Origin of the sequence: Paenibacillus pinihumi DSM 23905 = JCM 16419 (assembly GCF_000422505.1) — a bacterium.
Lineage (GTDB): Bacteria > Bacillota > Bacilli > Paenibacillales > Paenibacillaceae > Paenibacillus_D > Paenibacillus_D pinihumi.
The window spans coordinates 173,014-262,733 of sequence record NZ_AULX01000018.1; the positions used below are offsets into that span (position 1 = coordinate 173,014).

Below are 89,720 nucleotides of genomic sequence, written 5' to 3' on the forward strand. Positions count from 1 at the left end.
CAGATGAAATATGGAGGCTCTGCTCAAGGTTGCGTCCATAGCACATTGTTGGGAAGTCATCTCATTGAACGTTTTGGCAGGAAAAGCAGGGTTGCATAACTTGGCTGCGGTAGGGAAATGATGTCCATGTGGCATTTTTTACGCAGAAAGGGGCGGGCCTGTTGACTGTTGAACGTATCATTATCATTTCAGCCTGGGTCATTAGCCTGATTGCATTGTTCGTTTTGAAGAGGCTGTCGTGGCGGGAAAAATTCCTTCTGTTCATTGCCGTGCAGTTTTTCACCTGGTCGCTCGGCTTAATTTATGTAGAGTTTGATCTGATTGATTACCCGGTGCGCGATTTTTCGATTGCCACTTCGGTTAACTTTACGTTCCACTACGTTTTGTTTCCGGCGATCGGTGTTTATTTTGCAGCTTTCTATCCTGCCCGCCGTTCGCTCATCAGGCGTCTAGGCTATAATCTGGCTTTTGCCGCCGCTTTTGTGGCCGGTTTTCTGTTGTGCGAAAAGTATACAGAGCTGATGAGCTTCAAACCCTTATTTATTTTCATCCTGATTATGAGCGTCTGGACAAGCTTTAATAGTGTCAATCATTATTATGACTGGTTTTTCCGTAAGCAAAGATTGCAAGGGGATGCTTTCCGATGAAGCTGACCCTGGAGCAAATTATTTTGGCCGGTGTTTATGTTGTGACACTCGCTTCACTGTTCTGGGTACCCCGAAGAAAGGCGAGAGAGGCGCAATTTATTTTTTTGTGCCAGGGCTTGATCACCTGGATTCTGGGGCTGGTTGCAGTTGAGTTCGGCTGGATCGAATATCCCGCCCGCGAATTGCAGGAAGCGACACACAGCAGCTTTGTTTTTGAATTTCTGGTTTTCCCGGTCCTTTCCATATTTTTCTCACTTTATTTCCCGACAGGCGAAAGCCTGCTCAGAAGAACACTGTACACTGTCGCATTTGGAGGCGGAATTTGTATTCCTGAGGTAATCTTGGAGAACTATACCCAACTGGTTAAATATCATGAGTGGCGATGGTACTGGACCTTTTTCAGTGTGATGGGGACGTTGTACTTGTGCAGGGGACTCTATCTCTGGTTTTTCAAGGTGAAGACTGTCCGCTCCAGCCGCATGTGACTGTATAAAAGCCAAGAAAGCAGCCGAGCGGCTGCTTTCTTGGCTTTTAAGAGGGAAGAACAGTTCCTCTACGGCTTCTCGAGCAGCCGACCGATGAATTCGTACGATTGGTCCTTGCGCTCTGTGTCGGCACGAATGCCAACTATATATTCATCCGATTTTGGAGGCATGTCCACAAGCTTGCTGCGGGAAACATCAATGCCATAAACGTGATCCTCAGTGTCTTCATTCGTCCGGGAGGTCATAAGCTGATCAGGCTGCAGCTGTTCCTTCCACGGTCCTTTCACCTTTTCATCCAATGGTATGAGGAGCCCTTGCGCAGCGAGCTGAGTGAATGTGTTTTTATCAAACACATAGACATCGGCCCGTTCCGTAATAATATTCAGCATCGCCTTTTGGATGCTGGCCATGTCCATTTCACTGCGCGTCTCCTTTGGCACATAGGTCAGGTCGGCCTTAATGCGCTTCCAGTCGGGAAACAGGGCCAGCAGTTGTTCCTCGGCCAGTTTCATATCATTATTTTGGTCTGCAAGAAAAAATTGTCCGTGATACATGACATGCACATCAATCGGCGGCAGCTTGGCCAGCTCGGCTTTCTCCGCCTGATTATCCATATAGCTTTTCACTCCATAACCAATCAATACAAGCAGTATTAGGGCACCCAGCAAATGAAACTTGTAATAGTGGAAGAAATGGTCGGTTTTCTCGGCCGCACCGGCCATTTTTTTATACTTTCCGTACTTATTGGCGGTCATTTCGTCCAGAACTTGCTGATTATCCGCATTCAATATGAATTTGTAGGCACGATTAATCTTTTCAAAGTTAAAGTCAGATTCATTTTCTTCATTTTCTTCTCTCATCTCGCGTGCTTTGGCTTGGCGGATAAGAGTCATATAGCGTTTTTCTACTTCTTCTTTGGAAGCGTCTTCGGAAAGTCCGAGAGTTTCATACGCTTGCTTTAAATTTTCCAACGTGCTTCACCTCGCAACTAGATAGCATACCTTATAGTATACGTGTCTTTTTACGGTGAGTAAACCTTTCCAAGCCTCGCCGGAGCAGGGATATCGGCCTCACGTAACGAATAATAGTAAAGGAGGAACGAGAAAGGACGAAATTTGAGGCTGTAGGAGGATGTAGAATGAAAACCATTACCGTTCAAGAGCTTGCAGACAGGTTTTCATTGGAAGTACTGGCAGGCTGCAATCACATGCACCGTACGATTGGAAAATCGCGTACTTACCGGCCGGGGCTTGAATTTGTAGGCTACTTTGATTTTTTCCCGCAAGAGCATGTGCAGGTGCTTGGGAAGAAAGAGATTACTTACTTGCATAAACTGGATTTGGATGAAAGGAAGCAGCGGATCGGAAATATCGTAAAGTACCATCCTCCATGTTTTATTGTAACAGCCAATCAGGAAGGCCTTACCTATCTCACGAAGTATTGTGAGGAAGAGCAGATTCCGCTTCTGCGGACTGGGGCGACAACGACCGAATTCATGGGCAGACTGGATGCTTATCTGACGAAGACGCTGGCACCACAGATTGCGATTCACGGCGTATGTCTAAATGTGTCGGGGATTGGCATTATATTGCGTGGTAAATCCGGGGTAGGGAAGAGCGAGACTGCGCACACGCTGATCCGCCGCGGCCATCGTCTTGTTGCAGATGATATTGTGGTGCTGAAAAAGCTGAGTCCGCAGACGCTTTTGGGTACGCATGACGAGAATACCAAGGAACTGCTGGCACTGCGAAGCATCGGACTGATTAATGTGTCCCGGCTCTACGGGCGCAAGGCTTTTCAGGAAGAGACGCGTATCGTGCTCGACATCGAGCTGACCAAGTGGCAGGAGAATGCGCTGAATAATGAGCTGGAACTGGAGCAGAAATATACAGAGTATATGGATGTCAAAATTCCGCATATTGAAATTCAGCTTCAGCCGGGGCGCGATGTCGCCGGATTGATTGAAGCTGCGGCAAACAGCTGGTATTTAAGGCAGCAGGGTTACAGCGCTGCAGAGGATTTTATGAAACGGCTGAAAATGGATTAATTTTAAAAATTGGTACTATTTCCAGAACGTTCGGGATACAATAAAATAACGGCTTCAAATGGCCCCTGCTTGTGAAAAAGGTTCAGGACTTGGCTGGGAGACCGCAGCATAAGGAGGGATCGATATCTATTATTCGAAAAAAAATGTAGAGCCGACGCCCGAGGAACAAACTGCAATCTGGACATGCAGTAATGACAGCTGCAGCTGTTGGATGAGAAATGATTTTTCGTTCGACACAGAGCCTCTATGTCCCATCTGCAAATCGGAGATGAGCCAAGGGACTAAATTGCTGCCTGTATTAAAAAGCTGATTGATGAACCGGGACGGACAGTCCCGTGCTTCCATGAAAGCTGAAGCAATAGGATACAAAAAACGGTCCCTCAAGGGACCGTTTTTTGTATCCGGGCTTAACTGTGCTGCACACCAGTTGCCTCGTGATTAGTTCTCACTGAAAGGAGATCAGCCTTCTTGCAGCAGCCTTTTCATATATTGCACATAATTATTCAGCATCGGGATGGAAGCGAATTGTCCGCTGAAATCCTCCAGACCCAGATACCCTTCGTAATGAACTGCACGCAAGTCCTCAACGATTTGTCTAAGCGGGACGATCCCGTCGATTAATCCGACCCATTTGCTTCCCCAAATACTTTCACCTGCTGAACCCGGCTCATCTTGCTTGAACCAGCCTGCGTTCTTGATATGGACATGGGCCAGATAAGGGCCGAGCAGTTCCATTCCCATCCGGTAATTCTCGAAGCCTTCGTGCACCATATTGCCTGGATCGTATAGAACGCCGATCCAATCCGGGTCCAGCCCTTCAACCAGCCGGTAAGCGGCAGAGGCGCTTGGGGAGATGGTCACGTGGTGGGTCTCGATAACGCCCTTGACTCCATATTGCTTGCAGAGCGACTCAGCTGCCTTCAAATATTCCCGTTCCTTCTGGAACAGGCTGTTAAAGCTCTCCGTCCGGTTGTAGCCGGGCACACCGAGACGAATGATGGATGCGCCGAGATAGCTTGCAGCCTGCAGCACCTTCTCTGTGGCCTCCAGATCGCCAGCCGTCAGGTAAGGGGTCACGCTGACATTCTCAAGCCCAGACGCTGCGGAAGCCTGCTTGAAGCGTGCCCAGCCGCTCTCATCCTCAAATGGGGAGAGCGAGCAGAGGTTGTTCCGCCAGAAGGAGGGAGATTCGTCCTTAGCTTCCTCGGGAATTTCCTTGAAGCGCCACTCAATGCCGTCCAACCCGGCTTCCTTGGCGGCAGCAGCAAGCTGCTCCGGGGTCAAATCCGGAGTTGCCACAGTAAATACAGATAGCTTCATGATTGTCCTCCTGTTCTGTTTTGCTTGGAAACGTTATTCCACACGAACCGCTTGCTGCTGGGCAAGCAGACACAGCTCTGCGGCCTTGAATATATGAGCCTGGGTCATGGCGCGTTCCGTTCTCTCCAGGCAGTCCAGAACCAGCTCCCCGAAGAAAGGGTAGCCGACCTTGCCTTCCAGCTCGATATGCTGTTCGCCGTCCGCGTTAACAAGATACAGATGATTGCCCTGCTTGCTGCGCGCAATATCCACATACTTGCGCAATTCAATATATCCATTCGTGCCCAGCAGCAGCGTACGTCCATCTCCCCAGGTGGATAGCCCGGACGGAGTCAGCCAGTCGACACGAAAATATTGGGTAGCACCGTTGCCGCCGACCAGCGTCGCATCGCCGAAATCCTCCAGCTCCGGGTATTTCTTGTTGTGGTAGTTGGCGACTTTGCTGCTCACTACGCGGGCGTCTGTATTGCCGGTGTAATAGAGGAACTGCTCAATCTGGTGACTCCCGATATCGCACAGGATACCCCCGTATTTCTCATGCCGGAAGAACCAGTCCGGCCTGGAGGGGGCATTGAGCCTGTGGGGACCAAGGCCGATTACTTGAACGACGCGGCCGATCGCACCCTCGGCGATGAGCTGTCCTGCAAATACAGCGCTCTCCACATGCAGCCGTTCGCTAAAATAAACGGTATATTTTCTTCCCGTCTCAGCGGCGGCGGCTTTCGCTTCTTCAAGCTGCTCCAGAGTCGTGAACGGTGTTTTGTCTGTGAAGTAGTCCTTGCCGTGGCGCATGACTTTGACGCCTAACGGTCCACGCTCGCAAGGGACCGCCGCGGCCGCGACAAGGCGGATGTCCGGGTCCTGCAAAATCTCCTGCTCGGACGAGACGGCCGTAACCCCCGGATACTGGCGGCAAAATGCCGCCACCTTCTCCGGGTCCGGGTCGTATACGAACTTCAGCGTGGCTCCTGCTTCAATGAGGCCGTTGCACATCCCGTAGATGTGCCCATGTTCAAGGGCCATGGCCGCAAAGGTGAACTGTCCCGGCTCTACAACCGGGCGTGGCTTGCCCTTGGGGGCGTAATTCATCCCATCCTGCTTGCTCATTTCGAAGCTTCCTCCTTGCTAGTGTGTGCCTTTGACATTAAGTGTCTGGTATTCGTCTGTCTGCTTATTGGATTTGGAAGCGCGAATCTGCTCTTGCAGTTTCTCATAGAACAAATCTTCATTGATCGGGAGATCGACCCAGTCATCGGTCCAGGTAGAGAGCAGCATGGCATTGGACAAGGTCAGTCCGCGGATGCCTTCCTCGCCCGGCGCGAGCAGAGGCGTGCCTTTCAATATGGCATTGGTCCAGTCCTTGGTAATCCCCTTATGCTCTTCACCGTGTCCGTCGATCGGAATCTCGCATTTCCAGCATTCCGGCTGGCCGAAGCCGCCCGCAAAGCTGCGGTTGAATTCCGTCTCGGACACTCTTGTCCGCCAAAAAGTCATTTTTCCGTCTTCAATTACAATTTTGCCGCGGTCCCCGGACAGCTCAAAGCGGTTCGTGCCTGGAGCTTCAAAGGTGGAGGTAACGAACAGGCCGGAGGCACCGTTCTCATATTCCACATAAGCGGTCACATCATTCTCAACCTCGATATCCCGGTGCTTGCCGAAGGAGCAGAATGCCCGCACCCGCTTCGGCATCATGCCGGTCGTCCACTGCCACAGATCCAGTTGGTGAGGGTCCTGATTGATCAGCACACCGCCGCCTTCTCCTGCCCAGGTAGCGCGCCAGCCGCCGGAATTGTAATAGCTTTGGGTTCGGTACCAGTTCGTAATAATCCAGTTCGTGCGGCGGATTTCCCCGAGCTCGCCGGAGCTGATCAGGTCTTTGAGCTTCCGGTACAACGGATTGGTGCGCTGGTTGTACATAATTCCGAATACTTTGCCGCTGGCTGCGGCAGCTTCATTCATCAGTCTCACTTGCTTTGTATAGACACCGGCCGGCTTTTCAATCAGTACATGAAGTCCTGCCTGGAACGCTTCGATTGCCTGCTCCGGATGATTATAATGAGGAGTGCAAATAATGACGCCGTCTACGAGCCCGGAGCGGAGCAATTCGCCATAATCAGCAAAACGGGCCACATCGCTGCCAAGTTCTTCTTCGGCCCACTGAAGTTGTTCCGGTCTGGGATCTGAAACCGCTGTCAAAACTGCGCCTGATACTTCGCCTTTGATCAAATAGCGGGCGTGTCCGCTACCCATATTGCCGAGCCCGATAATTCCGATTCTGAGCTTGCTCATCGTTTGTATGCACATCCTTTGTCATATGATGACCCCATTGTAGCATGCGGCGGGGGCCTTCACTTTACCGGCATTGTCTGAACAAGGGGCTTCATTTAACTGTGGTTGCCAAATGTTCGCGGCGGCTGGCCTGATAATATAAAAGAACCCTGGTCATCCGTATGTTTCATACGAATGACCAGGGTTCTCCCGGCTTCCAGGTTGTTTGGCTGCGGACACAGACGCGGCCCGCCATATGCGGCGAGCCATCCGTCTGTATTGCTACTGCTTGTGCTTGAGCAGTTCTCTGATCATGGCCTGTTTTCTTTTCGTGACCGGAATCGTCTTGCCGTCCCCAAGTTCAGAGCCGAAGTAGAGAAGATCATTCTCAATAGCGCTGATTTTTCCCAGATTCACATAGCAATCCGACTTCACTTGCACAAAGCAGGCTTTGGCAATCATAGATTTGAGCTGCTCCGCAGACATCCTCTTTTTAATATTGTAATTTCTGCCGTGGAAGCTGACCATGCCCAGTGAGCCGACTTTGAAAAAAAGAATGTCCGTCTCAACCTCAAAGTTTTCATACACGTTTTTGGTTTCCAACGCTACACTCATCCTTTTCAAGCTCCCCCCATTAGAGATTCGCGACTTTTATGTTAGCGCTTACAAATTATATCATACACCAGCTTGGCTTGAAAAGCTCTTTTTCGAAAATTAACATGCAGCCTGTTCGCATCCGGGTATTGTAAGATGGTATTATAATTGAATAGTGAAACAGTGGGAACGGGGGATAACGGTGGCAAGATGGCAGCGTTGGTATGGCTACGGAATGGCGGCAGCAATCCTGCTGTGCATAACGGGAGAATTGATCTGGATACCTGATGTATTCCATTGGGGAGGCATATACTGGCTTGATATGCTCAATTGGCTCGTCTTCTTGCTGCTCATTCCGCCGCTGTTATGGGCGGCAGGAGCTGCTGCGGGGCTGCGCTGGCAGCTTCAGCAGGAGAATGCGGCCGGAGGAGCAGAGCGTACACGCCGCAAATGGAGGAGAAGGACCGGCATCATCCGCAAAGGGGCGATTCTGATCCTTTCCACGGTTTGTATCCTGATCTTATTGTATATGGGCATCAGGCGGGAGCTGTCGGTCATGTTTCTGATTGTTTTGGCCGGGTTAATGATATTCGTATGGCTTGGAGCAGTCTGGGATGTTATGTGCTATGAAATTCGCACGCGGGGAGCAAAATTCCCGTGGCGCGGGCTGACGCTATTCACAGTATCAGCGGCGCTGCTATGCGGTTTGTTCTGGCCGACTGCAGCTCTTGTGACCTATCCGGGGTTAACCATTAATATGAACCGTTATGTGCATGTGGAGGGCGGCCAGCCGAAAGGGGAAATTATGGGTCTGCTCGTCTTTGACCGTCCGGCGTTTCCCGCCGATTACCTGTATGCGAAGCTGTTTCCGGGCTACCAATTCCGTCCGCTGGAGTCGCTAGGGATGTCGATAGGTGAATATGAGAGCCTCGTAAGGGACCTGAAGACAGAGGCTGATCAACTCGGCAGCGCCATCGCATTCCATGAAGCAGGTATAGGGAAAGGGATTGTGAAGAACGGGGCCAAGGTATTACTGGTCGACACTTCCGGTCCTGCTTCCGGCAAGCTCCATCCAGGGGATGTCATCATAAGTGTGAACGATTCTCCGGTAACCTCGATGGACGGGCTGAAAGAACAGATGGCAAAGGTAGTACCAGGGGAGGCTGTCAGGATCGTGATTTTGCGGGAGGAAGAGAAATTGCCGCTGCAGCTCTATACGATTCGGGATGCGGATGATCCGCAAAAGGCAATCATGGGCATTCAGGCCATGGATAATCTTCATCTGGATCTGCCGCTGCAGGTCACCTTCAATGCTTATTTTGCCCATGAGGGCGGGCCGTCGCACGGGGCTGCGCTTGCGCTGACGCTGATCGATCAGCTGACACCCGGAGGAATCACCAACGGGCATCGCGTAGCTGTGACGGGGACAATTGAGGCTGACGGCGCCATTGGGCGCATCGGAGGCATTCAACAGAAGGCGTTCACCGCGGAGCGGGCTGGAGCGGATGTTTTCTTCGTTCCGGCCGGACAAGAGAATGATGCCCGCAAGGGGGCGCAGAAGCTCGAAATTGTCCCTGTGCGGACACTCGATGAAATAATCAGTTGGCTGCGTAAACGGACCGTATAAAGTGAAACAGGATGTAAAAGCTGCGGCAATGCGGTTATTCCGTCTGTTAGTTAAAATGGAGGCGTTTCCCCGGCTTTGACTTTCAAATGTCCGGGCAGCATAATTAATTTTATTTGAAACTTCGGATAACAGGCAGACGAATGAAGCGAATTCGTCTGTTTCGCTGTGAAAGGGAGGAAGCTGATGATGTCGCTGTCGAAGGCATTTCAGGGTTTACGGACGAAGCCGTTTGGATTTTTCACTGTATTGCTGCTTTTGAAGAGCTATCTGGCTTATGTGTCCATTTTCGGAACTGAATTATCTCTGGCGCCTTTATTGACGGAGATTCCATTCATCTGGCTGATCTTTTGCCTGATTGAGTGGTTTGCTTCCAAAAGAAAGCTGTTCTATTACTTTCTGACTAATCTTCTGGTGACAGTGATCTTTTTTGCAGCGATTATGTATTATCAATATTACGGGGTTATTGTAGACTATCATGCCCTGGAGCAGGTCAATCAGGTGACAGCTGTCAAGAACAGCGTATTTTCTTTGATTAAACCTTACTATTTGCTCATTTTTACTGATATTGTGGTTTTGGCCTTTTTCTATTTGAGAGGGAGAAAGAAACTGGAATGGAAGCTGCCTTCCTCGGGAAAAGAACGCAGAAGGTATGTGACCGCGCTGTTCGTTGTTTCGCTCGTAATGTGCTTTGTAAATATATTTCCTAACCGCGCCAGCATGAACGAGCTGAAAAAGGCGGAGGAGATGGGCATTCTCAACTACGAGGCATATACGATCTTCTCTAAAAAGGATCAGGAATGGACGCCGGCTGCGGATATTACCCAGGCTAAAATTGACGGCATCAAGCAGACCAGGCCGCTGCAGGAGCCCAAGCTTCAAGGCGCTGCCAAAGGGAAAAATCTGATTATCATCCAGATGGAATCTTTCCAGAACTTCCTGGTCGGCCTCAAGCTTGACGGACAGGAAGTTACACCGAATCTCAACCGCCTGGTGAAGGATAATTTTTACTTTTCCAATTTCTATCAGCAGGTGGGGCAGGGCAATACGTCTGATGCCGAGTTCGTCGTGAATACCTCCTTGTACATTCCGCAGCGCGGTGCAGCTACCGGCGTCTATGCCGGAAAGGAGCTGCCAAGTCTGCCGAAGCTGATGAAATCGCAAGGATATAATACGGCAACCTTCCATACGAATGTTGTGGAATTCTGGAACCGCGGGGAGCTGTACAAGGCGCTCGGCTTCGACAATTATTATGATGCGAAATATTTTGGCGAAGAGGACACGGTCTTCTTCGGCGCCTCAGATGAAGTGTTGTACAGCAAGACGCTGGATAAGCTCAAGGAAATGGATCATCAGCCGGAACCGTTCTATGCCCACATCATTTCAATGACGGCCCACCATCCGTATACCATTCCTGCTGAAAAGTATAAGATGACGCTCCCTGAGCGTTATGAAGGGACTTTCGTCGGTGACTATATTCGTGCCCAGAACTATGCGGACTACGCACTTGGAGAGTTCATCGGCAGCTTGAAGGAGAGCGGGGTATGGGATAACAGCATGATCGTTATCTATGGAGACCATCTTGGCCTCCCGATCTACTCACTGGAGCGCAAGGACAAGGAATTGATGGCGGAAATTTACGGACACGAATACAGCTATACGGATATGATTAACATTCCGCTGGCGGTTATCGGCCCCGGATTTACGCATCCGGAAGTGTTCGGGCAAATTGGCGGCCAGGTGGATGTGCTGCCTACAGTAGCCAACCTGCTCGGCATTTCGCTGGATGAGCAAATCCACTTTGGCCAGGATATTATTAATCAGCCCTATAACTTGCTGCCGCAGCGCTATTATTTGCCTTCCGGGTCCTTCGTCAGCGAAAAATCGCTGTTCATGCCGGGAAGCGGCTATGAGGATGGAACAGAGTATCCGCTCGCAGGCGATGGAGGACTTCATAGCGGCGAGGCGACAGAAGATGAGTATGAAAAAGCGCTGGAACTGCTTCACCTTTCCAACAGTTATGCCGCTCAGCTTCCTGACCGTGCCAAGGAGCCGCAATAACTGCGAAGGGGCATATGGATTCAGATATATGAAAATAAAGGCGTCCGCAAGCGCCGTCTCTGTCCAGAGGCGGATGCATGCGGATGCCTTATTTGTATGCTATGAGGCCAATGAAGCCCGGGATGCGAATTGATGCAATTACTGTTTCTCAGGCAACAACAGTCCATCCTCTACGATCGGGTTGGCTCCCTGGTCAGGCAGAAGGCCGTCCGGGGAGGTGAACGGGTCCTCATCCGGTTTTACATCTGTCTTGCGGGAAACCCCTACAATCGTTGGCAGAGCGGGATAAGTATCTGTGGAGATCAATTCCCGCTCCGTTTTCTTATCATGCTCCATCCGGGTGCGGTACACCTCGACTATATAGCCGACAGTACCCTGCTTCAGTACAACACGTCCGCCGCGTCCGGCTGAGCTGCTCACAATCTCCCTGACAGGGGGCTGAATGGTCTTGACCAGCTTTGTCTCTATGATGTAACGGGTTGCTTTTGGCATGGTGCCGAACAGCTTGACTGTGAGCGTCCGGTTGCTCACTTCTGTACGAATGACCATGTGATGTTCAGTTGAATTGCGGAAGCGAAAATTGAGATAGCCTTCGGCAAAAGTCGCATCCCGCCCCATAGGCAGGTAAGGAACGGCCTTGGAGTGGTTGCGGCGTTCGACGATGTCCAGCCCGGCGAGCAAGGCTGCGTTATACAAGGTGCTGGATACCTGGCAGATACCGCCGCCGATGCCCGGCACCACACGCCCGTTCACAATGACCGGCGCTTCCCTAAAGCCGTAGTGCTCCTGTGCAGCGGAAATGACCTTGCTGTAGTCGAATATTTCCCCGGGAGCGAGCTCCCAGTCGTTTAATATTTTTGCGGTAGAGGTCACATTATAAGCCCGGCCTTCCGAGCTGCGGGCGAAATCGGTACTGAAGCTGGAGATTTTCCGCTCGACCCCTTGCTGTTTCAAGCGGTCTAAAGTGACAGGGGGATGCACGGCGGCCACCTGAAGCACGAACTGCCGGTGGTCAGCTTGTCCTTCTATCGCCTGACTCGCCCATTTGCTGAGCTGGGAGAACAGCTTGTTCAGTTCCAGACGATGCCCGTCCTGATGCGGTTCATAGACAATCTGGTCCCATGCGGTAAAGGAGCGTCTGGCATTGACAGGCTCGTTGTACTCCAGCCAGCCCCATTGCGAGCGAATGGTCTTTTCGAGCATCTTTGAATCTTCTGACAGCTGAACCGGGATTTGACGGGGAAAGCGGTAGCGGTAGGACATTTTTTCAGCCAGACTGCCTTCGTTCAGCTCCAGAATTTTGTCCCGGGTTTCATCCCGCCTGACCGTAAAGCCCAACTCGCGGAGTGTCCATTGACGGCTGTTCTCCGCAGTGTCGTTCAGGGAAATCCGCACCTGCATTTGCTCAAAATCATCCCAGGCCTCATCCAGCTTATCCAGCGCTTGCTTCGTCCCGAGTCCTCCAATCTGCACGTCCCCGGCTGTTGTACCGTCGGGCACGCTGTCTTGGGAGGCATAGAGGTAGAGCAGTCCCCAGCCTGTTGTTGCCAATAAGATTACAATGCCTACAATGATGAAGGCGACATGGAGCCTCTTCAATAGGATTCCCCTCCTTGTTAAGAGCGTGTAATAAGCGTTAAAGTATTCGCCAAAGCATGCTGAAAAGGCAAGGCCTGTCTGCTTAAGCGATGAGCCGTTCATCTTCTCCGTTATCAAAAGGGAGGGCTGGCACTGCCGCTGCCGGATAAAAGCAGTTGCCAGTCGTTAAGCCTGCCAAGCGATATCATTCTATAGATATGCGGTGGTCCCGGTTTTTTTGCTAACAAAAAACGAATATTGCGGGTCCGGATCAAAAATTAAAATTATTAGAATATTGTCGAATAAGAAATTTTTGAGAGGAATTGAGTGTTTCCTGTCGAAGAAGATAAAGCTGACAATCTACAGGATGTGATAATGTGATCGAAATGCAAGATATTTGGAAGACGTATGCCAATGGCACGCACGCACTGCGCGGCGTCTCTGTACTCATAGAAAAAAATGAATTTGTATATTTGGTCGGTCCCTCAGGGGCCGGTAAATCGACGTTTATGAAGCTGATCTATAGAGAAGAGGTCCCTAGCAAAGGCCAAATCTCCGTGAACGGCTTTAATATTGGCAAGCTGAAGCCCCGCAAAATCCCATTTGTACGACGAAATATCGGCGTTATCTTTCAGGATTTCCGTTTGCTGCCGAAGCTGACGGCTTATGAGAATGTCGCTTTTGCCATGGAAGTTATCGAGACGCCCCGGCGTCTGATTAGGAAGCGGACGATGGAGGTACTGGAACTCGTCGGACTCAAAGGCAAGCATGCCAGCCTGCCTGCGCAGCTCTCCGGCGGTGAGCAGCAACGCGTCGGCATCGCAAGGGCAATTGTCAACAATCCGGCGGTTATTATTGCGGATGAGCCTACGGGCAACCTGGACCCTGAGACATCATGGGACATCATGAACTTGCTTGAAGAAATTAACTTCCGGGGAACGACGATCGTCATGGCGACACATAACCGGGATATCGTGAACAAGCTGCGCAAGCGGGTTATTGCGATTGAGGACGGTATTATAGCCCGTGACGAAGCCAGAGGGGAGTATGGTTATGAGATTTAGCACAATCCTCCGGCACTTTAGAGAAGGGGCGAAGAATATTATCCGCAACGGGTGGATGTCCTTTGCTTCGATTAGTTCCATTGTCATTTCTTTATTTATTTTGGGTGTGTTTTTATTGCTCGCCCTCAACGTTAATAATCTCGCCAACCAGATCGAGAGCCAGGTGCAGGTCAAGGTTTACCTGCAACTCGGAGTCGAGCAAAGCAAAATTGAAGAGCTGCATAATGCTATTGCCAATATGCCGGAAGTGCGTTCCGTTCAATTTATCTCCAAGGCGGACGGGCTGGAACTGCTGAGAGTAAGTCTTGGCGAAGACGGCAAAGAACTGCTGGAAGGCTTCGATGAGACGACGAATCCGCTGCCGGATTCCTTTACCGTCGAAGTAATCGAACCGCAGACAATCTCGTTTGTGGCAAACAAAATCAAAGCGATTAACGAGGCGGACGCAACCGTTCCGATTACGAATGTCAAATACGGACAAGGCACCGTAGAGACACTGTTCAAGTTCACGACAGCAGTGCGCAATATCGGTCTGATTATTGTGGCTGGTCTGGCATTGACGGCAATGTTCCTTATTTCCAATACAATCAAGGTTACGATTCTGGCACGCCGGCGTGAAATTGCCATTATGAAGCTGGTCGGAGCGACCAACCATTTTATCCGCTGGCCATTCTTCATTGAAGGAGCATTGATCGGTATTATCGGTTCGAGCATTACAGCTGCGATTTTGCTGGTACTCTATCAACAGCTGGTCCAAATGACACAGTTTGAGCTGGGGCTAATGATGATCAAGCTTGTGACGATACAGGATGCGGGTTGGATGATTTCCGGAATTTTATTTGCGATCGGTACATTAATCGGAATCTGGGGAAGCACAATTTCGGTTCGTAAGTATCTGAAAGTGTAGGTGAGATATTGGTGAAGAAGGCATTAACACTTCTTACGGTTCTTATAATGGCGGTTGTTCTGATTCAGCCATCCGGCGGACAGGCGGCCTCCTCTGAAGTGGATCGGATTAACCGGGAGCTGGATAAAGTCCGGAAGGATATGAAAGCTGCTGCCAATAGCAAATTGCAAGCCCAACAGGACTACAAGGCGGTTGAGCAAAAGAAGGAAGAGACGGCCCAGTCCATCACCAAAATTATGAGCCAGATTAACCAGACAACAGACAACATGCAGAATGTCCGTGACCGCTTGGAAGTGACAGAGGGCCAGCTGCTGGAAGCAGGAGAGAGCTTGCAGGAAGCGGAGAAGCGTATTGAAGCCAGAGACAAGCTACTCAAATCCCGAGTGCGGCTGCTCTATACGAGCGGCTCCGTTTCTTATCTGGATGTGCTGCTCAGTTCGACCAGCTTCATCGATTTTCTCGACCGTTTTGATTCAATTCAATCCATCCTGTCCCAGGACAAGACCATTCTTGAAGAGCACAAGAAGGATAAGGTGCTTATCGAGGTCAAAAAAGCTGAAGTCGAAACGAAACTTGCTGAGGTCAAAGATTTGTACGGCCGTCTGGAAGTCTACTATGCACAGCTTGTAGACAAGGAAAAGGAGAAGGAAAAAATGATTCTCTCTTATTCCGAGCAGATGGAAGAGCTGGAGGATATCTCGGCGGAGCAGGAAGAACTCATCATGAAGCTGGCCAAGAAGGCTGCGGATCTGGAGAAACAGCGGAACCGTGTGAAATCCCATTACAAATCGGGAGGAAAACTGCTGCGTCCGATTGGCGACGGATACCGGATCAGCTCCGGGTTCGGGCCGCGTACGCATCCGATTACCGGCAAGAAGGGCAAGATGCATACAGGCGTCGATTTTGCCGCTCCGCAGGGAACCGCAATTTATGCGGCTGAGTCTGGCGTTGTTCTGGTTGCCCAAGCTACCAGTGGGTATGGCAATACCGTCATTATCGACCATGGCAACGGGATGTGGACACTTTATGGGCATATCCGCAATGGGGGTATCAAGGTAGATGCGGGCCAAACTGTAAAACGAGGACAAAAAATCGCTGAGGTCGGAAGCACAGGCAACTCCACAGGTCCTCACCTTCACTTCGAAGTCAGGATGAACGAGAAGCCGCAAAATCCGATGAGCTATATTCGGTAACACATGAATTAAATTGGATCCCTGATTTGAATGATTATAGAATTTGCACCTCAAATTTCTTCCTGCACGATGACCAGACGGGCGTGAGCCTCCTTGATATAGAGGGGGCTCACGCCCTCTCTGAACTTCACTATACATAAAAATCATCCCTATATTAAACTTAGTGGTCTTTTTATAAACCTTATGTTTATGTAAGGTTTTTTCTTTTGATGGATTATCTATTCCCAGACGAAACCATTATAATGAAGCTGATGGAACGGCCGGAAACCAACAACAAATAATTCCCAATGGCTTGTCATATACTAGCATGGATAAACAAACCGGTATGATGTGAGGGTGGGTGTAGAACGATGAATTTCAAAGGCCGGACAGTGCTTGTTTTTGTTCTGCTTACTATGGTGGCGTCTGTACTGGCGACGCTGGTGCTTGCAGACCGGTTGGTCCTCGGAGGGCTGGGGAGCGGCAACGGGCTGGCAGCCGTATTGCCATCCGGACAGCCGCAAGGGTTGACCAAGCAGGAGGAAAGCAAGATCGGTGCAGTGTTGTCTCTGATTGAAACAAAATATTACAAGGCTGTAGACCGGGGAAAAGTGGTCGACGGCGCCATTAACGGCATGATATCCGCTCTTGGCGATCCTTATTCCTCCTATATGGAAAAAGAAACAGCTGAACAGTTCACCGAATCTATCGAAGGTTCCTTTACCGGAATTGGTGCGGAGGTGACGATAGATAACGGTGATATTACTGTTGTGTCGCCAATCAAAGATTCACCGGCGGAGCGTGCAGGCCTGATGCCGAAGGATGTGCTCTTGTCGGTGAACGGAGAAAGCCTTCAAGGGTTGCAGCTTAACGAAGCGGTAGCCAAAATCCGCGGACCAAAAGGGACCAAAGCCAAACTGCAAATTAGACGCAGCGGCGTATCCCAGCCAATATCACTTGTTTTGGTACGGGATGATATCGATGTCGAGACTGTCTATGCCAAAATGCTTGAAGATAATATCGGCAAGATTGAGATACGCCAATTCTCCATGCATACCGGCGAACGCTTCCTGAGTGAGCTGGAGCAGCTTGAGAAGAAGGGGATGAAGGGGCTCATCATTGATGTCCGCAATAATCCGGGCGGCGTGCTCCCGGTAGTCGTCTCTATTGCCCAGCCGTTCGTTCCTGAAGGGGAGCCGATTGTACAGGTGGAAGAGAAGAGCGGCACCAAAGAGCAGACCTTGTCCAAGGGAACGGGCCGGAAATATCCTGTTGTCATTCTGATCAACAAGGGCAGCGCCAGTGCTTCTGAAGTACTTGCAGGCGCGCTCAAGGAGCGGGCGGGAGCAATCATCGTCGGTGAAACCAGCTATGGCAAAGGCACGGTTCAGGTCAGCTACAATAAGGTGCTTGGCGATGGAAGCCTGGTGAAAATGACCATTGCCAAATGGCTCACGCCGGACGGCAATTGGGTTCATGAGAAGGGAATTAACCCTGATGTCGAGGTTCTGCCGCCGGACTATTACAGTGCTCCGCGCCTGTCCAAGACCAAGGTGCTGACCAAAGATATGCTCAGTGAAGAGGTGCGAAGCATGCAGCTTATGCTTGGCGGGCTGGGCTACAAACTGGACCGCAAGGATGGTTATTTCAGCGGCGATACAGAAGCTGCTCTCAAGTCGTTCCAGAGCAGCCAAGGGCTGCCCGCTACCGGCAAACTGGACAGAACGTCTGCCGAGAAGCTGGAGCAGCAGCTGGTCCAATTTGTGCGTGACGAGAACAATGATGTTCAACTGATTCAGGCGGTTGAGACTGTGAAGGAAAAAATAGGACGTTAGCACACCGGCAGGATTCTGGTATGCATGCGTCGAATGATTAGAAGGCTGGTTGCTGTCTTGATTACGGGCGGCAGTACAGCCTTCTTTTTCAATCTGAGGAGCCACGGGCGTTTTATTCCGGATTTATGATCCTGTTTACGTTTTAGATAAGGAGTGAACAGATGCAACTGACCTTTGAAATATTGCGGCAGGCAGGTTCGGCAGTATTAGGGCTGCTGCTCCAGCCTTTCTATTACATCGCGGTACTGCTTATGGTGCTGCACTACCTTAGGCAAACCCGGACAGAACGCAAATTGTTTCATGTCCGCATGCAGGTGTGGCCTGTGCTGTTGCTTCGCTCTATGCTGTTCGGCCTGGCTGCCGGCGCGTGTGTATCCGTTCTTTCCTTTGGAATCGGGGCGGCGGTTACGATGCAGACCATCTATTGGCTGTGGGCGGTTGCGGGAGTGCTCGCATTGTTCCGGGTCCGCTACCTGTGCTTTGCTTATAGTGCTGGAATTATTGGCATCCTCCATTGGATCGCCGGATGGTTCGAACCACAGGCGCTGGGAGAGATGGCAGCTCCATTTGTTTCATCCCTGCAGAAGCTGGAAATTCCCGGTTTGCTGATTATCATTGCTCTGCTGCATCTGGCGGAGGCGCTTCTTGTACGCCTTCAGGGCAGGGAGCTTGCCAACCCGCTGTTTCTGGCAGGCAAGCGCGGAAAGCTGATTGGCGGCTACCAGCTTCAGGGGTATTGGCCGATTCCGATGCTGCTGCTGGTTCCGGCTCAGGCTGGCGCAGCCGCTGATGCCATGCTTCCTTGGGCCCCATTGCTGGGAGGAGATATTATGGCAGGCAGTTGGACGATGCTGGGCGTTCCGATGGTGATCGGATTCAGTGAGCTGACCCGCTCCCTGCTGCCGGAGCAGCGGGCCAGGCAGACTGCAAAGGCTCTGCTCTATTACAGTCTCCTTCTCGGTGCTGTTGCAGCAGCGGCCGCATGGTGGCCGCCGCTGACACTGGTTGCAGCGCTCTGTGCCCTGCTGCTGCATGAGGCAATTGGCTGGATAAGCTCGGCTGGTGAGCAGAAGCGGAGTCCATATTATGTGCATAATGACCAGGGACTTCGAGTGCTCGCGGTCGTGCCGGGTTCGCCGGCAGAGGCGCTCGGGATTGCGCCTGGAGAAATTGTACATAAGGTCAACGGTTATAGAACACTGACTCCAGAGGTGTTCCATCAGGCGATGCATACGAATTCCGCCTTCTGCAAGCTGGAGGTCATCAATCATGAGGGACATAGCAAATTTTTGCAGCGTGCCCGGTTTGCCGGGGAACATCACCAGCTCGGCATTATTTTGGCGCCGGACGAAAGCTCCGGCTACTATGCCGCTGCTAAGCCTGCCAGTCTGATTGAATTATTTGGGAGCAAGCCTGCTGCCAAAAGCCGTGACACGACTTCTTCCATGTGAACAGCCAATTACAAGCGGATTTGGCTCCATAAAAAAGTGTATCCCTGCAGCCATTCATTCTCTGGCTGGCGGGGATACACTTTTTGCATTTTTAAGTATACCGATTTACTTGGTACCTCTCGTTTCCCGAATTGAACAGCATCCAGTTATTACTCGGAAGCGATCTCCATCCACGCTTCCAGCGTGGTTCCGGCTTCGATAAGCGGAAGCTCCTCCTTGTGGTTCAGCTCATGTGTTTTAGCCATCCATGGTTCGACACATACGAATGGCTTACCCTCTACTGACCACAGCACCACATATTTGAATACGTCGCTGTAGGATAGTTTGACGCGGGTATCCTCTGCAATGGAGAAGGCGATTTCCGGCTTGCGGGCATCCAGCAGCGTCAGGGATTCTACCTTTCCGCTCAGATCAATTGCATGGCCGATTTTTTTGACTTCCATATCATTGTAATCCAAGTAAGCCGTCGCATCCGTTTCATAGACGAGTTCCTTGTTGGAAGTTGCAAAGTACGGGTGAAATCCGGCATAGACCGGCATCGGTTTGCCGGACAGATTGCGGTATTTCTGTTCCAGACGGAGCTTGCCGCCTTGAAGAATATAAGTGAACTCCAGCTCGAATTCGAATGGGTAAGAAACTAGTGTCGCTGCATCGCTGCGGAGAAGGACAGTCAAGCTGGCTGCGCTATCGGTGCTGGTGGATACGACCTCCCAAGGATTAGTCCGGGCAACACCATGGTTTTTCATCGCATAGGTTTGGCCCTCCCATTCATATTGGCCGTCTGTTAATTGACCGCAGATCGGGAACAGGATCGGATTGCCTCCGCGGATGTTGGCCTCAGGATCAATGAAAGTAGCCTGATCCAGATAGAACAGCTCCTTGCCGCCAAGTGCCAGCTGTATAGCGATTGCTCCACGTTCCGGGCAGATGCTTACCGAAGAGCGGGTATCTGCTTCAGTCAATTGATAAATTGTAAATGTATTTTCCAGCTTGTGAACAGCATAGTTGCTCATAATGGCATGATCCTCCTTATAATAAGCATTCTATTTGAAGCATACCATAGCCTGTCATAATTTTCGAATAGCAGCTACCACGGCGAGCAGAACAGGCAGCAGCAGGCCGAACGTACTGGCAAATGGAGGCCAAGTGTGAGCAGAGAAATCTTTAAAATAGATCACATTCGGAAAAACGAGCAGAGAGATCACAAATACAATCATGGCAAATGGAGTCACAAGTGAGCGGTGGGACTTTAACCGGAACAATTGTCCGAAGCCAAGGATAGCGGCATAAAAGCTAATCATGAGCTTGAAAAAAATCGTCACAAACCAGATAACGGCCATAACGATTTCGACCCGCTGAAAGAAATCCCCGATATGTATTTGCTTGGCCAGCGTATAGCTGGGGAAAGAATGGCGGGCTGTAAAATCGTGACCAAGCACGAGAATGCACAATAGGGTAATGGCAGTAAGAATCAAGCCGCTGAACAGAGCCGCGTTGAGAAAGCCTTTGGTAGCCTTGCTTCTGTTACTGACTGCCGGCAGGATCATCAGGAAAATAACAAGTTCCAGGTAAGGAATGCCCAAGATTGTAATACTGCCTCCTGCAATTTGTCTGATGCTGTTTTCCAGAAACGGAGCTGTCCGGCTCATATCGATGAGCGGGAGCACAGCAACCAGCATAAATCCGAGCATCACAAGCACCCAGGGAATAAAGATTTCCGAAGCACGGCCTACAACCTCCAGCCCGAGCTTGATACCCATCACAATAATTAGCATAAAAACGATATGAATGGCCTCGATCGGAGTTTCAGGGAGGGTCATGCTGGAAATAAAGTCGCCGATGGTGCACAGCACAAGAGAGGCTATCAGCAGGAAAAAACTGAAATAAAGAAAGGCGACAACATGACCCAGACCTTTCCCCAGAATGAGAATGGAAAATTCAATGAGTGTCTTGTCCGGAAAGCGCTGTGCTAGCGAAGCATACAACCAGACCAGCAGCAGTCCGCAAGCCACACCAAACAGCGAAGAGATCCAGCCGTCCTGCCTGGAAACAGAGGCCAGTGCCGAGGGAACAATAAGGATGGAACTGCCAAGACTGAACAGGACTACGAGCACCTTGAATTGATACAAGCTGATTTTCCCTTTTTCCATTTGCATTTCTTCACTCTCCCTCAAGAACCTGTAAAGGCAGAAATAATACGGCTTAGGGGGCTGTATAGCGCGACGATCGCATCCAGCGGATTGGACATTTTTACCTTGAGACTCTGGGCAGCAGTCAGGGCAAATGCAATCAGCATCAGAATGCCAAAGAAAGCCAGTTCTCTGAACTGTCCGTGCTTGAGCAAGGCGGGCGCTTCATACCAGATAATAACCGCTGTAAACAAAATGACGACAACAAGCCACATTAGAATTTATTTCTCCTTCATCTTGGGCAGGAACGAATCGGTCACGCTGCCGGTCCCCCCAATCTTGATATTAGCCACTACATCGACCTTGAGCTTTGGGAAGTAGACGGATTTCCATTCCTTCGAAATCTTCTTCCACTGTTTTGGCCGGGAACGGTAAATCATATCGCCAAAACCAAAAGAATCTGTTTTAAGCTGCTGTGACTTATGGATGGCAGCCTTGATGAAGGCCTCAATATTTTGGGCGGCCGCCTGCTCCATGTCCTTCATGGCAGCAAGGTTGCTCAGCGGACGTTCGCATTCCAGATCGGCTACATTTGCTTCGGCCTTAATATGTACAGAAGCCTGCGGCTGCCCGTCCACGATGCTTCCTTTCATTTTGCGTCCGCTTCGGAAGATTTCGATTGTCGCCTTGCCGCCGCCCGGGCATGACATACTGACCGGAACACTTTTAATTTTTCCTTTTAGAAAATTGTAAGCTTTCGTTTCTTGTGGAGTATACCAGCTTACCAGCCGGTCATTGTCAAACGCCCCCAGCCCTTCGTAAGACAGCAGGGCAGCGGGTGTAATCCTTGCGGTATTTGATTTGAGAGCTCCAGCACGGGTATCCCCTTTGATTCTCAAGGCGGCAAGTACGGGATCCGCTCCAGGGCTTAGCAAATCATAAATCAGGTCATGGAGGTTGATCTGGGTTGTTCCGCCCCAGTTTTTCTCCGCTGCTATCAAAGAGGAATGCAAATGATCGGACGGGATATTATCAAGCGGTGTCAATATTTTTAAAATATTTTCTGCAGTCGTTTGCTTGGCGACGATAATGAAAAAGTCCGTCCTCATCGCATGGTCTCTGGACAGAAAGTCGAGTGCCGGCGCGATGCCTTCTCTGGCAAGTTCTTCTCCAATAACCAGCATCTGAATATGGGAGGCATACACTTTGCGTGATGCGATTCGGGTGACCTCCCGCAGCGCGGCAAACAGTGTTTCGGTTGAAGTGATGTCCCGGGTCACGACGGGCAAAGCAATGCCGTTATTGCCTGTAACCGTTGTAATGACCGAAGGGTTCACAATTTGAACGGATAGCGTATATTTGTCACCGTGCTTGTCAATGCCGAGTGCAGAGGCGATCGAAAGCTCATTCAGTTCCTTGCGGCTCCAGCACCCGGTCAGCAGCAGCAGAGCCATGAATGTAACGGTCAATTTTACAAGATGCCGCATGGCTGCCTCGCCACTTCCTTTCATTCGTTTTTAATTCTCATTGGGCTGCTGTTTATCTACTGTACCGCGCTGACGGATCAGCCGCTGCTTGACGGTCAGCGCCCAATGCGGCAGCCGGATCAGATTGTCCTTCTGATCCTGCCTGATGTAAGGGGCGAGCGGTGCCATATAGGGGACCCCGAAGGAACGCAGGCTGCATAAATGGAGCGTTAACGCGAAAAGTCCAATCAAAATGCCGAATAGTCCGAAGCTGGCGGCAAGCGCCATCAGGACAAACCGGATCATCCGAATTGCAATCCCCATATTGAAGGAGGGAATGACAAGATTGGAAATCGCAGTCAAGGAAACTATAATTACCATGGCTGTTCCTACCAATCCGGCTTCGACTGCTGCTTGTCCGATTACGAGCGCGCCGACGATAGACACTGCCTGCCCGATTGCCCGGGGCATTCGTACGCCGGCTTCCCGCAGAATCTCAAAGATGATCTCCATAATAAGAGCTTCAATAAATGCGGGAAAAGGGATGCCTTCATGCTGGGCTGCCACTCGGATGAGCAGGGTAGTCGGAATCATCTCCTGATGAAAGGTAGTGGCTGCGATATAGGCTGCGGGAGCAAGCGTTGCTATAAACAGGCTGATATACCGCAGCAATCTGAGCAAGCTGCTAATGTCCGCACGCTGGTAGTAATCTTCAGCAGTCTGAATAAAGTGGGTGAAGAGAGCAGGGGCCAGTAATACAAACGGGGTGCCGTCAACCAGAATGACCACACGGCCTTCCAGCAGCCCGGCAGCCGCGACATCCGGCCGTTCCGTATTATAAATCGTCGGGAACGGGGTGAGACTGTCATCCTGAATCATTTCTTCAATATAGGCGCTCTCCAGCACCGCTTCCATATCAATGCGCTTCAGACGGCTGCGCACCTCGTTCACCAGTTCCTCATCGGCTGTTCCTTTCAAATACATGATGGAGACATCCGTCCTTGTCTTTCTGCCAATGGGCATCGTTTCAAGCCATAGGTTCTCATCCTTGATTTTACGGCGGATCAGCATAGTATTGGTACGCAGTGTCTCGGTGAACCCCTCACGCGGCCCGCGAATGACGGTCTGGGAAGCGGGCTCATTAATGCCGCGGTCCTGCCAGTCTCTTGTGCAGGCGCCGATTGCCTGCGTACAGCCGTTTAACAGGATGATCGTATCGCCGGAAAGCAGTGCGGAAATAAGCGACTCATAATTTGTAATATCGTGAATATCACCCGTACGCAGAATGCTGTTTTTTAAGAGCTGAAGCTGCTGATCCTTCGGATACCGACTGATTTCGGGATGAATCTTTTGCAGGTCTACCAGCAGGGAAACGAGGATATCTTTGGTGTTCGCAAGTCCTTCTGTATAGATCAGGGCGATATCCGGGTCGGATGAGGCATCCAGACTGAGACGGCGGACAATGACATCGTTACTATGGCCAAGCCTGTGCTGGATTTCATACAGGACCTCCTCAAGGCTGGATTTTAGAGGTGTACGGGATACCTTGGGCTGCTGTGTTGCCTGGGGGGTAAGGCTTTTGATAACTCCCATCATTGCTTTACGGAAAATGCCCATGTGAAGTCACCTGCTTCTGGATGTTTATAGAAAGTGTAACCATTTGGCAGGAATAGCATTCAAAAACAATAGCTATATTGTAATGTTGAATAGTAAGTGTTATAGTATAGAGGAAATATTTGAAATCAGGATTATACCGTCATTACCAGCTATTCATCAATGTTGAATAGTTGACAATAAATAATAGGGAGAATTACAGCAATGAATGTTCAGTTTAAAAAGGGCGTTCTGGAAATTTGTGTGCTTGTGCTGGCCTCCCGTGAGGACAGGTACGGGTATGAGCTTGCAGTCATGATATCCGAGAAGTTTGAGGTGGCTGTCGGGAGTGTGTATCCGCTGCTTAACCGTCTGACTCAGGAAGGCCTGTTTTCGACGTATCTGCAGGAATCCAAGGAGGGACCGCCGCGCAAGTATTACCGGCTGACAGAGCCTGGCTGGCATTATATGCGCGGGCTGATTGACGAGTGGAATGTGTTTACGGAAGCTGTGAATGAAATTATTGAGGAAGGATTGCGACCATGACGATCAAAGACCAATATCTTGGCGAATTGAATCATCTGCTCCATGTCATTCCGTCTGAACAAAGACAGGAATTGCTGCTTGATTACGAGCTTCATTTTCAGATGGCAATGGAGAACGGGCAGCCTGAAGAGCAAATTGCCCATGAACTTGGAGATCCGCGGGTAATTGCCAAGGAGCTGCTGCTGGGCTACAGGGTTCATCAGGCTGAAACTAAACAGAGCCCTGTACGGGTATCGCGAGCTGTATTTTCAGCGGTGAGTCTGGGCTTTTTTAATCTGATTTTTATGTTGGGGCCTTATTTGGCCCTGATGGGTATTTTATTTAGTTTATGGGTTGTAGTTGTCGTTCTGTGGGCGACCCCGGTTTTGCTGCTGGCAGATTGGGCGATAAACGAAACCTTTCCATTGACCGCCGTATTATCCGTTTGTGCACTAATTGCCGGATTGGCTTTGCTGGCTGGAGTAGGCATGACCAAACTGACCAAGGGTTTATTGTCAATGACAATGAAATATTTGAAATGGAATACTCGCGTCGTACGCGTGGTAAAGGAGAAATAGGCGATGAGAAAATCGGTATATGTCGGGGTGCTGCTCATTGCAGCCGGACTAATAGGTTTGTTTCTTGCTTACAAGCAAGGGGGCTTGCAGGAAGGCATTCAGACGAATAATGTGTCGGAGCGGCAGACGGCTAGTCTGGAGGGGATAAAAAGAATATCCATTTCGCCTTCTAGTGCGAATATCCGGATTACAGAAGGTTCAGCGGATGAAGCGCAAGTAGAAATGACCGGTGAACTGAGCAAAAGCATGACCGGCAAGGTCAAGCTTAAAGTGGAAAGCTCAGGAGACGAGTTGGGAATTAATGTTGATCATCCGAGTTTTAGCATTGGTTTTAACTATACTTCACTCACAATTAATATTACTCTGCCACCCCGCCTCTGGGAAGAGTTCAAGGTCGAAACGGGTGGCGGAAATGTACGGATTGACCGTGTGGAATCCAGGTATATCAAACTGGACGTAGATTCAGGCAATCTGGAAATCGGGCAGGCGAAATCTGAAGAGCTTCAATTCAGGCTTGGAAGCGGGAACGCCAAGCTTTATGGAGTTACGGCAAATGAGCTGGACGGCAGCAATGGATCAGGTAATATCAGGGTAGAGGGCACGGAGTTGAAGAGAACCCGGATAAACATGGGCAGTGGAAATATTGTTATCGCCGCGGACCGTCTTGCTGGCAGCACCGAGCTCGAAACGGGCAGCGGAAATATCGATGTTAATTTGAGTGAGCAGCCGGTATCACTTAGTGTGGAGGCGTCTATCGGATGGGGCAATTCCAATCTGAAATGGAGCGGCTATAATGATATGTCGCAAGAAGATGGCTTGCTGAAAGCAAGCTATGGAGATGGCGCTGTGCCGCTAAGGGCTGAGATCGGTTCAGGAAATTTTACACTTGGAAAAAATGAATGATCATTGTCCGGATAGGCTGCACCGTTTTGTAAAGAACGGCTGCGGCCTATTTTTAAAGTTCATAATTTTTGCGGCAATAGTCCTCCTAACAGATTACTAACGGTTTATTGTGACGCTTCGCCGCATATAGTAATATAAACTAGCAGGATCATCTAATGCATGTGTTGATGTCGTCTGAGTTCCAATAAAGCTTTTGTCAGCCTCTTTTGTCAGGGGGATGTAGAATGCACAAAATATTAATTATTGAAGATGATCCTATCATGGGGGACATGCTTTCAATGTATTTGCAGGAGGAGGGGTATCTCGTTCAGCAGGCGCATACGGGCATTGAAGGCCTAAGGCTGCTTGCCGTGTACGCACCCGATATTATCCTCCTGGATCTTATGCTTCCTGATTGGGACGGCGTGCGGCTATGTACAGAAATGCGCAGGCGTTCTGATGTGCCGATTATGGTTGTATCCATGAAAACGGAAGTTTCCGAGCGTGTAGAGGCGCTAAAAGCAGGGGCTGATGATTATTTGTGCAAGCCTTTTAGCATGCATGAACTGACGGCGCGTATCTATGCGATGATTCGACGGTCCAAAACACTTTCGGCAGAGCGGACAACCTTCATCCCGGATGAAGGTGCCACCGCCTCAAGTTTGCCGCCGGCCGCGGAAGTTGTCATGGACCCGCAAAAGCGGACGGTGGAGGTACGCGGGGAACGTGTGGAAACGACCTTCTCTGAATTTGAGCTGCTGCGCATGTTCGTCTCCCAGCCAGGGAGGGTGTTCAGCCGCGAGGATTTGATCAATGCGATTCGTGGAGATGAATCCTTCGTCACCGACAGAGCGATTGATGTGCACATCGTGAATTTGCGCAGAAAGATTGAGCGCAACGCCAAGGACCCGCAGTTCATTCGTACCGTATGGGGAGTCGGTTATAAATATATGCTCCCAGAAGTCTAGAAGCTGTTCAAAAAAGCTCACTTTCCTAAAGGGCGGCGTACCGGAAGCATCCGGCCCTTGGGAAGTGAGCTTTTTCATTGGTATGAGAAGCAACGCTTGTTTGAATGGCGGATTCGGGTCCCTGTGGGATGACGCGAACCTGGCAGACACAGGCGCATGTGCCGGACTGTGGATAAACTGACGGTCAGGAAACTTCAAGATACAGCTTTGTTCCGTCTGTATACTTCAAAATGGCAACGTCGCGAATTAACTCCACAGATTTAATTCGTTTCCACTTCTTGTAGAAGTCGAATTGCAGCGACATCTCCCCGAGCTTTGCGTTCAGCATCTCCAGATATTCCGAATGATCGTAGGCCAGATAGACCGGAATTGACTTGTTTTTGAACGTGATCATTTTAACCATCACGCGTCACCTCCATTTCTTTAAGCTTACTATACAGCAGATCATTTAGCTTGTTATAAAGGGCGCATGAGAACATTATTGTTTTTGCTAACAAATAATTAACAAAGTATTACCCCAGAAGTGAAATATTAATCAGGCTTAAGCCCCGCGCCCCGTTGCAGCCGTTTCACAATTTCAATGTAATCCTCAGCCGAAATGCCGGGCGCAAATTCTTCGGGCAGCTCTTTTAAATTCGGCACGGGCCCTCCTTCAGGTGTACCGATAATCACCTCCAAATCTTGACCGGTCTCCGGGTGGGTGCCTTTCCAGATTTGATTGATATCCCGGTAATCGTCCGTGCTGAAGGTAAACAGTTTGTTGCCCAGCCCCATATTTTCAAATTTTCTGGCCGCATCGAAGCTGCGGTTGCTCAAGTTTGGTATTGGAATCAGTTTGGTCATATCCACACCGGTGGCAATCTCCAGCGCTTTTGCATAGGCAAGCACATGGACCCCGCCGCGCACCAGCAAGTATCCGATGGTTTCCCTGGCGACAGGATGATTGGTCATTTCATAGACTCTCATTTTATGCGTTCTTGCTCCGCACTCAAGAAAAAAGTTATGCAGCAAATCCAGGATCAGGTTGCCGCTATTGAATACATAGTCACCACGCCAGGGTTGCCCCATAGAGTCACCAGCCAGAGAGGTCTGAGCAGTTTGAATAAAAAAATAGGAATTTCGTTTGTCCAGCCCTTCATTTAAAGGGGTCGAATCCGGTTTGCCCGGACGTGTCGTCCCCGTCAGGATCAGGTTGATTGATGTCCCGACAAGCTCAACGTGCCCGAATTCCTCGGCTGTAATGCTTGCCACCAGATCATAGAAAGGCTTGAGTTTGCTCTTTCCCCTAAAGTTAAAGGACTGGAATAAATAATTGTTCAGGGTGGACATTTCTCCGAACCGGCCCCCCATCAGCTCTTGAGTGGCAGCAGCAGCGTTAGCGTCCGGGTACGTGGAAGAAGGCAGCTCAATTTGGAGCTTATTGATGCGTGTGAACAAGTGTCTGTCACCTCATTTCTAATTCTACCCCAATTTATGAGGGGAAGAACCGCCGTAGACCATGGAAAGCTGCTGTGTTGTCCTGTTTGAATGGATGAAGCGCTATAAATAAGCCTTCCGGAAGTGCGTAGAAGAACTGGATTTTGTCTGCACACCGTTCATGCGTGAATGACTGGCTCATGATGGGAATATGTGCCCAAAGACTCAATTTTGCCGACCGTTGCTGGAATGCATTGGATGGATTAGTGTACAATAGAAGGAAAGCATCAGCAGACAAGTAAGCTGTTGCAAGCATGATAAAAATATAAGCGGTGCAAGGCTGTTTTCATTGAACAAAACGTGCAATGGAGCCGATATAAGGAAAGAGAAGAAATTGCCCGGGTGTCTGGCAGTGAATAGCATGCTTTGCCGATTGTCCATTCCAGCCGGTCACAAAGAATAAAAAGAAAATTGAAACGGGCTGAGCCTGATGCTTATTCTTTCTCGTCCATATATATTGAAGGCTCCCATACAAACTATAAGTCATCTCCTGCAGATGCCTGATGGTCTTATAGAACGGGAAAGGAACGTTATGGAGTTCTCCAAAGTGTTCTTTGTGCATATTAGTTTGCTCATTACTTTCGGCTATTTGCTTAATCTGATTTACAAGTATTTATTTTACCGGACTTCGACACGAAACCGGATGATCGCTTCGGTAGTTGTATTCATATTGGCAGGCTGGATGACGATGTTCTTTGGTCTTCAGCTTACCGAGGATGTATTGTTCGATCTGCGGTTCATACCCGTTATTATTGCGGCTCTTGTCTACCGCAGACCTCTATTGCTTGTGGTCATAGGCAGTGGAATCGGACTGGCCCGGCTGGCTTTCGGCGTAAATGAAGCGGCCTTTGCAGGGCTGATTAATATGACGCTGCTTGGAGCAGCAGCTGCGGTGCTGGTTTATTATTTTGAAGGCTCCAATTTTAACTTCCGGACGAAAGCTTTGATTGCCATTTTGGTGTTGAATACACTAAATATTTTGAATATTGGCATTTTCGGAGTCATTCCTTTTTGGGCGTATTTGCTGCATATTGCATGGATTACCTATCCGCTCGGGCTTTTGCTTACTGCGATGTTTGTATTTATTGTCCGTGATTTTTATTTGGAGCAGCAGCGGATGGCTGATCTGCATCAGATGAATATACTGCTGAGACGGCAGGCGAAGAAGCTTCACAGAGCCAAGCGGGATCTGGAGGCCAAGGCGAACGAGATATTGAAGGGCTCCCGGTACAAATCAGAGTTTCTTGCCAATATGTCACATGAGCTGAAAACGCCTCTTAATAGTATTATTCTGCTCTCGCAGATGATCAGGGAGCGGAGTGAAGTACCGGAGGACGAGCAGAGCAGCGCTGCCAAAGAAGAGAGCCGTTACGCTGACATTATTTATTCTGCTGGGAATGAGCTATTGGCGCTGATCAATGACATTCTTGATTTGTCCAAAGTCGAGGCCGGGAAGATGGATATTCATCTGGAGCACGTACCGCTTGTGGAAACGATGCAATTGCTGTATGACCAGCTTGCTCCGGTTCCAGCCGCCAAACGGCTTAGCTTCAAGCTGGAGATCCGGCCGGATGTTCCGGATATGCTTGAGACGGATGCGCTAAGAATGAATCAGATATTGCGCAATCTGCTGATGAACGCATTCAAGTTCACGGAAGAGGGCAGTGTTACGCTTCTCGTCGAACGAACCCGCGAGCAAGGCAACGCTTATGTGGTATTTACGGTAAAAGATACGGGAATCGGCATTCCGCAGGATAAGCAGGAGATTATTTTCGAAGCATTCCGGCAGGCGAATGGAGCAATTAACCGGAATTACGGCGGCACAGGCCTGGGCTTGTCAATTAGTCTGCAACTGGCCAGGCTGCTGGGCGGATCGCTTTATCTAACCAGCCGGGAGAAGCAGGGAAGCGCCTTTACGTTGCGCTTGCCTGAACAGCATGAGCAACAAAATCCACAGTTAAAAGGAGCCTCTGATGGCTAAAATAAAAATAAAGTTTTGCTGTACGGAGTGTGGCACCGAATCGCCTAAATGGCTGGGCAAATGCCCGGGGTGCGGCTCCTGGAATACGATGGTGGAGGAGAAGGAGACTTCCGTACGTACCCAAGGCGTAAAATCTTCTCTTCTCGGGACGAAAGAAAAGCCGCGTCCAATCATAAATATAGAAGGCGGGCAGGAGCCGAGAATCGAAACACGCCTTGGCGAGCTGAATCGCGTGCTGGGCGGAGGTGTCGTCCCGGGCTCGCTGATTCTTGTCGGTGGTGATCCTGGTATCGGCAAGTCGACGCTGCTGCTGCAGACTTCCCATGCGCTGGCAGCCCAAGGGCTGACTGTGTTGTATATTTCCGGCGAGGAGTCGGTACGGCAGACACGCCTTCGTGCAGACCGTCTGGGGGCTCTCTCAGAGACACTCTATGTTCTGTGCGAGACGAACCTGGAGCTGATTGACGAGGCGATCAGCTCCATTTCCCCTGACCTGCTGGTCATTGACTCCATTCAGACGGTTTATGAACCTTCTGTACCGTCTGCCCCGGGCAGTGTGGCCCAAGTAAGGGAATGTACGGCGCACTTTATGCGCATTGCCAAAGTAAAGGGGATTGCTACCGTGCTGGTCGGCCACGTGACCAAGGAAGGGGCAATTGCAGGGCCGCGGCTGCTTGAGCATATGGTGGACTGCGTATTGTACTTTGAAGGCGAGCGGCATCATTCCTACCGTCTGCTCAGGGCTGTGAAGAACCGGTTTGGTTCTACGAATGAGATCGGGATTTTCGAGATGATGGAGGGCGGACTCCGGGAAGTTACGAATCCTTCGGAGCTTTTTCTTTCCGAGCGTCCGCTTGGAGTATCGGGCTCTACGGTTGTCGCCAGCATGGAAGGCACAAGACCGGTGCTTGTCGAACTTCAGGCGCTGGTTGCAACGACCAATTTCCCTTCGCCCCGCCGTATGAGCACAGGAATAGACCATCACCGGATGGCGCTTATTATTGCGGTACTGGAAAAACGAATGGGGATGTTTTTGCAAAATCAGGACGCTTACCTAAATGTGGCAGGCGGGGTCAAGCTGGATGAGCCTGCGGTTGACTTGGCCGCGGCAGTCAGTCTGGCATCAAGCTTTCGCGATGTGCCAACCAAGCCTTATGATGTCATCTTCGGCGAGGTGGGACTGACCGGCGAGGTAAGGGCAGTGTCCAGAGCCGAGCAGCGGGTGAAGGAAGCAGAGAAGCTTGGCTTCAAGCGTGTCATTATGCCGGAGAACAGTCTCAAGGGCTGGAAGCCTCCGTCAGGAATTCAAATCGTTGGTGTGAGCACGGTTTCCGAGGCGCTTGCAGCAGCACTCAGCTAGAAGGGGGGACCAAAATCGTGAAAGAATTGAACCAACAGGAGATTATGAACCAGCTGCTGCCATTGGTTGCACCCGGGACAGCCTTTCGGGAAGGCCTGGAAAATGTGCTTCGGGCGAAGACGGGTGCGCTGATCGTGGTCGGGTACAGTCCGGAAGTGATGGAACTCGTTGATGGGGGGTTCTCCATCAATTGCGATTTTTCGCCGAACTATTTGTATGAGCTGGCCAAGATGGATGGCGCGATTATATTGAGCGAGGATTTCAGGCGTATTCTGTTCGCAAATACGCAGCTGATTCCAAACAGTACGATTCCATCTATTGAGACCGGAATCAGACACCGGACCGCTGAACGGGTTGCCAAGCAAACGGGCAAGCTCGTCGTTTCCATTTCCCAGAGAAGAAATATCATTACATTGTACCAGGGCAACATGAGATATTCGCTTAAAGAGATCGGTGTCATTTTGACCAAGGCGAATCAGGCGATCCAGACGCTGGAGAAATACAAGGCGGTGCTCAGTCAAAGCTTCACGAATTTGTCCGCCTCTGAATTCGAAGAGCTGGTTACGCTGCAGGAAGTCGCCAATGTTATTCAACGTGTCGAAATGGTGCTTCGAATCAAAACGGAAATTAACCGTTATGTTAATGAGCTGGGTACTGAGGGCCGCTTGATCAGCATGCAGATGGAAGAGCTGGTAGGCGGCGTTGAAGAGGATGCATGGTTCCTTCTCAAGGATTACTCCAAGGATAACCATGATGATAAAATTAAAGAAATTCGTGCAGCCCTGAAAAAAATCAGCTCCGAGGAGCTGCTTGATATTCATCACATTATTCGTCTGCTCGGCTACCCGTATACCGCTTCAGTGACAGAGGAATCCATCCAGCCGCGGGGTTACAGGCTGTTGCATAAAATTCCCCGGCTGCCGATGGTTATTATTCATAATCTGGTGGAGAGATTCCGTCATCTGCCAAATATTATCGCTGCAACAATCCATCAATTGGATGAAGTGGACGGGATTGGCGAGGTTAGAGCCAGGGCCATTAAAGAAGGCATGAAACGGATTCAGGATCAAGTGTTGATTGACAGACAAATTTAAATCCCATACAATGTTAGAATGGCCCAAATACAGGTGGAAAAAATTGTTTGAAACCTAAAGTAACGTAATGGGCACAGTAAAGATGAGGTGGAATTGATGATAACAAAATCGATACCGAGTCTTTTTACGGTTGGGAATTTGTTTTTAGGTATTGTTGCCATCATTCTGGTATTCAACAGAGAGACGGAATATGCGGCAATTATGGTTATCATTGCAATGCTTCTGGACGGTGTGGATGGACGTGTGGCCCGCGCGCTGAATGTGACCAGCGAATTCGGGAAGGAGCTTGATTCGCTCTCGGATGTCATTTCCTTTGGTGTCGCTCCGGCATTCATTATGTATGTCGTGGCTTTTCAGGATCTGAATACAGCTGCTGCATGGATTGTTACTGCGTTGTTCCCGATATGTGGTGCGCTGCGGTTGGCCAGATTTAATGTGGTATCCGGCACCCCTGGGTATTTTATCGGTTTGCCGATTCCGGCAGCGGGCGGAGTGCTGTGTACGCTGGCGCTGTTTCATAAAGATATGCCTGTAGCGGTGCTGCTCATCAGTACCCTTGCACTTTCGTATTTGATGGTAAGTAATATTAAGTATCCGAATTTCAAGAAAGTCGGATTGCCGAAAGGCTCGCTCTGGCTGATTCCGCTTATTATCATCGTTGCCGTTGTACTTGGCCTGATGTATCGTGAGCATCTGACAAAAATTATTTTCGTGCCGCTCGTACTTTACGCGCTGTATGGCCTAAAAAAAAACGCTAAGCTCCGTATTTTGCGGCTTAGACGTAAAAAACGCCAAAATTCTGAGGAAACGGTGTCCTCTGACCACAGTGCTTAAAAGTTTACTCGTTCATATTCATGCGTTTTTCATAAGGAACGTGACTGTGATTGCATATTTGCAATCACAGTCACGTTTTTTTTATAAGAATTTGGATGAGGCGGATGATAAAGCCAAGCTGTGAATGATTTTGGTGTAATATAATCTAACGTTATAATAATGATTTCTTGATTATTTTTTATAAAGTCTCATTTTTGATTTAAATAAATATATTTTATGTAATAAAAACTAACATAAAATGATTGACGATGAATCGAAATCAATCTATAATGAAACCATTCATAGAGCTTTATGATGGTTTAAATCAGTTTTTATTTACGAAAACAATATTTATTATGTTTTTTAATTACGTATAGTAATTATTTTAGGAAAATATTGTTTTTGTAAGTTAATCTGACAATTTATCGGGAGTTATAACAGAATGAATAGGGGAGATTGGACATGATCAGAAGAAGATTGCCTGCAGTCAGCCTATTACTAACACTTACACTGATTTTACTTGCCGGATGCGGCACTGGTGGCGCGAAGGGGATTGATACTGCGGGATCTGGCTCGCAGGAAGGCGAAAGCGGCAGCAAGGCAATTATTCCGGTCCGTTTGGTTGAAGCCTGGTATTCCAAAGGAGAGGATGGAGGGTACTTTGCAGCTCTCCAACAAGGATACTATAAGGATGCGGGGATCGACATGTCGATTCAGCCTGGCGGTCCGCAAGTTTCCGGCTTGCAGATGGTAGCTGCCGGTCAGGCGGATTTCGGAATTTCCTATGGGGATGAGATTTTGAAGGCGAGAGAGGAAGGGATTCCGGTAGTCGGGCTGCTGGCTGCTTTCCAGTACACACCGCAAGTATTCATGTTTCATAAAGGAGAAAATATTACCGACTTCAAGGATATGAACGGCCGTGCCGTCTATACGACACCGGGTGCTCTTTATTGGGAATTCATTAAGAAGCAGTATAAGTTGGACAAGGTGAAGGAATTCGCCTATACCGGGCAGCTTGCTAACTTTATTAATGACAGCAAATCTCTTAACCAAGGCTATATTACCAATGAACCTTACGCTCTTCAGCAGGAAAATGTGGACGTGTCCTTCCTTAAGGTGAAGGATTCCGGATATGCCAACTACGCGGACGTCCTGTTTACAACAGAAAAATTTATCAAGGAGCATCCGGATGTTGTAGCTGCAGTTGTACAGGCAACCCAGAAGGGCTGGGGCTATTATAATGAAAATTACAAGACGGTCAATCCGTTCATTCAGACGTATAACAAGGATATGCCAACCGCCGCCATGGACTATGAGGCTGAGCATCAGAAGGAGTTCATTGTTACAGATGAGACGAAATCGAACGGGATCGGATATATGACCAAGGATAGATGGCAAAAAATCATGGAGCAAATGACGGATATGGGCGTGCTCACCAAGCCTCAGGATGCGGAGAAGGCGTTCACGACGGAGTTTTTGAAAAAATAGCTTGTTTTGCAAATGAAGAGGTCGATAATAAGCAAAGTATATGAAAACAGTGCCGCGGCGACAAACCGGCGGCACTGTTTTTTTTAATGCTGTATAAAGACATCTTGCAAATTGCAGGTCATGAAAAGTCTTACAAAGGGCAAGTGAAGATTAGCTTAGCTTAAAGAGGCCGAGTGTAGTGCATTTTTGAGTTTCGTGATCCACAACATCATTCAAATTAATATCGAGCAGATTGGACAAGGCGGACATGTAGAACAGATTTCGCCCCAGCTCATCCTTAATGGCTTCCTTGCAATGCTCGCATAATTGTCCGGAGAGGTGATTCTCCACATTGCTTTTGGCTTCCTGTAATCCGATTTCCTCCGGGAAGTTTTGCTTTTTGGCATGAAGCTGTATACATCCGCATTCGGTAACAGCTTTGGTGACTGCGCGGTTAACAGTAGCTCCGGTTTGCCCATACTTGGACATGACGTCCATCAGGCTGCGATGACGCAGCAGCAGCTCAGACACTTGCTGTTGAAGATGCTCCAGTGTAGGCGCGTTCAATTTCCCACCTCATTTCAAATTTGCTGACCTCTCCATTATAAAATAAGGAAACCCAAATTGACAAAATAGTTTGAAAATAAATGTGTGGAAAATTTTTGAAGCCTACGATTAGCCTTCCGTTATTTGGATCATAATTGTAATGGAGGTGATCGTCGTGTTAAAACGAATCATACAAATTCTCGGAATCATTACAGGCGGATATGCAGGTGCAGAGCTATATCATGGATTTGGCGGTCAAAGAATCTGGATGGACCCGTCGCTAGCCATGCTGCAAAACAGCGGGTTGTACTATGCCAGCATTGGGCTGGGAATATTTGCAGGGCTGATTGCAGCTACAGTGGCTGCGGAGCCTGTTACCCGGTTCTTGAAGGAAAGGGCGGATCAGGCGGCTGAACTGCCGATGACGGATATGGTTTCCAGGGGAGTTGGTCTGGTAGCAGGACTGGGCATTGCAGCTCTGCTGTATCCTGCGGTAGCCGGGCTGGAGGGAGCGGGGAGGTTGATTCCTGCTGTCATGACATTGTTCTTTGGCTATATGGGACTGAGAATTGGCGGGCTGAAAAAGGAGGAGCTTTCCGCGGGTTATAGCCGTTTTGTAGATTCCCGTGGGGCGAAGCAGCCGATTTCGGAGGAAGCAGGCTTTGAAGAGCATAAAATTTTGGACACCAGCGTCATTATCGATGGCCGCATCGCGGATATTTGCAAAACCGGTTTTATTGAAGGCACTTTGGTAATTCCTGAATTTGTACTGGAGGAGCTTCAGCATATTGCGGACTCTTCGGACTTGCTCAAGCGCAACCGCGGCCGCCGTGGACTTGATATTTTGAATAAGATCCAAAAGGAGCTTGATGTCCGCGTACTTGTCTATGAAGGTGATTATGAGGAAATCGGGGAAGTGGACAGCAAGCTGGTGAAGCTGGCAAAAGCGCTTGGCGGCAAGGTTGTCACAAATGATTTCAACCTGAACAAGGTATGTGAACTGCAAGGTGTATCTGTACTCAATATTAATGATTTGGCGAATGCGGTGAAGCCGGTCGTGCTGCCGGGCGAGGAAATTGTTGTTCAGGTCATTAAAGATGGCAAGGAGCATGGTCAAGGCGTTGCTTATCTGGATGACGGAACGATGATTGTTGTTGAGGGCGGACGCGAGTTTATCGGGACAACGATGGAGGTCCTGGTCACCAGTGTGCTGCAGACCTCTGCGGGCCGTATGATATTTGCCAAGCCAAAGCTGCTGGAGAAGGCGCAATAAAACCTGTGGTTGTGGTATGATAGAGTCATACATAACTATAATCAGGCAGGGGCGGCATCCGGACGGGGTTGGGATGACTGGAGAACCGATGCTTACGGATGCTGCTTGTTCAGCCTGGCAGTAAGGCAGGGAATGAAGGATGAATAACGAAGCTTGGGGCGCAGTCATTGTTGCCGCCGGCAAGGGAGCCCGCATGGGTACCGTTCAAAGCAAGCAATACTTGCCGTTATGCGGCAAGCCTATACTCGTTCATACGCTGGAGAAGTTTGAGCATATTGAAGAGGTTGCCGAGGTTGTTCTGGTTGTCGGAGAACAGGATGTGGAGCTGTGCAGCTCCTATGTGGCTGAATACAAGCTGGCCAAAGTCAAGGCGGTCGTAGCCGGCGGGGCTGAGCGTCAGGATTCGGTCTATCGCGGACTGCAGGCTCTGGATACACGCTGGGTTATGATTCATGATGGTGTGCGGCCTCTGGTAAGCAGAGAAGCGGTCACGCGCTGCTGTCAGGCAGCCTATAAGCATGGTGCCGCCGTACTGGCTGTTCCTGTCAAAGATACGATCAAGCAAGTGAATGATCATGGTGTTATAACCGGTACACCGGATAGGCAAAGTCTGTGGTCGATACAAACACCGCAGGCTTTTAAGCGTGCCCAGATTGCAGAGGCATTGGAGCGGGCAGCCGCCGATGGTTTCCTGGGTACAGATGACGCGATGGCAATGGAGAGAATTGGTATTCAGGTAGCAATTGCGCAAGGGGAATATACCAATATTAAAATTACGACACCTGAGGATTTGCCGATGGCCGAACTGTGGCTGTCCGGACAGAGGTAAGGCAAGGAAGGGGACTTATACATGATTCGTGTAGGACAAGGCTTTGATGTTCATCAGCTGGTCGAGGGAAGGCCGTGTATTATCGGAGGCGTGACGATACCTTATGAGAAGGGACTGCTCGGCCATTCCGATGCCGATGTGCTGCTTCATGCAATAACCGATGCTGTGTTGGGGGCGCTCGGACTCGGGGATATCGGGAAGCATTTCCCGGATACGGATGAGGCTTTCAAGGATGCGGACAGTCTAAAGCTGCTGGAGCAGGTATGGCAGCTGGTAAAGGAGCGCGGCTACAAGCTGGGGAATATCGATTCCACGATTATCGCCCAGCGTCCGAAGATGGCATCGTACATTCCCCAAATGGCGGAAGTTATCGCCCGTGCGCTGGAAGCGGATATCTCACAGGTTAATGTCAAGGCGACGACAACGGAACAGCTTGGCTTTACAGGACGCGGGGAAGGGATTGCAGCGCAATCGGTTGTCTGCCTTGTCAAGGATGTGCTATGATTTGGGGCACCAGCGATAACGGCTGATCTTGTGCGCAGGAGCACAGGACTTATATCTAGATAATCAAGGGAGGCAATAAGCGATGGCACAGGAAGTGAGAGTACGTTATGCGCCTTCACCGACCGGGCATTTACATATCGGCAATGCGCGCACCGCATTGTTCAATTATTTGTTTGCGCGCAAACATGGCGGCAAGCTGATTATCCGCATTGAGGATACGGATGTGAAGCGCAACGTGGCGGGCGGCGAGGAGAACCAGCTCACTTATTTGAAGTGGCTGGGCATCAGCTGGGATGAGAGCATCGACGTAGGCGGCGGGTATGGCCCTTACCGTCAGACTGAGCGTCTTGATATTTACAAAGCAAGCTATGAGGAATTGCTGGAGAAGGGATTAGCCTACTACTGCTATTGCACGGAACAGGAGCTGGAGCAGGAACGGGAAGAGCAGATGGCCCGCGGCGAGACCCCGCGCTATTCCGGACGCCACCGTGATCTGACCGGGGAGCAGCGCCAGAGTTTTGAGGCTGAGGGCCGTGTGCCAAGTATCCGCTTCCGTGTACCGGAAGGCAAGCGTTACACCTTTAATGATATGGTCAAAGGTGAAATCAGCTTTGATACCGCGGAGATGGGCGACTTTGTTATTGTGAAAAAGGACGGCATCCCGACCTACAACTTTGCGGTTGTTATCGATGATTACAAGATGAAAATCAGCCATGTGCTGCGTGGAGAGGATCATATCTCCAATACGCCGCGCCAGCTTATGATTTATGAAGCGCTGGGCTGGGAGCCGCCACAGTTCGGACATATGACGCTTATTGTCAATGAGCAGCGCAAGAAGCTCAGCAAGCGCGATGAATCCATCATTCAATTCATTGAGCAGTATGATGATCTGGGATATTTGCCGGAGACGCTGTTCAACTTTATTGCTTTGCTTGGCTGGTCGCCGGAAGGGGAACAGGAGATCTTTACCCGTGAGGAACTGGCGGATATCTTCGACGCTTCCCGTCTGAGCAAGAGTCCTGCTGTGTTCGACACGCAGAAGCTGGCCTGGATGAATAATGAATACCTGAAGAAAGCGGAGCTGTCACGCGTAGTCGGCCTTTGTCTGCCTCATCTTCAGAAAGCGGGCAGAGTTGGTGCGGAACTGGATGCGGCCGAGTACGATTGGGCCAGCAGCCTGGTTGGGCTGTATCAGGACAAGTTGCGCAGTGCATCGGATATTGTGGAGTTGACCGAGCTGTTCTTCCGCGAAGATCCGGCCGATGAAGAAGAAGCAGCTGTCGTGCTTGCCGAAGAGCAGGTTCCGGCTGTGCTGTCTGCATTCTCCGGCCAGATTGAAGCGGCGGGCGATGCAGAGTTCTCAGCGGATGCGATTAAGGCGATGATTAAGTCCGTTCAGCAGCAGACGGGCTTCAAGGGCAAGCAATTGTTCATGCCGATCCGTGCTGCGCTGACGGGCCAGACGCATGGTCCTGACCTGAACGAGACGATTCGTCTGCTTGGCAAGCAGAAAGTGCTGGCAAGATTAGGAGCCCGCCTGGGTTAGCGGTTTGTTCTTGTCAACCCCAATCTAAACAGTTATACTAGGGTCATCAAGCGTGAATAGCGCTTCTATAACTTTCATATGAAGGCTTTGAACAGGAAAAGTACGTTTTGAAGGGATTCTCAGAGAGGACAACCGGCGCGTGAAACCCTGCATGCTTCTTGAAGTATATTCAGGTGCGCCAGGCTGGGAGTTGTCTAGTCCCCAAGACGAAAAATGCACCTGGGAGCCTTGCTCCGATCCGAAGTCAATGAGCCCCCTAAGGCGGCTGGTTGAATCCGGGGTAGGCGGCAACGTAAAGCCCGCGTTAACGGGCATGCAAGGGGCGGGATAAGTCTGGCTTTTTTCGTCCGAAAGCGAAGTGGAACCACGATCATACGTCTTCGCAGCCAATGGCTGCGGGACGTTTTTTTATTATAAAAATAGAGATCATTATGCCTAAACCAAAGCATTTTGGTTCCCGTACCTGCGTGAATTAACAAACCTTTTCAGTATCGGCAGCGGTGTTGTGTACAGGGCATGAGGCGTATTGTAAAAAGGGGGGGGCGTGCGGTGTTCAGGCAATTCAAGTCCGATATTCAGGCTGTTTTTGAGAATGATCCTGCGGCGCGCAGCAAATTCGAGGTCATCTTTACCTATTCTGGATTGCATGCGCTTTGGTCGCATCGCATCGCTCACTTTTTGTACCGGAAACGCTGGTTCACTCTCGCCCGCATAGTTTCTCAAATCAGCCGTTTCTTCACAGGAATCGAGATTCATCCCGGAGCGGTAATCGGCCAGCGCTTTTTTATTGACCATGGCATGGGGGTAGTGATCGGCGAGACCTGTGTGATCGGGGATGATGTTGTCATTTACCAAGGGGTTACACTTGGGGGGACGGGTAAAGAGAAGGGCAAGCGGCATCCGACTATAGGGAATAATGTCGTGATTGGTTCCGGGGCGAAGGTTCTCGGCAGCTTTAACGTTGGCGAAGGCTCCAACATTGGTGCCAATTCGGTCGTCGTCCGCGAGGTGCCGCCATACAGCACGGTTGTCGGGATTCCCGGCAAAATTGTCCGCAGCAACGGCAAGCGGGTTGCAGACCGGTTGGATCATACCCAACTGCCCGATCCGGTTGTTGAAACTTGCCGCAAGCTTCAGAACGAGCTGGATGAAATGCGGGACCAAATGGATAAAATGAAGGAAAAAGCCAGGCAGCCGATAGGCAGTGGAGGAGAGTGACGAATGACAGTTTATATTTATAACACGCTAAGCCGTGAAAAAGAGGCTTTTGTTCCGCAAGAGCCGGGCAAAGTTAAGATGTATGTGTGCGGTCCTACCGTTTACGATTATATTCATATCGGGAATGCAAGACCGGTGATCTTCTTTGATACCGTGCGCCGTTATCTGGAGCAGAGCGGTTATGACGTCAATTACATTATGAATTTCACAGACGTTGACGACAAGTTGATCCGCAAGGCGGAGCAAATGGGTACGACTGTGCCTGAGGTTGCCCAAACCTTTATTGATGCGTTCAATGAGGATACGGCTGCTCTTGGTGTCCGGAGTGCAACAGGCAATCCGCGGGTTACGGAACATATTCAGGAGATTATTGATTTAATCGCCGCGCTTGTTGATAAAGGCGCTGCTTATGCCAGTGAAGGCGACGTTTATTTCCGGACTTCAAGCTTTGCCGATTACGGCAAGCTGTCCCATCAAAATATCGAAGAGTTGCAGATGGGAATCCGGATCGAGATTGGCGATCGCAAGGAGAATGCGCAGGATTTTGTTCTCTGGAAAGGCGCCAAGCCAGGTGAAATCAAATGGGATAGCCCATGGGGACCGGGGCGACCGGGCTGGCACATTGAGTGCTCGGCAATGGCGCGCAAATATTTGGGCGATACCCTTGATATTCACGGTGGCGGAGCTGATTTGCAGTTCCCGCACCATGAGTGCGAAGTGGCCCAGTCGGAGTCCTGCACAGGCCATGAGCTGTCCAATTATTGGATGCACAACGGGTATATCAATATTGACAATAAAAAAATGTCCAAATCCCTCGGGAACGGAATTACGGTCAGAGTGCTGCTGGAGAGGGCCAAACCCCAGGCTATCCGTTATTTCATGCTCTCCACGCATTATCGCAGTCCGCTTAACTTTAATGATCAAACGATTGAGCAGGCTCAAAGCAGTGTGGACCGGATCGCCAACTGTGAGGCTAACCTGACGCACCGGCTGCAGTCGCTGGGCAATCTGGCTGGTTATGAGCCGTCTGCAACAAGCAGGGAAGCAAGGGAAGCTTTGCTGGCGAAGCTTGGAAAGATTGAATCAGGCTTCCACAGCAAAATGAGTGACGACTTCAATACGCCGGATGCGATTACAGCTGTATTTGAGCTGGTGAATGAAGCCAATCAGTATCTGCAACAAGAAGTTACAGAATCCGTCGTACTGGAGACGTTTTTGGCAAAACTGCGCAAGTTTGATGAAGTGCTGGGACTGCTTCCGTTGCCGGCCGCACAGGCGGGGCTGCTGGATGAAGAAGTTGACCGGCTGATTGAGGAGCGGAATGAGGCTCGCCGGACGAGAAACTGGGCCCGCGCCGATGAGATCAGGGATCTGCTTGCAGAACAGGGGATTTTGCTTGAGGATACACCTCAGGGAATTCGTTGGCGGCGTAAATGATGAATAAGGATGATGTGAGAGGTACTGGGCCTTTGGCAGGTGAGGAAGAACTTGCGGCGGGATTGTGGTTTCACCCGCCTGCCAAGGAGCCGGACCAACTGAGTCCGGTCGTGCTCGCTTATATCGGCGATGCTGTTTTTGAATTGATTATCCGGCAATATCTGATTTCTCAGACTAACCACAAGCTGCATCATCTGCATCGGGAAGCGACTTCGCGGGTATCGGCAAAGGCGCAGTGCGCCCTGCTGCAGCGGCTGATGCCGGTATTGACGGAAGAAGAGGCGGATATTGTGCGGCGGGGACGCAATGCCAAAAGCGGCAATCCGCCTAAAAATGCAGACCCGCATGATTACCGCCAAGCTACAGCGTTAGAGTGCCTGTTCGGTTACTTATACTACCAGCGGCGCAGCGGACGAATACATGAGCTACTAGACATTGCGATTCACAGAACTTCGGCCGTTGCGCGCGAAGAGGAGGAAAAGACATGACAGAACAGGAAAAGCAGGAAATACAGGAAGAATGGATTGCGGGCAAGCATCCCGTGCTGGAAGCACTGCGCTCCGGCAGGGAAATCAATAAAATTCTGATTGCCGAGCAGGCGCAGAAAAATGCGGTGCTCCCGATCATGACCGAAGCAAAGAAACTCGGAATTGTAGTTCAAAACGTGGACAAGCGCAAATTGGACCAGGTAGCCGGTGGCGTGCAGCATCAGGGTGTCGTTGCTCAGGTGGCGGCCTACCGCTATGCTGAAGTGGATGAACTGCTGGCATACGCCCGCTCCAAGGGCGAGGAACCGCTTATTCTGCTTCTGGATGAGATTGAAGATCCGCATAATCTGGGTTCGATTCTCCGGACTGCAGAATGCACGGGCGTGCACGGGGTTATCATTCCCAAACGCAGATCAGCATCGCTGAATGCAACGGTATCCAAAACATCAGCTGGTGCGGCTGAGCATGTATTGGTTGCCCGTGTCACGAATATGGCGCAAACCATTGACAGGTTGAAAGAAGAAGGCGTATGGATAGCAGGAGCTGACGTGGCGGCCAAAGGAGATGTCTATCAGGCGGATTTCAATATGCCGCTTGGCCTTGTCATTGGCAATGAGAGCAAAGGGATGGGCAGACTCATAAGGGAGAAGTGTGACTTTCTGGTCAAGCTGCCAATGCTCGGCAAGCTGAATTCACTGAATGCATCTGTAGCTGCGGGAGTGCTGATGTATGAAGTTGTAAGACAGCGGCTTGGTCGGAATGGAAGTCAAGGGAAGCCCTCTAAAGAAGCAGTGCGGAGTGAGTAGACCATGAGTCGGCATCGTGACATCCTTCTAGTGGACGGATACAACATTATTGGTGCCTGGCCCGAGCTGGAGCGGCTGAAAGAACTCGGTCTGGAAGAAGCGCGTGACCGTCTGCTTGATCTGCTTGCAGACTATCAGGGGTTTACAGGGATGCAGATCTACGTGATTTTTGATGCGCATCAGGTTCCAGGGCTCGGCGCTTCTTACCGCCAGCATCAGCTCAGTGTGCTGTATACCAAAGAGAAGGAGACTGCCGACGAATGCATTGAGCGGCTCGTAGTGGAATTGACCAAGAGGGGGCGCAACATTTATGTTGCCACCTCTGATCTGGTTGAGCAGCATGTCGCCTTTGGCAAAGGGGCGCTCCGTGTGTCTGCGCGGGAGTTGCTGATTAACATTCAGCAGAACCAGAAGGCGATCGATGTGAAGGTGAAGACAGAGCATGCAGGCAAGCGCAACTCGCTCGACGGTATTGTGAGTCTGGATGTTTGGAGCCGACTCGAAAAAATGCGCAGAGGAGAATGAAAGATTTCTTTTTATAACAATTAAATGTATATTATGGTTATTTTTCAGAACCTCCCTTATTGACGGGGTTAGGTTACATAATGTATACTGACTCTATGTATTAATGTTGATTTCTATGAAATATCACTGTTTTGATCGCTTTGTTTGCTGTGGACGATGAAAGTTCTATCAGACGGCAGCAGCCACCTTTACGCTAGATTATTCGTTGCTAGGTCAGAGCAATGTATGCCTTGCAGGCCGGAGGGATAGTTAGTGAGCATCGACCTCAGAGATTTGAATGTGCACGAATATGAATGCAGAACGGATGAAGATGTGGTTGAAGCAGTCCGTGAAGGCGATGGTATTGCCCTGGAGTACTTGATTAACAAGTACAAGAACTTCGTCAGGGCCAAGGCGCGCTCTTATTTTCTTATTGGAGCCGACCGGGAAGATATTGTTCAGGAGGGTATGATCGGCCTGTACAAGTCCATCCGTGACTTCAAAGGAGACAAGCTGGCTTCATTCAAAGCTTTTGCAGAATTGTGCATAACCAGACAGATTATTACTGCCATTAAGACGGCGACAAGACAGAAGCATATTCCTCTTAATTCTTATGTGTCTTTGGATAAGCCCATCTACGATGAGGACTCCGACAGGACTCTCCTTGACGTCATCTGCGGCTCCCGCGTATCCGACCCGGAAGAATTAATTATTAATCAAGAGGAGTTTGTCGGGCTGGAAGACAAGCTTTCTGAAATTTTAAGTGATTTGGAACGCAAGGTGCTTCGTCTCTATTTGGACGGACGTTCCTATCAGGAGATTGCGGTTGATCTGGACCGTCATGTAAAATCCATCGATAATGCTCTGCAGCGTGTGAAGCGCAAGTTGGAGCGGTATCTGGAAATTCGTGACGTATCCGGTTAGCGATTTTGCCCTGAATGTTTCTGAATGCTATTTGACGTTATTGAAGATTATCTAGGATTGTTGATTGTTGCAGCCTGCGCGCTTCTGCGGATTCGCGCTTGTGCTGCTTAATAGGTTGAATGCGGAAGGCTCGAAATCGGGTCTTTTTTTATTTCTCTCAAATAGCAATTTCATTCAGCGGCAATAGAGTTTTTGTGCGATAGGATTGAATTTTACCTTTCAGGATATAAAACTAGAGGAAATTGGAAATGCTGGTGAGAGGCGCGGGGAGCCTCAGATAGCAGACAGGTCAAGGGCTGGGAGGTATTTTCCCGGAGCACTTTCTCGTTGACATGGTATGGTGATTGTGATAAAGTGTTTTAGGTAGCCCAAAATATGCATATGTTTTGAACGGGTTTTGAATCTTCGGATTCAACATAAACGTTTATGCAAGTGATCGACATGTTTATTGAGATGGTTAGTTTCGGGAGGTGTACTTGAATGCGGGTAATTATTACGTTGGCATGCACAAACTGCAAACAAAGGAACTATACGACCAACAAAAACAAACGGAATCACCCCGACCGCATCGAGATGAAGAAGTTCTGCAAGTTTTGTAACGAGCATACTCCTCATCGCGAGACTCGATAGTTAATGGAGGTGTGGACGTGACATTTCTAGCTAAGATGAAGCAGGGTTTTGGCTCGTCGTTTGCCTTCTTTGCGGACAGCTGGGCGGAGCTTAAAAAAGTTCGCTGGCCAAATCGTAAGGAGTTGACAAGCTATACAATTGTAGTGCTAGTTACAGTTGTGGCCGTCGGCATTTACTTTTGGCTTCTTGACATCGGGATCTCTAGATTGGTCGAACTGATTGATTAAGAAGTGTCAAAAGGTGGCTTGTTATGGAAAAAAGATGGTACGTAGTTCACACGTATTCGGGCTATGAGAATAAGGTGAAAACGAATCTTGAAAAACGGGTTGAATCCATGGGCATGGAGGACAAGATCTTTCGTGTTCTCGTACCGATGGAGGAAGAGATCGTAAACAAGGACGGTAAAAAGAAGACGGTCATGCGTAAAGTTTACCCTGGCTATGTTCTTGTTGAGATGGTCCAAACCGATGATTCGTGGTATGTTGTTCGTAATACGCCTGGAGTAACGGGTTTTGTCGGATCTACAGGATCTGGTTCAAAACCAACTGCTTTGCTTCCGGATGAGGTAGACCAAATCCTGAAGCATATGGGTATTGAAGAGCCGAAGCCGGTGATCGAGTTTGATCTGAAGGAATCGGTTCGTGTTAAAGTCGGACCTTTCGCCAACTTTGTCGGCACAGTAGAAGAAATTCTGCTGGACAAAAGCAAGCTGAAGGTTCACGTTAACATGTTTGGAAGGGAAACCCCGCTGGAGCTGGACTACACTCAAGTGGAAAAGATATAATATCCGGTTTTCTGATGATCGCAGTTTGCTGACATGCGGCTGCGATGGTGGGAGGGAAAGGCGAAAGCCGACCCGTCTGACCACACTTTAGGGCAAGGAGGTGTGCAACATGGCGAAAAAAGTCATCAAAATGGTGAAACTGCAAGTACCAGCAGGTAAAGCGAACCCGGCTCCGCCGATCGGTCCAGCGCTTGGTCAAGCAGGTGTAAACATCATGGCGTTCTGTAAAGAGTTCAACGCTCGTACAGCAGATCAAGCGGGATTGATTATTCCGGTTGTTATTTCAGTGTTTGAGGATCGTTCCTTTACGTTCGAAACAAAAACACCACCAGCGGCCGTTCTTCTTCGCGTAGCTGCAGGAATCGAAAAAGGTTCCGGCGAGCCTAACAAAAAGAAAGTGGCTTCCGTTTCTCGTACGAAAGTTCGTGAAATCGCTGAGCAAAAAATGCCGGATCTCAACGCGGCTTCAGTTGAAGCAGCAATGTTAATGATCGAAGGTACTGCCCGTAGCATGGGTGTTACAATTACTGACTAATTTTAGACAGTGATTGCCAGGCGGACAATCGTGTCTGCTTGCGTGGGAGGATCATCCGTTTAGGAGGATTTTCCGTTATGACCACATAAGGAGGAAGATTTAAATGGCAAAGCGTGGTAAGAAGTATCAAGAAGCCGTGAAGCTGTTTGACAGCGAAGCGACTTATGAGCCGGCTCAAGCAATTGAACTGGTTAAAAAAGCAGCATCTGCTAAATTTGATGAGTCCGTTGAAGTTGCCGTCCGTCTGGGCGTTGACCCTCGGAAACAAGACCAGGCTGTTCGTGGTGTAGTTGTACTGCCTCACGGAACTGGTAAAACTAAACGTGTTCTCGTGTTCGCAAAAGGTGAAAAAGTGAAGGAAGCCGAAGCGGCTGGAGCAGATTATGTTGGCGATGCTGACATGATCAACAAAATTCAGCAAGGCTGGTTTGAATTCGACGTTTGCGTAGCTACACCTGACATGATGGCGGAAGTTGGTAAACTGGGTCGTATTCTCGGGGGTAAAGGTTTGATGCCAAACCCTAAAGCTGGTACAGTAACGTTTGACGTTACTAAAGCAGTTCAAGAGATTAAGGCTGGTAAAATCGAGTACCGTCTTGACAAAGCAGGTCAAATCCATGCTCCAATCGGTAAAGTATCCTTTGGTGAAGAGCAGTTGAACGAAAACCTTCGTTCCCTGATCGATGCACTGAACCGGGCTAAGCCGGCTGCTGCAAAAGGTGTTTACCTGAAAAACATCGCGGTTTCCTCTACAATGGGACCAAGCGCTCGTGTTAACACAGCTGCTTTCCGTTAAGAGAAACTCGCATTAACAATTGAACATGCATGCCGTAGACAGTAGGTGCGTTATGCTTAATTTCCTACCGAGGTGTTATGATATATAAGTTGTGTGCATGGGGCCGTTATGGCTTCGTACACACAACATAATCATGGCCTTCGCTCGGTTGCGAAGGCTTTTTTCATGCATCGGGACCGGAAGTAAGATAACCGTTACGGTTTGTACAAATTTTACAGGAGGTGTAAAGCTTGGCTAACGCAAAAATCATTCAAGAAAAACAGCTTGCTGTTGAAGAGATCGCTGCGAAGCTGCGTGAGAGCAAGAGCACAGTTGTTGCTGACTACCGCGGTCTGAACGTTTCGCAGGTTACTGAACTCCGCAAACAATTGCGCGAAGCCGGCGTTGAGTTCCAAGTGTTGAAAAACTCTTTGGTTCGCCGCGCTACTGCTGCTACAGAACTGACTCAGCTTGATGAAGTTCTGACAGGGCCAACTGCAATCGCATTTGCTAAAGACGATGTTGTTGCTCCAGCTAAAATTCTGAGCAACTTCGCGAAAAAGAACGAGGCTCTGCAAGTAAAAGGCGGAGTCGTTGAAGGTCAAGTTGTTGGCGTGGATCAGATCAAAGCGCTTGCTGATCTTCCTTCCCGCGATGGCTTGCTTTCCATGTTGCTCAGCGTGCTTCAAGCACCAGTACGCAACTTCGCGCTTGCGGTTAAAGCAGTTGCTGAAAAGCAAGAAGCTTAATCTTTGCATTGCATAACTATACAAATTCAAAACTATGGAGGTTCAACCATGAGTAAAGAGCAAATCTTAGAAGCAATTAAAGGCATGAACGTTCTTGAACTGAACGAACTTGTAAAAGCAATTGAAGAAGAATTCGGCGTAACTGCTGCAGCTCCAGTAGCTGTTATTGCAGGTGGCGGAGCAGCAGAAGTTGCTGAGCAATCCGAGTTCGACGTAATCCTGACTAGCGCTGGTGCTTCCAAAATCAACGTTATCAAAGTTGTTCGCGAAATCACTGGTCTGGGCTTGAAAGAAGCTAAAGACGTTGTTGACAACGCACCAAAACCAATCAAAGAAAAAGTATCCAAAGAGGATGCTGAAGCTCTTAAAGCTAAGCTTGAAGAAGCTGGCGCTGCTGTAGAAGTAAAGTAATAGTCTGAATTCATAGCAAACCCCTTGAGGCCTCGCTTCAAGGGGTTTGCTTACGCTTATTCTTAAGGAGGGAGGGAAATCATGTCGGACCACTACTTCACACAGAAGCCGGGTGTCAAGCATGACCGCCGGATTCAGGATGCTGTGTTAAAAGGACGCAATTACCGTTTTGCAACAGATGCTGGTGTATTCTCCAAAGGCGGTGTGGATTACGGGAGTAAAGTGTTGATTGAAGCACTTTCACTGGATTCTTCGGCAGCAGTTCTTGATGTCGGGTGCGGCTATGGACCGATCGGAATCGCGGCAGCTGCTCTTGTCCCGCAGGGAAGTGTGACTATGATTGACATTAATGAGCGGGCCGTGGAGCTTGCCGGAGAGAATGCTGCACTAAACGGCATAAATAATGTCGAAGTTATTCAGAGTGATTTGTTCGAGGCAGTGAAGGAGAGAAAGTTCGACGTTATTCTCACGAATCCGCCAATTCGGGCAGGAAAAGCGACCGTACATCAGATCTTTGAGGAAGGATGGTCTTTGTTGAACCCGGGCGGACAGATGTGGGTGGTCATCCAAAAGAAACAAGGGGCTCCTTCGGCGCTTGCGAAGCTGGAGACTCTTTTTGCAAAGGTTGAGGAAGTAACGAAAGACAAAGGCTATCGAATCTATCGTGCGGTCAAGCAGTAAGTAGAAAAAAGATTTGACTCGGTTTGCTGCTTGTGGTATTATTATAAAATGTCAGTATTATGCTAGGTGAAAACTCTTTAGCTAGCTAAAATGTCAAGTGCTATTTTTTAAAAGCAACAATGCATAAAATTTTAGCATTTAACGTATAATGTTTAGATTTTGGGCAAAATTACTTGATATGAGATTATGCGGCAGTTATGCCGCGACGACCGCTGGGAAACATGCTCTTTTTTCGAACTACTTCGATAAGGGCTTTTCTTTATTGGGATGTAAGAAAGTGCTTATTTTCAAAGATGCTTTCTTGTATTTTATTCATATGCGCTGTTGATATGATTTGACAGTGTTAATCGTATACGCCTGGTTCTTGGTTGACAAGGCCTGAGCGTTGAAGCAGACATGAGGGGTGAGGTTAAGTTGGCAGGACAACTTGTTCAGTATGGCCGACGCACGCGTAGAAGCTATGCTCGCATTAACGAGGTGCTCGAGGTCCCGAACCTGATTGAAATTCAGCAAAAATCGTATGAAAAGTTTTTGGATCGTGATTTGCTCGAATTGTTTCAAGATATTTCACCGATCCAGGACTTTACGGGCAATTTGTCGCTGGAATTTATCGATTACAGTTTGGGTGAACCGAAGTACTCGGTTGATGAGTCGAAAGAACGCGACGTCACGTATGCTGCTCCATTACGGGTTAAGGTGCGGCTTATTAACAAAGAAACTGGCGAAGTGAAGGAACAAGAAGTGTTTATGGGCGACTTCCCGCTGATGACTGAAACCGGCACCTTTATTATTAACGGGGCGGAACGGGTTATCGTCAGCCAATTGGTGCGCTCACCCAGCGTTTACTTCAGCACGAAGGTCGACAAGAACGGCAAAAAGACTTACACGGCAACGGTTATTCCTAACCGGGGTGCTTGGCTTGAGCTGGAGACCGATGCAAAGGATATTGTATATGTCCGTATTGACCGTACACGTAAAATCCCTGTAACGGTATTGCTTCGTGCGCTGGGTTTCGGCACTGATGCCGAAATTCTGGATTTGCTCGGACATGACGAGTATATCCGCAACACGCTGGATAAGGACAACACTGACTCGACGGATAAAGCGCTGATTGAAATTTATGAGCGTCTTCGTCCAGGCGAGCCGCCAACGCTTGATAATGCGAAGAGCTTGCTCGTTGCACGCTTCTTTGATCCAAAGCGTTATGATCTGGCGAATGTTGGCCGCTACAAAATCAACAAGAAACTTCATATCAAAAATCGTCTATTCAATCAGCGTCTTGCTGAGACATTGATTGATCCGGCTACAGGTGAAATTCTCGCGGAAAGCGGACAAATGATTGACCGCCGCCTGTTGGATGAAATTTTGCCGCTGCTGGAGAAGAACGTAGGCTTCAAGACATACCATGTCGCCGGTGGCGTTATGGATGCTAGTAGTATACCTCTTCAAACCATCAGTGTATTCTCGCCGAACGAAGACGGTAAAATTATCAAAGTCATTGCCAACGGCATCATTGACAAGGCCGTTAAAAATATTACACCGGCTGATATTATTTCGTCCATTAACTACTTCCTTAACCTTCTTCACGGGGTTGGAAGCACGGATGATATCGACCACTTGGGCAACCGCCGCCTGCGTTCTGTCGGAGAGCTTCTTCAGAATCAGTTCCGTATCGGTCTTTCCCGTATGGAGAGAGTCGTTCGCGAGCGGATGTCCATCCAGGATGCGAATGCGATCACGCCTCAGGCTTTGATTAACATCCGTCCTGTTATCGCATCAATTAAAGAGTTCTTCGGTAGCTCCCAGCTCTCGCAGTTTATGGATCAGACGAACCCGCTGGCGGAACTGACACATAAACGGAGACTCTCGGCACTCGGACCGGGCGGTTTGACGCGTGAGCGCGCAGGCTTTGAAGTCCGCGACGTTCACCACTCCCACTATGGACGCATGTGTCCGATTGAGACGCCTGAGGGACCGAACATCGGTCTGATCAACTCCTTGTCCACGTTTGCCCGTATTAACGAGTATGGCTTCATTGAAGCGCCTTACCGCTGGGTAGATCCGAAGACAAGCATTGTTACCGAACAAATCGCTTATCTGACAGCAGACGAGGAAGACAACTACGTTATCGCACAGGCGAATGCGCAGCTGAATGCGGAAGGCAGGTTTGCGGAAGAGAATGTTATCGTCCGTTACAACAAGCAGGCGGATAACATCCTGACCATGCCAAGCGAGCGCGTTGACTATATGGACGTTTCGCCGAAGCAGGTGGTTTCCGTGGCGACTGCGCTCATTCCGTTCCTTGAAAATGACGACTCCAACCGTGCGCTCATGGGATCAAACATGCAGCGGCAGGCGGTACCGCTTCTCATTCCTAAGGCGCCGCTTGTTGGTACAGGTATGGAACATAAATCAGCAAAGGATTCCGGTGTATGTATCGTATCTAAATTCGATGGCGTCATTGAGCGTGTAACCGCTAATGAAGTTCAGCTTCGCCGCATTGAAATTGTTGACGGCAAGCAAATTACCGGTGATCTTGTGAAGCATAAGCTGCATAAGTTCATGCGTTCCAACCAAGGAACATGCATTAACCAGCGTCCAATAGTCCGCAAAGGCGAATACGTCAAGAAGGGCACCATCCTTGCTGACGGTCCTTCCACAGAGATGGGTGAATTGGCACTGGGCCGCAACGTCGTAGTTGCCTTTATGACTTGGGAAGGCTACAACTATGAGGATGCGATCCTGCTTAGCGAGAAGCTTGTTAAAGAGGATGTATACACCTCTATTCATATTGAAGAGTATGAGTCCGAAGCTCGTGATACGAAGCTTGGACCTGAAGAAATTACGCGCGATATCCCGAACGTAGGGGAAGAAGCGCTCAAAAATCTCGACGAACGCGGTATTATCCGTGTCGGTGCGGAGATCGGCGCCGGTGATATTCTCGTCGGTAAAGTAACACCTAAAGGAGTTACGGAGCTGACGGCTGAAGAGCGCCTCCTGCATGCAATTTTCGGTGAGAAGGCCCGTGAAGTACGTGATACTTCGCTTCGTGTACCGCATGGTACAGACGGTATCGTAGTTGACGTAAAAGTATTTACGCGTGAAAACGGCGATGAGCTGCCACCAGGGGTTAACCAGTTGGTTCGTGCTTACATTGCCCAGAAACGTAAAATCTCCGAGGGAGATAAAATGGCGGGACGCCACGGTAACAAAGGGGTTATCGCGCGCATTTTGCCGGAAGAGGATATGCCGTTCCTGCCGGATGGTACGCCTGTTGAGGTTGTACTGAACCCGCTCGGGGTACCTTCCCGGATGAACATCGGTCAGGTATTGGAAGTCCATCTTGGTATGGCTTGTAAACACCTGGGTATTCACGCTGCTACACCGGTATTCGATGGAGCACGCGAGTACGACGTGTTCGATACGATGGAAGAAGCAGGCATGCAGCGCAACGGTAAAACCATTCTGTACGACGGAAGAACGGGTGAATCGTTCGAGCGTGAAGTTACAGTTGGTGTCATGTACATGATCAAGCTGGCGCACATGGTTGATGATAAAATTCATGCCCGTTCCACGGGTCCTTACTCTCTCGTTACGCAGCAGCCGCTCGGTGGTAAAGCACAGTTCGGCGGACAGCGCTTCGGGGAGATGGAGGTATGGGCGCTTGAGGCGTACGGTGCCGCTTATACTCTGCAGGAAATTCTGACGGTCAAATCCGATGACGTGGTCGGACGGGTGAAAACCTATGAATCCATCGTTAAAGGTGAGAACGTGCCGGAGCCTGGCGTACCGGAATCGTTCAAGGTTCTGATTAAAGAGCTTCAAAGCTTGGGCATGGATGTCAAAATCCTGACCGAGAATGAAGAAGAGATCGAAATGAAAGAAATCGATGATGAAGATGATAACACGGGCGATAAGCTGAATCTGAACCTTGAAGGGGCAGAGGTAGGCGCCGAGTAACAGGCTTTGGATGGAATGGGTTTCCTAAGGTACTGACACAGACTTAAGGAGGGTTGCTCCTTGTTGGACGTTAACAACTTCGAGTATATGAAAATCGGTTTGGCTTCTCCGGATAAAATCCGTTCGTGGTCTCGCGGGGAAGTTAAAAAACCGGAAACGATAAACTATCGTACATTGAAGCCGGAGAAAGAAGGTCTTTTCTGTGAAAAGATCTTCGGACCCCAGAAGGACTGGGAATGTCACTGCGGTAAGTACAAGCGTGTCCGCTATAAAGGCGTCGTCTGCGATCGTTGCGGCGTTGAAGTAACACGTGCTAAGGTTCGCCGTGAGCGCATGGGCCATATTGAGCTTGCGGCCCCTGTCTCTCATATCTGGTATTTCAAAGGTATCCCAAGCCGTATGGGTCTGGCACTGGATATGTCACCTCGTTCGCTCGAGGAGATTATCTACTTCGCATCCTACGTGGTAACAGACCCAGGCGATACACCGCTTGAGAAGAAGCAACTGCTCTCCGAGAAGGAATACCGCAGCTACCGTGAAAAGTATGGCTACGGCTTCCAGGCTGGAATGGGTGCTGAGGCTGTCAAGAAGCTGCTTCAGGATATCGATGTTGAGCGCGAGCTGGATACATTGAAGGAAGAGTTGCGGACGGCCCAAGGCCAAAGACGTAACCGTGCAATCAAGCGCCTCGAAGTTATCGAAGCGTTCCGCAATTCCGGCAATGAGCCGGAATGGATGATTCTTGACGTGCTGCCGGTTATCCCGCCTGAGCTGCGCCCGATGGTGCAATTGGACGGTGGACGTTTTGCGACTTCTGACCTGAACGACCTGTACCGTCGTGTTATTAACCGTAACAATCGTCTGAAGCGTCTGCTTGATCTTGGCGCTCCTGATATTATCGTACAAAATGAGAAGCGGATGCTGCAGGAAGCTGTCGATGCGTTGATCGACAACGGCCGCCGCGGCCGTCCGGTTACCGGACCAGGTAACCGCCCGCTCAAATCGCTCAGCCATATGCTTAAAGGTAAACAGGGCCGTTTCCGTCAAAACTTGCTCGGTAAACGGGTAGACTACTCCGGACGTTCTGTTATCGTTGTCGGACCGAGCCTGAAAATGTATCAGTGCGGTCTGCCGAAAGAAATGGCGCTTGAGCTGTTCAAGCCTTTCGTAATGAAAGAGCTTGTAAACAAAGGACTTGCTCATAATATTAAGAGCGCGAAACGCAAAGTTGAGCGTGTAAGCCCTGAGGTATGGGATGTGCTGGAGGAAGTAATCAAGGAGCACCCGGTTCTGCTGAACCGCGCACCTACGCTTCACAGACTCGGTATCCAGGCCTTCGAACCAATTCTGGTTGAAGGACGCGCAATCAAGCTGCATCCGCTCGTATGTACGGCGTATAACGCTGACTTTGACGGTGACCAGATGGCGGTTCACGTTCCATTATCCGCTGAGGCACAAGCTGAAGCCCGTTTGCTGATGCTTGCATCCGGCAACATTCTTAACCCTAAGGATGGCAAGCCGGTTGTTACGCCTTCCCAGGATATGGTTCTTGGAAGCTTCTATCTGACTATGGATAATATGGAGGCGAAAGGGTCCGGATCGGTATTCGGAACCGTGAATGAGGCCATCTCCGCTTATCAGCGGGGGATTGTATCCCTTCATGCCAGAATTGTTATTCCTGTTAAAGTACTGAAGAAAAAAACCTTTACTGATGTACAGCAGAACTCTCTGATTGCAACAACTGTCGGTAAAGTAATCTTTAATGAAATTTTCCCGGATACGTTCCCGTACATCAATGAGGCGACCAAAGCCAACTTGCTGGGCGGCACGCCGGACAAATATTTTATTACTGAAAAAGGTACGGATTTGCAGCAGTTTATGCAGGATCTGTCTATAGCCGGCGCTGTCGGCAAAGAGTACCTGGGTCAGATTATCGGCGAGTGCTTCCGTATTTACCATACGACACAAACCTCGATTATTCTGGACAAAATCAAGCAGCTCGGCTTTACTTATTCGACCAAAGCGGGAATTACGATCGCTGTTTCGGACGTTATCGTTCCGCAAGAGAAGGATCAAATTCTTGTCGAGTCCGATGAGAAGGTTAGAGTTGTTACAAATCAGTACCGTCGTGGTCTGATCACCAATGAAGAGCGTTATGACCGTGTCATTGGTATCTGGAGTAAGGCGAAGGATCAAATTACAGAAATCCTGATGAAATCGATGGACCGTTACAATTCCATCATGCTCATGGTTGATTCGAAGGCACGGGGTAACAAATCCCAGATCACACAGCTTGGCGGTATGCGTGGTCTCATGGCGAACCCGTCCGGTCGTATTATCGAGTTGCCAATCAAATCGAACTTCCGTGAAGGTCTGACGGTATTGGAATACTTTATCTCCACTCACGGAGCGCGGAAAGGTCTGGCGGATACAGCCCTTCGTACGGCTGACTCCGGTTACCTGACACGCCGCCTCGTTGACGTAGCGCAGGATGTTATCGTTCGCGAAGATGATTGTGGAACAGATAAAGGCTTTAGCGTTAGTAAAATCCAGGATGGTAAAGAGGTTATCGAGGATCTGTACGATCGTATTGAAGGCCGTTACTCCTTCGAAACGGTACGCCATCCTCAAACTGGCGAAATCATTGTCAACCGCAATGAGCTGATTGATTCCAATAAAGCCGATGCGATTATCGAAGCCGGCGTAGAGCGTTTGCAAATCCGCTCTGTTCTTAGCTGTCGTGCGCGTCATGGCGTCTGCAAAATCTGTTATGGCCGTAACCTGGCTACAGGCAAGCATGTAGAGATCGGGGAGGCAGTAGGTATTATCGCTGCCCAATCCATCGGTGAGCCTGGAACCCAGCTGACAATGCGTACGTTCCATACCGGTGGTGTTGCCGGAGACGATATTACGCAAGGTCTTCCGCGGATTCAGGAGCTCTTCGAGGCCCGGAATCCGAAAGGTCAAGCGATTATTACTGAGCTTGACGGTGTTGTTAAAGAAATCCGTGAAGCAAAAGACCGCCGTGAAATCGAAGTTCAAGGTGAAGCGGAATCCAAAGTGTACTCTGTTACTTATGGATCGCGTATCCGCGTAACCGAAGGTCAGCAGATCGAAGCTGGAGACGAGTTGACAGACGGTTCGATTGATCCGAAGGATATGCTGCGTATTAAAGGTATCCGCGGCGTTCAAAACTACATCCTGCAAGAGGTACAACGCGTTTACCGTAACCAGGGTGTAGAAATTAACGATAAGCACGTTGAAGTTATGATCAAGCAGATGCTACGTAAAATCCGCATTGTAGATGCTGGAGATACGACATTGCTTCCGGGCGCATTCGTTGACATTCATGAATACGAAGCGGCCAACCGTGACTCGATTCTGGCTGACAAAGAGCCTGCTGTCGCTAAACCGGTACTCCTTGGTATTACTAAGGCGTCGCTGGAGACGGATTCATTCCTGTCTGCAGCTTCCTTCCAGGAGACAACCCGCGTTCTTACAGACGCAGCTATCAAAGGCAAGGTTGACCAACTCCTTGGCTTGAAAGAGAACGTTATTATCGGTAAGCTGATTCCGGCCGGTACAGGCATGAACCGCTATCGCAGCGTTCGCTTCGCAGGCATGGAAGAAGAAGTACAGCCTGGAGAAGAGCAGGTTGAAGGCATTCCGGTAGAATCTTAATGATTTAATCAGGTGTGGGGATGCAGGGTGAGACGAAGCTTGTCTTGACCTGTATCCCTTTCATCTGGTATTATAGAATAGTTTGCTACACTTCATTTGCAGTTTATGAAATCCCTTGACATTAGGGGATGCGAGATGCTAATATATCGAAGTGTGCCTAAATGTGTGGATTATTCTGTACTTGAATTTAGAATAGATAGTATAGAGGATGAGTTACCATGGCATTTAAGATTGGCACGAAGCAGACAGCCAAAGCAGTTGAGCAGCAAAGAGCAGCCGCTGTGTATGTCGCTGAAGATGCAGACCCGCAAATGACGCAAAATGTTGTGCAGCTCAGCTTGCAAGCGGGTATCGATGTGATCTGGGTAGACACTATGAAGAATCTCGGCATCCAGTGCGGGATTGAAGTAGGAGCCGCCATGGCTGCATGGATTCCTGATGAAGAATGAAAGACCTGTTTTTGCCGGTTAAACATAAGATTAGCTGGTAGAAACTTTTGTTTTGTTTTTTAATGAACCGCCTGGGTCTGTGGGCTTAAACTTATATTAGGCAAGGCAATGTTCATGGTGAATTATAGGAAGGGGGTGGCATGCATGCCAACAATTAATCAGCTAGTTCGCAAAGGCCGTCAGGCTAAAGTTGTGAAATCCAAATCTCCTGCACTACAAAGAGGATTCAACGCGTTGAAACGTGAAGAAACCGGTCAAAGCTCCCCGCAAAAACGCGGTGTTTGCACTCGTGTAGGTACAATGACTCCGAAAAAACCGAACTCCGCTTTGCGGAAATATGCGCGGGTACGTTTGACTAACCGTGTTGAGGTTACGGCTTACATTGGCGGAATCGGACACAACTTGCAAGAGCACAGCGTCGTATTGGTTCGTGGTGGCCGGGTTAAGGATCTTCCGGGGGTACGTTATCATATCGTTCGTGGTGCGCTTGATACTGCGGGTGTTAACAACCGTAAACAAGCTCGTTCCAAATACGGTACGAAGCGTCCGAAAGAAAAGAAATAATTTAGCGGGGCAATTTCCCCGATATAACAGAAAATGACTATTTGAAGAAAGGGGGACTTCCTCAATGCCACGTAAAGGTCCAGTAACAAAAAGGGATGTACTTCCAGATCCGGTATATAACAGCAAACTTGTTACGCGTTTAATCAATCGTATTATGATCGATGGTAAACGCGGCGTAGCTCAAACTATTCTATATGATGCGTTCAGCCTGATTCAAGAACGTACTGGTAATGAACCAATGGAAGTGTTTGAAACTGCGATTAAAAACATCATGCCTGTACTTGAAGTTAAAGCTCGCCGTGTCGGCGGTTCGAACTATCAGGTGCCAATCGAGGTTAAACCTGAGCGTCGTACAGCGCTTGGTCTCCGCTGGCTCGTGAATTACTCACGTAACCGCGGTGAAAAAACTATGGTTGAGCGTTTGGCTGCTGAAATTATTGATGCATCCAACAACACAGGTGCTTCCGTTAAAAAACGTGAAGATACACACAAAATGGCGGATGCGAACAGAGCGTTTGCACATTACCGCTGGTAGGATTTAAAAACCGAAAGGAGACAAATTCATGACTAGAGAGTTCTCCTTGAAAGATACGCGCAACATTGGTATCATGGCGCATATTGATGCTGGTAAAACGACGACTACCGAACGGATCCTGTTCTACACAGGCCGTACTCACAAAATCGGTGAGGTGCATGAAGGCGCCGCTACGATGGACTGGATGGAGCAGGAGCAGGAGCGCGGAATTACAATTACTTCCGCTGCAACTACCGCTCAATGGAAAGGTCACCGCATCAATATCATCGATACTCCGGGTCACGTTGACTTCACAGTTGAAGTTGAACGCTCCCTTCGCGTATTGGACGGGGCCGTTGGGGTTTTCAGTGCTAAAGAGGGCGTAGAGCCTCAGTCTGAAACCGTATGGCGTCAGGCTGACCGCTATGGTGTTCCACGTATTGCTTATGTTAATAAGATGGACATCATCGGCGCAGACTTTTTGAATGTAATTCAAAGCATGCGTGATCGTCTCCAAGCTAATGCAGTTGCCATTCAGCTTCCTATCGGAGCTGAAAACGACTACGTTGGCCTGGTAGATATCGTTGAACGCAAAGCTTACAGGTATAAGGATGATCTGGGCAAAGACCCGGAAGAAATCGAAATTCCTGCTGACCTGAAAGAGAAAGTTGAAGAACTTCGTGTTGAATTGGTTGAGAAAGTAGCCGAGCTTGACGAAGATCTTACAATGAAGTATCTTGAAGGCGAAGAAATAACCATCCCTGAAATTAAAGCAGCGCTCCGCAAGGGCGTATGTGAGGTTAAAATCTTCCCGGTAGTTTGCGGTTCTTCTTACCGCAACAAAGGTGTACAGTTCGTTCTGGACGCCGTTGTAGACTACCTGCCAGCACCAATCGATGTTCCAGATATCAAAGGTATTCTTGAAGATGGAACAGAAACAGTTCGCAAATCTGCTGACGATCAACCGTTTGCAGCATTGGCGTTCAAAATCGCTACAGATCCATTCGTGGGTAAACTGACGTTCTTCCGTGTGTACTCTGGTGTTCTTTCTTCCGGTTCATACGTGCTTAATGCCACTAAAGGCAAGCGCGAAAGAATTGGACGTATTCTCCAGATGCATGCGAATACTCGTCAAGAGATTTCGGAAGTTTATTCCGGAGATATCGCTGCTGCGGTCGGTCTGAAAGACACGATTACAGGCGATACGCTCTGTGATGAGAAAAATCCGGTAATCCTTGAGTCCATGAACTTCCCTGATCCGGTTATCGAGATTGCTATCGAGCCAAAAACGAAAGCCGACCAGGATAAAATGGGTGTAGCGCTCTCCAAACTTGCTGAGGAAGATCCAACTTTCCGCGCTTATACAGACGAAGAAACGAATCAAACGATTATCGCTGGTATGGGTGAGCTTCACCTTGAGATCATCGTTGACCGTATGCGTCGCGAGTTTAAAGTGGAAACTAATGTTGGTAAGCCTCAGGTAGCATACCGTGAGACATTCCGTGTTCCTGCTAAAGTTGAAGGTAAATTCGTACGTCAGTCCGGTGGACGCGGTCAATACGGCCACGTTTGGATCGAGTTCGAACCTCAAGAGCCAGGTGCAGGATTCGTATTTGAAAACAAAATCGTCGGTGGTGTTGTACCACGTGAGTATGTTCCTGCTGTTCAGGCGGGTATTGAAGAGTCTATGAAGAACGGTGTTCTCGCCGGCTTCCCGCTCGTTGATATCAAAGCCAGAATCGTTGATGGATCTTACCATGATGTTGACTCCTCCGAGATGGCGTTTAAAATCGCGGGCTCCATGGCGCTTAAAGCAGCTAAAGACAAATGTGGTCCTTGCCTGCTTGAGCCAATCATGAAAGTTGAAGTTACTGTTCCAGAAGAGTACATGGGTGACGTAATGGGTATGCTGAACTCCCGTCGTGGCCGTATCGAAGGTATGGATTCCCGTGCAGGTGCACAAATTATCCGTGCTAAGGTGCCTTTGGCTGAGATGTTTGGTTACTCCACAACGCTTCGTTCCGGTACTCAAGGACGCGGTGTCTTCGCAATGGAACTTTCTCACTATGAAGAAGTTCCAAAATCGATCTCTGAAGAGATCATTTCCAAAACTAAAGGCGCTCAATAAGAGTTCTTTAGCTAAAACCTTGCATTTGGCCTGACACTAGCCTTCAAACCGCTTTTGTCCGGCCCACACATATAATTCCCAACTATTAAGGAGGATTAAGTTCAATGGCAAAGGCTAAATTTGAACGTAATAAACCGCACGTTAATATCGGTACAATCGGTCACGTTGACCATGGTAAAACAACTCTGACTGCTGCCATCACTACCGTTCTTTCCAAAAAATACGGTGGTGCAGCTATCGCTTTTGACCAAATCGATAAAGCACCAGAAGAGCGCGAGCGCGGTATCACTATCTCTACTGCTCATGTTGAGTACGAAACTCCTAACCGTCACTATGCACACGTTGACTGCCCAGGTCACGCCGACTATGTTAAAAACATGATCACTGGTGCTGCACAAATGGACGGAGCTATCCTGGTTGTATCCGCAGCTGACGGCCCTATGCCGCAAACTCGTGAGCACATCCTGTTGTCCAAACAAGTAGGTGTTCCTTACATCGTTGTATTCTTGAACAAATGTGATATGGTTGAAGACGAAGAGCTTCTGGAACTGGTTGAAATGGAAGTTCGCGACCTGCTGAACGAATATGAGTTCCCAGGCGACGACACTCCAATCATCCGTGGTGCTGCTCGTGAAGCGCTGCAAAATCCAGACGGTCCTTGGGCTGACAAAATCGTTGAGTTGTTCGAGCAAGTGGATACTTACATCCCAACTCCACAACGTGACACTGAGAAGCCTTTCCTTATGCCTGTCGAGGACGTATTCACAATCACTGGTCGTGGTACAGTTGCTACCGGCCGTGTAGAGCGTGGTGCTGTTAAAGTCGGCGACGAAGTTGAAATCGTTGGTCTGGCTGAAGAAGCTCGTAAATCCGTATGTACTGGTGTTGAGATGTTCCGCAAATTGCTGGACTCCGCTCAAGCTGGTGACAACATCGGTGCATTGCTTCGTGGTGTTGAGCGTAAAGACATCGAGCGTGGTCAAGTAATCTCCAAACCAGGTTCCGTTAAACCACACACTAACTTTACTGCTCAAATCTACGTTTTGACTAAAGAAGAGGGTGGCCGTCATAAGCCTTTTTTCACAGGCTACCGTCCACAGTTCTACTTCCGTACAACTGACGTAACTGGTATCATCAACCTGCCAGAAGGCAGCGAAATGGTAATGCCTGGTGATAACATCACTGTTACTGTTGAGCTGATCGCTCCAATCGCTATCGAAGAAGGTACTCGTTTCGCGATTCGCGAAGGCGGCCGTACTGTAGGCGCTGGCGCAGTTGCTACAATCCAAAAATAAGTCAATCGCAGCATAAGCTGCGCTGGCTTTAGAGAGAACCTCCACTTGATGTGGAGGTTCTTTTTTATGTTTGTTATAATAGCTAATATTGGAAATTGATCTGATAGAATGGAGTGAATAGAATTCTTCTGTTAGAAGGATAGGGGATCCATTCTTTTCTATGTTGAACTTAGATCAAGGCAACAAGGAGGTATAAATGAAGAGATATATTCCGATGATGTTAACTCTGGCAGCTTTACTCCTGGTTCTTTCCGGATGCACCGGGAACAGCACAAAGCCTCTTGCCGTTGAGAGTATCGAATTGTTTGAGGGAGATGCCGTGAAATTCCGTCCATTCCTGGGAGGCATGTCAGGAGCGATCAAGCTTGATTACACAGGCTCCAAAACTGACATGAAGATTGACCTGGAGGAATGGGAGAACGGCGTTAAGAAAGCAAATGCAGGCGGCATGAGCGATCTTCTATTTAATAGAAGAGGGACTGAAAAATATAAGTCTGAAATCATCTATGCCGTCGAGACAATCGAGGATATGGATTCCCCAACCAAGCTCCGCCTTAAAATCGCCAGCGCAGGGGGCAACAGCACAGTTACTATCCCTCTGGATAAGGTATACAACGGGAAGGGGATGATCAGCCACGGACCTAAAGCATCATATGAGGATACAGATGAGGTCAGGCTCTGGGGGTTTCAGGCAACTACCGGAAACGGCATTTATTCATCTGACCTGTCGGATGAGGGTCTGTCCAAAACTGAATGGGCGCTTGTAGCTGTGCTGCGTTTTGAAAAGTAGATAATAGAAGCTCCAGCATCACAATATAGATGCAAACGTCATGAATTTTGATTTTATGAATGAGATTTAAAAAATATATGAAAATTTGTTGCAATAGCCCGAACTTTTTTGTATAATAGTGAACGTTGGTCTGCGACTGTGCGATGATGTGAGAGGTTGCCGACACACCCGGCCCCTTTGCCATGGGGCGATGGTCGGGTTTTCTCACGGAGTATGTCCGATACAAATTGGGCGATAGAAGGAGGGAATTATATGGCAAAGCAAAAGATTCGTATTCGTTTGAAAGCTTACGATCACAGAATTCTTGATCAATCCGCAGAGAAGATTGTTGAAACTGCAAAGCGTTCCGGTGCAGGCGTATCCGGTCCGATTCCGCTTCCAACGGAAAAGCAAATCATCACCATTCTGCGCGCGGTACACAAGTACAAGGATTCGCGGGAGCAATTCGAGATGCGCACACATAAGCGCTTGATCGATATTGTTAACCCAACGCCGCAAACGGTCGATGCATTGATGCGCTTGGACCTGCCGTCCGGTGTAGATATCGAAATTAAATTGTAATAAGAACGGATTAGCAAAGGAAAAGAGGTGTCAACATGAAAGGTATCTTAGGTAAAAAGCTTGGAATGACGCAAGTATTTACTCCAGAAGGTAATGTAATACCTGTTACAGTTATCGAGGCTGGTCCTTGCGTAGTTCTTCAAAAGAAAGACCAAGAGAACGATGGCTACGAAGCAATTCAGCTTGGGTTTGCCGATAAGAAAGAAAGCAGAGCAAACAAGCCTGAAACGGGCCATGCCAAAAAAGCCAACACGGCTCCTAAGCGCTACATTCGTGAATTCCGCGGTGTTAACATCGGCGAGTACGAAGTAGGTGCAGAGGTAAAGGCTGACTTGTTCACTGCAGGAGAATTCGTTGACGTAACGGGTATTTCCAAAGGTAAAGGTTTTGCAGGCGTTATTAAACGTTGGGGACAAAGCACGGGTCCTATGTCTCACGGTTCCCGTTACCATCGTGGACCAGGTTCCATGGGTTCTATCCAGGCGAACCGCGTACCAAAAGGTAAACGTCTTCCAGGACATATGGGTACAGACACAATTACAATTCAAAACCTTGAAATTGTACGTGTCGATGCAGAGCGCAACGTATTGCTCGTTAAAGGCTCCATCCCGGGTCCTAAAAACAGCTTTGTTCGTGTGAAATCTACGGTGAAGAAATAAAGCCTTATAAGAAAGGAGGAACATCTAGTGCCAAAAGTAGCAGTATTTAATGTGAGCGGCTCACAAGTCGAGGAAATCGAATTGTCCGATAGCGTATTCGGAATTGAGCCTAATATTCACGTATTGCACAGTGCTGTTGTTCTGCAGCAAGCTGCAGAGCGTCAAGGAACACACAAGACTAAAGGTCGCTCCGAAGTTCGCGGTGGCGGTCGTAAGCCTTGGAAACAAAAAGGAACTGGTCGTGCTCGTCAAGGTAGCATTCGCTCCCCGCAATGGGTTGGCGGCGGTACTGTATTCGGACCGACTCCACGTACCTATGGTTTCAAATTGCCTAAGAAAGTTCGCCGTTTGGCTATCAAATCAGCACTTTCTTCCAAGGTTATCGATAACGAAATCATCGTGTTGGACCAACTCGCATTGGCTCAACCGAAAACAAAGGAATTTGCTAACATCCTGAATAACCTGAAAGTTGCCCGCAAAGCGCTGGTTGTAACTGCAGGTTATGAAGACAATGTGGCATTGTCCGCCCGCAATATTCCTGGTGTTAAGTTTGTAGCTGCAGACGGCATCAATGTTCTTGATGTTATGCAATATGACAAGCTGATCATCACTAAGGAAGCGGCTCTAAAAGTTCAGGAGGTGCTTGCATAATGAGTAGAGATCCACGCGATATTATCAAGCGCCCGGTTATTACCGAACGCACAACGGAAATGATGGCTTCCAAGCGTTATGTTTTTGAAGTAGACATTCGTGCGAATAAAACTTCAATTAAACAAGCGATCGAAGAAATTTTTAAAGTAAAAGTAGCAAATGTAAACACGTTGCGTGTACCAGGTAAGCCGAAGCGCCAAGGTCGCCACGCCGGATATACTTCCGAATGGAAGAAAGCTTTCGTTCAACTGAGCGAAGACAGCAAAGAATTGGAATTCTTTGAAACTGTATAATCGAAACGGTATAAGAGGAGGGAATAAACGTGCCAATTAAGAAGTATAAACCGACTTCTCCTGCTCGCCGTGCGATGTCTGTATCCACATTTGAAGAGATCACGACAAGCACTCCGGAGAAATCGTTGCTGGCTCCGCTTTTCAAAAAAGCAGGCCGCAATAACCAAGGTAAAATTACAGTTCGTCACCATGGCGGCGGACATAAACGTAAATACCGTATCATCGATTTCAAACGTACGAAGGATGGAATCGTTGGTAACGTAGCAACAATTGAGTACGATCCAAACCGTACTTCCAATATCGCTTTGATCAACTATGCAGACGGTGAGAAACGCTACATCATCGCACCAAAAGGTCTGAAAGTTGGAGACAAAATTATGTCCGGCCCTACTGCCGACATTAAAGTGGGTAATACACTGCCTATGGAAAACATTCCAGTCGGTACAGTTATCCACAACATCGAAATGAGACCAGGTAAAGGCGGACAATTGGTTCGTGCTGCTGGTACTGAGGCTCAGCTTCTGGGTAAAGAAGATGACTACGCTGTTATTCGCTTGTCCTCCGGTGAAGTTCGCCGCATTCTTAAAGTTTGCCGCGCTACTATCGGTTCCGTAGGTAACGAAGACCACGAACTCATTAAGATCGGTAAAGCTGGTCGTTCCCGTTGGCTCGGCAAGCGTCCTGAAGTTCGCGGGGTAGTAATGAACCCTAACGATCACCCACACGGTGGTGGTGAAGGCCGTGCTCCTATCGGACGCAAATCGCCTATGTCTCCTTGGGGCAAACCAACCCTTGGTTACAAAACGCGCAAGAAGAAAAAAGCATCCAGCCAATACATCGTTCGTCGCCGCACGAAGTAATGACCGGTTAAGAACTAACGGTTGTATTCTGATAAAAATCGCGTAAGCAATTGCGCAAAGGTTAGACGAAGGGAGGAACACAAATGGGTCGCAGCTTGAAGAAAGGGCCGTTTATTGACGGTTACCTGCTGAAAAAAGTCGAGGATTTGAATGAAACCAACAAAAAGGTTGTAATCAAAACCTGGTCTCGTCGCTCCACCATTTTCCCACAATTTATTGGTCACACGTTTGCAGTTTATGATGGCCGCAAGCACGTGCCGGTATATGTAACTGAAGATATGGTTGGACACAAGCTTGGTGAATTTGCACCAACTCGTACGTACAAAGGCCATACCGACGACGATAGAAAAACAGGCAGAAGATAATCTCTGCTTATGAGTAATTGTACCTGAGAGGAGGTTCAACCATGTCACAAGCTAAAGCCAGTGCCAATTTCATTCGAATTGCACCCCGCAAGGCGCAATTGGTTGTGGATTTGATCCGCGGCAAGCAAGTTGGCGAAGCAATTTCGATTCTGCGCCACACCCCTAAATCAGCATCGCCGATTGTGGAGAAGCTTCTAAATTCCGCGATTGCTAACGCAGAGCACAATTTCCAATTGGACGTTAATAAGTTGGTTATTTCACAGGTTTATGTGAATCAGGGGCCAACGATGAAACGTTTCCGTCCACGTGCGATGGGACGCGCAAGCAGAATTAACAAAAGAACCAGCCACATTACTTTGGTGGTATCTGAAAAATAAGGAGGGATAACGTGTGGGTCAAAAGGTAAATCCCGTCGGTCTTCGGATCGGTATCATCCGTGATTGGGAATCGAAATGGTATGCCGGCAAAGACTTTGGTGATCTTTTGCTGGAAGACGTAAAAATTCGTGAGTACCTGAAAAACAAACTGAAAGACGCTGCAGTTTCCCGCATTGAGATCGAACGTGCGGCTAACCGCGTTAATGTAACCATTAACACTGCCAAGCCGGGTATGGTAATTGGTAAGGGCGGATCTGAAGTTGAAAACCTGCGTTCGGAGCTTGCTAAAATCTCCGGCGGCAAAAAGGTACACATCAACATCTCAGAAATCAAGCAATCGGATCTTGACGCTATTCTTGTTGCTGAAAGCATTGCTCAACAACTTGAGCGTCGTACATCTTTCCGTCGTGCAATGAAACAAGCGATTCAACGTTCTATGCGTGCCGGCGCTAAAGGGATCAAAACATCTGTTAGTGGTCGTCTTGGCGGCGCTGAGATCGCTCGTACTGAAGGATATAGCGAAGGAACGGTTCCGCTGCATACGCTGCGTGCCGATATTGACTACGGAACAGCAGAAGCTCATACAACTTACGGCCGTATCGGCGTAAAAGTATGGATCTACCGTGGCGAAGTCCTTCCAACGAAGAAGAAAGCTCCCCAGGAAGGAGGCAACTAATCATGTTGGTGCCTAAACGCGTCAAACACCGCAAAGAACATCGCGGTAAAATGAAAGGCCGTGCTAAAGGCGGCACTGAGGTACACTTTGGTGAATTCGGTCTGCAAGCTCTTGAGCCTGCATGGATTACGAACCGTCAAATCGAAGCAGCTCGTATTGCGATGACTCGTTATATTAAACGGGGCGGTAAAGTTTGGATTAAAATCTTCCCAGCTAAGCCGATTACGCAAAAGCCGCTTGAGGTACGGATGGGTAGCGGTAAAGGTAATGTGGAGAAATGGGTAGCGGTTGTAAAACCAGGCAAAGTGATGTTTGAACTTGCTGGTGTTTCGGAAGAAATCGCACGTGAAGCAATGCGCCTCGCGTCCCACAAGCTCCCGGTAAAAACGAAGTTTGTGAAACGCGAAGAAGTGGGTGGTGAAGCAAATGAAAGCTAGTGAATTTCGCAACCTGACATCTGCTGAGATTGAACAGAAAGTCGCCGGTTTCAAGGAAGAGCTGTTCAACCTTCGTTTTCAATTGGCTACTGGCCAACTGGATAACCCGACTCGGATCCGTGATGTGCGGAAGGAAATAGCTCGTGCTAAAACCGTATTGCGTGAGAGAGAACTCGGAATCAGCAGCTAATCAATAGATACTAATTAGCCTTTAACCTGAATTAGAAGCCTTAAGCCATCTTGCTTGGCTGAAGGAAGGAGGAAGAACATGAGCGAAGAGCGCAACGCCCGCAAAGTTCAAATCGGCAAAGTCGTGAGCGATAAAATGGATAAAACGATTGTTGTTGCTGTAGAAACCTACAAAAAGCACAATCTGTACCATAAACGCATCAAGTACACGAAGAAATTCAAAGCGCATGACGAAAACAACCAAGCTAAAATTGGTGATACCGTTAAAATCATGGAGACTCGTCCGCTTTCCAAGGACAAACGTTGGAGATTGGTTGAAGTCGTTGAAGTTGCGGTTGTCCTTTAAGCTTAAAGGTAAAGCGAGCGCGGCGGATGACGCCGGTACGTTGAAACCAGATTTTATATAGCAATGTTTGAAAGGAGGACGCATTAAATGATTCAACCATTTTCACGTTTAGCTGTTGCTGACAACTCTGGAGCAAAAGAGTTGATGTGTATTCGTGTGTTAGGCGGCACTGGTCGTCGTGCAGCACACATCGGTGATCTGATTGTTTGTTCCGTAAAACAAGCAACACCAGGCGGCGTTGTCAAAAAGGGTGACGTTGTAAGAGCGGTAATCGTTCGTACGAAGCGTTCAGTTCGTCGTAAAGACGGTTCTTACATCGCATTTGATGAGAACGCAGCGGTAATTGTTAAAGATGACAAGAGCCCGCGCGGTACCCGTATTTTTGGACCAGTTGCCCGTGAGCTTCGCGACCGCGATTTCATGAAAATCGTATCGCTGGCACCGGAAGTTATTTAATATTCATCCCCAGGCAGTTAAGCAAAGCGTGGCCAGGGGAAAGGTAATTGCCTTAACGCTTAAGTGAGCAGGAGGTGTAACAAATGCCAAGGCTGAAAAAAGTGCTGGAATCACACAACAACAAACTGCATGTGAAAAAAGATGACAATGTCATCGTAATCACAGGTAAAGATAAAGGCAAAAAAGGCCGGGTTATCGCAGCATATCCACGTGAAAACCGCGTTCTGATCGAAGGCGTAAATATCGTGAAAAAGCATTCCCGTCCATCGCAAACTAATCCGCAAGGCGGAATCATCGAGCAGGAAGCTCCGATCCATGTTTCGAACGTCATGCTTGTTGATCCTAAGAGCGGAAAACCGACCCGTGTCGGCTTTAAAGTTCTTGATAACGGCAAAAAAGTCCGGATCGCTCGTAAATCCGGCGAAGTTATTGATTAATTCAGGTCTGATGGAAAGGAGGTCCATGAATCATGGCTACAAGAATGAAAGATCGTTTTCTGAATGAAATTACTCCATCCCTGATGCAAAAATTCAACTACTCTTCAGTTATGCAAGTACCGAAGGTAGAGAAGATTGTTATCAACATGGGGGTAGGTGAAGCTGTTTCCAACTCCAAAGTGCTGGATGTTGCAGTTGAAGAGCTTCGTCTGATTTCCGGTCAAAAACCGGTTGTAACACGTGCGAAGAAATCCATTGCGGGCTTCAAGCTTCGTGAAAATATGCCTATCGGGGTTAAAGTAACATTGCGCGGCGAGCGTATGTACTACTTCCTTGATAAATTGTTCAACGTATCCCTTCCGCGCGTTCGTGACTTCCGCGGAATTTCAAATAAAGCTTTCGACGGCCGCGGTAACTATACACTCGGTTTGAAAGAGCAATTGATCTTCCCGGAAATCGAGTATGATAAAGTCGATAAAGTTCGCGGAATGGACGTCGTCATCGTCACGACGGCAAAAACGGACGAAGAAGCTCGTGAACTGCTGACCCAATTGGGCATGCCGTTTGCGAAGTAATCCACAGGAGGTGTAAATACCAAGTGGCAAAAACTTCGATGAAAGTTAAGCAACAACGTACGCCAAAGTTTAAAGTGCGCGCGTATACGCGCTGCGAACGTTGCGGCCGTCCGCACTCCGTTTTGCAAAAGTTTAAAATCTGCCGGATTTGTTTCCGTGAATTAGCATACAAAGGCCAGATTCCTGGCGTCAAAAAAGCAAGCTGGTAATCAGCCTAGTTCGGGAAGGAGGTTTACAAGAATGGTTATGTCTGATCCGATTGCAGATATGCTGACGCGTATTCGTAATGCGAATGTCGTTCGTCACGAGACCGTGGAAATGCCTGCTTCTAAAGCTAAGAAGCAAATCGCTGAAATCTTGAAGCGTGAGGGCTTTATCCGCGATGCTGAATATATCGAGGACAACAAACAAGGGATTATCCGTATTTTCTTGAAATACGGCCCGAACAATGAGCGTGTAATTACAGGACTGAAACGTATTAGCAAGCCTGGACTGCGCGTCTATACGAAAAGCACTGAAGTTCCTCGCGTACTTGGTGGACTGGGAATTGCGATTATTTCCACATCCAAAGGAGTCGTAACGGATAAAGAAGCTCGTCAATCCAAAGCTGGCGGAGAAGTAGTCTGCTACGTTTGGTAATATAGATTTACAACGATTGGAGGTGTAACAATGTCCCGTATTGGTCGTAAAGCTATCCAAGTGCCTGCTGGCGTGAACGTTACCTTGGATAACACATTAATTACTGTTAAAGGACCAAAAGGAACGCTGTCCCGTGAACTTCACAAAGATATGAAAATTATCATTGCGGAGAACGAGATTTCTGTAGAGCGTCCTTCTGATCATAAATTGCACCGTTCCCTGCATGGTACAACACGTAGTGTTGTTGCTAACATGGTAAACGGCGTAACTGAAGGTTTCCAAAAAACATTGGAGCTTGTTGGCGTTGGTTACCGCGCTAGCAAAGCCGGCGATAAGGTCGTTCTTAACGTTGGTTACTCCCACCCGGTTGAAATTACACCAGAATCCGGTATCGAATTCGATGTTCCTGCTAATACGAAAATTATCGTAAAAGGAATCGATAAAGAACTGGTTGGCGCATTTGCTGCAAAAATTCGCGCTGTACGTGAGCCTGAGCCTTACAAAGGCAAAGGGATCAAATATGAAGGCGAACGCATCCTTCGCAAGGAAGGTAAAGCCGGTAAGAAGAAGTAAGCCGCTTGTAAAAGCAGCTTAACTCTTATATCGGTAAGGTAGATGAAGGGAGTGAACCTCGAATGATTACTAAAGGCGATAAGAAAAAAGCCCGTTTGAAAAGACACCTGCGTGTCCGTAAAAAAATCAATGGAACGGTTGAACGTCCACGTTTGTCCGTATTCCGTTCCTCTAAACATGTATATGTTCAACTGATTGACGACGTTAACGGCATTACTCTCGCTGCCGCTTCTACACAAGATAAAGAGCTGAAAGACGTGGCTAACGGCGGCAACAAAGAAGCAGCCCGCAAGGTTGGGACTTTGATTGCTGAGCGTGCGAAAGCAAAAGGCGTAACTAAAGTGGTTTTTGACCGTGGCGGTTACTTGTATCACGGAAGAATTCAGGAACTGGCTGACGCAGCTCGTGAAGCTGGTCTCGAATTCTAATCCGAATTCCCCAATAAGGAGGTAAAACGACTTGCGTGTAGATCCTAATACGTTAGAGCTTACTGAAAAAGTAGTTCATATCAACCGCGTTTCTAAAGTTGTAAAAGGCGGACGCCGTTTCAGCTTTAGTGCGCTCGTAGTTGTCGGTGACGGCAAGGGCTGGGTTGGCGCAGGGATCGGTAAAGCATCCGAGGTTCCGGATGCAATTCGCAAAGGCATTGACGATGCGAAGAAAAACCTGATCCATGTTCCGCTTGTTGGAACAACAATCCCTCACCTTGTGCTGGGTCACTTTGGCGCTGGCGAAGTGCTTCTGAAGCCAGCATCTGAAGGTACTGGAGTTATCGCAGGTGGTCCTGTGCGTGCAGTTCTTGAACTGGCAGGCGTAGGCGACATCCTGACGAAATCTCTTGGTTCTTCTAACTCCATCAATATGGTCAACGCAACGCTTGAAGGACTTTCCCGTCTGAAGCGTGCGGAAGACGTAGCAAAATTGCGCGGAAAAACCGTTCAAGAGCTATTAGGTTAAGGAGGGGTATACAATGGCAAACTTGCAAATTACCCTCGTTCGCAGTCTGATCGGCCGTAACGAGAAGCAGCGTGCAACCGTTCAAGCGCTCGGATTGCGTAAGCTTCATCATTCGGTTGTTAAACCTGACAATGTGGCGATTCGCGGCATGGTTAACCATGTCAGCCATTTGGTTAAAGTAGAAGAAGTTTAAGGCGACTCGCCTTTAATTAGGCTTCTAGAGCCATAAAGAAATAAGGAGGTGCAACGATCGATGAAATTGCATGAGCTAAAACCAGCCCTCGGCTCCAAACAAGAACCAAAACGCAAAGGCCGCGGTATCGGTTCCGGTAACGGTAAAACTGCAGGCAAAGGTCATAAAGGACAAAACGCCCGCTCCGGCGGCGGTGTTCGTCCAGGCTTCGAAGGCGGACAAAACCCGTTATATCGTCGCTTGCCTAAGCGCGGATTTAACAATCCGTTCCGCAAGGAATATGCCATTGTGAATTTGGAAGAACTGAACAGCTTCGCAGCAGGTAGCGAAGTTACTCCAGAAGTTCTGAAGGAGAAAGGCATCGTAAAAAATTCGCTCAGCGGCATCAAGATCTTGGGTGATGGTGAGATCAAGGTTCAACTTACTGTGAAAGCAAATAAGTTTTCTCAATCTGCCGTAGAGAAAATCCAGGCTGCCGGCGGTAAAACCGAGGTGATCTAATTGTTCAAGACCTTGTCCAACATATGGAAAGTAGAAGATCTGCGCAAAAGAATTTTGTTCACTTTGTTTGTCCTGTTAGTCTATCGTATTGGGGCCTTTATTCCGGTTCCCAATATCGATAAATCCGTATTCGACCAAATCAACAGTGAGCAAGCGAATCTGTTCGGGGTATTGAATACCTTCTCCGGAGGAGCTTTGTTCCAGTTCTCAATTTTTGCAATGTCGATCGTACCTTACATTACTGCTTCCATTATCGTGCAGCTTTTGACGATGGATGTTATACCTAAATTTGCGGAATGGGCAAAAGAGGGCGAAAATGGTAAGAAAAAGCTTGCTCAGGTTACACGTTATGGAACGATTATTCTCGGTTTGATTCAAGCTTTTGCAACGGCAGTGGGCTTCAACCGTCAATATCAATTCCAATTCGTCATTGATCCTGGCTTTGCAACGTATACGATGATTGCAATTATTTTGACCGCAGGTACTGCATTCCTGATGTGGCTCGGTGAACAGATTACCGAGAAAGGAATTGGTAACGGGATTTCAATCATTATCTTCGCCGGTATCGTCGCTGGATTCCCAGGGCATATCCGTACGATTTACGCTGATCAGTTTATTGACTCCGATCAATTGTTCCTGAATATCGTCAAGGTCATTGTGATGCTTGTTGCGATTATCGCGATCATTGTAGGTGTCATCTTCGTACAGCAAGGGATTCGCAAAATTCCTGTGCAGTATGCAAAACGGGTTGTAGGCCGTAAAATGTATGGTGGCCAGTCCACACACATTCCGTTGAAGGTAAATGGCGCAGGTGTAATTCCAGTTATCTTTGCAGTATCCTTGTTGATGTTCCCTGTAACGCTGGCCGGCTTCTGGGCAGATAAACCATGGGCTCAATGGGTAACCAAGCATATGTACTACGACCAGCCGCTTGGCATGGTATTGTATGTCGTCTTGATTATCGGATTTACTTTCTTCTACACCTTTGTCCAAATTAACCCGGTGCAAATGGCTGATCAGATGAAAAAGAACGGTGGTTACATTCCGGGCGTTCGTCCTGGCAAACCAACCTCGACTTACATTACTCGTGTAATGTCGCGGATCACGCTCTCCGGAGCACTGTTCTTGTCTCTTATCTCTGTTCTCCCAGTAGCCTTTGGCGCTCTGGCTGGGCTGCCGCGTTCTGTTCAGATCGGTGGTACTTCCTTGCTGATCGTAATCGGTGTTGCACTGGATACGATGAAGCAAATTGAGACACAATTGATCAAACGCCACTACAAAGGGTTTATCAATAAATAACAATAGGCACTTGTGCGGGGCTACCCGGACGTCATTTTAGATGATCGGAAGCCCGCTCGGGCTTATTGTGCTTAAAGTGAGGAACACGTGATGAATATTCTATTCATGGGACCACCCGGAGCTGGCAAAGGAACGCAGGCTGAGCGAATCGTTGATGAATTCAAGGTTCCTCACATCTCTACCGGAGATGCGTTTCGTCTGGCTATGAAGCAGGGCACAGCGCTCGGGCAAAAGGCAAAGGAATATGTAGATCAGGGACTGCTTGTTCCGGATGATGTAACAAACGGTATTGTCAGGGAACGGCTTCAACAGCCGGATTGTGATCAGGGCTTTCTGCTTGACGGATTCCCTCGCACACTCTCTCAGGCTGAAGCGCTTGATGAGATGCTTGCTGCGATGAACCGCAGCATTGATCATGTTGTCAACCTGAAGGTTGACCGCAGTCTGCTGCTGGCGCGCCTTACTGGCCGCCGGATTTGCAAAGCCTGTGGATCAACGTACCATGTTTTATTCAACGCTCCTGCAAAGGATGGCGTTTGCGACAAGTGTGGCGGCGAGCTGTATCAGCGTTCGGATGATACGGAAGAGAAGGTTGGCACACGTTTGGATGAGTACATCTCCAAAACAGCGCCGCTTCTTGCCTACTACTCTGACAAAGGGCTGCTTCGCGAAGTGGACGGCGAGAAAGAAATTGATACGGTAACCTCCGATATCATATCTTATATGCGAGGGTTATCGTAATGATTATTTGCAAGTCCGAGTCCGAACTGGTCTTTATGAGGGAAGCAGGACGAATTGTTGCGGATACACACCGATTGATGGCAAAGGCGGTCGAGCCGGGAATCACGACAAGGGAACTGGACCGGATCGCTGAAGCCTACATTCGCAGTCAAGGGGCCATCCCTTCATTCAAAGGCTACAATCAGTTTCCTGGCAGCATATGTGCTTCTGTAAACGACGAGTTGGTGCATGGGATCCCTGGGCCGCGCAAGCTGAACGAGGGTGACATTATCAGCATCGACATCGGCGCACAATTCGAGGGCTATCATGGAGATTCTGCCTGGACCTATGGTGTAGGCCAAATTTCTGATGAAGCTGCTCGTCTTCTCCAAGTAACAGAGCAGTCGCTTTATGCCGGACTGCAGCATGTCAAACCGGATACTCGTCTCTTTACTGTCTCTCATGCCATTCAACAGGTAATTGAAGATGCGAAGATGTCGGTTGTCCGGGAGTATGTCGGTCATGGAATTGGCACCAATCTTCATGAGGAGCCCCAAATTCCGAACTATGGCGCACCGAACCGCGGACCGCGCCTGAAGCAAGGAATGGTTCTTGCAATCGAACCGATGGTTGTTCTCGGCGAACGTTATGTTCGCACCTTGGAGGATAACTGGACGGTTATTACTGAGGATGGAACCTGGTGTGCTCATTTTGAACATACCGTTGCAGTAACTGCTGACGGTTATGAGATTTTGACCCGCTCCTCTGATTCCTAGGGGTGAAGAGCTGATGCGGACGATGCCTCAGATTGGCCAGATCGTGAAGGTATTGCGGGGTAAGGATGAGGGAAGCTTTGCAGTTGTTGTTGGTCTGTCGGAGAATGAGCCGTATGTATGGATTGCAGACGGCAACAAACGACGGTTTGACCAGCGCAAGCGAAAGAATATCCTGCATTTGGAACTGCAGCCTGAAACGAGTAGTGAAGTGGCAGACAGCATGCATGAGACCGGTAGAGTTACAAATGGAAAGTTGCGTTATGTGATTCAGAAGTTTATAGAGCGGAAAGGGGAATGACTGTGGCTAAAGAAGATGTGATTGAAGTTGAAGGAACGGTTATCGAACCGCTGCCCAATGCTACGTTCAAGGTGGAACTGGAGAACGGACATCAAATTCTCGCCCATGTATCCGGAAAGCTTAGAATGCATTTTATCCGCATCCTAACAGGAGACAAAGTGGTTATTCAGTTGTCGCCTTATGATTTAACAAAAGGTCGTATCACCTATCGGAAGTAGAACGAGCAATTCTGCTGTCGAAGTATTCGGGAGGTAATCACAATGAAGGTAAGACCTTCGGTCAAGCCAATTTGCGAGAAATGCAAAGTCATTCGCCGCAAAGGCAACGTTATGGTGATTTGTGAAAATCCTAAACACAAACAAAAACAAGGATAATAAAAGAAGGAGGGATATCGGAATATGGCACGTATAGCTGGTGTAGACTTGCCGCGTGATAAGCGCGTCGAAATCGCCCTGCAGTACATTTTCGGGATTGGTAAAACAACTTCCCAGAAGATCCTTGCTACTACAGGCATCGATGCAAATACCCGCGTTCGCGATTTAACGGAAGATGAAGTGAGCCGTCTGCGTGAGACGATCGATAAATCGGTCAAAGTGGAAGGTGACTTGCGTCGTGAAATTTCGTTAAATATTAAAAGGTTGATTGAGATCGGCTGCTACCGCGGAATCCGTCATCGTCGTGGTTTGCCTGTTCGTGGTCAACGTACTAAGACTAATGCACGCACACGAAAAGGTCCACGTCGGACTGTTGCGAATAAGAAGAAGTAATAAGGGGGGATAACTGAAATGGCAAAACCGAAAAAAGTGGTTCGTACAAAACGTCGTGACCGCAAAAATATTGAATCTGGCGTAGCTCATATCCGTTCTACGTTCAACAATACTATCGTTACGATTACCGACCCGCACGGCAACGCGATTTCTTGGGCAAGTGCTGGTAACCTGGGTTATAAAGGTTCCCGTAAAAGCACGCCGTTTGCAGCGCAAATGGCAGCCGAGTCCGCCGCTAAAGCCGCAATGGAGCACGGTATGAAAGCAGTAGAAGTCATGGTTAAAGGTCCGGGTGCCGGCCGTGAGGCTGCAATTCGTTCCCTTCAAGCCGCTGGTCTTGAAGTTAACCTGATTAAAGACGTGACACCGATCCCGCATAACGGATGCCGTCCACCAAAACGTCGTCGCGTATAGTTCTTTCATCGTGGTATCAAATATCTGCAACTTGTGAATAATGGTTGTAATGGTGAGGCATACTACATGATTTGACCTGTTAACGGTTAAGGATTAGGTAGCGACGTTTGAAGGAGGGTTTAAATTAGTGATTGAGATCGAAAAGCCGAAGATTGAAACCGTAGAGCTGAATGAGGATGGCACGTACGGCCGCTTCGTTGTCGAGCCGCTGGAACGCGGATACGGTACGACGCTCGGAAACTCACTTCGTCGTATTTTGTTATCGTCCTTGCCCGGAGCGGCAGTGACGTCGGTGCAAATCGACGGAGTGCTCCACGAATTCTCGACGGTTGCCGGAGTGATTGAGGACGTTACTGAAATCATTCTGAACCTCAAGGGACTCTCGTTGAAGATTCATTCCGACGAAGAGAAAGTACTGGAGATTGATGCTGAGGGCGAAGGAAACATTACGGCGGGGGACATTCGCGCGGATAGCGATGTCGAGATTCTCAACCCAGATCTTCATATCGCGACATTGGCTCCTGGTGCGCGGCTTCATATGCGAATCTTCGCAAATCGCGGCCGCGGCTATGTGCAAGCAGACCGCAACAAACGTGAAGATCAGCCAATTGGTGTTATTCCAGTAGATTCGATCTACACACCGATTACGCGTGTCAACTACAGTATCGAAAATACCCGCGTTGGTCAGGTAACAAACTACGACAAGCTTACGCTTGAAGTATGGACCGATGGCAGTATTCGTCCTGAAGAAGCTGTAAGCTTGGGGGCAAAAATCTTGACCGAGCATCTGGATCTTTTCGTCGGTCTGACCGACGAAGCGAAAGACGCTGAAATTATGGTTGAGAAAGAAGAAGACAAGAAAGAGAAAGTACTGGAAATGACGATCGAGGAACTCGATCTTTCCGTACGTTCTTATAACTGTCTGAAACGTGCAGGCATTAATACCGTGCAAGAGCTGATTACGAAAACGGAAGAAGACATGATGAAAGTCCGCAATTTGGGCCGTAAGTCTTTGGAAGAAGTTCAGGAAAAGCTCGAGGAGCTAGGTTTAGGCCTCCGAACGGAAGACTAAGGATTGAAGGAGGGGAAAAACGATGGCATACCAAAAGTTAGGCCGGGATTCCAGCGCACGTAAAGCGTTGTTCCGTGATCTGGTTACCGACCTGTTCCTTTATGAACGCATCCAAACGACCGAAGCAAAGGCTAAAGAGGTTCGCTCTATCGCTGAGAAACTGATTACGCTGGCTAAACGGGGAGATCTTCATGCTCGCCGTCAAGTCGCTGCATTCGTACGTCGTGAATCCATTAATGGGGAGCAAGATGCAATTCAAAAGCTGTTCTCCGAACTGGCTACTCGTTACTCAGAGCGTCCAGGTGGATATACGCGTATTCTGAAGCTGGGTCCTCGTCGTGGAGACGCGGCACCTATGGTTTATCTGGAACTGGTTGACCGTGCGTAGTTGACCGTATCAAGTGTAAACGGCTTTCGTCAGCCTATGCAGGCGGCGCTGTTTCGCGATGAAATCTAAGTTAGTATAAGTATTTTACTTATACTTCTTAGATTTTGAGAAAGGGTGGACCAATGGGGCCACCTTTTTTTAAATTTAAGAGCAGGCAGGACTGCCGTTTTGCACGTTCTTAAGCTTTTCGCGAACAAGCAAGTCCTACATTGAAGGCAGCTAAGCCGTTGCTCTGAATGCTCAAGGGCTGCAAAGTTCTTGTGCATAGATTCGAATCAACAAGTAATGCTTGGGTAAGAGGAGAATGAGATCTTGAGAAATATCTGTATGACAGTAAGCTATGACGGTACGGCATATAACGGCTTTCAGATTCAACCGATAGGACGGACGATCCAGGGGGAAATTGAGAAGGTAATCCATCTGTTAACAGGGGAAACCATCAAGATTCACGGTTCAGGACGGACAGATGCCGGTGTGCATGCGCGCGGTCAAGTGTTTCACTTTCATACGGGGTCTCAAATTCCGGTTGAGCGTTGGGCCATAGCCCTGAATTCGCGCCTGCCTGATGATATTGTCATTCAATCGGCTGAAGAGAAGCATCTGGATTTTCACTCAAGACGCTCAGCCAAGCGCAAAACCTACCGATATTCCATCCGGACGGGGAAGCATCCGAATGTTTTTAACAGACATTTTGAATTCCATCATTACAGTCCATTGAATACGGAAGCTATGCGCTCCGCGCTTTCCCATCTTGTCGGGGAGCATGACTTTACGACATTTACATCCATTCATTCTACGAAACAAAGTCATGTTCGTACAATCTACGAGGCAAAGCTGGTAGAGGAAGATGACGTCATTCATACCTATTTTACAGGCAACGGTTTTCTGTATAATATGGTTCGCATTATTATGGGAACGCTGATGAAAATCGGTGAGGGGAAAATAATTGCGGACGATATGCCAATGATTCTCGCTGCTTGTGACCGCTCCAAAGCAGGCCCGAAAGCAATGGCTCATGGCTTGATATTATGGAGTGTAGAATATGAATACGAAAACTTTCCGCTTACCGTGGCTGAACAGGTTCGCGGCTGAAAATTCGCTTGCGCTTTCTCTTGTTATATTGTAAAATATAACTTGTGCTTTCTTAGTGGCTCTCCCACAGCCCCGACTAAGTTGGCCATTGAATGAACATATAACAACTTGACAATAAACAGGTGTTGCAGGCAGTTAAACTGCTTTGCGACTATGAATAACCGAACTCGAAACAAATAAGCTAGTTAACCATACATGCGATTTGTTTGAACGAATGAAGGAGGATCATCCATGCGTACCACGTATATGGCCAAGCCTAATGAAGTTGAGCGCAATTGGTACATTATCGATGCGGAAGGCAAAACGCTCGGACGTTTGGCAAGTGAAGCTGCTGCATTGATTCGCGGCAAACACAAACCACAATTTACTCCACATGTTGACACTGGAGATTTCGTAGTAGTCATCAATGCTGAGAAAATTGTTTTGACTGGTAAAAAGCTGCAAAACAAAATGTACTACCGTCACTCTATGCATCCAGGTGGATTGAAAGTGACATCGGCTCAAGAACTGATCAACAAAAAGCCAGAGCGCGTAATCGAGCAAGCTATTCATGGCATGCTTCCTAAAAACCGCCTGGGCGATAAAATGAAGCTGAAGCTGAAAGTTTATGCCGGACCGGAACACCCACATCAAGCACAAAACCCAGAAGTTTATGAACTTCGCGGTTAAATAAAGGGAGGACAGTTTCATGGCACAAGTACAATACTATGGAACAGGTCGTCGTAAACACTCGGTAGCACGTGTACGTCTCGTTCCGGGTGAAGGACGAATTATTATCAATAAACGCGATATCAACGACTATTTCGGTCACGAAACACTGAAATTGATCGTTAAACAACCGCTTGCCCTGACTGAAACATTGTCCAAATATGACATTCTTGTTTTGGCTCATGGCGGTGGTACTACTGGTCAAGCTGGAGCAATCCGTCACGGTATCTCCCGTGCATTGCTGAAAGCTGATCCAGAATCCCGTCCTGCACTGAAGCGTGCTGGATTCTTGACTCGTGATCCGCGTATGAAAGAGCGTAAGAAATACGGTCTTAAAGCGGCTCGTCGTGCACCACAGTTCTCCAAACGTTAATTCTTGTTTTGCAAGAATTTCAGCCCTTGGCCTTTATGGTTCAAGGGCTTTTTATTTGTTCCCGGGACAGGTCTCTAAGCATACTGATATACATTATCCGAATGTGTATCCGTATGCTTTCTTTGTTTGTCCGGCTTTCATTCAATATTAGCGATAATAGTCAATCTGCATAGCCATGAAATTAAAGTTATTGAACATTCTCCCTGGAAGACGTATACTAGTAACAAAAGCACATCTTTTTACTAGGAATTAATAACGGAGGTCATACGTATGAATCTGTTTGAGAAAGAAGCGCTTATCAAGCAAAAGGTTGAAGAGCTTGAGAACGCCAGCCCAGAAGACATCATTCGCTATGCAGTTGAGACATTCCCTAATATTACGTTTGCTTGCAGCTTTGGTGCTGAAGATGTTGTTCTTGTCGATATGCTTCAAAAGATCAGCCCGAAGACGGACATTTTTTACCTTGATACAGATTTTCATTTCCAGGAAACCTATGAAACCAAAGTCCAGCTTGAGCAGCATTACAACTTGAAATTTGTAGAGGTCAAACCTCTCATTACACCTGAGGAGCAAGCGGCCGAGCATGGGCCAGAGCTGTGGAAGAGCAGCCCGAATCAGTGTTGTGATATCCGCAAAGTGCAGCCGCTGACCCAAATTTTGAGCAAATATGAGGCTTGGATTACAGGAATTCGCCGTGATCAGGCGCCTACCCGTGCCAATGCCAAGAAAATAGAGTATGACACCAAGTTTGGCTTGGTGAAATTCAACCCGATTGCAGGCTGGACTTCGGAAGATGTATGGAATTATATCCGTGAGAACAATGTGATCTATAATCCTCTGCATGACAACCATTATCCGAGCATCGGATGCGAGCATTGCACTCGTCAGGTTATGCCTGGTGAAGACCCTCGTGCCGGACGCTGGTCCGGAAATGAGAAGACAGAATGCGGACTTCATAAATAAGGATAATTGAACGGGAGGATTACCAGATAATGAGTACAATCAAGCCACATGGCGGAACTCTGATTAACCGGGTCGTCACCGGTGAAGCAAGAGAGCGGCTTTTAGCGGAAGCTGCTGAACTGAAATCTATCACGATTAATACGTGGACGGTGTCAGACCTGGATCTGATCGGTGTGGGCGCGTTTTCCCCGCTCCAGGGTTTTCTGAACGAAGCAGACTACACATCGGTTGTAGACCGGATGCGTCTGTCCGATGGAACCGTATGGAGTATCCCGATTACACTGTCTGTAGATGAAGCCAAAGCTGCTGAACTTGTGGTGGGCGAACGGGCTGCCCTTCTTGGTGAAGATGGAATCATTTACGGGGTTATCGATATTGAAAGTATTTACAACGTGGATCAGAAACATGAGGCAGTGCAGATATTCAAGACAGATGATCTGGAGCATCCTGGTGTGCAGAAGCTGTTCTCCCGCCCTGCAACTTATGTCGGCGGCCCCATTCAGGTTCTGAATCGTCCGCGGCCGGAAAAATTCGATGAGTTCTATTTCGATCCGGCTGAGACACGCCGCTTGTTTGCTGAAAAGGGCTGGCGTACGGTCGTCGGTTTCCAGACCCGCAACCCGGTTCACCGTGCACATGAATATATTCAGAAGAGTGCTATGGAAATTGTTGACGGCTTGTTCTTGAACCCGCTGGTAGGAGAGACCAAATCGGACGATGTTCCTGCTTCTGTACGGATGAAGAGCTATGTGGCACTGCTGGAGAATTACTATCCGGCTGATCGTGTGTTCCTGGGTGTATTCCCGGCTGCAATGCGCTATGCCGGTCCGCGTGAAGCTATTTTCCATGCAGTTGTACGCAAAAACTACGGCTGTACGCATTTCATTGTCGGTCGAGACCATGCCGGTGTAGGTGATTACTACGGTACTTATGAGGCGCAGGATCTGCTTCGTTCTTTTACCGCTGACGAACTGGGTATCACTCCGCTGTACTTTGAGCATAGCTTTTTCTGTACGAAATGCGGAAATATGGCCTCTAGCAAAACCTGCCCGCACGACAAGGAGCATCATTTGACCCTGTCGGGTACCAAAGTTCGTGCACTACTCCGCGACGGTGTATGTCCGCCGCCAGAGTTTTCCCGTCCTGAGGTAGCCAAAATTCTGATCGAAGGTATGTCGGAGCAGCCTGTCGGCTGATCGCTTTAATAAAAAAACGCTTCTTCCCGTAAGCTGGGAAGAAGCGTTTTTTATTAAATTATAATATTTATGGAGGGCTTCTATATTTCCAGGTGAAACAAAGTGAACCTTTTAAAGCTAAAACAGCCTTTTACACTTACACAGCCCCTCGATTGCTTCAGTGCAGTCTGCATAATGAATCCTCTCGTCCCATATAGATGTTAAAGAGCATGAGGGCCGGTCCGGAATTTTCTGACAGGCTGCAGAGCAGGGCTGTAATTTGGATGAGTGCGAGGGGGTTGCGGCATGCGCAAAAATTTGAAACGCCGGGTCGTCATATGGTTAAACTATCGGGGAAGCTTACGTATTGCTACAGGCATGCTGATGGTTGTGCTGACAATCGTATTGCTCACACAGGAGATACCTTCTTCACGGACTTGGACCTACTGGACGCTGCCGCTGTCCGGGAAGGTCGTTGCAATTGATGCAGGACACGGTGGCGTAGACGGCGGTGCTGTCAGTAAGCAGGGTTTGGTTGAAAAGGACCTGAACCTGGCTATTGCACTGTATTTGCGTGATTTTTTACAGGAGGCCGGGGCGCTGGTTTATTTGACACGGGAGGGTGACTATGACCTCGCAGAGGAAGGGACACGCGCTTATAAGAAACGCAAGACGGAAGACCTGGTCAAGCGTGTGGAGCTGATTAAGGAACGTGAAGCTGATGTTGTAATAAGTATACATATGAATAGTATTCCGCAATCCAGGTGGCGAGGGGCTCAAACGTTCTACTATCCGAACCATCCGGATAATTTCTCGCTTGCTACTTTAATTCAGGAAGAAATCAAGCGGAATCTGGAAAACACCAGCCGTGCTGCCAACACGGCCAAAACCGTCTATTTGCTCAAATCGATCGAAAAGACACCGACAGCACTTGTTGAGGTCGGCTTCCTGTCAAACCCGGAAGAGGCGAGGCAGCTTGGTGATGCTGCTTATCAGCGCAAGGTCGCAGCTTCTGTCTATCAGGGTGTATTGAGGTTTGCTTCCGGAGAGCGGCTGCCTGCCTCAAAAACAGGCTCTTGATTCGTTATACCAACACAATATATGGTATAATAATGAGGATTGCTCTACTATAATGGCAAGCGCAGAAAAGGTGTGATTTTCGGTATGGCAACAAGAGAACAAGTATTGGAAGCCATTGCTCCTCTCATAAAAGCCGGAGAGGCAGCGGCTGAATCTGATGCGTTTACAATACGTGATGTTGTAGTAAAAGAACAGCAAGTGTCCTTGACAGTCATGTCTAATAGCGACTCTGCAGAAAGCACAGTCGAAGCGGCTCTAAGCGCGGCACTGGCGCCACTGGGTATTGAGACCGTCCATGCACGCTTCCGTCCCCTCGGAGAGCGTGCTCAGACGTCTCATGCTGCCCAGGGAGGCAAGACGGACCAGAAAGACGGGGCCGCCAGCCAGGCATCCGGGGACCCGGTCCGCGGGCACGGGGCAGGCATGGAGGAGCACCCTCTGCTTCATCCTGAAAGTGGTGTTCAATTTATAGCTGTTGCCAGCGGCAAGGGCGGTGTCGGCAAATCGACCGTTACGGTCAATCTCGCTGTGGCGCTGGCGAGGCAAGGCAAAAAGGTTGGCATTATTGATGCCGATATCTACGGCTTCAGCGTACCGGATATGATGGGAATTGAACAACGTCCGGATATTAAGAATGACCGAGTCGTTCCGATCCGCAGCCATGGGGTACAGGTAATGTCCATGGGCTTCTTCGTAGAGGATAATAATCCAATTGTGTGGCGGGGACCAATGCTCGGCAAGATGCTCCGCAATTTCTTCAATGAAATTGAATGGGACAAACTGGACTATATGCTGCTTGATCTTCCGCCGGGAACAGGGGATATTGCACTGGATGTCCATCAAATGATTCCCCACAGCAAGGAGATTATCGTCACAACACCTCATGCGACAGCGGCCTTTGTAGCGGCAAGAGCGGGTGCGATGGCGATCAAGACAGAGCATGAGATTGTCGGTATCGTCGAGAATATGTCTTATTACACTTGCGGCCATTGCGGAGAGAAAGAATATATCTTCGGGCGTGGCGGGGGGGCGCGCCTGGCAGAATCGCTTAATGCGGACCTGCTGGCACAGATTCCGCTTGGAGCACCGGACAATCATCCGTCTGAACCGGATTTCTCGCCTTCCATCTATAAAGAAGATACGCCGACAGGCCAGTTGTACATGGATCTCGCCGGACAAGTCATCGCCAAGTGCGAGCTGACAACGGCACAAGCATAGAATCACAAAAAAATCGGACTAACCGCGCTTATAGCAGGTTAGTCCGATTTGCAATGTCTAACTATCGGCTGGCATTTGCCGCATTATGAGTTGCCGCCGCCTCCGTCTGAGCTGTCCTGATTTTCTTCGTCTCCACCCTTGCTGCCAGAATCTACTTTCTCGTCCGGCTTTGGTTTGAGCTCCTCCTGAACAGCTTTCTTCAGCAAATCCAGCATTTGCAGGCGGACAAGCGGGCTTTGCATGTTTTCCTGCATAATGGCATTAATATGCTTGCGGTACTGGGTGCTTTGCAGCACATCGAGGATAATGCGCTCCATCTCTGGACTTTTCATCGATTTCAGCAAATCTTGCTGATAAGCGGGATCCTTCAGCAAGTCCTTGTGAATTTGCTTGTTTTGTTTGTTGACAGACTTGGCAAACTCTCCCGCAAACCGGGGGTCTGTCATCAATTTCTGAATCACTTTATCATAATCCGGAGAGATGAGCACTTCCTTGACCGCCAATTTGACCTGTTCATGATCCTGGACAGACATCATGCCCATCTGGCTGCCGGAGGCTCCGCTCGATTGGATCGTCGATTCCTGAAGTGCCTTCTGGGCATCTTCTGTTTTTAGAATGTCAATTACCATCGACTTCATATCCTTGTAGCTGAGCTGCTGGCCGCCTGATGAGGGCTCGGCTCCGCAGCTCGAAAGCAAAAAGGCCATAAGAGCGGAAAGGGCTAAAAGAGGCCATTTTTTCAGCATGATACGCGATTCTCCCTTCATATTGCTCAGCTTGCGTTTCATGGGGTTAGTATGCTTCAATGTTCATTGGATTATCATTAGGGGGAATTAGCTTTTTTCGCTAGACATGGTAAAATAAACGGAGTGAAAAGAGGAGGGTATTACGAAGTGAACCTTAGAAAATTGTTCTTTTTATTTTGGAGCTGTATGGCTGTTGGTGCGCTTACAACGACGGTTACCGGTGCCATCATGCAATGGACGGATCCGTCTTTCGGCTTCCTGGGCTTCAAGGTCGCCGGTTTTAACGCTGCAATGATGGCCCTGGTCGGTACGATGATCGGAGCGTTCAGCCAGATGGGCTTCTTTGCTTATCTCATTTTGAATTACATTGCCTTAAGCATCTTCCGCAAAAAATATTTATGGAACGCTTTTCAGGCCTACACGACTGTATTTTGCATCATCGGGCTTGGCTATATGCTCTTTAATAAACGTGAAATTTTGAGCAGTTACCTGTTCATAATTGTTCCTGCAGTGCTTGTACTTGGCACGCTGGCCGTTTGTTTCTTCAAGGTGAAGCAGACCAATCCGTCTGCATTCATTCCGACAGCCTTCCTGATGTTTACCGTCACCTTTATCGAGGCCTGGCCGGCTATGAGCGACGGCAATGCCAACACACCAGGCATAATTTTCATGTTCGTGCCATTGTTCGTATGCAATGCCTATCAGATTATGATGCTTCACCGTGTATTGAAAAACAAAACGACTGAATCTGCCAGTGAGGCAAATACAGTCGCTTAAATATTTTAACGATGTAACTGAGGAAGCATAAATTAGAACTGGTTTTTATTCAAATCAAGCGGGGAGGCTGCTGACTTGTCAGGCACAATCTTGCCGCTTACCTCAGTTTGGTTAATCAGCTGATTGACAGAGACAAATTCGTACCCTTGGGAGCGGAGTTTCTCTATAATACCGGGCAGAGCCTCATGGGTATGCGTAGCGGCATCGCTGGCATGAAGCAAAATAATGTCTCCAGGATGGGCGCGGCTGACTACACGCTCTACAATTTTCTCGGTGCCAATGTTCATCCAGTCCATGGAGTCCGTATCCCATTGAATGACTTTGTAATTCAGCTCACTGGCGATTTGCAGTACCCTTTTGTCAAAATCGCCGTTAGGCAGACGAATCAAATCAGGATTTTTGCCGGTGACCTGGCTAATAATTGAATGGGCTGTCTGAATCTGATTGCGAATTTCTTCATCGCTAAGCTTGCTGTAGTTTTCATGCTTGTGGCCATGGCTTCCAATCTCATAGCCCGCCTCTACAATTTTCTGTACAATTTCAGGATGTGATTTGCTCCAGACAGAGGAGACGAAGAACGTCGCATTATTCACGCCGTTTTCTTTAAGCGTCTTAATAATCGGCTCGGTTCTCGTGTCACCCCAACTGATGTCAAACGTAAGGGCAACAACCTTTTTCTCGGTCGGAACACTGTAAATAGCAGCCGGCTGATCCATGGAGAACACCGTGATATTGTCTTTCTCGGCATATACCACTCCCGCGGCAAAAAGCAGAGCGACAAAAATCAGCATGTAGCGTTTGACTTTTCTTCCGTTAATGACATAGAACATGTTCATTGGGTACAGGCACTCCTCTCGTAAGAGCTTGTTTAGTACAATCTATGCTCGTACGCTTCAGTTATTCTTAATCGGACAAAATGTTGGGAGGGCTCGTCTATGTTTTCGCCTAAAGCTTTTATTGCCCATCTTCGTTCCATGAGCGGCTATATCGCTTTTTCCTTTATCCTGCTTTTGGCGGGAATTGTGATTGGGGGAACGAATCAGCAGCTGGAAGCTTATATTACAAGCCAGCTTCAGGCACTCGGCAATATTTCTAATGCGATTGATCAGAGTAATAATCCGGCGATGAGTGCGTTTGCTTTTATTTTTCTGAATAATGCCATAAAAAGCATTCTAATTATGTATTTGGGAGCTGCCTTTGCACTGATCCCGATTTTTTTCCTTGTTGTGAATGGTCTGGTCCTTGGTTATGTTTTCACTCATCATGATCCGCTGTACAGTACATTTGAGCTGATTGCCAGAGGTATTTTGCCGCATGGCATTTTGGAAATACCAGCAATTGTAATCGCTGCTGCATATGGCATCAAATTCGGGACTTTAACTTTTTCAGGGATCGGAAATTTGATTCAGCGCAAAAAAGGGTTTGGAGCGGTCTATGAACAATTTGCAATTCGTACAGTACCGCTTATGGTAGCCCTTGTTGTAGCGCTGTTGGCGGCAGCTGCTATTGAAGCAACAATTACCCCTTGGTTATTAAAAGGAATGAAAATGTAATTTCCATGTAATAAAACTTCCAAAATCTGAGCATAACAATAAAGCAGCGTGAACGCATAATCGCGGGCGCTGCTTTTTAAATTTCAAAACACAGCGTATCTCATATAAGGGCACACCTTATTCAGCAATGTTTGCATTATGGAATAAATGAGTAGGGGCAGACTGCCTGTGTTTTGTTTTTTGGTTGTTAATCAGAAGGAGGTCCACCAGGAGAACATGCTAGGGATATTATTTAATGACAAAGAATGTCGTGAGTTTGATTACGTGCTCCGAAAAGAATTGGACGAAATGCTGCTGGACCTGAATGATTCCAGAATGGATGGGGAGATTAAAAAAGCAATTGCAAGCAGGTACAAGGTAATTTTCCGTATGTATGCGCGTATTGCTTCGCCTAAAGAACTATCCAGATATGCGCTGAATAACCGGAACTACCGCTAATTTTGAATTGTTTCAAAAAAAATGGTTCACAGGTCTTGACGTCTGCGGTTAAAATGTGGTAAATTAGCATTCGTCCCGCTTGGGACAAGGTACTCTCGAAAAAAAAGTTGAAATTACTACTTGACCTCTTGTAGAGACCTGTGATATATTATAAAAGTCGCCGCTGAAACGGCAGACAAGTTAGAAAGAAACAAATTTGTTCTTTGAAAACTGAACAACGAGCGAAATGCCCTGTGACTTGAAAGAGTCGCAGAACAGCAACAAAATGTAATGAGCTAACAAGCTTATCTATAACTTTTATGGAGAGTTTGATCCTGGCTCAGGACGAACGCTGGCGGCGTGCCTAATACATGCAAGTCGAGCGGACTTGAAGAGAAGCTTGCTTCTCGGATGGTTAGCGGCGGACGGGTGAGTAACACGTAGGTAACCTGCCTGTAAGACTGGGATAACATTCGGAAACGAATGCTAATACCGGATACGCGGTTTGATCGCATGGTCGAACCGGGAAAGACGGAGCAATCTGTCACTTACAGATGGACCTGCGGCGCATTAGCTAGTTGGTGAGGTAACGGCTCACCAAGGCGACGATGCGTAGCCGACCTGAGAGGGTGATCGGCCACACTGGGACTGAGACACGGCCCAGACTCCTACGGGAGGCAGCAGTAGGGAATCTTCCGCAATGGACGAAAGTCTGACGGAGCAACGCCGCGTG

General features: G+C 48.6%; 104 protein-coding genes, 1 rRNA gene and 1 other annotated feature (1 of these 106 running past the window's edge). Of the genes, 89 read left to right on the forward strand and 16 right to left on the reverse strand.

Annotation, left to right across the window (positions count from 1 at the left end; genetic code table 11):
• From H583_RS31885 to H583_RS0104470, 3 genes are all read left to right on the forward strand, one after another.
• Positions 1-41 carry the 3' portion of a putative bifunctional diguanylate cyclase/phosphodiesterase gene (locus H583_RS31885; RefSeq protein ID WP_245585843.1) on the forward strand. The gene continues 1,747 nt to the left of window position 1, outside the view, so the window shows 41 of its 1,788 coding nt (coding positions 1,748-1,788); the start codon falls outside the window, past its left edge; its stop codon occupies positions 39-41.
• 120 nt (positions 42-161) lie between these two features.
• Positions 162-647: a CBO0543 family protein gene (locus H583_RS0104465; RefSeq protein ID WP_154665797.1), complete on the forward strand. Its 486-nt coding sequence runs from the start codon at positions 162-164 to the stop codon at positions 645-647.
• Positions 644-1,132, forward strand: coding sequence for a CBO0543 family protein (locus tag H583_RS0104470; RefSeq protein WP_051235981.1), 489 nt, complete (start codon positions 644-646; stop codon positions 1,130-1,132). Before H583_RS0104465 ends, H583_RS0104470 begins: the two co-directional genes overlap by 4 nt.
• A gap of 68 nt (positions 1,133-1,200) precedes the next feature.
• Here H583_RS0104470 and H583_RS0104475 read toward each other — a convergent pair whose 3' ends face one another.
• Complete coding sequence (locus H583_RS0104475) at positions 1,201-2,103, reverse strand: DnaJ domain-containing protein (RefSeq protein WP_028559423.1); 903 nt, start codon at positions 2,101-2,103, stop codon at positions 1,201-1,203.
• 167 nt (positions 2,104-2,270) lie between these two features.
• On the opposite strand from H583_RS0104475, the gene hprK reads away from it, so the two are divergent.
• Both hprK and H583_RS35910 read left to right on the forward strand, forming a co-directional pair.
• Complete coding sequence (gene hprK / locus H583_RS0104480; protein WP_028559424.1) at positions 2,271-3,179, forward strand: HPr(Ser) kinase/phosphatase; 909 nt, start codon at positions 2,271-2,273, stop codon at positions 3,177-3,179.
• A gap of 124 nt (positions 3,180-3,303) precedes the next feature.
• Positions 3,304-3,489: a cold-shock protein gene (locus H583_RS35910; protein ID WP_081666978.1), complete on the forward strand. Its 186-nt coding sequence runs from the start codon at positions 3,304-3,306 to the stop codon at positions 3,487-3,489.
• A gap of 149 nt (positions 3,490-3,638) precedes the next feature.
• Here the strand turns inward: H583_RS35910 and H583_RS0104490 are convergent, their stop codons facing one another.
• From H583_RS0104490 to H583_RS0104505, 4 genes are all read right to left on the reverse strand, one after another.
• Positions 3,639-4,499: a sugar phosphate isomerase/epimerase family protein gene (locus H583_RS0104490; protein WP_028559426.1), complete on the reverse strand. Its 861-nt coding sequence runs from the start codon at positions 4,497-4,499 to the stop codon at positions 3,639-3,641.
• A 33-nt stretch (positions 4,500-4,532) separates the two neighbouring features.
• Positions 4,533-5,606: a Gfo/Idh/MocA family protein gene (locus tag H583_RS0104495; protein ID WP_028559427.1), complete on the reverse strand. Its 1,074-nt coding sequence runs from the start codon at positions 5,604-5,606 to the stop codon at positions 4,533-4,535.
• An 18-nt stretch (positions 5,607-5,624) separates the two neighbouring features.
• The gene (locus H583_RS0104500) at positions 5,625-6,788 is read right to left on the reverse strand and encodes a Gfo/Idh/MocA family protein (protein WP_028559428.1); all 1,164 of its coding nucleotides are present in this window, start codon (positions 6,786-6,788) and stop codon (positions 5,625-5,627) included.
• 261 nt (positions 6,789-7,049) lie between these two features.
• A complete protein-coding gene (locus H583_RS0104505) occupies positions 7,050-7,382 on the reverse strand; it encodes a LytTR family transcriptional regulator DNA-binding domain-containing protein (protein WP_028559429.1) in 333 nt (110 codons plus the stop codon).
• A gap of 181 nt (positions 7,383-7,563) precedes the next feature.
• Here H583_RS0104505 and H583_RS0104510 point away from each other — a divergent pair, with 181 nt between their 5' ends.
• Complete coding sequence (locus tag H583_RS0104510) at positions 7,564-8,988, forward strand: S16 family serine protease (RefSeq protein ID WP_028559430.1); 1,425 nt, start codon at positions 7,564-7,566, stop codon at positions 8,986-8,988.
• Between the two features lie 186 nt (positions 8,989-9,174).
• Positions 9,175-11,046, forward strand: a complete 1,872-nt coding sequence (locus H583_RS0104515; protein ID WP_425414497.1) for an LTA synthase family protein — start codon at positions 9,175-9,177, stop codon at positions 11,044-11,046.
• Positions 11,047-11,184: 138 nt separating this feature from the next.
• On the opposite strand, the gene H583_RS31890 is transcribed toward H583_RS0104515, so the two are convergent.
• On the reverse strand, positions 11,185-12,645 hold the full coding sequence (locus tag H583_RS31890; RefSeq protein ID WP_036708466.1) for a VanW family protein: 1,461 nt from the start codon (positions 12,643-12,645) through the stop codon (positions 11,185-11,187).
• Positions 12,646-13,001: 356 nt separating this feature from the next.
• Here H583_RS31890 and ftsE point away from each other — a divergent pair, with 356 nt between their 5' ends.
• From ftsE to H583_RS31895, 5 genes are all read left to right on the forward strand, one after another.
• On the forward strand, positions 13,002-13,688 hold the full coding sequence (gene ftsE, locus H583_RS0104530) for a cell division ATP-binding protein FtsE (RefSeq protein ID WP_028559432.1): 687 nt from the start codon (positions 13,002-13,004) through the stop codon (positions 13,686-13,688).
• Positions 13,678-14,595: a permease-like cell division protein FtsX gene (ftsX, locus tag H583_RS0104535; protein WP_028559433.1), complete on the forward strand. Its 918-nt coding sequence runs from the start codon at positions 13,678-13,680 to the stop codon at positions 14,593-14,595. Before ftsE ends, ftsX begins: the two co-directional genes overlap by 11 nt.
• A gap of 11 nt (positions 14,596-14,606) precedes the next feature.
• A complete protein-coding gene (locus H583_RS0104540) occupies positions 14,607-15,788 on the forward strand; it encodes a murein hydrolase activator EnvC family protein (RefSeq protein ID WP_028559434.1) in 1,182 nt (393 codons plus the stop codon).
• A 350-nt stretch (positions 15,789-16,138) separates the two neighbouring features.
• Positions 16,139-17,602, forward strand: coding sequence for a S41 family peptidase (locus tag H583_RS0104545; protein WP_028559435.1), 1,464 nt, complete (start codon positions 16,139-16,141; stop codon positions 17,600-17,602).
• A gap of 161 nt (positions 17,603-17,763) precedes the next feature.
• On the forward strand, positions 17,764-19,053 hold the full coding sequence (locus H583_RS31895) for a PDZ domain-containing protein (protein WP_036708468.1): 1,290 nt from the start codon (positions 17,764-17,766) through the stop codon (positions 19,051-19,053).
• A gap of 149 nt (positions 19,054-19,202) precedes the next feature.
• Here H583_RS31895 and H583_RS0104555 read toward each other — a convergent pair whose 3' ends face one another.
• From H583_RS0104555 to H583_RS0104575, 5 genes are read right to left on the reverse strand one after another with little or no spacing between them, the layout of a single operon-like run.
• Complete coding sequence (locus tag H583_RS0104555; protein WP_028559436.1) at positions 19,203-20,066, reverse strand: aldose epimerase family protein; 864 nt, start codon at positions 20,064-20,066, stop codon at positions 19,203-19,205.
• Positions 20,067-20,120: 54 nt separating this feature from the next.
• A complete protein-coding gene (locus tag H583_RS0104560; protein ID WP_028559437.1) occupies positions 20,121-21,209 on the reverse strand; it encodes a GerAB/ArcD/ProY family transporter in 1,089 nt (362 codons plus the stop codon).
• A 14-nt stretch (positions 21,210-21,223) separates the two neighbouring features.
• Positions 21,224-21,457 carry a hypothetical protein gene (locus H583_RS0104565; RefSeq protein ID WP_028559438.1) on the reverse strand — a complete coding sequence of 78 codons (234 nt, stop codon included), beginning with the start codon at positions 21,455-21,457 and terminating at the stop codon, positions 21,224-21,226.
• Positions 21,458-21,463: 6 nt separating this feature from the next.
• Positions 21,464-22,693 carry a Ger(x)C family spore germination protein gene (locus H583_RS0104570; RefSeq protein ID WP_051235985.1) on the reverse strand — a complete coding sequence of 410 codons (1,230 nt, stop codon included), beginning with the start codon at positions 22,691-22,693 and terminating at the stop codon, positions 21,464-21,466.
• Positions 22,694-22,699: 6 nt separating this feature from the next.
• Entirely contained in the window at positions 22,700-24,265 is a 1,566-nt protein-coding gene (locus H583_RS0104575; protein ID WP_081666980.1) for a spore germination protein, read from the reverse strand.
• Positions 24,266-24,466: 201 nt separating this feature from the next.
• Between H583_RS0104575 and H583_RS0104580 the strand changes: the two genes are divergently transcribed.
• From H583_RS0104580 to H583_RS0104595, 4 genes are all read left to right on the forward strand, one after another.
• Positions 24,467-24,787 carry a PadR family transcriptional regulator gene (locus H583_RS0104580; RefSeq protein WP_028559441.1) on the forward strand — a complete coding sequence of 107 codons (321 nt, stop codon included), beginning with the start codon at positions 24,467-24,469 and terminating at the stop codon, positions 24,785-24,787.
• Positions 24,784-25,344 carry an HAAS signaling domain-containing protein gene (locus H583_RS0104585; protein WP_028559442.1) on the forward strand — a complete coding sequence of 187 codons (561 nt, stop codon included), beginning with the start codon at positions 24,784-24,786 and terminating at the stop codon, positions 25,342-25,344. Before H583_RS0104580 ends, H583_RS0104585 begins: the two co-directional genes overlap by 4 nt.
• 3 nt (positions 25,345-25,347) lie before the next feature.
• The gene (locus H583_RS0104590; protein ID WP_028559443.1) at positions 25,348-26,247 is read left to right on the forward strand and encodes a DUF4097 family beta strand repeat-containing protein; all 900 of its coding nucleotides are present in this window, start codon (positions 25,348-25,350) and stop codon (positions 26,245-26,247) included.
• Positions 26,248-26,471: 224 nt separating this feature from the next.
• Positions 26,472-27,194: a response regulator transcription factor gene (locus H583_RS0104595; RefSeq protein WP_028559444.1), complete on the forward strand. Its 723-nt coding sequence runs from the start codon at positions 26,472-26,474 to the stop codon at positions 27,192-27,194.
• Between the two features lie 184 nt (positions 27,195-27,378).
• Here H583_RS0104595 and H583_RS0104600 read toward each other — a convergent pair whose 3' ends face one another.
• Positions 27,379-27,597, reverse strand: coding sequence for a hypothetical protein (locus H583_RS0104600; protein WP_028559445.1), 219 nt, complete (start codon positions 27,595-27,597; stop codon positions 27,379-27,381).
• Positions 27,598-27,725: 128 nt separating this feature from the next.
• Positions 27,726-28,631: a manganese catalase family protein gene (locus H583_RS0104605; RefSeq protein ID WP_028559446.1), complete on the reverse strand. Its 906-nt coding sequence runs from the start codon at positions 28,629-28,631 to the stop codon at positions 27,726-27,728.
• 571 nt (positions 28,632-29,202) lie between these two features.
• Here H583_RS0104605 and H583_RS0104615 point away from each other — a divergent pair.
• The 5 genes from H583_RS0104615 (at position 29,203) to H583_RS0104635 (ending at position 35,406) form a co-directional block, all read left to right on the forward strand.
• Positions 29,203-30,651: an ATP-binding protein gene (locus H583_RS0104615; RefSeq protein ID WP_028559448.1), complete on the forward strand. Its 1,449-nt coding sequence runs from the start codon at positions 29,203-29,205 to the stop codon at positions 30,649-30,651.
• Positions 30,644-32,011 carry a DNA repair protein RadA gene (radA, locus tag H583_RS0104620; protein WP_028559449.1) on the forward strand — a complete coding sequence of 456 codons (1,368 nt, stop codon included), beginning with the start codon at positions 30,644-30,646 and terminating at the stop codon, positions 32,009-32,011. The genes H583_RS0104615 and radA overlap by 8 nt, the downstream gene beginning before the upstream one ends.
• A 44-nt stretch (positions 32,012-32,055) precedes the next feature.
• Positions 32,056-33,105: a DNA integrity scanning diadenylate cyclase DisA gene (gene disA / locus H583_RS0104625; RefSeq protein ID WP_425414498.1), complete on the forward strand. Its 1,050-nt coding sequence runs from the start codon at positions 32,056-32,058 to the stop codon at positions 33,103-33,105.
• A gap of 96 nt (positions 33,106-33,201) precedes the next feature.
• A complete protein-coding gene (gene pssA / locus H583_RS0104630) occupies positions 33,202-33,939 on the forward strand; it encodes a CDP-diacylglycerol--serine O-phosphatidyltransferase (protein WP_028559451.1) in 738 nt (245 codons plus the stop codon).
• Between the two features lie 441 nt (positions 33,940-34,380).
• Complete coding sequence (locus tag H583_RS0104635; protein ID WP_028559452.1) at positions 34,381-35,406, forward strand: ABC transporter substrate-binding protein; 1,026 nt, start codon at positions 34,381-34,383, stop codon at positions 35,404-35,406.
• Positions 35,407-35,556: 150 nt separating this feature from the next.
• Here the strand turns inward: H583_RS0104635 and H583_RS0104640 are convergent, their stop codons facing one another.
• Positions 35,557-35,952, reverse strand: coding sequence for a nucleoside triphosphate pyrophosphohydrolase family protein (locus H583_RS0104640; protein WP_028559453.1), 396 nt, complete (start codon positions 35,950-35,952; stop codon positions 35,557-35,559).
• 154 nt (positions 35,953-36,106) lie between these two features.
• Here H583_RS0104640 and H583_RS0104645 point away from each other — a divergent pair, with 154 nt between their 5' ends.
• The 64 genes from H583_RS0104645 to H583_RS0104950 all read left to right on the forward strand — a co-directional run bounded on the left by H583_RS0104645 (position 36,107) and on the right by H583_RS0104950 (position 85,494).
• On the forward strand, positions 36,107-37,204 hold the full coding sequence (locus H583_RS0104645) for a PIN/TRAM domain-containing protein (protein ID WP_028559454.1): 1,098 nt from the start codon (positions 36,107-36,109) through the stop codon (positions 37,202-37,204).
• A gap of 139 nt (positions 37,205-37,343) precedes the next feature.
• The gene (gene ispD, locus H583_RS0104650; protein WP_028559455.1) at positions 37,344-38,033 is read left to right on the forward strand and encodes a 2-C-methyl-D-erythritol 4-phosphate cytidylyltransferase; all 690 of its coding nucleotides are present in this window, start codon (positions 37,344-37,346) and stop codon (positions 38,031-38,033) included.
• Positions 38,034-38,054: 21 nt separating this feature from the next.
• Positions 38,055-38,537 (forward strand): 2-C-methyl-D-erythritol 2,4-cyclodiphosphate synthase, encoded by a 483-nt coding sequence (gene ispF, locus H583_RS0104655; protein ID WP_028559456.1) that lies wholly within the window; start codon positions 38,055-38,057, stop codon positions 38,535-38,537.
• Between the two features lie 82 nt (positions 38,538-38,619).
• The gene (gltX, locus tag H583_RS0104660) at positions 38,620-40,083 is read left to right on the forward strand and encodes a glutamate--tRNA ligase (protein WP_028559457.1); all 1,464 of its coding nucleotides are present in this window, start codon (positions 38,620-38,622) and stop codon (positions 40,081-40,083) included.
• Positions 40,084-40,632: 549 nt separating this feature from the next.
• Positions 40,633-41,301 carry a serine O-acetyltransferase gene (cysE, locus tag H583_RS0104665; protein ID WP_028559458.1) on the forward strand — a complete coding sequence of 223 codons (669 nt, stop codon included), beginning with the start codon at positions 40,633-40,635 and terminating at the stop codon, positions 41,299-41,301.
• A gap of 3 nt (positions 41,302-41,304) precedes the next feature.
• Positions 41,305-42,738 carry a cysteine--tRNA ligase gene (gene cysS / locus H583_RS0104670; protein WP_028559459.1) on the forward strand — a complete coding sequence of 478 codons (1,434 nt, stop codon included), beginning with the start codon at positions 41,305-41,307 and terminating at the stop codon, positions 42,736-42,738.
• Positions 42,738-43,226 carry a Mini-ribonuclease 3 gene (locus H583_RS0104675; RefSeq protein ID WP_051235988.1) on the forward strand — a complete coding sequence of 163 codons (489 nt, stop codon included), beginning with the start codon at positions 42,738-42,740 and terminating at the stop codon, positions 43,224-43,226. The genes cysS and H583_RS0104675 overlap by 1 nt, the downstream gene beginning before the upstream one ends.
• Positions 43,223-44,032, forward strand: coding sequence for a 23S rRNA (guanosine(2251)-2'-O)-methyltransferase RlmB (rlmB, locus tag H583_RS31900; protein WP_036708473.1), 810 nt, complete (start codon positions 43,223-43,225; stop codon positions 44,030-44,032). The genes H583_RS0104675 and rlmB overlap by 4 nt, the downstream gene beginning before the upstream one ends.
• A 3-nt stretch (positions 44,033-44,035) precedes the next feature.
• Positions 44,036-44,557, forward strand: a complete 522-nt coding sequence (locus H583_RS0104685; RefSeq protein WP_028559461.1) for an NYN domain-containing protein — start codon at positions 44,036-44,038, stop codon at positions 44,555-44,557.
• 252 nt (positions 44,558-44,809) lie between these two features.
• Positions 44,810-45,460: an RNA polymerase sporulation sigma factor SigH gene (gene sigH / locus H583_RS0104690; RefSeq protein WP_028559462.1), complete on the forward strand. Its 651-nt coding sequence runs from the start codon at positions 44,810-44,812 to the stop codon at positions 45,458-45,460.
• Between the two features lie 480 nt (positions 45,461-45,940).
• On the forward strand, positions 45,941-46,090 hold the full coding sequence (gene rpmG, locus H583_RS35915) for a 50S ribosomal protein L33 (protein WP_081666981.1): 150 nt from the start codon (positions 45,941-45,943) through the stop codon (positions 46,088-46,090).
• A gap of 17 nt (positions 46,091-46,107) precedes the next feature.
• Positions 46,108-46,317, forward strand: a complete 210-nt coding sequence (gene secE, locus H583_RS0104695) for a preprotein translocase subunit SecE (protein ID WP_028559463.1) — start codon at positions 46,108-46,110, stop codon at positions 46,315-46,317.
• A gap of 23 nt (positions 46,318-46,340) precedes the next feature.
• The gene (gene nusG / locus H583_RS0104700) at positions 46,341-46,874 is read left to right on the forward strand and encodes a transcription termination/antitermination protein NusG (RefSeq protein WP_028559464.1); all 534 of its coding nucleotides are present in this window, start codon (positions 46,341-46,343) and stop codon (positions 46,872-46,874) included.
• Between the two features lie 109 nt (positions 46,875-46,983).
• Positions 46,984-47,409, forward strand: coding sequence for a 50S ribosomal protein L11 (gene rplK, locus H583_RS0104705; protein ID WP_028559465.1), 426 nt, complete (start codon positions 46,984-46,986; stop codon positions 47,407-47,409).
• A 103-nt stretch (positions 47,410-47,512) separates the two neighbouring features.
• Complete coding sequence (gene rplA / locus H583_RS0104710) at positions 47,513-48,205, forward strand: 50S ribosomal protein L1 (RefSeq protein WP_028559466.1); 693 nt, start codon at positions 47,513-47,515, stop codon at positions 48,203-48,205.
• Between the two features lie 14 nt (positions 48,206-48,219).
• Positions 48,220-48,378 (forward strand) — a sequence feature (ribosomal protein L10 leader region).
• A gap of 57 nt (positions 48,379-48,435) precedes the next feature.
• Positions 48,436-48,933, forward strand: a complete 498-nt coding sequence (rplJ, locus tag H583_RS0104715) for a 50S ribosomal protein L10 (protein WP_028559467.1) — start codon at positions 48,436-48,438, stop codon at positions 48,931-48,933.
• A 48-nt stretch (positions 48,934-48,981) separates the two neighbouring features.
• Positions 48,982-49,344: a 50S ribosomal protein L7/L12 gene (gene rplL / locus H583_RS0104720; protein ID WP_028559468.1), complete on the forward strand. Its 363-nt coding sequence runs from the start codon at positions 48,982-48,984 to the stop codon at positions 49,342-49,344.
• A gap of 81 nt (positions 49,345-49,425) precedes the next feature.
• The gene (locus tag H583_RS0104725; protein WP_028559469.1) at positions 49,426-50,025 is read left to right on the forward strand and encodes a class I SAM-dependent methyltransferase; all 600 of its coding nucleotides are present in this window, start codon (positions 49,426-49,428) and stop codon (positions 50,023-50,025) included.
• Positions 50,026-50,421: 396 nt separating this feature from the next.
• Entirely contained in the window at positions 50,422-53,985 is a 3,564-nt protein-coding gene (gene rpoB, locus H583_RS0104730; protein ID WP_081666982.1) for a DNA-directed RNA polymerase subunit beta, read from the forward strand.
• A 60-nt stretch (positions 53,986-54,045) separates the two neighbouring features.
• Positions 54,046-57,666: a DNA-directed RNA polymerase subunit beta' gene (rpoC, locus tag H583_RS0104735; protein ID WP_028559471.1), complete on the forward strand. Its 3,621-nt coding sequence runs from the start codon at positions 54,046-54,048 to the stop codon at positions 57,664-57,666.
• 218 nt (positions 57,667-57,884) lie between these two features.
• Complete coding sequence (locus tag H583_RS0104740; protein WP_028559472.1) at positions 57,885-58,115, forward strand: ribosomal L7Ae/L30e/S12e/Gadd45 family protein; 231 nt, start codon at positions 57,885-57,887, stop codon at positions 58,113-58,115.
• A 144-nt stretch (positions 58,116-58,259) separates the two neighbouring features.
• Entirely contained in the window at positions 58,260-58,679 is a 420-nt protein-coding gene (gene rpsL, locus H583_RS0104745) for a 30S ribosomal protein S12 (protein ID WP_028559473.1), read from the forward strand.
• Positions 58,680-58,743: 64 nt separating this feature from the next.
• Positions 58,744-59,214: a 30S ribosomal protein S7 gene (gene rpsG, locus H583_RS0104750; RefSeq protein WP_028559474.1), complete on the forward strand. Its 471-nt coding sequence runs from the start codon at positions 58,744-58,746 to the stop codon at positions 59,212-59,214.
• Positions 59,215-59,242: 28 nt separating this feature from the next.
• A complete protein-coding gene (gene fusA / locus H583_RS0104755) occupies positions 59,243-61,321 on the forward strand; it encodes an elongation factor G (RefSeq protein ID WP_028559475.1) in 2,079 nt (692 codons plus the stop codon).
• A gap of 104 nt (positions 61,322-61,425) precedes the next feature.
• On the forward strand, positions 61,426-62,616 hold the full coding sequence (gene tuf / locus H583_RS0104760; RefSeq protein WP_028559476.1) for an elongation factor Tu: 1,191 nt from the start codon (positions 61,426-61,428) through the stop codon (positions 62,614-62,616).
• A gap of 196 nt (positions 62,617-62,812) precedes the next feature.
• Positions 62,813-63,406 (forward strand): hypothetical protein, encoded by a 594-nt coding sequence (locus tag H583_RS0104765; protein ID WP_028559477.1) that lies wholly within the window; start codon positions 62,813-62,815, stop codon positions 63,404-63,406.
• Between the two features lie 252 nt (positions 63,407-63,658).
• Complete coding sequence (gene rpsJ / locus H583_RS0104770) at positions 63,659-63,967, forward strand: 30S ribosomal protein S10 (protein WP_005544556.1); 309 nt, start codon at positions 63,659-63,661, stop codon at positions 63,965-63,967.
• 35 nt (positions 63,968-64,002) lie between these two features.
• Positions 64,003-64,626: a 50S ribosomal protein L3 gene (rplC, locus tag H583_RS0104775; protein WP_028559478.1), complete on the forward strand. Its 624-nt coding sequence runs from the start codon at positions 64,003-64,005 to the stop codon at positions 64,624-64,626.
• Between the two features lie 27 nt (positions 64,627-64,653).
• Complete coding sequence (rplD, locus tag H583_RS0104780; RefSeq protein WP_028559479.1) at positions 64,654-65,277, forward strand: 50S ribosomal protein L4; 624 nt, start codon at positions 64,654-64,656, stop codon at positions 65,275-65,277.
• Positions 65,277-65,570, forward strand: coding sequence for a 50S ribosomal protein L23 (rplW, locus tag H583_RS0104785; RefSeq protein ID WP_036708478.1), 294 nt, complete (start codon positions 65,277-65,279; stop codon positions 65,568-65,570). Before rplD ends, rplW begins: the two co-directional genes overlap by 1 nt.
• Positions 65,571-65,599: 29 nt before the next feature.
• Positions 65,600-66,430: a 50S ribosomal protein L2 gene (rplB, locus tag H583_RS0104790; RefSeq protein WP_028559481.1), complete on the forward strand. Its 831-nt coding sequence runs from the start codon at positions 65,600-65,602 to the stop codon at positions 66,428-66,430.
• A gap of 83 nt (positions 66,431-66,513) precedes the next feature.
• Entirely contained in the window at positions 66,514-66,795 is a 282-nt protein-coding gene (rpsS, locus tag H583_RS0104795; protein WP_028559482.1) for a 30S ribosomal protein S19, read from the forward strand.
• 41 nt (positions 66,796-66,836) lie between these two features.
• Positions 66,837-67,172: a 50S ribosomal protein L22 gene (gene rplV / locus H583_RS0104800; protein WP_036708480.1), complete on the forward strand. Its 336-nt coding sequence runs from the start codon at positions 66,837-66,839 to the stop codon at positions 67,170-67,172.
• A 13-nt stretch (positions 67,173-67,185) separates the two neighbouring features.
• The gene (rpsC, locus tag H583_RS0104805) at positions 67,186-67,848 is read left to right on the forward strand and encodes a 30S ribosomal protein S3 (RefSeq protein ID WP_028559484.1); all 663 of its coding nucleotides are present in this window, start codon (positions 67,186-67,188) and stop codon (positions 67,846-67,848) included.
• A gap of 2 nt (positions 67,849-67,850) precedes the next feature.
• Complete coding sequence (gene rplP / locus H583_RS0104810) at positions 67,851-68,285, forward strand: 50S ribosomal protein L16 (protein ID WP_028559485.1); 435 nt, start codon at positions 67,851-67,853, stop codon at positions 68,283-68,285.
• Positions 68,275-68,475 carry a 50S ribosomal protein L29 gene (rpmC, locus tag H583_RS0104815; protein ID WP_006037938.1) on the forward strand — a complete coding sequence of 67 codons (201 nt, stop codon included), beginning with the start codon at positions 68,275-68,277 and terminating at the stop codon, positions 68,473-68,475. Before rplP ends, rpmC begins: the two co-directional genes overlap by 11 nt.
• Before the next feature lie 78 nt (positions 68,476-68,553).
• The gene (gene rpsQ / locus H583_RS0104820; RefSeq protein ID WP_028559486.1) at positions 68,554-68,820 is read left to right on the forward strand and encodes a 30S ribosomal protein S17; all 267 of its coding nucleotides are present in this window, start codon (positions 68,554-68,556) and stop codon (positions 68,818-68,820) included.
• Between the two features lie 87 nt (positions 68,821-68,907).
• The gene (rplN, locus tag H583_RS0104825) at positions 68,908-69,276 is read left to right on the forward strand and encodes a 50S ribosomal protein L14 (protein WP_028559487.1); all 369 of its coding nucleotides are present in this window, start codon (positions 68,908-68,910) and stop codon (positions 69,274-69,276) included.
• Between the two features lie 83 nt (positions 69,277-69,359).
• The gene (gene rplX / locus H583_RS0104830; RefSeq protein ID WP_081666984.1) at positions 69,360-69,713 is read left to right on the forward strand and encodes a 50S ribosomal protein L24; all 354 of its coding nucleotides are present in this window, start codon (positions 69,360-69,362) and stop codon (positions 69,711-69,713) included.
• Between the two features lie 32 nt (positions 69,714-69,745).
• Complete coding sequence (gene rplE / locus H583_RS0104835) at positions 69,746-70,288, forward strand: 50S ribosomal protein L5 (protein WP_028559489.1); 543 nt, start codon at positions 69,746-69,748, stop codon at positions 70,286-70,288.
• 23 nt (positions 70,289-70,311) lie between these two features.
• On the forward strand, positions 70,312-70,497 hold the full coding sequence (locus H583_RS35920; protein WP_013312154.1) for a type Z 30S ribosomal protein S14: 186 nt from the start codon (positions 70,312-70,314) through the stop codon (positions 70,495-70,497).
• A gap of 31 nt (positions 70,498-70,528) precedes the next feature.
• Positions 70,529-70,927, forward strand: coding sequence for a 30S ribosomal protein S8 (rpsH, locus tag H583_RS0104840; protein WP_028559490.1), 399 nt, complete (start codon positions 70,529-70,531; stop codon positions 70,925-70,927).
• A 30-nt stretch (positions 70,928-70,957) separates the two neighbouring features.
• Positions 70,958-71,500 (forward strand): 50S ribosomal protein L6, encoded by a 543-nt coding sequence (gene rplF, locus H583_RS0104845; protein WP_028559491.1) that lies wholly within the window; start codon positions 70,958-70,960, stop codon positions 71,498-71,500.
• Between the two features lie 62 nt (positions 71,501-71,562).
• Positions 71,563-71,928 carry a 50S ribosomal protein L18 gene (gene rplR, locus H583_RS0104850; protein WP_028559492.1) on the forward strand — a complete coding sequence of 122 codons (366 nt, stop codon included), beginning with the start codon at positions 71,563-71,565 and terminating at the stop codon, positions 71,926-71,928.
• Between the two features lie 31 nt (positions 71,929-71,959).
• On the forward strand, positions 71,960-72,457 hold the full coding sequence (rpsE, locus tag H583_RS0104855) for a 30S ribosomal protein S5 (RefSeq protein WP_028559493.1): 498 nt from the start codon (positions 71,960-71,962) through the stop codon (positions 72,455-72,457).
• Between the two features lie 13 nt (positions 72,458-72,470).
• A complete protein-coding gene (gene rpmD / locus H583_RS0104860; RefSeq protein ID WP_028559494.1) occupies positions 72,471-72,650 on the forward strand; it encodes a 50S ribosomal protein L30 in 180 nt (59 codons plus the stop codon).
• A 60-nt stretch (positions 72,651-72,710) separates the two neighbouring features.
• Positions 72,711-73,151 carry a 50S ribosomal protein L15 gene (gene rplO / locus H583_RS0104865; protein ID WP_028559495.1) on the forward strand — a complete coding sequence of 147 codons (441 nt, stop codon included), beginning with the start codon at positions 72,711-72,713 and terminating at the stop codon, positions 73,149-73,151.
• The gene (secY, locus tag H583_RS0104870; RefSeq protein ID WP_028559496.1) at positions 73,152-74,450 is read left to right on the forward strand and encodes a preprotein translocase subunit SecY; all 1,299 of its coding nucleotides are present in this window, start codon (positions 73,152-73,154) and stop codon (positions 74,448-74,450) included.
• Positions 74,451-74,540: 90 nt separating this feature from the next.
• The gene (locus tag H583_RS0104875; protein WP_028559497.1) at positions 74,541-75,191 is read left to right on the forward strand and encodes an adenylate kinase; all 651 of its coding nucleotides are present in this window, start codon (positions 74,541-74,543) and stop codon (positions 75,189-75,191) included.
• The gene (gene map, locus H583_RS0104880) at positions 75,191-75,946 is read left to right on the forward strand and encodes a type I methionyl aminopeptidase (protein ID WP_028559498.1); all 756 of its coding nucleotides are present in this window, start codon (positions 75,191-75,193) and stop codon (positions 75,944-75,946) included. The genes H583_RS0104875 and map overlap by 1 nt, the downstream gene beginning before the upstream one ends.
• A gap of 13 nt (positions 75,947-75,959) precedes the next feature.
• A complete protein-coding gene (locus H583_RS0104885; RefSeq protein WP_028559499.1) occupies positions 75,960-76,244 on the forward strand; it encodes a KOW domain-containing RNA-binding protein in 285 nt (94 codons plus the stop codon).
• A 2-nt stretch (positions 76,245-76,246) separates the two neighbouring features.
• Complete coding sequence (gene infA, locus H583_RS0104890) at positions 76,247-76,462, forward strand: translation initiation factor IF-1 (RefSeq protein ID WP_028559500.1); 216 nt, start codon at positions 76,247-76,249, stop codon at positions 76,460-76,462.
• A gap of 42 nt (positions 76,463-76,504) precedes the next feature.
• Positions 76,505-76,618 carry a 50S ribosomal protein L36 gene (gene rpmJ, locus H583_RS0104895; RefSeq protein WP_003333770.1) on the forward strand — a complete coding sequence of 38 codons (114 nt, stop codon included), beginning with the start codon at positions 76,505-76,507 and terminating at the stop codon, positions 76,616-76,618.
• A 24-nt stretch (positions 76,619-76,642) separates the two neighbouring features.
• A complete protein-coding gene (gene rpsM, locus H583_RS0104900; protein ID WP_028559501.1) occupies positions 76,643-77,011 on the forward strand; it encodes a 30S ribosomal protein S13 in 369 nt (122 codons plus the stop codon).
• Positions 77,012-77,029: 18 nt separating this feature from the next.
• Entirely contained in the window at positions 77,030-77,425 is a 396-nt protein-coding gene (gene rpsK, locus H583_RS0104905) for a 30S ribosomal protein S11 (RefSeq protein WP_028559502.1), read from the forward strand.
• A gap of 127 nt (positions 77,426-77,552) precedes the next feature.
• Positions 77,553-78,497 (forward strand): DNA-directed RNA polymerase subunit alpha, encoded by a 945-nt coding sequence (locus H583_RS0104910; RefSeq protein WP_028559503.1) that lies wholly within the window; start codon positions 77,553-77,555, stop codon positions 78,495-78,497.
• A gap of 22 nt (positions 78,498-78,519) precedes the next feature.
• Positions 78,520-78,885 (forward strand): 50S ribosomal protein L17, encoded by a 366-nt coding sequence (rplQ, locus tag H583_RS0104915; RefSeq protein ID WP_028559504.1) that lies wholly within the window; start codon positions 78,520-78,522, stop codon positions 78,883-78,885.
• 312 nt (positions 78,886-79,197) lie between these two features.
• Positions 79,198-79,977 (forward strand): tRNA pseudouridine(38-40) synthase TruA, encoded by a 780-nt coding sequence (gene truA, locus H583_RS31905; RefSeq protein ID WP_036708485.1) that lies wholly within the window; start codon positions 79,198-79,200, stop codon positions 79,975-79,977.
• Positions 79,978-80,208: 231 nt separating this feature from the next.
• Positions 80,209-80,646 (forward strand): 50S ribosomal protein L13, encoded by a 438-nt coding sequence (gene rplM, locus H583_RS0104925; RefSeq protein ID WP_028559505.1) that lies wholly within the window; start codon positions 80,209-80,211, stop codon positions 80,644-80,646.
• A 19-nt stretch (positions 80,647-80,665) separates the two neighbouring features.
• A complete protein-coding gene (gene rpsI / locus H583_RS0104930; protein WP_028559506.1) occupies positions 80,666-81,058 on the forward strand; it encodes a 30S ribosomal protein S9 in 393 nt (130 codons plus the stop codon).
• A gap of 270 nt (positions 81,059-81,328) precedes the next feature.
• On the forward strand, positions 81,329-82,021 hold the full coding sequence (locus H583_RS0104935) for a phosphoadenylyl-sulfate reductase (protein WP_028559507.1): 693 nt from the start codon (positions 81,329-81,331) through the stop codon (positions 82,019-82,021).
• 29 nt (positions 82,022-82,050) lie between these two features.
• Complete coding sequence (gene sat, locus H583_RS0104940; RefSeq protein ID WP_028559508.1) at positions 82,051-83,217, forward strand: sulfate adenylyltransferase; 1,167 nt, start codon at positions 82,051-82,053, stop codon at positions 83,215-83,217.
• A gap of 285 nt (positions 83,218-83,502) precedes the next feature.
• Positions 83,503-84,276, forward strand: a complete 774-nt coding sequence (gene cwlD / locus H583_RS0104945; protein WP_028559509.1) for an N-acetylmuramoyl-L-alanine amidase CwlD — start codon at positions 83,503-83,505, stop codon at positions 84,274-84,276.
• A gap of 84 nt (positions 84,277-84,360) precedes the next feature.
• Positions 84,361-85,494 (forward strand): Mrp/NBP35 family ATP-binding protein, encoded by a 1,134-nt coding sequence (locus H583_RS0104950; RefSeq protein ID WP_028559510.1) that lies wholly within the window; start codon positions 84,361-84,363, stop codon positions 85,492-85,494.
• Between the two features lie 83 nt (positions 85,495-85,577).
• Here H583_RS0104950 and gerD read toward each other — a convergent pair whose 3' ends face one another.
• A complete protein-coding gene (gerD, locus tag H583_RS0104955) occupies positions 85,578-86,240 on the reverse strand; it encodes a spore germination lipoprotein GerD (RefSeq protein ID WP_028559511.1) in 663 nt (220 codons plus the stop codon).
• Between the two features lie 147 nt (positions 86,241-86,387).
• Between gerD and H583_RS0104960 the strand changes: the two genes are divergently transcribed.
• Positions 86,388-87,017 carry a KinB-signaling pathway activation protein gene (locus H583_RS0104960; protein ID WP_028559512.1) on the forward strand — a complete coding sequence of 210 codons (630 nt, stop codon included), beginning with the start codon at positions 86,388-86,390 and terminating at the stop codon, positions 87,015-87,017.
• Positions 87,018-87,049: 32 nt separating this feature from the next.
• Here H583_RS0104960 and pdaB read toward each other — a convergent pair whose 3' ends face one another.
• On the reverse strand, positions 87,050-87,853 hold the full coding sequence (pdaB, locus tag H583_RS0104965) for a polysaccharide deacetylase family sporulation protein PdaB (protein WP_028559513.1): 804 nt from the start codon (positions 87,851-87,853) through the stop codon (positions 87,050-87,052).
• A gap of 99 nt (positions 87,854-87,952) precedes the next feature.
• Here pdaB and H583_RS0104970 point away from each other — a divergent pair, with 99 nt between their 5' ends.
• The 3 genes from H583_RS0104970 to H583_RS0104980 form a co-directional block, all read left to right on the forward strand.
• Positions 87,953-88,570 (forward strand): stage II sporulation protein M, encoded by a 618-nt coding sequence (locus H583_RS0104970; protein WP_028559514.1) that lies wholly within the window; start codon positions 87,953-87,955, stop codon positions 88,568-88,570.
• A gap of 216 nt (positions 88,571-88,786) precedes the next feature.
• Entirely contained in the window at positions 88,787-89,008 is a 222-nt protein-coding gene (locus H583_RS0104975; protein WP_028559515.1) for a hypothetical protein, read from the forward strand.
• Between the two features lie 296 nt (positions 89,009-89,304).
• Positions 89,305-89,720: ribosomal RNA gene (locus H583_RS0104980) — 16S ribosomal RNA — on the forward strand; the annotation flags it as partial.

Coding starts and splice junctions, on each gene's coding strand:
- H583_RS0104470 (WP_051235981.1), top strand. CDS start 644: ATGAAGCTGACCCTGGAGCAAATTATTTTGGCCGGTGTTTATGTTGTG.
- hprK (WP_028559424.1), top strand. CDS start 2,271: ATGAAAACCATTACCGTTCAAGAGCTTGCAGACAGGTTTTCATTGGAA.
- H583_RS0104490 (WP_028559426.1), bottom strand. CDS start 4,499: ATGAAGCTATCTGTATTTACTGTGGCAACTCCGGATTTGACCCCGGAG.
- H583_RS0104495 (WP_028559427.1), bottom strand. CDS start 5,606: ATGAGCAAGCAGGATGGGATGAATTACGCCCCCAAGGGCAAGCCACGC.
- H583_RS0104500 (WP_028559428.1), bottom strand. CDS start 6,788: ATGAGCAAGCTCAGAATCGGAATTATCGGGCTCGGCAATATGGGTAGC.
- H583_RS0104505 (WP_028559429.1), bottom strand. CDS start 7,382: ATGAGTGTAGCGTTGGAAACCAAAAACGTGTATGAAAACTTTGAGGTT.
- H583_RS0104515 (WP_425414497.1), top strand. CDS start 9,175: ATGTCGCTGTCGAAGGCATTTCAGGGTTTACGGACGAAGCCGTTTGGA.
- ftsX (WP_028559433.1), top strand. CDS start 13,678: ATGAGATTTAGCACAATCCTCCGGCACTTTAGAGAAGGGGCGAAGAAT.
- H583_RS0104545 (WP_028559435.1), top strand. CDS start 16,139: ATGAATTTCAAAGGCCGGACAGTGCTTGTTTTTGTTCTGCTTACTATG.
- H583_RS31895 (WP_036708468.1), top strand. CDS start 17,764: ATGCAACTGACCTTTGAAATATTGCGGCAGGCAGGTTCGGCAGTATTA.
- H583_RS0104555 (WP_028559436.1), bottom strand. CDS start 20,066: ATGAGCAACTATGCTGTTCACAAGCTGGAAAATACATTTACAATTTAT.
- H583_RS0104560 (WP_028559437.1), bottom strand. CDS start 21,209: ATGCAAATGGAAAAAGGGAAAATCAGCTTGTATCAATTCAAGGTGCTC.
- H583_RS0104565 (WP_028559438.1), bottom strand. CDS start 21,457: ATGTGGCTTGTTGTCGTCATTTTGTTTACAGCGGTTATTATCTGGTAT.
- H583_RS0104570 (WP_051235985.1), bottom strand. CDS start 22,693: ATGAAAGGAAGTGGCGAGGCAGCCATGCGGCATCTTGTAAAATTGACC.
- H583_RS0104575 (WP_081666980.1), bottom strand. CDS start 24,265: ATGGGCATTTTCCGTAAAGCAATGATGGGAGTTATCAAAAGCCTTACC.
- H583_RS0104580 (WP_028559441.1), top strand. CDS start 24,467: ATGAATGTTCAGTTTAAAAAGGGCGTTCTGGAAATTTGTGTGCTTGTG.
- H583_RS0104585 (WP_028559442.1), top strand. CDS start 24,784: ATGACGATCAAAGACCAATATCTTGGCGAATTGAATCATCTGCTCCAT.
- H583_RS0104590 (WP_028559443.1), top strand. CDS start 25,348: ATGAGAAAATCGGTATATGTCGGGGTGCTGCTCATTGCAGCCGGACTA.
- H583_RS0104595 (WP_028559444.1), top strand. CDS start 26,472: ATGCACAAAATATTAATTATTGAAGATGATCCTATCATGGGGGACATG.
- H583_RS0104600 (WP_028559445.1), bottom strand. CDS start 27,597: ATGGTTAAAATGATCACGTTCAAAAACAAGTCAATTCCGGTCTATCTG.
- H583_RS0104615 (WP_028559448.1), top strand. CDS start 29,203: ATGGAGTTCTCCAAAGTGTTCTTTGTGCATATTAGTTTGCTCATTACT.
- radA (WP_028559449.1), top strand. CDS start 30,644: ATGGCTAAAATAAAAATAAAGTTTTGCTGTACGGAGTGTGGCACCGAA.
- disA (WP_425414498.1), top strand. CDS start 32,056: ATGAACCAGCTGCTGCCATTGGTTGCACCCGGGACAGCCTTTCGGGAA.
- pssA (WP_028559451.1), top strand. CDS start 33,202: ATGATAACAAAATCGATACCGAGTCTTTTTACGGTTGGGAATTTGTTT.
- H583_RS0104635 (WP_028559452.1), top strand. CDS start 34,381: ATGATCAGAAGAAGATTGCCTGCAGTCAGCCTATTACTAACACTTACA.
- ispD (WP_028559455.1), top strand. CDS start 37,344: ATGAATAACGAAGCTTGGGGCGCAGTCATTGTTGCCGCCGGCAAGGGA.
- ispF (WP_028559456.1), top strand. CDS start 38,055: ATGATTCGTGTAGGACAAGGCTTTGATGTTCATCAGCTGGTCGAGGGA.
- gltX (WP_028559457.1), top strand. CDS start 38,620: ATGGCACAGGAAGTGAGAGTACGTTATGCGCCTTCACCGACCGGGCAT.
- cysS (WP_028559459.1), top strand. CDS start 41,305: ATGACAGTTTATATTTATAACACGCTAAGCCGTGAAAAAGAGGCTTTT.
- H583_RS0104675 (WP_051235988.1), top strand. CDS start 42,738: ATGAATAAGGATGATGTGAGAGGTACTGGGCCTTTGGCAGGTGAGGAA.
- rlmB (WP_036708473.1), top strand. CDS start 43,223: ATGACAGAACAGGAAAAGCAGGAAATACAGGAAGAATGGATTGCGGGC.
- H583_RS0104685 (WP_028559461.1), top strand. CDS start 44,036: ATGAGTCGGCATCGTGACATCCTTCTAGTGGACGGATACAACATTATT.
- rpmG (WP_081666981.1), top strand. CDS start 45,941: ATGCGGGTAATTATTACGTTGGCATGCACAAACTGCAAACAAAGGAAC.
- nusG (WP_028559464.1), top strand. CDS start 46,341: ATGGAAAAAAGATGGTACGTAGTTCACACGTATTCGGGCTATGAGAAT.
- rplK (WP_028559465.1), top strand. CDS start 46,984: ATGGCGAAAAAAGTCATCAAAATGGTGAAACTGCAAGTACCAGCAGGT.
- rplA (WP_028559466.1), top strand. CDS start 47,513: ATGGCAAAGCGTGGTAAGAAGTATCAAGAAGCCGTGAAGCTGTTTGAC.
- rplL (WP_028559468.1), top strand. CDS start 48,982: ATGAGTAAAGAGCAAATCTTAGAAGCAATTAAAGGCATGAACGTTCTT.
- H583_RS0104725 (WP_028559469.1), top strand. CDS start 49,426: ATGTCGGACCACTACTTCACACAGAAGCCGGGTGTCAAGCATGACCGC.
- rpoB (WP_081666982.1), top strand. CDS start 50,422: ATGAGGGGTGAGGTTAAGTTGGCAGGACAACTTGTTCAGTATGGCCGA.
- H583_RS0104740 (WP_028559472.1), top strand. CDS start 57,885: ATGGCATTTAAGATTGGCACGAAGCAGACAGCCAAAGCAGTTGAGCAG.
- rpsL (WP_028559473.1), top strand. CDS start 58,260: ATGCCAACAATTAATCAGCTAGTTCGCAAAGGCCGTCAGGCTAAAGTT.
- rpsG (WP_028559474.1), top strand. CDS start 58,744: ATGCCACGTAAAGGTCCAGTAACAAAAAGGGATGTACTTCCAGATCCG.
- fusA (WP_028559475.1), top strand. CDS start 59,243: ATGACTAGAGAGTTCTCCTTGAAAGATACGCGCAACATTGGTATCATG.
- tuf (WP_028559476.1), top strand. CDS start 61,426: ATGGCAAAGGCTAAATTTGAACGTAATAAACCGCACGTTAATATCGGT.
- H583_RS0104765 (WP_028559477.1), top strand. CDS start 62,813: ATGAAGAGATATATTCCGATGATGTTAACTCTGGCAGCTTTACTCCTG.
- rpsJ (WP_005544556.1), top strand. CDS start 63,659: ATGGCAAAGCAAAAGATTCGTATTCGTTTGAAAGCTTACGATCACAGA.
- rplC (WP_028559478.1), top strand. CDS start 64,003: ATGAAAGGTATCTTAGGTAAAAAGCTTGGAATGACGCAAGTATTTACT.
- rplW (WP_036708478.1), top strand. CDS start 65,277: ATGAGTAGAGATCCACGCGATATTATCAAGCGCCCGGTTATTACCGAA.
- rpsS (WP_028559482.1), top strand. CDS start 66,514: ATGGGTCGCAGCTTGAAGAAAGGGCCGTTTATTGACGGTTACCTGCTG.
- rplV (WP_036708480.1), top strand. CDS start 66,837: ATGTCACAAGCTAAAGCCAGTGCCAATTTCATTCGAATTGCACCCCGC.
- rplP (WP_028559485.1), top strand. CDS start 67,851: ATGTTGGTGCCTAAACGCGTCAAACACCGCAAAGAACATCGCGGTAAA.
- rpmC (WP_006037938.1), top strand. CDS start 68,275: ATGAAAGCTAGTGAATTTCGCAACCTGACATCTGCTGAGATTGAACAG.
- rpsQ (WP_028559486.1), top strand. CDS start 68,554: ATGAGCGAAGAGCGCAACGCCCGCAAAGTTCAAATCGGCAAAGTCGTG.
- rplN (WP_028559487.1), top strand. CDS start 68,908: ATGATTCAACCATTTTCACGTTTAGCTGTTGCTGACAACTCTGGAGCA.
- rplX (WP_081666984.1), top strand. CDS start 69,360: ATGCCAAGGCTGAAAAAAGTGCTGGAATCACACAACAACAAACTGCAT.
- rplE (WP_028559489.1), top strand. CDS start 69,746: ATGGCTACAAGAATGAAAGATCGTTTTCTGAATGAAATTACTCCATCC.
- rpsH (WP_028559490.1), top strand. CDS start 70,529: ATGGTTATGTCTGATCCGATTGCAGATATGCTGACGCGTATTCGTAAT.
- rplF (WP_028559491.1), top strand. CDS start 70,958: ATGTCCCGTATTGGTCGTAAAGCTATCCAAGTGCCTGCTGGCGTGAAC.
- rplR (WP_028559492.1), top strand. CDS start 71,563: ATGATTACTAAAGGCGATAAGAAAAAAGCCCGTTTGAAAAGACACCTG.
- rpmD (WP_028559494.1), top strand. CDS start 72,471: ATGGCAAACTTGCAAATTACCCTCGTTCGCAGTCTGATCGGCCGTAAC.
- rplO (WP_028559495.1), top strand. CDS start 72,711: ATGAAATTGCATGAGCTAAAACCAGCCCTCGGCTCCAAACAAGAACCA.
- H583_RS0104875 (WP_028559497.1), top strand. CDS start 74,541: ATGAATATTCTATTCATGGGACCACCCGGAGCTGGCAAAGGAACGCAG.
- map (WP_028559498.1), top strand. CDS start 75,191: ATGATTATTTGCAAGTCCGAGTCCGAACTGGTCTTTATGAGGGAAGCA.
- H583_RS0104885 (WP_028559499.1), top strand. CDS start 75,960: ATGCGGACGATGCCTCAGATTGGCCAGATCGTGAAGGTATTGCGGGGT.
- rpmJ (WP_003333770.1), top strand. CDS start 76,505: ATGAAGGTAAGACCTTCGGTCAAGCCAATTTGCGAGAAATGCAAAGTC.
- rpsM (WP_028559501.1), top strand. CDS start 76,643: ATGGCACGTATAGCTGGTGTAGACTTGCCGCGTGATAAGCGCGTCGAA.
- rpsK (WP_028559502.1), top strand. CDS start 77,030: ATGGCAAAACCGAAAAAAGTGGTTCGTACAAAACGTCGTGACCGCAAA.
- rplQ (WP_028559504.1), top strand. CDS start 78,520: ATGGCATACCAAAAGTTAGGCCGGGATTCCAGCGCACGTAAAGCGTTG.
- rplM (WP_028559505.1), top strand. CDS start 80,209: ATGCGTACCACGTATATGGCCAAGCCTAATGAAGTTGAGCGCAATTGG.
- rpsI (WP_028559506.1), top strand. CDS start 80,666: ATGGCACAAGTACAATACTATGGAACAGGTCGTCGTAAACACTCGGTA.
- H583_RS0104935 (WP_028559507.1), top strand. CDS start 81,329: ATGAATCTGTTTGAGAAAGAAGCGCTTATCAAGCAAAAGGTTGAAGAG.
- sat (WP_028559508.1), top strand. CDS start 82,051: ATGAGTACAATCAAGCCACATGGCGGAACTCTGATTAACCGGGTCGTC.
- cwlD (WP_028559509.1), top strand. CDS start 83,503: ATGCGCAAAAATTTGAAACGCCGGGTCGTCATATGGTTAAACTATCGG.
- H583_RS0104950 (WP_028559510.1), top strand. CDS start 84,361: ATGGCAACAAGAGAACAAGTATTGGAAGCCATTGCTCCTCTCATAAAA.
- gerD (WP_028559511.1), bottom strand. CDS start 86,240: ATGCTGAAAAAATGGCCTCTTTTAGCCCTTTCCGCTCTTATGGCCTTT.
- pdaB (WP_028559513.1), bottom strand. CDS start 87,853: ATGAACATGTTCTATGTCATTAACGGAAGAAAAGTCAAACGCTACATG.
- H583_RS0104970 (WP_028559514.1), top strand. CDS start 87,953: ATGTTTTCGCCTAAAGCTTTTATTGCCCATCTTCGTTCCATGAGCGGC.
- H583_RS0104975 (WP_028559515.1), top strand. CDS start 88,787: ATGCTAGGGATATTATTTAATGACAAAGAATGTCGTGAGTTTGATTAC.